Origin of the sequence: Pseudomonas xionganensis, assembly GCF_009763245.1 — a bacterium.
In the GTDB taxonomy this organism is placed as follows: domain Bacteria; phylum Pseudomonadota; class Gammaproteobacteria; order Pseudomonadales; family Pseudomonadaceae; genus Aquipseudomonas; species Aquipseudomonas xionganensis.
This window is the reverse complement of the sequence record NZ_WKJZ01000001.1, coordinates 56,136-168,992: the sequence shown is the minus strand read 5'-3', so window position 1 is coordinate 168,992 and position 112,857 is coordinate 56,136. Positions and strand designations below refer to the sequence as shown.

At 62.9% G+C, this 112,857-nt stretch carries 99 protein-coding genes, 1 tRNA gene and 1 other RNA gene (2 of these 101 running past the window's edge); 47 read left to right on the top strand and 54 right to left on the bottom strand.

Going from position 1 to position 112,857, the window contains the following annotated elements:
• Nucleotides 1-454, top strand: the 3' portion of a protein-coding gene (locus tag GJV18_RS00750; RefSeq protein WP_160342814.1) for a LysE family transporter. 176 nt of this gene lie to the left of the window's left edge; 454 of the gene's 630 nt are visible here — the last part of the coding sequence; its start codon lies beyond the left edge, outside the window; the stop codon is at nt 452-454.
• 1 nt (nt 455) lies between these two features.
• On the opposite strand, the gene GJV18_RS00745 is transcribed toward GJV18_RS00750, so the two are convergent.
• The gene (locus GJV18_RS00745; RefSeq protein ID WP_160342813.1) at nt 456-1,229 is read right to left on the bottom strand and encodes an SDR family NAD(P)-dependent oxidoreductase; all 774 of its coding nucleotides are present in this window, start codon (nt 1,227-1,229) and stop codon (nt 456-458) included.
• 72 nt (nt 1,230-1,301) lie between these two features.
• Here GJV18_RS00745 and GJV18_RS00740 point away from each other — a divergent pair, with 72 nt between their 5' ends.
• A complete protein-coding gene (locus GJV18_RS00740; protein WP_160342812.1) occupies nt 1,302-1,751 on the top strand; it encodes a YaiI/YqxD family protein in 450 nt (149 codons plus the stop codon).
• A gap of 103 nt (nt 1,752-1,854) precedes the next feature.
• On the opposite strand, the gene GJV18_RS00735 is transcribed toward GJV18_RS00740, so the two are convergent.
• Both GJV18_RS00735 and elbB read right to left on the bottom strand, forming a co-directional pair.
• Entirely contained in the window at nt 1,855-2,322 is a 468-nt protein-coding gene (locus GJV18_RS00735; protein WP_160342811.1) for a thioesterase family protein, read from the bottom strand.
• A gap of 226 nt (nt 2,323-2,548) precedes the next feature.
• A complete protein-coding gene (gene elbB, locus GJV18_RS00730) occupies nt 2,549-3,211 on the bottom strand; it encodes an isoprenoid biosynthesis glyoxalase ElbB (RefSeq protein ID WP_160342810.1) in 663 nt (220 codons plus the stop codon).
• Between the two features lie 150 nt (nt 3,212-3,361).
• Here elbB and GJV18_RS00725 point away from each other — a divergent pair, with 150 nt between their 5' ends.
• The 3 genes from GJV18_RS00725 (at nt 3,362) to ppk1 (ending at nt 8,002) form a co-directional block, all read left to right on the top strand.
• Nucleotides 3,362-4,594, top strand: coding sequence for a sterol desaturase family protein (locus GJV18_RS00725; protein WP_160342809.1), 1,233 nt, complete (start codon nt 3,362-3,364; stop codon nt 4,592-4,594).
• Nucleotides 4,595-4,764: 170 nt separating this feature from the next.
• Nucleotides 4,765-5,778, top strand: coding sequence for a porphobilinogen synthase (hemB, locus tag GJV18_RS00720; RefSeq protein WP_160342808.1), 1,014 nt, complete (start codon nt 4,765-4,767; stop codon nt 5,776-5,778).
• A gap of 16 nt (nt 5,779-5,794) precedes the next feature.
• Entirely contained in the window at nt 5,795-8,002 is a 2,208-nt protein-coding gene (gene ppk1 / locus GJV18_RS00715; RefSeq protein WP_160342807.1) for a polyphosphate kinase 1, read from the top strand.
• A 76-nt stretch (nt 8,003-8,078) separates the two neighbouring features.
• Here ppk1 and ppx read toward each other — a convergent pair whose 3' ends face one another.
• The gene (ppx, locus tag GJV18_RS00710) at nt 8,079-9,581 is read right to left on the bottom strand and encodes an exopolyphosphatase (protein WP_160342806.1); all 1,503 of its coding nucleotides are present in this window, start codon (nt 9,579-9,581) and stop codon (nt 8,079-8,081) included.
• Nucleotides 9,582-9,781: 200 nt separating this feature from the next.
• Between ppx and trxA the strand changes: the two genes are divergently transcribed.
• From trxA to GJV18_RS00690, 4 genes are all read left to right on the top strand, one after another.
• Nucleotides 9,782-10,108, top strand: a complete 327-nt coding sequence (gene trxA, locus GJV18_RS00705; protein WP_160342805.1) for a thioredoxin TrxA — start codon at nt 9,782-9,784, stop codon at nt 10,106-10,108.
• A 365-nt stretch (nt 10,109-10,473) separates the two neighbouring features.
• The gene (gene rho / locus GJV18_RS00700) at nt 10,474-11,733 is read left to right on the top strand and encodes a transcription termination factor Rho (protein ID WP_160342804.1); all 1,260 of its coding nucleotides are present in this window, start codon (nt 10,474-10,476) and stop codon (nt 11,731-11,733) included.
• Nucleotides 11,734-11,865: 132 nt separating this feature from the next.
• On the top strand, nt 11,866-13,332 hold the full coding sequence (ubiD, locus tag GJV18_RS00695) for a 4-hydroxy-3-polyprenylbenzoate decarboxylase (RefSeq protein WP_160342803.1): 1,467 nt from the start codon (nt 11,866-11,868) through the stop codon (nt 13,330-13,332).
• Nucleotides 13,332-14,300 carry a CDP-6-deoxy-delta-3,4-glucoseen reductase gene (locus GJV18_RS00690; RefSeq protein WP_160342802.1) on the top strand — a complete coding sequence of 323 codons (969 nt, stop codon included), beginning with the start codon at nt 13,332-13,334 and terminating at the stop codon, nt 14,298-14,300. The genes ubiD and GJV18_RS00690 overlap by 1 nt, the downstream gene beginning before the upstream one ends.
• Nucleotides 14,301-14,405: 105 nt before the next feature.
• On the opposite strand, the gene GJV18_RS00685 is transcribed toward GJV18_RS00690, so the two are convergent.
• A complete protein-coding gene (locus tag GJV18_RS00685) occupies nt 14,406-15,383 on the bottom strand; it encodes an NADPH:quinone oxidoreductase family protein (protein WP_160342801.1) in 978 nt (325 codons plus the stop codon).
• Between the two features lie 198 nt (nt 15,384-15,581).
• Between GJV18_RS00685 and GJV18_RS00680 the strand changes: the two genes are divergently transcribed.
• Nucleotides 15,582-15,983, top strand: coding sequence for a flagellar basal body-associated FliL family protein (locus tag GJV18_RS00680; protein ID WP_160342800.1), 402 nt, complete (start codon nt 15,582-15,584; stop codon nt 15,981-15,983).
• 22 nt (nt 15,984-16,005) lie between these two features.
• Here GJV18_RS00680 and GJV18_RS00675 read toward each other — a convergent pair whose 3' ends face one another.
• On the bottom strand, nt 16,006-16,455 hold the full coding sequence (locus tag GJV18_RS00675; protein WP_160342799.1) for an EVE domain-containing protein: 450 nt from the start codon (nt 16,453-16,455) through the stop codon (nt 16,006-16,008).
• Between the two features lie 169 nt (nt 16,456-16,624).
• Between GJV18_RS00675 and GJV18_RS18710 the strand changes: the two genes are divergently transcribed.
• Entirely contained in the window at nt 16,625-16,759 is a 135-nt protein-coding gene (locus GJV18_RS18710) for a hypothetical protein (protein ID WP_267904540.1), read from the top strand.
• A 46-nt stretch (nt 16,760-16,805) separates the two neighbouring features.
• On the opposite strand, the gene GJV18_RS00670 is transcribed toward GJV18_RS18710, so the two are convergent.
• The 4 genes from GJV18_RS00670 to GJV18_RS00655 form a co-directional block, all read right to left on the bottom strand.
• Nucleotides 16,806-17,405, bottom strand: a complete 600-nt coding sequence (locus tag GJV18_RS00670; protein ID WP_160342798.1) for a 5-formyltetrahydrofolate cyclo-ligase — start codon at nt 17,403-17,405, stop codon at nt 16,806-16,808.
• A gap of 51 nt (nt 17,406-17,456) precedes the next feature.
• A non-coding RNA gene (gene ssrS / locus GJV18_RS00665) (6S RNA) lies at nt 17,457-17,635 on the bottom strand.
• A 33-nt stretch (nt 17,636-17,668) separates the two neighbouring features.
• The gene (locus GJV18_RS00660) at nt 17,669-17,980 is read right to left on the bottom strand and encodes a cell division protein ZapA (protein WP_160342797.1); all 312 of its coding nucleotides are present in this window, start codon (nt 17,978-17,980) and stop codon (nt 17,669-17,671) included.
• Complete coding sequence (locus GJV18_RS00655; protein ID WP_160342796.1) at nt 17,977-18,186, bottom strand: TIGR02449 family protein; 210 nt, start codon at nt 18,184-18,186, stop codon at nt 17,977-17,979. The genes GJV18_RS00660 and GJV18_RS00655 overlap by 4 nt, the downstream gene beginning before the upstream one ends.
• Before the next feature lie 146 nt (nt 18,187-18,332).
• On the opposite strand from GJV18_RS00655, the gene GJV18_RS00650 reads away from it, so the two are divergent.
• The 7 genes from GJV18_RS00650 (at nt 18,333) to GJV18_RS00620 (ending at nt 26,148) form a co-directional block, all read left to right on the top strand.
• A complete protein-coding gene (locus GJV18_RS00650) occupies nt 18,333-18,887 on the top strand; it encodes a YecA/YgfB family protein (RefSeq protein ID WP_160342795.1) in 555 nt (184 codons plus the stop codon).
• Nucleotides 18,888-18,921: 34 nt separating this feature from the next.
• Entirely contained in the window at nt 18,922-20,256 is a 1,335-nt protein-coding gene (gene pepP, locus GJV18_RS00645) for a Xaa-Pro aminopeptidase (RefSeq protein ID WP_160342794.1), read from the top strand.
• 3 nt (nt 20,257-20,259) lie between these two features.
• Nucleotides 20,260-21,447 (top strand): 2-octaprenyl-6-methoxyphenyl hydroxylase, encoded by a 1,188-nt coding sequence (gene ubiH, locus GJV18_RS00640; RefSeq protein ID WP_160342793.1) that lies wholly within the window; start codon nt 20,260-20,262, stop codon nt 21,445-21,447.
• Between the two features lie 3 nt (nt 21,448-21,450).
• Nucleotides 21,451-21,933, top strand: a complete 483-nt coding sequence (locus tag GJV18_RS00635) for a DUF4442 domain-containing protein (protein WP_160342792.1) — start codon at nt 21,451-21,453, stop codon at nt 21,931-21,933.
• A gap of 95 nt (nt 21,934-22,028) precedes the next feature.
• On the top strand, nt 22,029-23,246 hold the full coding sequence (locus GJV18_RS00630) for a 2-octaprenyl-3-methyl-6-methoxy-1,4-benzoquinol hydroxylase (protein WP_160342791.1): 1,218 nt from the start codon (nt 22,029-22,031) through the stop codon (nt 23,244-23,246).
• Nucleotides 23,247-23,396: 150 nt separating this feature from the next.
• Nucleotides 23,397-24,398, top strand: coding sequence for an extracellular solute-binding protein (locus GJV18_RS00625; protein ID WP_160342790.1), 1,002 nt, complete (start codon nt 23,397-23,399; stop codon nt 24,396-24,398).
• A gap of 133 nt (nt 24,399-24,531) precedes the next feature.
• Nucleotides 24,532-26,148, top strand: coding sequence for an ABC transporter permease (locus tag GJV18_RS00620; RefSeq protein ID WP_160342789.1), 1,617 nt, complete (start codon nt 24,532-24,534; stop codon nt 26,146-26,148).
• Between the two features lie 154 nt (nt 26,149-26,302).
• On the opposite strand, the gene GJV18_RS00615 is transcribed toward GJV18_RS00620, so the two are convergent.
• A complete protein-coding gene (locus GJV18_RS00615; protein ID WP_160342788.1) occupies nt 26,303-26,959 on the bottom strand; it encodes a histidinol-phosphatase in 657 nt (218 codons plus the stop codon).
• Between the two features lie 155 nt (nt 26,960-27,114).
• Between GJV18_RS00615 and GJV18_RS00610 the strand changes: the two genes are divergently transcribed.
• Both GJV18_RS00610 and ptsP read left to right on the top strand, forming a co-directional pair.
• The gene (locus GJV18_RS00610) at nt 27,115-27,594 is read left to right on the top strand and encodes an RNA pyrophosphohydrolase (RefSeq protein ID WP_160342787.1); all 480 of its coding nucleotides are present in this window, start codon (nt 27,115-27,117) and stop codon (nt 27,592-27,594) included.
• Between the two features lie 20 nt (nt 27,595-27,614).
• Nucleotides 27,615-29,894 carry a phosphoenolpyruvate--protein phosphotransferase gene (gene ptsP / locus GJV18_RS00605; protein WP_160342786.1) on the top strand — a complete coding sequence of 760 codons (2,280 nt, stop codon included), beginning with the start codon at nt 27,615-27,617 and terminating at the stop codon, nt 29,892-29,894.
• A 65-nt stretch (nt 29,895-29,959) separates the two neighbouring features.
• On the opposite strand, the gene GJV18_RS00600 is transcribed toward ptsP, so the two are convergent.
• On the bottom strand, nt 29,960-30,700 hold the full coding sequence (locus GJV18_RS00600) for an NRDE family protein (RefSeq protein WP_160342785.1): 741 nt from the start codon (nt 30,698-30,700) through the stop codon (nt 29,960-29,962).
• Nucleotides 30,701-30,834: 134 nt separating this feature from the next.
• On the opposite strand from GJV18_RS00600, the gene GJV18_RS00595 reads away from it, so the two are divergent.
• From GJV18_RS00595 to gcvH, 5 genes are all read left to right on the top strand, one after another.
• On the top strand, nt 30,835-31,617 hold the full coding sequence (locus GJV18_RS00595) for a sulfite exporter TauE/SafE family protein (RefSeq protein ID WP_160342784.1): 783 nt from the start codon (nt 30,835-30,837) through the stop codon (nt 31,615-31,617).
• A gap of 10 nt (nt 31,618-31,627) precedes the next feature.
• The gene (lgt, locus tag GJV18_RS00590) at nt 31,628-32,431 is read left to right on the top strand and encodes a prolipoprotein diacylglyceryl transferase (RefSeq protein WP_160342783.1); all 804 of its coding nucleotides are present in this window, start codon (nt 31,628-31,630) and stop codon (nt 32,429-32,431) included.
• The gene (locus tag GJV18_RS00585) at nt 32,428-33,222 is read left to right on the top strand and encodes a thymidylate synthase (RefSeq protein ID WP_160342782.1); all 795 of its coding nucleotides are present in this window, start codon (nt 32,428-32,430) and stop codon (nt 33,220-33,222) included. Before lgt ends, GJV18_RS00585 begins: the two co-directional genes overlap by 4 nt.
• Before the next feature lie 167 nt (nt 33,223-33,389).
• A complete protein-coding gene (gcvT, locus tag GJV18_RS00580) occupies nt 33,390-34,472 on the top strand; it encodes a glycine cleavage system aminomethyltransferase GcvT (protein ID WP_160342781.1) in 1,083 nt (360 codons plus the stop codon).
• Between the two features lie 101 nt (nt 34,473-34,573).
• Nucleotides 34,574-34,963 (top strand): glycine cleavage system protein GcvH, encoded by a 390-nt coding sequence (gcvH, locus tag GJV18_RS00575; RefSeq protein WP_160342780.1) that lies wholly within the window; start codon nt 34,574-34,576, stop codon nt 34,961-34,963.
• A gap of 204 nt (nt 34,964-35,167) precedes the next feature.
• On the opposite strand, the gene GJV18_RS00570 is transcribed toward gcvH, so the two are convergent.
• Genes GJV18_RS00570 through GJV18_RS00560 form a run of 3 tightly spaced genes read right to left on the bottom strand, consistent with a single transcriptional unit; the run spans nt 35,168 to nt 38,198 of the window.
• Entirely contained in the window at nt 35,168-35,617 is a 450-nt protein-coding gene (locus GJV18_RS00570) for an NfeD family protein (RefSeq protein ID WP_160342779.1), read from the bottom strand.
• A 3-nt stretch (nt 35,618-35,620) separates the two neighbouring features.
• On the bottom strand, nt 35,621-36,541 hold the full coding sequence (locus GJV18_RS00565) for an SPFH domain-containing protein (protein ID WP_160342778.1): 921 nt from the start codon (nt 36,539-36,541) through the stop codon (nt 35,621-35,623).
• A 43-nt stretch (nt 36,542-36,584) separates the two neighbouring features.
• Nucleotides 36,585-38,198 carry a L,D-transpeptidase family protein gene (locus GJV18_RS00560; protein WP_160342777.1) on the bottom strand — a complete coding sequence of 538 codons (1,614 nt, stop codon included), beginning with the start codon at nt 38,196-38,198 and terminating at the stop codon, nt 36,585-36,587.
• 129 nt (nt 38,199-38,327) lie between these two features.
• Here GJV18_RS00560 and GJV18_RS00555 point away from each other — a divergent pair, with 129 nt between their 5' ends.
• Nucleotides 38,328-39,020, top strand: a complete 693-nt coding sequence (locus tag GJV18_RS00555; RefSeq protein ID WP_160342776.1) for a murein L,D-transpeptidase catalytic domain family protein — start codon at nt 38,328-38,330, stop codon at nt 39,018-39,020.
• Nucleotides 39,021-39,023: 3 nt separating this feature from the next.
• On the opposite strand, the gene GJV18_RS00550 is transcribed toward GJV18_RS00555, so the two are convergent.
• The gene (locus tag GJV18_RS00550) at nt 39,024-40,808 is read right to left on the bottom strand and encodes a GspE/PulE family protein (RefSeq protein WP_160342775.1); all 1,785 of its coding nucleotides are present in this window, start codon (nt 40,806-40,808) and stop codon (nt 39,024-39,026) included.
• A gap of 59 nt (nt 40,809-40,867) precedes the next feature.
• Entirely contained in the window at nt 40,868-42,232 is a 1,365-nt protein-coding gene (locus GJV18_RS00545) for a CYTH domain-containing protein (RefSeq protein WP_160342774.1), read from the bottom strand.
• 112 nt (nt 42,233-42,344) lie between these two features.
• On the opposite strand from GJV18_RS00545, the gene GJV18_RS00540 reads away from it, so the two are divergent.
• The 4 genes from GJV18_RS00540 to argA all read left to right on the top strand — a co-directional run bounded on the left by GJV18_RS00540 (nt 42,345) and on the right by argA (nt 46,957).
• Complete coding sequence (locus tag GJV18_RS00540; protein ID WP_160342773.1) at nt 42,345-43,022, top strand: TIGR00153 family protein; 678 nt, start codon at nt 42,345-42,347, stop codon at nt 43,020-43,022.
• 39 nt (nt 43,023-43,061) lie between these two features.
• Nucleotides 43,062-44,324 carry an inorganic phosphate transporter gene (locus GJV18_RS00535; protein ID WP_160342772.1) on the top strand — a complete coding sequence of 421 codons (1,263 nt, stop codon included), beginning with the start codon at nt 43,062-43,064 and terminating at the stop codon, nt 44,322-44,324.
• Nucleotides 44,325-44,380: 56 nt separating this feature from the next.
• Complete coding sequence (gene argE / locus GJV18_RS00530; RefSeq protein WP_160342771.1) at nt 44,381-45,559, top strand: acetylornithine deacetylase; 1,179 nt, start codon at nt 44,381-44,383, stop codon at nt 45,557-45,559.
• A 99-nt stretch (nt 45,560-45,658) separates the two neighbouring features.
• Complete coding sequence (argA, locus tag GJV18_RS00525) at nt 45,659-46,957, top strand: amino-acid N-acetyltransferase (protein ID WP_160342770.1); 1,299 nt, start codon at nt 45,659-45,661, stop codon at nt 46,955-46,957.
• Between the two features lie 191 nt (nt 46,958-47,148).
• On the opposite strand, the gene rmf is transcribed toward argA, so the two are convergent.
• From rmf to GJV18_RS00510, 3 genes are all read right to left on the bottom strand, one after another.
• On the bottom strand, nt 47,149-47,352 hold the full coding sequence (rmf, locus tag GJV18_RS00520) for a ribosome modulation factor (RefSeq protein WP_407692327.1): 204 nt from the start codon (nt 47,350-47,352) through the stop codon (nt 47,149-47,151).
• A 111-nt stretch (nt 47,353-47,463) separates the two neighbouring features.
• Nucleotides 47,464-49,044: a glutamate--cysteine ligase gene (gshA, locus tag GJV18_RS00515; RefSeq protein WP_160342769.1), complete on the bottom strand. Its 1,581-nt coding sequence runs from the start codon at nt 49,042-49,044 to the stop codon at nt 47,464-47,466.
• A gap of 306 nt (nt 49,045-49,350) precedes the next feature.
• On the bottom strand, nt 49,351-51,678 hold the full coding sequence (locus GJV18_RS00510) for a Tex family protein (RefSeq protein WP_160342768.1): 2,328 nt from the start codon (nt 51,676-51,678) through the stop codon (nt 49,351-49,353).
• A 318-nt stretch (nt 51,679-51,996) separates the two neighbouring features.
• On the opposite strand from GJV18_RS00510, the gene ompR reads away from it, so the two are divergent.
• From ompR to GJV18_RS00495, 3 genes are all read left to right on the top strand, one after another.
• The gene (ompR, locus tag GJV18_RS00505) at nt 51,997-52,731 is read left to right on the top strand and encodes an osmolarity response regulator transcription factor OmpR (RefSeq protein ID WP_160342767.1); all 735 of its coding nucleotides are present in this window, start codon (nt 51,997-51,999) and stop codon (nt 52,729-52,731) included.
• A gap of 96 nt (nt 52,732-52,827) precedes the next feature.
• On the top strand, nt 52,828-54,141 hold the full coding sequence (locus GJV18_RS00500) for an ATP-binding protein (RefSeq protein WP_160342766.1): 1,314 nt from the start codon (nt 52,828-52,830) through the stop codon (nt 54,139-54,141).
• A 207-nt stretch (nt 54,142-54,348) separates the two neighbouring features.
• On the top strand, nt 54,349-58,110 hold the full coding sequence (locus tag GJV18_RS00495) for a bifunctional diguanylate cyclase/phosphodiesterase (RefSeq protein ID WP_160342765.1): 3,762 nt from the start codon (nt 54,349-54,351) through the stop codon (nt 58,108-58,110).
• A gap of 130 nt (nt 58,111-58,240) precedes the next feature.
• Here GJV18_RS00495 and rimK read toward each other — a convergent pair whose 3' ends face one another.
• The gene (rimK, locus tag GJV18_RS00490) at nt 58,241-59,146 is read right to left on the bottom strand and encodes a 30S ribosomal protein S6--L-glutamate ligase (RefSeq protein WP_160342764.1); all 906 of its coding nucleotides are present in this window, start codon (nt 59,144-59,146) and stop codon (nt 58,241-58,243) included.
• A complete protein-coding gene (gene rimB, locus GJV18_RS00485) occupies nt 59,143-59,607 on the bottom strand; it encodes a retropepsin-like aspartic endopeptidase RimB (protein WP_160342763.1) in 465 nt (154 codons plus the stop codon). The genes rimK and rimB overlap by 4 nt, the downstream gene beginning before the upstream one ends.
• Before the next feature lie 96 nt (nt 59,608-59,703).
• Here rimB and GJV18_RS00480 point away from each other — a divergent pair, with 96 nt between their 5' ends.
• A complete protein-coding gene (locus GJV18_RS00480; protein WP_160342762.1) occupies nt 59,704-60,126 on the top strand; it encodes an RNA-binding S4 domain-containing protein in 423 nt (140 codons plus the stop codon).
• Nucleotides 60,127-60,161: 35 nt separating this feature from the next.
• Here GJV18_RS00480 and GJV18_RS00475 read toward each other — a convergent pair whose 3' ends face one another.
• On the bottom strand, nt 60,162-60,749 hold the full coding sequence (locus GJV18_RS00475; RefSeq protein ID WP_160342761.1) for a HutD/Ves family protein: 588 nt from the start codon (nt 60,747-60,749) through the stop codon (nt 60,162-60,164).
• 244 nt (nt 60,750-60,993) lie between these two features.
• Here GJV18_RS00475 and hutI point away from each other — a divergent pair, with 244 nt between their 5' ends.
• The 5 genes from hutI (at nt 60,994) to hutC (ending at nt 67,293) form a co-directional block, all read left to right on the top strand.
• Nucleotides 60,994-62,223 (top strand): imidazolonepropionase, encoded by a 1,230-nt coding sequence (gene hutI, locus GJV18_RS00470; protein ID WP_160342760.1) that lies wholly within the window; start codon nt 60,994-60,996, stop codon nt 62,221-62,223.
• Complete coding sequence (hutG, locus tag GJV18_RS00465; protein WP_160342759.1) at nt 62,213-63,151, top strand: formimidoylglutamase; 939 nt, start codon at nt 62,213-62,215, stop codon at nt 63,149-63,151. The genes hutI and hutG overlap by 11 nt, the downstream gene beginning before the upstream one ends.
• Before the next feature lie 52 nt (nt 63,152-63,203).
• Nucleotides 63,204-64,901: a urocanate hydratase gene (hutU, locus tag GJV18_RS00460; RefSeq protein ID WP_160342758.1), complete on the top strand. Its 1,698-nt coding sequence runs from the start codon at nt 63,204-63,206 to the stop codon at nt 64,899-64,901.
• Entirely contained in the window at nt 64,898-66,433 is a 1,536-nt protein-coding gene (gene hutH / locus GJV18_RS00455; RefSeq protein ID WP_160342757.1) for a histidine ammonia-lyase, read from the top strand. Before hutU ends, hutH begins: the two co-directional genes overlap by 4 nt.
• 146 nt (nt 66,434-66,579) lie before the next feature.
• Entirely contained in the window at nt 66,580-67,293 is a 714-nt protein-coding gene (hutC, locus tag GJV18_RS00450; protein WP_160342756.1) for a histidine utilization repressor, read from the top strand.
• A gap of 52 nt (nt 67,294-67,345) precedes the next feature.
• Here hutC and GJV18_RS00445 read toward each other — a convergent pair whose 3' ends face one another.
• The 3 genes from GJV18_RS00445 to GJV18_RS00435 form a co-directional block, all read right to left on the bottom strand.
• Nucleotides 67,346-68,002, bottom strand: a complete 657-nt coding sequence (locus tag GJV18_RS00445) for an endonuclease I family protein (RefSeq protein WP_160342755.1) — start codon at nt 68,000-68,002, stop codon at nt 67,346-67,348.
• Nucleotides 68,003-68,475: 473 nt separating this feature from the next.
• Entirely contained in the window at nt 68,476-69,357 is an 882-nt protein-coding gene (locus GJV18_RS00440) for an alpha/beta hydrolase family protein (RefSeq protein WP_160342754.1), read from the bottom strand.
• Nucleotides 69,354-69,944, bottom strand: a complete 591-nt coding sequence (locus tag GJV18_RS00435) for a TetR/AcrR family transcriptional regulator (RefSeq protein WP_160342753.1) — start codon at nt 69,942-69,944, stop codon at nt 69,354-69,356. Before GJV18_RS00435 ends, GJV18_RS00440 begins: the two co-directional genes overlap by 4 nt.
• A 189-nt stretch (nt 69,945-70,133) precedes the next feature.
• Between GJV18_RS00435 and GJV18_RS00430 the strand changes: the two genes are divergently transcribed.
• Together GJV18_RS00430 and GJV18_RS00425 are read left to right on the top strand one after the other, a co-directional pair.
• Nucleotides 70,134-70,730 (top strand): LemA family protein, encoded by a 597-nt coding sequence (locus GJV18_RS00430; protein WP_160342752.1) that lies wholly within the window; start codon nt 70,134-70,136, stop codon nt 70,728-70,730.
• Between the two features lie 15 nt (nt 70,731-70,745).
• Nucleotides 70,746-72,695, top strand: coding sequence for a M48 family metallopeptidase (locus GJV18_RS00425; protein WP_160342751.1), 1,950 nt, complete (start codon nt 70,746-70,748; stop codon nt 72,693-72,695).
• A gap of 43 nt (nt 72,696-72,738) precedes the next feature.
• Here GJV18_RS00425 and GJV18_RS00420 read toward each other — a convergent pair whose 3' ends face one another.
• Nucleotides 72,739-73,293: an NADPH-dependent FMN reductase gene (locus GJV18_RS00420; protein ID WP_160342750.1), complete on the bottom strand. Its 555-nt coding sequence runs from the start codon at nt 73,291-73,293 to the stop codon at nt 72,739-72,741.
• Between the two features lie 227 nt (nt 73,294-73,520).
• On the bottom strand, nt 73,521-74,441 hold the full coding sequence (locus GJV18_RS00415) for a LysR family transcriptional regulator (protein WP_160342749.1): 921 nt from the start codon (nt 74,439-74,441) through the stop codon (nt 73,521-73,523).
• 117 nt (nt 74,442-74,558) lie between these two features.
• Between GJV18_RS00415 and GJV18_RS00410 the strand changes: the two genes are divergently transcribed.
• Both GJV18_RS00410 and speB read left to right on the top strand, forming a co-directional pair.
• Nucleotides 74,559-75,638, top strand: a complete 1,080-nt coding sequence (locus GJV18_RS00410; protein ID WP_160342748.1) for a polyamine ABC transporter substrate-binding protein — start codon at nt 74,559-74,561, stop codon at nt 75,636-75,638.
• Between the two features lie 11 nt (nt 75,639-75,649).
• Nucleotides 75,650-76,621, top strand: coding sequence for an agmatinase (speB, locus tag GJV18_RS00405; protein WP_160342747.1), 972 nt, complete (start codon nt 75,650-75,652; stop codon nt 76,619-76,621).
• A 330-nt stretch (nt 76,622-76,951) separates the two neighbouring features.
• Here the strand turns inward: speB and tyrS are convergent, their stop codons facing one another.
• On the bottom strand, nt 76,952-78,193 hold the full coding sequence (gene tyrS / locus GJV18_RS00400) for a tyrosine--tRNA ligase (RefSeq protein WP_160342746.1): 1,242 nt from the start codon (nt 78,191-78,193) through the stop codon (nt 76,952-76,954).
• Between the two features lie 285 nt (nt 78,194-78,478).
• Here tyrS and GJV18_RS00395 point away from each other — a divergent pair, with 285 nt between their 5' ends.
• Nucleotides 78,479-79,555 carry a GGDEF domain-containing protein gene (locus GJV18_RS00395; RefSeq protein WP_160342745.1) on the top strand — a complete coding sequence of 359 codons (1,077 nt, stop codon included), beginning with the start codon at nt 78,479-78,481 and terminating at the stop codon, nt 79,553-79,555.
• Between the two features lie 17 nt (nt 79,556-79,572).
• Here the strand turns inward: GJV18_RS00395 and GJV18_RS00390 are convergent, their stop codons facing one another.
• From GJV18_RS00390 to rpsU, 22 genes are all read right to left on the bottom strand, one after another.
• Nucleotides 79,573-79,950: a DUF6746 family protein gene (locus GJV18_RS00390; RefSeq protein WP_160342744.1), complete on the bottom strand. Its 378-nt coding sequence runs from the start codon at nt 79,948-79,950 to the stop codon at nt 79,573-79,575.
• An 856-nt stretch (nt 79,951-80,806) separates the two neighbouring features.
• The gene (locus tag GJV18_RS00385) at nt 80,807-81,946 is read right to left on the bottom strand and encodes a phosphorylase family protein (protein ID WP_160342743.1); all 1,140 of its coding nucleotides are present in this window, start codon (nt 81,944-81,946) and stop codon (nt 80,807-80,809) included.
• Entirely contained in the window at nt 81,943-82,392 is a 450-nt protein-coding gene (locus tag GJV18_RS00380) for a response regulator (RefSeq protein ID WP_160342742.1), read from the bottom strand. The genes GJV18_RS00385 and GJV18_RS00380 overlap by 4 nt, the downstream gene beginning before the upstream one ends.
• Nucleotides 82,389-85,292 (bottom strand): hypothetical protein, encoded by a 2,904-nt coding sequence (locus GJV18_RS00375; protein ID WP_218571941.1) that lies wholly within the window; start codon nt 85,290-85,292, stop codon nt 82,389-82,391. The genes GJV18_RS00380 and GJV18_RS00375 overlap by 4 nt, the downstream gene beginning before the upstream one ends.
• 81 nt (nt 85,293-85,373) lie before the next feature.
• A complete protein-coding gene (locus GJV18_RS00370; protein WP_160342740.1) occupies nt 85,374-86,144 on the bottom strand; it encodes a nuclease-related domain-containing protein in 771 nt (256 codons plus the stop codon).
• Nucleotides 86,145-86,236: 92 nt separating this feature from the next.
• The gene (locus GJV18_RS00365; RefSeq protein ID WP_160342739.1) at nt 86,237-87,103 is read right to left on the bottom strand and encodes a hypothetical protein; all 867 of its coding nucleotides are present in this window, start codon (nt 87,101-87,103) and stop codon (nt 86,237-86,239) included.
• Nucleotides 87,104-87,138: 35 nt separating this feature from the next.
• The gene (locus GJV18_RS00360) at nt 87,139-87,513 is read right to left on the bottom strand and encodes a hypothetical protein (protein ID WP_233280058.1); all 375 of its coding nucleotides are present in this window, start codon (nt 87,511-87,513) and stop codon (nt 87,139-87,141) included.
• Entirely contained in the window at nt 87,510-88,859 is a 1,350-nt protein-coding gene (locus tag GJV18_RS00355) for a restriction endonuclease subunit S (RefSeq protein ID WP_160342738.1), read from the bottom strand. The genes GJV18_RS00360 and GJV18_RS00355 overlap by 4 nt, the downstream gene beginning before the upstream one ends.
• Nucleotides 88,852-90,399: a class I SAM-dependent DNA methyltransferase gene (locus GJV18_RS00350; RefSeq protein ID WP_160342737.1), complete on the bottom strand. Its 1,548-nt coding sequence runs from the start codon at nt 90,397-90,399 to the stop codon at nt 88,852-88,854. Before GJV18_RS00350 ends, GJV18_RS00355 begins: the two co-directional genes overlap by 8 nt.
• 132 nt (nt 90,400-90,531) lie before the next feature.
• A complete protein-coding gene (locus GJV18_RS00345; RefSeq protein WP_233280057.1) occupies nt 90,532-91,065 on the bottom strand; it encodes a hypothetical protein in 534 nt (177 codons plus the stop codon).
• Nucleotides 91,062-92,249, bottom strand: a complete 1,188-nt coding sequence (locus GJV18_RS00340) for an AAA family ATPase (RefSeq protein WP_160342736.1) — start codon at nt 92,247-92,249, stop codon at nt 91,062-91,064. The genes GJV18_RS00345 and GJV18_RS00340 overlap by 4 nt, the downstream gene beginning before the upstream one ends.
• 248 nt (nt 92,250-92,497) lie before the next feature.
• Nucleotides 92,498-93,157 carry a hypothetical protein gene (locus GJV18_RS00335; protein ID WP_160342735.1) on the bottom strand — a complete coding sequence of 220 codons (660 nt, stop codon included), beginning with the start codon at nt 93,155-93,157 and terminating at the stop codon, nt 92,498-92,500.
• A 21-nt stretch (nt 93,158-93,178) separates the two neighbouring features.
• Complete coding sequence (gene hsdR / locus GJV18_RS00330) at nt 93,179-96,655, bottom strand: type I restriction-modification system endonuclease (RefSeq protein ID WP_160342734.1); 3,477 nt, start codon at nt 96,653-96,655, stop codon at nt 93,179-93,181.
• Nucleotides 96,656-96,819: 164 nt separating this feature from the next.
• A complete protein-coding gene (locus tag GJV18_RS00325) occupies nt 96,820-97,158 on the bottom strand; it encodes a hypothetical protein (RefSeq protein ID WP_037025588.1) in 339 nt (112 codons plus the stop codon).
• Between the two features lie 570 nt (nt 97,159-97,728).
• Entirely contained in the window at nt 97,729-98,556 is an 828-nt protein-coding gene (locus GJV18_RS00320) for a hypothetical protein (RefSeq protein ID WP_160342733.1), read from the bottom strand.
• A complete protein-coding gene (locus GJV18_RS00315; RefSeq protein ID WP_125873925.1) occupies nt 98,553-98,777 on the bottom strand; it encodes a DNA-binding protein in 225 nt (74 codons plus the stop codon). Before GJV18_RS00315 ends, GJV18_RS00320 begins: the two co-directional genes overlap by 4 nt.
• A gap of 409 nt (nt 98,778-99,186) precedes the next feature.
• Nucleotides 99,187-100,245: a tyrosine-type recombinase/integrase gene (locus GJV18_RS00310; protein WP_160342732.1), complete on the bottom strand. Its 1,059-nt coding sequence runs from the start codon at nt 100,243-100,245 to the stop codon at nt 99,187-99,189.
• 127 nt (nt 100,246-100,372) lie between these two features.
• Nucleotides 100,373-100,449 (bottom strand) — tRNA-Ile (locus GJV18_RS00305).
• A gap of 15 nt (nt 100,450-100,464) precedes the next feature.
• Nucleotides 100,465-104,199, bottom strand: coding sequence for an EAL domain-containing protein (locus GJV18_RS00300; protein WP_160342731.1), 3,735 nt, complete (start codon nt 104,197-104,199; stop codon nt 100,465-100,467).
• A 96-nt stretch (nt 104,200-104,295) separates the two neighbouring features.
• On the bottom strand, nt 104,296-106,140 hold the full coding sequence (gene rpoD, locus GJV18_RS00295; RefSeq protein ID WP_160342730.1) for an RNA polymerase sigma factor RpoD: 1,845 nt from the start codon (nt 106,138-106,140) through the stop codon (nt 104,296-104,298).
• Between the two features lie 99 nt (nt 106,141-106,239).
• Entirely contained in the window at nt 106,240-108,201 is a 1,962-nt protein-coding gene (gene dnaG, locus GJV18_RS00290; protein ID WP_160342729.1) for a DNA primase, read from the bottom strand.
• 166 nt (nt 108,202-108,367) lie between these two features.
• Nucleotides 108,368-108,583, bottom strand: a complete 216-nt coding sequence (rpsU, locus tag GJV18_RS00285) for a 30S ribosomal protein S21 (RefSeq protein WP_003290642.1) — start codon at nt 108,581-108,583, stop codon at nt 108,368-108,370.
• A gap of 204 nt (nt 108,584-108,787) precedes the next feature.
• On the opposite strand from rpsU, the gene tsaD reads away from it, so the two are divergent.
• Nucleotides 108,788-109,813, top strand: coding sequence for a tRNA (adenosine(37)-N6)-threonylcarbamoyltransferase complex transferase subunit TsaD (tsaD, locus tag GJV18_RS00280; RefSeq protein WP_160342728.1), 1,026 nt, complete (start codon nt 108,788-108,790; stop codon nt 109,811-109,813).
• Between the two features lie 19 nt (nt 109,814-109,832).
• On the opposite strand, the gene plsY is transcribed toward tsaD, so the two are convergent.
• The gene (gene plsY / locus GJV18_RS00275) at nt 109,833-110,402 is read right to left on the bottom strand and encodes a glycerol-3-phosphate 1-O-acyltransferase PlsY (protein WP_160342727.1); all 570 of its coding nucleotides are present in this window, start codon (nt 110,400-110,402) and stop codon (nt 109,833-109,835) included.
• Nucleotides 110,403-110,476: 74 nt separating this feature from the next.
• Here plsY and folB point away from each other — a divergent pair, with 74 nt between their 5' ends.
• The gene (folB, locus tag GJV18_RS00270) at nt 110,477-110,833 is read left to right on the top strand and encodes a dihydroneopterin aldolase (protein WP_160342726.1); all 357 of its coding nucleotides are present in this window, start codon (nt 110,477-110,479) and stop codon (nt 110,831-110,833) included.
• On the top strand, nt 110,824-111,348 hold the full coding sequence (folK, locus tag GJV18_RS00265; protein WP_160342725.1) for a 2-amino-4-hydroxy-6-hydroxymethyldihydropteridine diphosphokinase: 525 nt from the start codon (nt 110,824-110,826) through the stop codon (nt 111,346-111,348). The genes folB and folK overlap by 10 nt, the downstream gene beginning before the upstream one ends.
• Before the next feature lie 66 nt (nt 111,349-111,414).
• Here folK and GJV18_RS00260 read toward each other — a convergent pair whose 3' ends face one another.
• A complete protein-coding gene (locus tag GJV18_RS00260; protein ID WP_233280056.1) occupies nt 111,415-111,870 on the bottom strand; it encodes an OmpA family protein in 456 nt (151 codons plus the stop codon).
• Nucleotides 111,871-111,917: 47 nt separating this feature from the next.
• Nucleotides 111,918-112,857, bottom strand: partial view of a diguanylate cyclase domain-containing protein gene (locus tag GJV18_RS00255; protein WP_325065232.1) — the 3' portion only. The gene runs 320 nt beyond the window's last position; only the last 940 of its 1,260 coding nucleotides appear in the window; its start codon lies beyond the right edge, outside the window — the gene reads right to left on this strand; it ends in the stop codon at nt 111,918-111,920.

Genomic DNA, 112,857 nt, shown 5'->3' with positions numbered 1-112,857 from the left:
CGGCCTGGGCGCGGTGCTGGCGACCTCGGAGCTGGCCTTCAATCTGATCAAGTGGTTTGGCGTGGCCTACCTGGTCTACCTGGGCTGGAAGCAGTGGGTCGCCAAGCCTGGCGAGATCAACACCGCCGATGGCGAGCGTCCCCTGGGACGGCCCCTGACTCTGGTGTTGCGCGGCTTTCTGGTGAATGCCAGCAACCCCAAGGCGATCATCTTTATCCTCGCCGTGCTGCCGCAGTTTCTCGATCCCAAGGCGCCGCTGCTCAGCCAGTACCTGCTGATGGCCCTGACCATGGTGGTGGTCGATCTGATCGTGATGGCCGGCTATACCGGCCTGGCCGCCCGGGTGCTGCGTGCCCTGCGCTCGCCGCAGCAGCAGCGCCTGCTCAATCGCACCTTCGGCGGGCTGTTTATCGGTGCGGCGGCCCTGCTGGCCACGGTGCGGCGCACCGCCTGATTCACCAGGGGATGGGCTGCCCGTCCCAGGCCCAGAAGCTGCCGCTCTGTTCCGGCCCATGGTGCGCCACCTGCTGCAGCAGGCAACGGGCGGCGTACTCGGGGCTGAACAGCTTGTCCTCGGCGACATTGGCCTGGAAGGGCCGCGACAGCTCGGTGTCGGTGGTGCCGGGGTGCAGGCTGAGCACGCAGCTCTGCGGGTTGAGGCGCTTCAATTCGATGCTCGCCGTGTGCAGCAACTGGTTCAGCGCGGCCTTGCTGGCGCGGTAGCTGTACCAGCCGCCCAGGCGATTGTCGCCAATCGAACCGACCCGCGCCGAAAGCATGGCCACCGTGCACGGATGGCGACCGCGCAGCAGCGGCAGCAGATGCTTGAGCAGCAGGATGGGAGCAAAGCAGTTGCTCTGGAAGCTGGCCATCAGTCCGGCCAGATCCACCTGCGCCAGGCCCTTTTCCGCCTTGGCGGCGTCCGTGTGCAGAATCCCGACGCTGCACAGCAGCAGGTGCAGGTGGCTGATCTGCTCGCGCAGCTGGGAGGCCAGTTCGGCCAGCGCCGCTTCATCACGAATATCGCAGGGCAGCAGCTGCAGACGCGGGCCATGGTGCCGGGCCAGCTGCTGCAGTTCGGCGCTGTCCTGTACCTGGCGGGCCAGGGCAAAGACCTTTGCCACCTCCGGGCGTTCCAGCAACTGCGTGGTCATGGCCAGACCGATGCCACGGCTGGCGCCGCAGATCAGCACCTGGGCCGGTTGCTCGATACGTTGCCAGAAGTCCATGGGCTCTTACCTCATCTTCGTTTGACCCTCGCTCGGGCATACTAGCCGCTCAACAGAGAGGAACGTTAACCCATGCGTGTCTGGATCGATGCCGATGCCTGCCCCCGGGCCGCTCGGGATCAGGTGGTGAAGTTTGCCCTGAAGCGCGGCTTCGAGGTGGTGCTGGTGGCAGGGCAGGCGGTGCCACGGCCGAGCTACAACTGCGTACGCCTGGTGGTGGTGCCCAGCGGCCCGGATGCGGCCGATGATCATCTGGTCGAACAGGCGGTGCCGGGGGAGCTGGTGATCTGCAGCGACGTGCCCCTGGCCGCGCGCCTGGTGAAAAATGGCGTGGCCGCCCTCGACCCCCGGGGCAAGGAGTTCGACGAGGGCAATATGGCCGACAAGCTGGCCACCCGTAACCTCTTTACCGAACTGCGCGAACAGGGCCAGATGGGCGGCGGCCAGGGCGCCTATGGCGAGAAGGAGCGCCAGGCCTTTGCCAATGCCCTAGATCGGATTCTGACCCGGCTGATGCGTTAGTCAGATGTCACAGTCCACGTAGGGTGGAAAACCGCGCAGCGTTTTCCACCGGGTGGTGGTGGATGTGAAGAGCGACATCCACCCTACGGAGCCTGCAGCGGCGCTAGCCGCACAGATAGGTGCCGGTGCCCACCGCCACCAGGGTGCCGTCGTCGCTGTGCAGTTCGCTGCGTACCACCGCCACCTTGTTGCCCGAGCGCAGCAGCACGGCCGTGGCGGTAAAGCGCTGGCCGCGGCCGGGGCGCAGGTAGTCGATACGCAGGTCGATGGTGCCGAGCTTGGACAACCGGCTCATGCGTTCGCTGCCGGACAGGTGCTGGTGCTTGTCGAAGGCGCCGATCAGCGCCATGGCGCCACCGGCCACATCCAGCAGCGAGGAAATTACCCCGCCATGCAGGATGCCCTGAACGAAGTTGCCGATCAGCTCGGGCTTCATCGGCAGGTGCATGGTCACCCGCTCCAGGCTCAGCTCATCCAGTTCGATGCCGAGCATCTGGTTAAAGGGAATGCGCTGAAAGAACGCGGCCACGGCCTGTTGCAGTTCGGGCTCGAAGGCGGGTGTGGTGCTCATGGGGCGGCATCCTGAGGGAGAGGCGATCAAACTGCCGCAGGGCGCAGCGCTTGGCCAGGGCCGCGGCAGGTGTGCCACGACCATTGGCATAAACAACCTGCTGGCTGGCCGCTATTAGTCCAGGCTGTCCGCGTAAGCGGCTTGCCCCTCTCCCTAGCCCTCTCCCCAAAGGGGAGAGGGGGCTAATCGGAGAAATCGTCCAGCTCTAAATAGCCTTCAGCGCCAGCTAGTCGTGGTGGGTCAGCTCCAGCACCCGATCCACCAGCTTGTTGATGCCCGAGGCTGCCTCGCTGATGGATTGGGCCAGCATATAGGCTGGGGTGGTCACCAGCTTGCGCTCGCTGTCTTCGACGATTTCGCTGACTTCGCATTCGTGGTGCTGGGCGCCCATCTGGGTCAGGGCGGCGGCGGTGTCATGGTCGTTGCCGATGGTGCAGACCACCCCGGCGCCGAAGATCTTCGCCGCCAGGGCCGGGGCGATGCAGATCAGGCCCACCGGCTTGCCGGCCTTGACGAAGGCCTGGGTGGCCGCCAGCACGTCGGGTTGCACGGTGCAATTGGCGCCGCCGATGGCGAAGTCGGAGAGGTTCTTCGCCACGCCGAAGCCGCCGGGCAGGATCAGTGCATCGAAGTCGCCCACATGCAGCTCGCGCACGTCCTTGATCTTGCCGCGGGCGATACGCGCCGACTCCACCAGCACATTGCGCGTCTCGTCCATCTCGTCGCCGCTGTAGTGATCGACCACATGCAGCTGCGCCACGTTGGGGGCGAAGCACTGCACCTGGGCCCCGCGCTGGTCGAGGCGCAGCAGGGTGATCACGCTCTCATGGATTTCCGCGCCGTCGTATACACCACAGCCGGAAAGAATCACCGCCACGTTCTTGTTCATCAAAGGCTCCTGTGCGCATGCCACTCGGCTCGTCTGGGCAGGCTGCCCAGCTGTTGTCGTCAAATGCCCCCTGTCGTGGCATCCCGCGTCGCGAGACGGTGACAGGCCAGGGCTAGTATGAGCTGAGTAATATCACGTTCAGGCGCCACTATGAATTACATCCTTTACGCCGTGCCCTTCTTCTTTTTGCTGATCGCCCTGGAACTGCTGGTGGATCGCTGGCGCGGGGTCAGCACCTACCGTCTGGCCGATGCCATCAACAGCCTCAGCGCCGGCGTACTGTCCACCACCAGCGGCCTGCTGACCCGTGTCGTTGGCCTGGTGGCCTATACCCTGGCCTGGCAGCAGCTGGCGCTTTTTGAATTGAGTGCCGACAGCCTCTGGGTGTGGCTGGTGGCCTTTGTCTTCTATGACTTCTGCTACTACTGGAACCACCGCCTGGGGCATGAGCGCAACGTGCTGTGGGCGGCCCACTCGGTGCATCACCAGAGTGAGGACTACAACCTCTCCACCGCCCTGCGTCAGACCAGCACCGGCTTTATCTTCGGCTGGATCTTCTACCTGCCGATGGCCCTGGCCGGGGTGCCGCCGCTGGTGTTTCTCACGGTGGGTGCGCTGAATCTGCTTTATCAGTTCTGGGTGCATACCCGCCATGTGCCCAAGCTCGGCTGGCTGGAGTGGGTCTTTATCACCCCGTCCAACCATCGGGTGCACCATGCGCAGAACCCGGTCTATATGGATCGCAACTACGGCGGGGTATTTATCCTCTGGGACCGGCTGTTCGGCACCTTTCAGGAAGAACTGGATGAAGAACCGGTGATCTTCGGCGTGACCACGCCCCTGGCCAGCTGGAACCCACTGTGGGCCAATGCCCAGTTCTATGTGGCGCTGTGGCGCGACGCAGTGCGTGCCGAGTCCTGGTGGGACAGGCTGCGCATCTGGTTTATGCCCACCGGCTGGCGCCCGGCCGATGTGGCGGCCCAGTACCCCCAGGCCAAAGCCGACCTCAGCCAGTTCGTCAAATTCGAGGTGCCGCTCAGTGGCGCGCAGAAGGTGTATGCAGTCCTGCAGTTCACTGTCTATCTGCTCGGTGGCACCTACCTGCTGGCGGTGGGCGAGGGCCTGAGCCTGCCGGCCCTGCTGCTGGGATTGGGCTGGATGGCCTTTGGCCTGTATGTGATCGGCGCCTGGCTGGAAAACCGGCCCCAGGCCCGGCGCCTGGAGATGCTGCGCCTGGCCCTCAACCTGCCGCTGGCCTGGCTGACCCTGCAACTGGGCCTGCTGGCCGCGCAGCCGCTGTTCTGGCCGCTGCTGCTGGCTTACAGCCTGCTGAGCCTGCTGGCGTTGTGGTGGACGCCCAGGCGGATGCCGGTTCCGGCATAAGCGCTCCCCGCGTGCGGCGCCACCCTGGCGCCGCCGGTCGATTCAGTGCAGCCTTGTGCCTGCACCTTGCGGCAAGCCGTCGCAGTTCTGTCGTGCGCTGTCATTCTTTGGTCATAATGAGCGCCTATAACTGTCACACTTGCCCGTCGACCCGGGCTCTGGAGCCTGTCGTGAGCTTTACCCCCGCCAATCGCCTGTTCCCCGCCACCCGTCTGCGCCGCAATCGTCGCGATGAGTTCTCGCGGCGGCTGGTGCGTGAGCATCGCTTGAGCGTCGATGACCTGATCCTGCCGGTGTTCGTCCTCGATGGTGAAAACCGCCGCGAAGCCATCGCCTCCATGCCCGGGGTCGAGCGTCTGTCCATCGACCAGTTGCTGATCGAGGCCGAGAAGTGGGTGGCCCTGGGCATTCCGGCCCTGGCCCTGTTTCCGGTCACGCCGCTGGAGAAAAAGTCCCTGGATGGCGCCGAGGCCTGGAACCCGGACGGCATCGCCCAGCGCGCCATCCGCGCCCTGCGCGCGAAATTCCCCGAGCTGGGGTTGATCAGCGATGTGGCCCTGGATCCCTTCACCACCCATGGTCAGGACGGCATTCTCGATGAGAATGGCTATGTACTGAACGACATCACCGTCGATGCCCTGGTCAAGCAGGCCCTGTCCCATGCCGAGGCCGGTGCCCAGGTGGTGGCGCCCTCGGACATGATGGACGGCCGCGTACAGGCCATCCGCGAGGCCCTGGAGCTGGCCGAACAGCCCAATGTGCGCATCATGGCCTACTCGGCCAAGTACGCCAGCGCCTACTACGGGCCGTTCCGCGATGCGGTGGGCTCGGCCGCCAACCTCGGCAAGGCCAACAAGGCCAGCTACCAGATGGACCCGGCCAACGGCGACGAGGCCCTGCACGAAGTGGCGGCGGACCTGGCCGAGGGCGCCGATATGGTCATGGTCAAGCCGGGCATGCCCTATCTGGATATCCTCTGGCGGGTCAAGGACGCCTACAAGGTGCCCACCTTCGTCTACCAGGTCAGCGGCGAGTACGCCATGCATATGGCCGCGATCCAGAATGGCTGGCTGAGCGAAGCGGTGATTCTGGAGTCCCTGACCGCCTTTAAACGCGCGGGTGCCGATGGCATCCTCACCTATTTCGCCGTGCGCGCGGCCGAACTGTTACAGCAGGGCCAGTAGGCCCCGGGAAGCTCAGATGAACACCGAAGGACTCAGCAGCGAATTGGATAACCCGCCTCAGCTTGCGCCCCAGGACGAGGCCCCGCCAGTCGAGGCGGTGGAGGCGCCGCCCGTCGAGGTGCCACCACCGGCTCCGCTGGTGGTGCCGAACCTGGACGACAGCAGCCTGTATATCCACCGTGAACTGTCCCAGCTGAAGTTCAATATCCGCGTGCTGGAGCAGGCGCTGGACGAGTCCTACCCGCTGCTCGAACGTTTGAAGTTTCTGCTGATCTTCTCCAGCAACCTGGATGAGTTCTTCGAAATCCGCGTGGCCGGGTTGAAGAAGCAGATCAACTTCGCCCGCGAACAGGCCGGTGCCGACGGTCTGCAGCCGCACCAGGCCCTGGCCCGGGTGGCCGAGCTGGCCCATGAGCAGGTGGAGCGCCAGTACGCCATCCTCAACGACACCCTGTTCCCGGCGCTGGCCAAACACCACATCAACTTTATCCGCCGACGCTTCTGGAACACCAAGCTCAAGGCCTGGGTGCGCCGCTACTTCCGCGACGAGATCGCGCCGATCATCACCCCCATCGGCCTCGACCCGACCCACCCCTTCCCCTTGCTGGTGAACAAGAGTCTGAACTTTATCGTCGAGCTGGAAGGTATCGACGCCTTCGGCCGCGATTCCGGTCTGGCCATCATCCCGGCGCCGCGCCTGCTGCCGCGCATCATCCGCGTGCCGGAGGAAGTCGGCGGCCCGGGGGACAACTATGTGTTCCTCTCCTCGATGATCCACGCCCATGCCGATGACCTGTTCCAGGGCATGAAGGTCAAGGGCTGCTACCAGTTCCGTCTGACCCGTAACGCCGACCTGTCGGTGGATACCGAGGACGTCGAAGACCTGGCCCGCGCCCTGCGCGGCGAACTATTCAGCCGGCGCTACGGCGACGCGGTGCGTCTGGAGGTGGTGGATACCTGCCCGCGACCGCTGCTGGATTACCTGCTCAAGCAGTTCAACCTGAGCGAGAGCGAGCTGTATCGGGTCAACGGCCCGGTCAACCTGACCCGTCTGTTCAGCATCACCGGTCTGGAAAACCACGCGGATCTGCAATACACCCCGTTCACCCCGGTGATCCCCAAGCTGCTGCAGAACGCCGAGAACATCTTTAGTGTGGTCAGCAAGCAGGACATCCTGTTGCTGCACCCCTTCGAGTCCTTTACCCCGGTGGTCGACCTGCTGCGCCAGGCGGCGAAAGACCCCCATGTGCTGGCGATCAAACAGACCCTGTACCGCTCCGGGGCCAACTCGGAGATCGTCGATGCCCTGGTGGAAGCGGCGCGCAACGGCAAGGAGGTCACCGCGGTGATCGAGCTGCGCGCGCGTTTCGACGAGGAATCCAACCTGGCCCTGGCCAGCCGCCTGCAACAGGCCGGCGCGGTGGTGATCTACGGCGTGGTGGGCTTCAAGACCCACGCCAAGATGATGCTGATTCTGCGCCGCGAGAATGGCGAGATCGTCCGCTACGCCCACCTCGGCACCGGCAACTACCACGCCGGCAACGCCAAGCTGTACACCGACTACAGCCTGCTGACCGCCGACGTGGCCCTGTGCGAGGACGTCTCCAAGCTGTTCAGCCAGCTGATCGGCATGGGCAAGACCCTGCGCATGAAGAAGCTGCTGCATGCGCCCTTCACCCTGAAGAAGACCCTGCTCGACCTGATCGCCAAGGAAACCGCCGCCGCGGCCGAAGGCAAGCCGGCGCATATCATCGCCAAGTTCAACTCGCTGACCGATCCGAAGATCATCCGTGCGCTGTACAAGGCCAGCCAGACCGGGGTGAAGATCGACCTGGTGGTGCGCGGCATGTGCTGTCTGCGCCCGGGTATTGCCGGGGTCTCACACAATATCCAGGTGCGTTCGATCATCGGCCGCTTCCTGGAGCACACCCGGGTGTTCTACTTCTTGAATGGCGGCGAGGAGAAGATCTACCTGTCCAGCGCCGACTGGATGGAGCGCAACCTCGACAAGCGCGTCGAGACCTGCTTCCCGGTGGAGGGCAAGAAGCTGATCCTGCGGGTCAAGAAGGAGCTGGAAAGCTACCTCACCGACAACACCCAGGCCTGGCTGCTGCAGCCCGATGGTCGCTATGTGCGCTGCAGCCCCAGCGGCAACCAGAACCCACGCAGCGCCCAGGCCGGCCTGCTGGAGAAATTGACCGCGCCTGTGGTCAGCGTACGCTAATGGCTAGGGTGCGCCGTGCGCACCCAGCTCTCATGGGGAATTACCGGTGCGCATAGCGCACCCTACGGGCCCGGGCTTAGCGCACGCTAAGTTCGATACCGACCCGCTTGAGCCAGTCTGCTTCGCGCACGAAGTCGGCCTGGGTCAGGGGGTTGGCTTCCAGCCAGTTGTCCGGGAAGACGATTTCCAGGCTCTGCTCGCGGGCCAGTAACTGAACCTGGGGCATTTCCTGACCGCCACGGATATGGTGGAAGAGGATGGCAAAGCGCAGCAGCACGCACAGGCGGATCAGCTTGATGCCATCGGCGCCGAATTCGGCGAACTTGTCCTTGGGAATATTGCGTCGGTGACCGCGCACCAGCAGGGCCAGCATCTGCTGATCCTGGCGGGAGAAACCGGCCAGGTCCGAGTGTTCGATCAGGTAGGCGCCGTGCTTGTGGTACTGATAGTGGGCGATATCCAGCCCCACTTCGTGCACCTTGGCCGCCCAGCTGAGCAGCTCACGGTGCCAGTCCTCCTGCAGTTGCCAGTCGCCGGCGACCTTGTCCAGGGCCGAGAGCGCCTTGCTTTCCACCCGTGAGGCCTGCTCCAGGTCAACGTGGTAACGCTCCATCAGCGAGCTCAGGGTGCGCTCACGCACATCCTCGTGCTGGTGGCGACCCATCAGGTCATACAGCACCCCTTCGCGCAGGGCGCCTTCGGAGTGGCTCATGCGCTCGATGGCACAGGCGTCGAAGATGGCTTCGAGAATGGCCAGGCCGGCGGGGAAGATGGCCCGGCGATCCGGCTTGATGCCGTCGAGGTCGAGCTTGTCCGTCTCGCCGATCTTGAACAGCTTGCGCTTGAGCCAGGCCAGGCCCTCGGCATTGACCTCGCCGCTGCCCAGCCCGGCGGCCTGGATGGCCAGGCCGATGGCCTTGATGGTGCCCGAGGCGCCCACCGCATCCTCCCAGCCGAGACGGCGCAGGGCGTGCTCGATGCCCATGATCTCCAGGCGCGCCGCGGTGTAGGCCTGGGCATAGCGCGCCGGGGTGATCTTGCCGTCGCGGAAGAAGCGCTGGGTAAAGCTGACGCAGCCCATCTGCAGACTTTCGCGCAGCAACGGCTCGAAGCGCTGGCCGATGATGAACTCGGTACTGCCGCCGCCGATATCGGTGACCAGGCGTTTGCCCGGGGTATCGGCGATGCTGTGGGACACGCCCAGGTAGATCAGACGCGCTTCCTCGCGCCCGGAGATCACCTCCACCTGATGGGACAGCAATTCTTCGGCGCGGCGAATAAACTCGGCGCGGTTGCGCGCCTCGCGCAGGGCGTTGGTACCGACAATGCGTACCGCACCTTCGGGCAGGTTGGCGGTCAGCTGGGCGAAGCGGCGCAGGCAATCGAGCCCACGCTGCATGGCTTCCTCACTGAGCATGCGCTCATCGTCCAGACCGGCGGCCAGCTGCACCTTGTCGCCCAGGCGCTCCAGAATGCGAATCTCGCCATGATCGGCCTTGGCCAGCACCATATGAAAACTGTTCGAGCCCAGGTCGATGGCGGCAATCATGGGAAAGGAGTCGATGGAAGGATGGGCCATGGTGCTGAGATCTCGATGCGTGATGCGCCATCCTGCCACGATAGGGCGGACACGCCAACGCATTGCGTTGTCGCACAGGGCTATGACAATCCGACGTTTGCAGACACTCATAGAAAGGCTCAATGGCCGGTGCCTTCCTGTGTGACCCAAGCCGGGCTATGATGCGCCCATCTTTTTGCATCCGATTACGGAGACTGTCCATGAGCGAATTCATCACCAACGTCAGCGACGCCAGCTTTGAGCAAGACGTGCTGCAGGCCGACGGCCCGGTTCTGGTCGACTACTGGGCTGAGTGGTGCGGCCCGTGCAAGATGATCGCCCCGGTGCTGGACGAGATCGCCAAGGACTATCAGGGCAAGCTCAAGGTGTGCAAGCTGAACATCGACGAGAACCAGGAAACCCCGCCGAAGTTCGGCGTGCGCGGCATCCCGACCCTGATGCTGTTCAAGAACGGCAATGTCGAAGCCACCAAGGTCGGTGCGCTGTCCAAGTCGCAACTGGCCGCTTTCCTCGATAGCAATATCTGAGTCCAGGCTGTGCGAGAAGCCCCGTAAAACACGGGGCTTTTTTATGGCCCGCCATCCATGGCGGCCACCCTTCGGGCCGTCGCTAGCGACGTTAGAAATGGCTCCCGGCCATTTTTTATATCTGGGGGTATGTCGGCCGCCCTTACCCGGCGCTACGTGACTTTCACCTTAAGGGCTGGACGTGCGAATAAAGCCGGTGGTACATTCGGCCTCGCTGTATTTTCTATGCAGCGCCCTGCAAGCCGTCGCCGACAGTTCCTGCGCGAATACCTTCGAAATCCGCTGGCGAACCTTTCGCTATCTCAGCGGCGCGGCCTCCCAAGCTGAATAGCTTATTTCCCTCCTAAAATGATCATGTCATTCCTATGAATCTGACCGAACTCAAGCAAAAGCCGATCACCGAACTGCTGGAACTCGCCGAACAGATGGGCCTGGAAAACATGGCCCGTTCGCGCAAGCAGGACATCATCTTCGCCTTGCTGAAGAAGCATGCCAAAAGTGGCGAAGAGATCTCCGGTGATGGCGTGCTGGAGATTCTCCAGGACGGTTTCGGCTTTCTCCGCTCTGCGGATGCCTCCTATCTGGCCGGCCCCGACGATATCTACGTCTCGCCCAGCCAGATCCGCCGCTTCAACCTGCGCACCGGCGACACCATCGTCGGCAAGATCCGCCCGCCGAAAGACGGCGAGCGCTACTTCGCGTTGCTCAAGGTCGACACCATCAACTACGACCGCCCCGAGAACGCCAAGAGCAAGATCCTGTTCGAGAACCTGACGCCGCTGTTCGCCAACAAGCGCCTGACCATGGAAGCCGGTAACGGCTCCACCGAGGACATCACCGGCCGGGTGATCGACCTCTGCGCGCCGATCGGCAAGGGCCAGCGCGGCCTGATCGTCGCCCCGCCGAAAGCGGGCAAGACCATCATGCTGCAGAACATCGCCAGCAACATCACCCGCAACAACCCCGAGTGCCACCTGATCGTCCTGCTGATCGACGAGCGCCCGGAAGAAGTGACCGAGATGCAGCGCACCGTGCGCGGCGAAGTGGTCGCCTCCACCTTCGACGAGCCGCCGACCCGCCACGTGCAGGTCGCCGAGATGGTGATCGAGAAGGCCAAGCGTCTGGTCGAGCACAAAAAGGATGTGGTCATTCTGCTCGACTCCATCACCCGTCTGGCCCGTGCTTACAACACCGTGATCCCCAGCTCCGGCAAGGTGCTCACCGGTGGTGTCGACGCCCACGCCCTGGAGAAGCCCAAGCGTTTCTTCGGTGCTGCGCGCAATATCGAGGAAGGCGGTTCGCTGACCATCCTCGCCACCGCGCTGGTGGAAACCGGCTCGAAAATGGACGAGGTGATCTACGAGGAATTCAAAGGCACCGGCAACATGGAGCTGATCCTTGACCGCCGCATCGCCGAGAAGCGCGTATTCCCCGCCATCAATATCAACCGTTCCGGCACCCGCCGCGAAGAGTTGCTGACCGGCGAGGAAGAGCTGTCGCGTATCTGGATTCTGCGCAAGCTGCTGCACCCGATGGATGAAATCGCCGCCATCGAGTTCCTGATCGACAAGCTGAAGACGACCAAGACCAACGAAGAGTTCTTCCTGTCGATGAAGCGCAAGTAAGCATCTGCTTTGCGCCACAAGGCCGGGCTTGCCCGGCTTTTGTGCATCTGGACGTTGCATCATCCTTCTGAAAGACCGACTTCGGCGCTAAACTTTGCGCCCCGATTGGTCCGCCCCCTATGAGGTCCCAGCATGCAGTACCGTGACCTGCGCGACTTTATCCGCGAGCTGGAAAAGCGCGGTGAACTCAAGCGCATCCAGACCCCGGTGTCGCCGGTGCTGGAGATGACCGAAATCTGCGACCGCACCCTGCGCCGCGGCGGTCCGGCGTTGCTGTTCGAGAACCCCACGGGCTTCACCACGCCAGTGCTCGGCAATCTGTTCGGCACCCCCAAGCGGGTGGCTCTGGGCATGGGCGCCGAGGAGGTCAGCGAGCTGCGCGAAATCGGCAAGCTGCTGGCCTTTCTCAAGGAGCCGGAGCCGCCCAAGGGCCTGAAAGACGCCTGGAACAAGCTGCCGATCTTCAAGAAGGTCCTGAGCATGGCGCCCAAGGTGCTCAAGGATGCGCCCTGCCAGGAGGTGATCGAAGAGGGCGAGGCCGTCGACCTGACCAAGCTGCCGATCCAGCACTGCTGGCCGGGCGATGTGGCGCCGTTGATCACCTGGGGCCTGACCATCACCAAGGGGCCGAACAAGGAACGGCAGAACCTCGGTATCTACCGCCAACAGGTGATTGGCCGCAACAAGCTGATCATGCGCTGGCTCAGCCACCGGGGCGGCGCCCTGGATTTCCGCGACTGGTGCCAGAAATACCCGGATCGTCCCTATCCGGTGTGTGTGGCTTTGGGCGCGGATCCTGCGACCATTCTCGGCGCGGTCACGCCGGTGCCGGATAGCCTGTCCGAATACGCCTTCGCCGGCCTGCTGCGTGGGCACAAGACTGAACTGGTCAAGGCCCGTGGCAGCGATCTGCAGGTGCCGGCCAGCGCCGAGATCGTGCTGGAAGGCGTGATCCATCCGGGCGAGACCGCGCCGGAAGGGCCCTATGGCGATCACACCGGCTACTACAACGAAGTGGACAGCTTCCCGGTGTTCACCGTCGAGCGCATCACCCGCCGCCGCGATCCGATCTACCACAGCACCTATACCGGCCGCCCGCCGGATGAGCCGGCGATTCTCGGCGTGGCGCTGAACGAGGTGTTCGTGCCGATCCTGCAGAAGCAGTTCCCCGAGATCACCGACTTCTACCTGCCGCCGGAAGGCTGCTCCTACCGCCTGGCGGTGGTGACCATCAAGAAGCAGTACCCCGGCCATGCCAAGCGGGTGATGCTCGGGGTGTGGAGCTTCCTGCGCCAGTTTATGTACACCAAGTTCGTCATCGTCACCGACGACGATATCAACGCCCGTGACTGGAACGACGTGATCTGGGCCATCACCACGCGCATGGACCCTAAACGCGACACTGTGATGATCGACAACACACCGATCGACTACCTGGACTTCGCCTCGCCGATCTCGGGTCTGGGTTCGAAGATGGGCCTGGATGCCACCCATAAATGGCCGGGCGAAACCACGCGCGAGTGGGGCCGGGCTATCGTTCAGGATGAAGCGGTCAAACAGCGCGTCGATGCGCTATGGGCCGAGCTGGGAATCGATTGATGAAGGTCACCTTCAACCCCTCGGGGGCGCAGATCCAGGTCGAACGCGGCGAGCGCATCCTCGATGCAGCCCGACGCCTGGGCTACGACTGCCCGCAGAGCTGCCGCAACGGCAACTGTCATATCTGCGCGGCGCTGCTGGTCAACGGCCGGGTGCGCCAGGCCGGTGAAGTGCTGGAGCATGGCGAGGTGTTCGCCTGTCTGGCCGAGCCGGAGGCCGACTGCGTGCTGCTCTGGGATGGCGTGCTGGCCCCGGGGGAACTCCCGGTGCGCGAGCTGAGCTGCCAACTGCTCGGTTGCGAGCCCCTGGGCGGCGATGTGTTTCGGGTGCGCCTGAATGCCCCGGCGGGCAAGGCTGTGCGCTATCACGCCGGGCAGTACCTGCTGCTGCAACGCCCGGACGGCGAGATGGCGGCTTTTTCCCTGGCTTCGGCGCCCCATGCCGGGCGCGTGCTGGAGCTGCATATCCTGGCCCGCGACGAGGCCACCCTGAACCTGCTGGCCCATTTACGCGAGCAGGGGCGGGCGCGGGTGCAGCTGCCCTTCGGCGATACCCACCTGGCCGAGCTGCCGGATGGCCCTCTGGTGCTGATCGCCGCCGGCACCGGCATGGCGCAGATGCGCAGCCTGATCGAACACTGCCGGGCGGCCGGCTTCAAGCACCCGGTGCACCTCTACTGGGGCGCGCGTCAGCCCGAAGATTTCTACCAGATTGAGGAGTGGGCAGCCTGGAGTCAGCTGCCGAACCTGTTCCTGCATCAGGTGGTCAGCGACAGTGCCAGCTGGCCGGGGCGGCGTGGCCTGCTGCACCAGGCGGTGCGCGAGGACTTCCCCGATCTGGTGGCCCTGCATGTCTATGCCAGCGGCTCGCCGACCATGGTCTACGCCACCCTGGATGCCCTGGTCGAGGCCGGCATGGGCGCCGAGCAGATGCGCGCCGATGTCTTTGCCTATGCGCCGCGCGGCTGAATGAGAAAAGCCGCCCGGAGGCGGCTTGGTAGGGTGGATCACGTTTCACCGATCCACCAATTTGGGCGTGAGTGGTGGATGAATAAAGCGTCATCCACCCTACATTTACCGCACCTGCACCACCACCTTGCCCACGGCCTTGCGCTGGGCCAGGTGATTGATGGCATCTGCGGCCTGTTCCAGGGGGAAGGTCTGCGAAACCAGGGGCTTGAGTTTGCCTTCGGCGTGCCAGGCAAACAGCTGCTGGAAGTTGGCGGCGTTGTCCTGCGGCTGGCGCTGGGCAAATGAGCCCCAGAATACCCCGACCACCGCCGCGCCCTTGAGCAGGCACAGATTGACCGGCAGCTCGGGGATGCGCCCGCTGGCAAAGCCCACCACCAGCAAGCGGCCGTTCCAGGCGATGGAGCGAATGGCCTGATCGAACAGGTCGCCGCCCACCGGGTCGTAGATCACATCCGCGCCCTGGCCGCCGGTCAGGCGTTTGACTTCATCCTTCAGGCTGCTGGCGCTGTAGTCGATCAGCTCATCGGCGCCGGCGGCCTTGGCCACTTCCAGCTTCTCGGCGCTGCTGGCCGCGGCGATCACCTTGGCGCCCATGGCCTTGCCGATTTCCACTGCCGCCAGGCCGACGCCGCCGGATGCGCCCAACACCAGCAGGGTTTCGCCGGGTTGCAGGTTAGCCCGTTGCTTGAGGGCGTGCATGGAGGTGCCGTAGGTCATGCCGAAGGCTGCGGCGCTGGCAAAGTCCATGCTCGGTGGCACGGGGATGACGTTGTAACCGGGCACCGCCACTTCTTCGGCAAAGCTGCCCCAGCCGGTCAGGGCCATGACCCGGTCGCCGACCTTGAGGTGGCTGACCTTCTCGCCCACGGCCTTGACCACACCGGCGGCTTCGCCACCCGGGGAGAAGGGGAAAGGCGGCTTGAACTGGTACTTGCCCTCGATGATCAGGGTGTCGGGGAAGTTGACCCCGGCGGCATGCACTTCCAGCAGGATCTCGTTCTTCTTGGCTTCGGGGCTGGCAATCTCTTCCAGCACCAGGCTGTCGGCAGGGCCGAAGGCTTTGCAGAGTACGGCTTTCATGGGGGGCTTCCTGGAAACTGAGGGGTGGAGCGGGCTGCGACCGATTGCCGCGCCGCACTGTTGTGCCTGCAGTGTAGGTGCCGAGGCCTGTCGGTCAACGAGCATGGCCGCACCTGATGGGGCGATATAAGTCTCGGGCTTGGGTCTGGCGTCGCGCCTGGCTATGCTAGGGCCATCGCCCTCAAGAGTGTTGCCCCCGTGAAAGCATTGGTCGTTGTCTTGCTGAGCCTGTTCGTGTCCCTGCCGCTGATGGCCGAGGAGGAAAAGGCGCCGCCGCCTGCCGCCATCTATATCAACCTGTTCCCGGCCCTGGTGGGTAATTTTGGCGAGGGTCCCAAACTCAAGTTCTACAAGGCCGAAGTTTCCCTGCGGGTGGAGGGTGCCGAGGATGAGGCCAAGGTCAAGCATCATGACCCGCTGATCCGTAACCAGTTGGTGATGCTCTTTTCGCAGCAGAGCGAGGCGGCGCTGGAGGCCCCGGATGCCCGCGAAACCCTGCGCCAGGAGGCGCTCAAGCAGGTGCAGCAGGTGCTGCAGGAGGAAGAGGGCAAGCCGCTGGTGGTGGACCTGCTGTTCAACAACCTGATCCTGCAGCGCTGAGTGGCCCCCATCCCGAGCAGCTTCAGCGTAGTGCCAGAATCGCCTGCCACTGCGCTTCGCTCACCGGCATCACCGACAGGCGGCTGCCTTTCTGTACCAGGGGCAGTTCCAGCAGGGCGCTCTGCTGCTTGAGCAGGCCCAGGGGCAGTACCCGTGGGAAGGCCTCGACAAAGCTTACGTCCACCGCGCTCCAGGGATTTTTTTCGGCGCTGGCCTTGGCGTCGAAGTAGTGACTGTCCGGCTGCAAAGCCACAGGGTCGGGGTAGTGCCCGTTACTGATGCGGCCGATTCCGGCGATGCCCGGCTCCGGGCAGCTGGAGTGGTAGAAGAAGAACAGATCCCCTGGCTGCATGGTGCGCAGAAAGTTGCGTGCCTGGTAATTGCGCACCCCGTCCCAGCGGGTTTCGCCCAGGCGCTGCAGGTCGTGGATGGATAATTCGTCGGGTTCGGACTTCATTAGCCAATAAGGCATGAACTTTGCTCCATTTTTCCGGTCTTTGAGCGGGCAGACCCTGTCAGTCAGGCAACCCTAATGTCTTTGCGGGCCTTGAGGTGAGCCGGGCGCAGGCCGCCAGACACTCCATAACAAAAACGATCGCGGCTTAACCGCGTGCAACATGCCTTCAAGGGGGAGGCATTCGATGAAACGCAAACCCGATGTCATGTGGGTACTGGTCATTCTGTTCACTCTGGGTGTGGTTACCACGGGTTACACCCAGAGCCTGTGGGATCGTCAGAATGAGGTACCGGTCAGCCAGTCGCAGTCCGCTGGTTGATCAGGAGGCCGCCGCAGGGAGCGCGGCGCCCCTTTGCACAGGGGGGTTATAGATACCATCCCCGATCCGTCACTGTGCCCTGTAGCGGCACGTCCCAACTGGCCACGGCCAGACGTTCTACCTGTTGGCAGGCATGGGCCAGGCCCAATAGCGTCGGCTTGTGCCAATTTTTGCGCAGTTGCCGGTAGCCCAGGCTGCGATCATAAAACCCGCCGCCCATGCCCAGGCGTCCGCCGTGGCGATCAAAACCCACCAGGGGCAGCAGTACCAAATCCAGGGTCCAGACCTTGCGTTGCCGCTTGAGGTTGCGCCGTGGCTCGGGAATGCCGAAACGATTTTTCACCAGGCGTTCGCCCGGCACGATGCGTTGAAACACCATCTTGCTCCGCGGCCAGGGGCTGAGCACCGGCAGGTAGGTGGCCTTGCCGCGGCGCTGGGCGGCGCGCAGCAGCGGGCGCGGGTCGATCTCGCCATCGTTGGGCAGGTACAGGGCAATATGCCGGGCGCGGCGAAAACTCGGGTGCTGGGCCAGTTGCCGATACAGGTCGTGGGCCGCGAGGCGCTGCGCGGTGGCGCTGAGGGCGCGGCGTTGCTGGCGCAGCAGGCGGCGCAGTTGCGCGCGGCTCAGGGAAGTGGCATCGAGCATGGGCTTATAGGCAGGCCGCCATGCCGCGAACGGGCAGGGCGCTAAAAGAGGTGACTCCCCGACGTGCCGCTGTCGGTTTAGCCCTTGAACCCGAAAGTTCAAGGTGGAGGTTGCAGGAGGCGTTAAGGCTTTCCGTCAGGCGGACATGCACACCGGCCTCAACATGCAACCCCCGGGTTTGTGCGTATCGGCTCAGGGACATCACCGACTGGCGCACACTCCAGGGAGCGGGGGCCAGTATACCCGAAACCGGCGCGCTGCAATCAGGCGCCTGGGCCATCCGCATCACTCAGCGCCGTATCGACCCGGCCAAGCAGGGTGCGCAGGTGCTCACGGGTGCTGCTGGCCTGCTGGTCGAGGTGCTGCTGTTTGTGCAGCAGGTCGTGGGTGATATTCAGGGCCGCCATTACCGCCACCCGGTCGGCACCGATGACCTTGCCGCTGGAGCGGATCTCGCGCATCTTGCCGTCCAGATAGCGGGCGGCGCTTTCCAGGTTGGCCCGTTCTTCCGCCGGGCAGGCGATGCAATATTCTTTGTCCAGGATCTGGACGGTTACGGTATTCGACTGGGTCATGAGTCCTGCTCCAGGGCTTTAAGGCGCGAAATCATGGATTCGACCTTGTGCCGGGCCATTTCGTTCTTTTCGATCAGATGGGCGCGTTCCTCGCGCCAGGCCTTTTCATTCGCCAGGAGAAGTCGGTTGTGGGCCTTAAGCTGCTCGACGCGCTGGATCAGCAGGTCCAGCTTGGTCGTAAGGGCTTGCAGATCGGCGTCTTCCATGCGGACTCGCTAGGGCAAGGGATGACCGGACTATATAGGCGCGTCTGGCTCCGTGGTCAAACCCTCGGATAGTCTTGGCGCGCCTGCCGGTGCTAGGATACGAGGCCTCCATTCTAGTGATTGCGCCGTCTGGCGCCTAGTGATCTATGTCGACTTCAAGTTCCCCCTATGCCGCTTTTGCCGCGCTGCTCGCCAGTCACGGTGTTTCCATCTCGCCTGCCGAGTTACATGGTCTGTTGCTGGGGCGCAGTTGCGCCGGGGCCGGTTTCGACAGTGAGGCCTGGCTGCAGGATGCCGCCGAGCTGCTCGGTGCCGAGCCCGAGGATGCTGTACGTCAGGCCCTGATCGGCCTGCAGGAAATGGTCAAGGGCGAGCTGGCCGGCCAGGACGTGACCCTGGTGCTGCTGTTGCCCAGTGACGATGCGCCCCTGGTCGAGCGCGCCGTGGCCCTGGGCCAGTGGTGCCAGGGCTTTCTCGGTGGCTACGGCATTATCGCCGGTGACAGCGCCCTGAGCGCCGAGGCCATGGAGGTGTTGCAGGATCTGTCGGCCATCGCCCAGGTGCAGAATGCCCTGGAAGAATCGGAAGACGGCGAAAGCGATTACATGGAAGTCATGGAGTACCTGCGCGTGGCGCCGCTGCTGCTGTTCAGCGAGTGCGGCAAACCGCTGGCCGCAGTGGAAAAACCTTCGCTGCACTGATTTTTCTGTAACCGCAACCGGACTTAATCTGCCCATGATCAGCATCCCCAAGTCGGAATACGCCCGTCGGCGCAAGGCGCTGATGGCGCAGATGGAACCCAACAGCATCGCCATTCTGCCGGCTGCGCCGGTGTATATCCGCAACCGCGACGTCGAGCATATCTACCGCCAGGACAGCGATTTCCAGTACCTCTCCGGCTTCCCCGAGCCGGAGGCGGTGATCGCCCTGATCCCGGGCCGCGAGCATGGCGAATATGTGCTGTTCTGCCGCGAGCGTGACCCCCAGCGCGAGCTGTGGGATGGCCTGCGCGCCGGTCAGGAGGGCGCCATCAGCCAGTACGGCGCCGATGATGCCTTTCCCATTGGTGATATCGACGACATCCTGCCGGGGCTGATCGAGGGTCGCGACCGGGTCTATTCCTCCATGGGCACCCACCATGAGTTCGACCGCCAGCTGATGGAGTGGATCAACGTGATCCGCTCCAAGGCGCGTCAGGGCGCGACGCCGCCCAATGAGTTCATCACCCTGGAACACCTGCTGCATGATATGCGCCTGTACAAATCGGCGGCCGAGATCAAGGTGATGAAGGAAGCGGCGGATATCTCCAGTCGCGCTCATGTGCGGGCCATGCAGACCAGCCGGGCCGGGCTCTACGAGTATCACCTGGAAGCCGAACTGGATTACGAATTCCGCAAGGGCGGGGCGAAGATGCCGGCCTATGGCAGCATTGTCGCCGCCGGCAAGAATGCCTGCATCCTGCACTATCGCGAGAATGACGCGCTGCTCAAGGACGGCGATCTGGTGCTGATCGACGCCGGCTGCGAGATCGACTGCTATGCCAGCGATATCACCCGCACCTTCCCGGTCAGCGGCAAGTTTTCCCCCGAGCAGAAGGCCATCTACGAGCTGGTGCTGGCCGCCCAGGAAGCCGCCTTCAAGGAAATCGCCCCCGGCAAGCACTGGAACCAGGCCCACGAAGCCACGGTGCGGGTGATCACCGCCGGCCTGGTGGAGCTGGGCCTGCTCAGCGGCGAGGTGGATGCGCTGATTGAAAGCGAGGCCTACAAACCCTTCTATATGCACCGTGCCGGCCACTGGCTGGGCATGGACGTGCACGATGTCGGCGAGTACCGGGTCGGCGGTGAATGGCGTGAGCTGGAAGTCGGCATGGCCATGACCGTGGAGCCGGGCATCTATATCGCCGTGGACAACCAGGACGTGGCCAAGAAGTGGCGCGGCATCGGTGTGCGCATCGAGGACGATGTGGTGGTGACCAAGAGCGGTTGCGAAATCCTTACCACGGGCGTGCCCAAGACCGTGGCCGAGATCGAAGCCCTGATGGCTGCTGCCCGCAGCGCGGCGGCCTGAGCCATGCACAAGGTGGATATCGCCATTATCGGCGGCGGCCTGGTCGGCGCCAGCCTGGCGGTGGCGCTGCAGGCCGAAGCCAAGCAGCGCGGCTGGCGGCTCTGCCTGATCGAGCCCTTTACCCCGGGGGCGGGTTACCAGCCGAGTTACGACGCCCGCTCCACGGCGCTGTCCTTTGGCTCCCGGCAGATCTATGAACGCCTGGGGCTGTGGGCGCAGATCGGCCAGCGCGCCGAGCCGATCAAGCAGATTCATGTCTCCGACCGTGGCCGCTTTGCAGCCGCCCGCCTGTGCGCCGAGGACGAAGGCGTGCCGGCCCTGGGCTATGTGGTGGAAAACGCCTGGCTGGGTGAGTGCCTGTGGCAGGCCCTGGACCCCGAGGTGGTGCAATGGCTTAGCCCGGCCCAGGTGGTGCGCATGCAGCCCCTGGCCGAAGGCTATCGCCTGAGCCTGGACCAGGGCGATGAGATCGACTGCGCCCTGGCGATTATGGCCGAGGGCGGGCGCAGCGGCCTGCGTGAACAGCTGGGCATTCAGGTGCTCAACAGCCCCTACGGGCAGAGCGCGCTGATCGCCAATATCAGCTGCGAACACGCGCATCAGGGCCAGGCCTTCGAACGTTTTACCGAAGAAGGGCCCATGGCCATGCTGCCCCTGGAAGGTCAGCGCTGCGCCCTGGTCTGGACCCGCGCGAGTCTTGAGGCCGAGCGCCTGCTGGGGCTGGACGATGGCGCCTTTCTCGCCGAGTTGCAGCAGGCCTTCGGCTACCGCCTGGGTCGCCTGCTCAAGGTCGGTGCCCGGCATCTCTACCCCCTGGCCCTGAATGCAGCCCAGGAGCAGGTGCGCCGCCATCTGGTGGTACTGGGCAATGCCGCCCACAGCCTGCACCCGATTGCCGGCCAGGGCTACAACCTGTCCCTGCGTGACACCTGGGTGCTGGCCGAGACCCTGCTGCAGAGCACGGCGCCCCTGGGCGACCTGGCCACCCTGCAGCGTTACCTGGCCAGCCAGCAGACTGACCAGAGCCTGACCGTGGGCTTTTCCGACCAGGTCACCCGCCTGTTCAGCACCGGTCAGCCGCTGCTGGCGGCCGGGCGTAACCTCGGCCTGCTCGGGCTGGATCTGTTGCCACCGGCCAAGCGCTGGTTTGCCCGCCAGGCCATGGGCCTGGGCACCCGCGCGGAGCCCTGAACCATGAGTGCAAAGAAACTGGCGCGCAAGGCGCGTCTGCTGCGCTGGGCCATGAACCTGTATCCGCCCTACCTGGGCGCCGGCGTGCGGGTGCGGCAGATCAGCGCGGACTTCCGTCAGGTGCAGGTGAAAATGGGCCTGGGCTGGTATAACCGCAACTATGTCGGCACCCAGTTCGGTGGCAGCCTGTATTCCATGACCGATCCCTTCTTTATGTTGATGATCATGGAGAACCTGGGTCGCGATTACATCGTCTGGGACAAGGCCGCGCGCATCGACTTTATCGCCCCCGGCCAGGGCCCGGTATATGCCGACTTCAGTATCGACGACGGCTTGCTCGACAGCATTCGCCAGCACACCGCCGACGGCGACAAGTACCTGCCCGAGCTGCATGTTGAAGTGCGCGACGGCAGCGGCAGCCTGGTGGCGCGGGTGCACAAGACGCTTTATGTGCGGTTGAAGCCCCGCGTTCGGCAGGCCGCTTAAGAAGCTATTCAGGGCCTGCTGCGCGTCGGCTAAACGGCGTCGGGAACGACCTTTATCTTTATTCGCGAGCCCTGAACCGGCTCTTAGGAAGAATGATGCAAGCGGATCTGATCATCGTAGGCGCCGGCATGGTCGGCAGTGCCCTGGCCCTGGCGCTCAAGGAGCAGGGGCTGGATATCATCCTGATCGATGGCAGCCCCCTCAGCGTCAAACCCTTTGACTCCAACGCAGCCTTCGAGCCGCGGGTCAGTGCCCTGTCCCTGGCCAGCCAGCGGGTGCTGGAGCGCATCGGCGCCTGGCCCGGTATCGCCGCTCGGCGTCTCTGCGCCTATGGCGAGATGCAGGTGTGGGACGGTTCCGGCACCGGCCAGGTGCATTTCAGTGCCGCCAGCGTGCACGCCGAAGTGCTCGGCCATATCGTCGAGAACCGGGTGGTGCAGGACGCCCTGCTCGAATGCCTGCACGAAAGCCCCATCGGCCTGCTGCCCGGCGCCCGCCTGGAGCAGTTGCGCCGCTCCGGCGACGGCTGGCTGCTGACCCTGGCGGATGGCCGTGAGCTGCGCGCGCCCCTGGTGGTGGCCGCTGATGGCGCCAACTCGGCGGTGCGCCGCCTGGCCGGTTGCGCCACCCGCGAATGGGATTACCTGCACCACGCCATCGTCACCAGCGTGCGTTGCAGCAAGCCGCATCAGGCCACGGCCTGGCAGCGTTTTACCGACGACGGCCCGCTGGCCTTTCTGCCCCTCAGCGGCCCGTCTGGCGAACACTGGTGCTCCATCGTCTGGTCGGTCACCCCCAGCGAAGCCGAACGCCTGATGGGCCTGGACGATGAGGCCTTCCGCCGCGCCCTGGGCTTCGCCTTCGAGCACCGCCTGGGCGAAATCCTCCAGGCCGATCCGCGTCTGTGCATCCCGCTGCGTCAGCGCCACGCCAAACGTTACGCCGAACCCGGTCTGGTGCTGGTCGGCGACGCCGCCCACAGCATCCACCCCCTGGCCGGGCAGGGCGTCAACCTGGGCTTTCTCGATGTGGCAGTGCTGGCCGAGGTGCTGCTGCACGCCCACGCCCGCGGCGAGGCCCTGAGTGATATCAAGGTGCTGAGCCGCTACGAGCGCCGGCGCATGCCGCACAACCTGGCGATGATGGCTGCAATGGAAGGCTTCCAGCGCCTGTTCCAGGCCGACCCCCTGGCCGTGCGCTGGCTGCGTAACAGCGGCCTGAACTGGGTGGACGACCTGCCCGAAGCCAAAGCCCTGTTCGTACGCCAGGCCCTGGGCCTGTCCGGCGATTTGCCGGCGCTGGCCAGGGCCTGAGTGCGCTGCCTTGGCCTGGGGGCCTGTCACCGAAACGGCGAAATTGATCCGGATCATGGACGCTTCAATCAGGTAGGTAAGAATTGTTGAGAAACTAAATGGTATTCACTACTATTTGATTCCTTACTTTCTTAACCGCGAGGCCGTCCCATGCAGCTCAGCAAGTCCTTGTTCGCCGCGTTTACCCTTAGCGCCCTGGCCGGTGCCGTGCAGGCCGCCGATGAAGTGGTGGTCTACTCCGCCCGCATCGACGAGCTGATCAAGCCGGTGTTTGATGCCTATACCGAAAAGACCGGGGTCAAGGTCAAGTTCATCACCGATAAGGAAGCGCCGCTGCTGGCCCGTCTGCAGGCCGAGGGTGCCAACACTCCGGCGGACATGCTGATCACCGTGGATGCCGGTAACCTCTGGCAGGCTGAGCAGGAGGGTGTGCTCAAGGCCCTGGACTCCGACGTGATCGAGGCCAATATCCCCGCCCAGTACCGTTCCAGCACCGGCAGCTGGACTGGCCTGTCGCTGCGCGCGCGGACCATCTTCTACTCCACCGAGCGGGTGCAGCCTAACGAGCTGTCCACTTATGAGGCCCTGGCCGACAAGAACTGGGAAGGCCGTCTGTGCCTGCGCACCAGCAAGAAGGTCTACAACCAGTCGCTGACCGCTACCCTGATCGAAACCCACGGCGCGGAGAAGACCGAGGAAATCGTCAAGGGCTGGGTCGCCAACCTGGCCACCGATGTGTTCCCGGACGACACCGCGCTGCTGCAGGCCATCGACGCCGGCCAGTGTGATGTGGGTATCACCAACACCTATTACTACGGTCGTCTGGTCAAGCAGCAGCCCAACCTCAAGGTCAAGCCGTTCTGGCCGAATCAGGCCGATCGCGGTGTGCACGTCAACCTGGCAGGTGCCGGTGTGACCAAGCATGCGCCCAATGCCGAGGCCGCCCAGAAGTTGCTGGAGTGGATGACCACCGAGGAAGCCCAGGGCCTGTTCGCCGCTCTGAACCAGGAGTTCCCGGCCAACCCGGCGGTGCCGGCCTCGCCTGAGGTGGCTGCCTGGGGCAGCTTCAAGGCCGACTCCATCGCCACCGAGGTGGCCGGTAAGCGTCAGGCCGAGGCCACCATGCTGATGGATCGCGCTGGCTGGAAGTAAGCGCGCCGCCGTCAGTGGCTGGCGTGTGAGCAGGCTGGATGTCGTTGCTACGCGAACCCGTCCTGCGACTGCAGTTATACTCGACGCCCCGGCCTGGTCCGGGGCGTTGTGTTTTTCGTCTTGAGGATTTTGCGTGGCCCATCCTGCCCAGCGCCGTTGGTATCCCGTCGCCTTTGCCGTTGCCCTGCTGGTGCTGCTGCCATTGAGTGTGCTGCTGCTGAGCTGGCATGAGATCGATCGGCAGATCTGGGCGCACCTGTGGCAGACCCAATTACCGCGCCTGATGGCCAATACCGGGGTGCTGGTGCTGGGGGTGGGGGTGGGGGTCACCCTGCTGGGGGTCAGCCTGGCCTGGCTCACGGCCCTGTGCGAGTTCCCCGGGCGGCGCTGGCTGGATTGGGCGCTGATGCTGCCCTTCGCCATTCCCGCCTATGTACTGGCATTTGTCTTCGTCGGTCTGCTGGATTTTGCCGGGCCGCTGCAAACCCTGCTGCGTGACTGGTTCGGCAGCGACCTGCGCCTGCCGCGGGTGCGCTCCACTGGCGGGGTGATCATCGTCCTGGTGCTGGTGTTCTACCCCTATGTCTACCTGCTCGCGCGCAACGCCTTTCTGGCCCAGGGCAAGGGCCTGATGGAGGCGGCGCGGGTGCTTGGGCTGACGCCCTGGCAGGCATTCTGGCGCGTGGCTCTGCCCATGGCGCGGCCCGCCATCGGCGCCGGTCTGGCGCTGGCAATCATGGAAACCCTGGCGGATTTCGGCGCGGTCTCGGTGTTCAACTTCGATACCTTCACCACCGCCATCTACAAGACCTGGTACAGCTTCTACAGCCTGACCAGCGCCACTCAACTGGCCAGCCTGTTGCTGCTGGCCGTAATGCTGGTGCTGTATGGCGAGCGCCGTGCCCGCGGTGCGGTGCGTCCGGTCAATGAGCGGCCGCGGGGCAAGGCGCTGTATCACCTGCGTGGCGGCCAGGCGCTGGCCGCCAGTTTCTGGTGCGGTCTGGTGTTCGCCTGTGGCTTTGTCATCCCGGTGCTGCAGTTGCTGGTGTGGTTCTGGCAACGCGGGCGCTTCGATCTGGATGAGCGCTATGTTGCCCTGATCCTGCACACCCTCTACCTGGGCGGCATGGCGGCGCTGATTACGGTCAGCGTGGCCCTGGCCCTGGCCTTTGCCCGGCGCCTGGCGCCGACCCGGCTGATGCGCACCACCGTGGGGGTGGCCAACCTGGGCTATGCCCTTCCGGGTTCGATGCTGGCGGTGGCAATCATGCTGGCGTTCAGCTGGCTGGACCGCGAGCTGGTGATTCCGTTGTCCAGCGCCCTGGGTGGGGCCGGCAAACCCTTGTTGCTGGGCAGCCTCTCGGCGCTGCTGCTGGCCTACCTGATCCGCTTTATGGCGGTGGCCTATGGGCCGCTGGAAAACAGCCTGGCGCGCATTCGTCCGTCCCTGCCGGAGGCGTCGCGCAGCCTGGGGGTGGGTGGTGTGGGTCTGTTCTTCCGTGTCTATCTGCCGCTGCTGCTGCCCGGTGCCCTGTCGGCAGCGTTGCTGGTATTCGTCGATGTGCTCAAGGAAATGCCGGCCACCCTGCTGATGCGCCCCTTCGGCTGGGACACCCTGTCGGTGCGCGTTTTTGAAATGACCAGCGAGGGGGAGTGGGCGCGGGCCGCGTTGCCGGCCCTGACCCTGGTGCTGGTGGGGTTGTTGCCGGTGATTCTGCTGATTCGTCGTTCGGCGCGGCGGATCGGCTAGCAGGCCGTTGAAAAACTACCTGCGTGGGCAATCCTGCGTTAAAAACGGCCTCAAAATGCTCATTTACAACACGTAAACTCCGCTTTTTCGGCCGTTTTTGCCTTGTCTTGCCTGCCTCGCCTACGTTTTTCAACGGCCTGCTGGTGCGCGGCGGTTAGTCGCGCAGGGAGATTACCGGCCAGCCGCGCTCCAGGGCGGTAGTGCGCAGTATCTCGTCCGGGTCCACGGCCACCGGGTGGCTGGCCACTTCCAGCAGGGGCAGGTCATTGCGCGAGTCGCTGTAGAAATAGCTGCCGTCCAGGCTATGACCGGTTTCCTGCAGCCACTGGTCAAGGCGCACCACCTTGCCCTGCTGATAGCAGGGGATGCCGGCGATCTGCCCGGTGTAGCGGCCGTCCTGCATGCCGCATTCGGTGGCCAGCAAGGTCTCCACACCCAGGCGCTTGGCGATGGGGGCGGTGACGAAGCGGTTGGTGGCGGTGATGATCACCAGCTTGTCGCCGGCTGCGCGGTGCTGCTCCAGCAACGCTTCGCCCTTGGCCAGGATCATCGGCTCGATCACCTCGGCCATAAATTCACGGTGCCATATCTCCAGCTGAGCCATGCCGGTGCGGCCGAGAATGGCCTGGCTGAAATTCTGGTAGGCCACCACGTCCAGCTTGCCCGCGCAGTAGTCCGCGTAGAAGGCATCGTTGCGCGCCTGGTATTCGGTGGCATCCACCAGACCGCGCTGGCAGATAAAGTCGCCCCAGCTGTGGTCGCTGTCGCCGGCGAGCAGGGTGTTGTCGAGGTCGAATAAGGCCAAACGCACGGGAGCACCTGTGAGCACAAAGCAGAATGGGCGCCAAGGATAGCGACTTTTCCGAGCCTTTCCCATTCGCCCGCACCCCTCATGGCCGCTTGCGTTGCTGCTGCCGCGGGCTTTGTGGAACAATGCCGTAACATGCGTTTACGAGGTTGTGCGCCGTGATTGACTCGGATGGTTTTCGCCCCAATGTCGGCATCATTCTGACCAATGATGTCGGCCAGGTGCTGTGGGCGCGTCGGATCAACCAGGACGCTTGGCAGTTCCCCCAGGGCGGGATCAATGACCATGAGTCCCCGGAAGAAGCGCTGTACCGCGAATTGAATGAAGAAGTGGGCCTTGAGCAGCAGGATGTGAAAATTCTCGCCTGCACCCGGGGCTGGTTGCGCTATCGTCTGCCCCAGCGTCTGGTGCGCACTCATAGCCAGCCGTTGTGCATCGGGCAGAAGCAGAAGTGGTTCCTGCTGCGCCTGACCGGTGCAGAGGAGAGGGTGCGCATGGACCTGACCGGCAAGCCGGAATTCGACGGCTGGCGTTGGGTCAGTTACTGGTATCCCCTGGGACAGGTGGTGACATTCAAGCGCGAGGTGTATCGCCGCGCCCTCAAGGAACTCGCGCCGCGCCTGCTGGTGCGGGACTGAAGCCAACTTAGAGTCGAGCCATGCTCAATACCCTGCGCAAGATCGTCCAGGAAGTAAACGCCGCCAAGGATCTCAAGGCGGCGCTGGGCATCATTGTGCAGCGGGTGCGCGAGGCCATGGGCAGCCAGGTCTGTTCGGTCTACCTGCTTGATCCGGAAACCAACCGTTTCGTCCTGATGGCCACCGAGGGCCTGAACAAGAAGGCCATCGGCAAGGTCAGCATGGCCCCCAACGAGGGTCTGGTGGGCCTGGTTGGCACCCGCGAGGAGCCGCTCAACCTCGAACATGCCTCCGAACACCCGCGCTACCGCTACTTCGCCGAAACCGGCGAGGAGCGCTACGCTTCCTTCCTCGGCTCGCCGATCATCCACCACCGCAAGGTGATGGGCGTACTGGTCATCCAGCAGAAGGAGCAGCGTCAGTTCGACGAGGGCGAGGAAGCCTTCCTGGTGACCATGAGCGCTCAGCTTGCCGGGGTGATCGCCCATGCCGAGGCGACCGGTTCGATCCGTGGTCTGGGCAAGCAGGGCAAGGGCATCCAGGAAGCCAAGTTTGTCGGTGTGCCGGGCTCGCCCGGTGCTGCCGTGGGCACCGCGGTGGTGGTGCTGCCGCCGGCCGATCTGGATGTGGTGCCGGACAAGACGGTGGACGATATCGCCGCCGAACTGACCCTGTTCAATAACGCTCTTGAGGGGGTGCGCTCGGACATGCGCGCCCTGTCGGCGAAGATGGCCACTCAGCTGCGCCCGGAAGAGCGCGCCCTGTTCGATGTGTACCTGATGATGCTGGAAGACGCCGCCCTGGGCAGCGAGGTGGTGAAGATCATCCGTACCGGGCAGTGGGCCCAGGGTGCCCTGCGCCAGGTGGTCAGCGAGCACGTCAATCGCTTCGAACTGATGGACGACGCCTACCTGCGCGAGCGCGCCAGCGACGTCAAGGACCTCGGTCGGCGCCTGTTGGCCTATTTGCAGCAGGCCCGGCAGCAGGCCCTGGTCTACCCGGACAACTGCATTCTGGTCAGCGAGGAGCTGTCGCCGACCATGCTCGGCGAGGTGCCCGAGGGCAAGCTGGTGGGCCTGGTCTCGGTACAGGGCTCGGGCAACTCCCATGTGGCCATCTTTGCCCGAGCCATGGGTATTCCCACGGTCATGGGTGCGGTGGATCTGCCCTACTCGAAGATCGACGGCATCCAGCTGATTGTCGACGGCTACCACGGCGAGGTGTTTACCAACCCCAGTGAGGCGCTGCGCAAGCAGTATGCCGATGTGGTCGAGGAAGAGCGGCAGATGGCCCAGGGTCTCGACGCCCTGCGCGCGCTGCCGTGCGAAACCCTCGATGGCCATCGCATGCCGCTGTGGGTCAACACCGGCCTGCTCGCCGATGTGAAGCGCGCCCAGGAACGCGGCGCCGAAGGGGTCGGTCTGTACCGCACCGAAGTGCCCTTTATGATCAAGGAACGCTTCCCCAGCGAGAAGGAGCAGCTGGCCATCTACCGCGAGCAGCTGGCGGCCTTCCACCCGCTGCCGGTGACCATGCGCAGCCTGGATATCGGCGGTGACAAGGCCCTGAGCTATTTTCCGATCAAGGAAGAAAACCCCTTCCTCGGCTGGCGCGGCATCCGCGTCACCCTCGACCACCCGGAAATCTTCCTGGTGCAGACCCGCGCCATGCTCAAGGCCAGCGAGGGCCTGAACAACCTGCGTATCCTCCTGCCGATGATTTCCGGCACCCAGGAGCTGGAGGAGGCCCTGCACCTGATCCACCGTGCCTGGGGCGAGGTGCGTGATGAAGGCACCGATGTGCCGCTGCCGCCCATCGGCGTGATGATCGAGATTCCCGCCGCGGTCTATCAGGTGCGCGAGCTGGCGCGTCAGGTGGACTTTCTCTCGGTGGGCTCCAACGACCTGACCCAGTATCTGCTGGCGGTGGATCGCAACAACCCCCGGGTCGCCGACCTCTACGACTTCCTCCACCCGGCGGTGCTGCAGGCCCTGGTCAAGGTGGTGGAGGGCGCCCACGCCGAAGGCAAGCCGGTCAGTATCTGCGGCGAGATGGCCGGCGACCCGGCGGCTGCGGTGCTGTTGATGGCCATGGGTTTCGATGGCCTGTCGATGAACGCCACCAACCTGCCCAAGGTGAAATGGTTGCTGCGTCAGCTGAGCATGGGCAAGGCCAAGGAGCTGCTGGCTCAGGTGATGAGCATCGACAGTCCGCAGGTCACCCATAGCACCCTGCAGCTGGCCCTGCGCAACCTGGGGCTGGGGCGCATGATCAACCCGGCTTCGGATATTCAGGCCTAAGCAGACTTTCTGGCTCCCCCCGTAGGGTGGATGACGCGCTTTTCATCCACCCTACACCCGTACCCTCAACACCTGATCCGCACCTCCCCCACTGGCTCACCATCCGGGCCAAAGCTGCGTTCGATAATCTGCCAGCCACCATCGGCCTGCAGGACCAGCGCCGTGCTGGCGCGGGTGCCGTAGCCAGGGCTGACGATAAAGGCGCTGGACAGCAGGCGCTCCACCTCAAGCGTGACCCCGGTTTGCGGCAGTTCTTCGTCCGCCGCGCGCGCGCGGTCGGCCAGCAGCGCCAACAGGGCATCCGGCTCGGGGCGGTCGAGGCATTGGCGCAGCGCCTCGCGGGTGCGCTGTAGCTTGGGCCAGGGTGTATTCAGGCTGGCGTTGGATAGCCCATAGACGCCCGCAGGCAGGCGCCGTGGCTCGCCTTCGTGGGAGTTGAAGTGATAGAGCTGCTGGCGGTCGCCCAGGAGCAGGTTGAAGCCGCTGTACTGCTCGTGCTGGATCTGCCGGAGATAGTCGGCTGGGCTCAGCTTGCCCTGCAGGTAGCCGCTTACCAGCTCGCCCCGGGAGCGCGCACCCTCGGCCTGGCCCGGGTCGCGGATATTGGTCAGGGCGGCAAAGCGCCCAGCCGCATCAATACCCAGCCAGGTGCCACCGGCCTGCAGGTCGCGCCCGGCCAGCAGCCCCGGTGTTTCCGGCCATTCGCCCAGGGGCAGGCTGGGGCGGGCGTGGAACTCGTCGCGATTGCCCGCCAGCAACAGCGGCAGCGGATGCTCGGGGCGCCAGGCGAAGACGATCAGACACATGGGAACGGCTCCAGAAACAAGAGGTTCAGCTTGCCGCCCGCCCGTACCGCCTGCAACCCTGAAGAGCCGATGCATGTCGCTTTCGGCGCAATGGCCGAGCGGTTACCATTGCCGCCTTGTCTGTGGGGGTGATGATGGAACTGCTGCTTTATCTAGTGCTGGGCGCGGCGGCCGGGGTGTTGGCCGGGCTGTTCGGTGTGGGCGGCGGCATTATCATCGTGCCGGTGCTGGTGCTCAGTTTTACCGCCCAGGGTTTCGAACCGGCGGTGCTGACCCATCTGGCGGTGGGCACGTCACTGGCCACCATCATCTTTACCTCGATCAACTCGGTAATCGAACACCAGCGCAAGGGCGCGGTGCGCTGGCCGGTGTTTGCCTGGATGACCCTGGGCATCCTGCTCGGTGCCGGTTTCGGCGCGGCCACTGCGGCGGCCATTCAGGGGCCGCTGCTGCAGAAGATCATCGGCGTGTTCGCCATTCTTATCGCCATACAGATGGCCTTCGAATTGAAACCCAAGGCCAGCCGCACGGTCCCAGGCAAGGCTGGGCTGACGGCGGCCGGCGGGGTGATTGGCTGGGCCTCGGCGATTTTCGGTATCGGCGGCGGTTCGCTGACCGTACCCTTTCTGACCTGGCGCAGTGTGCCCATGCAGCAGGCGGTGGCCACGTCGTCGGCCTGCGGCCTGCCGATTGCCCTGGCCAGCGCCCTGGCCTTTATCTGGCTGGGCTGGGACAAACCGGCGTTACCCGAGTGGAGCCTGGGCTTTGTCTACCTGCCGGCCATGCTCGGGATTGCCATCACCAGCATGTTTTTTGCCCGCTTCGGCGCGCGCCTGGCGCACAAGTTGTCGCCGCGCCTGCTCAAGCGCCTGTTTGCCCTGCTGCTGCTTGCGGTGGGTGTGAATTTCCTGATTTAAGGAGTTTTTGATGCTGCCTTACCCGCAGATTGACCCGGTGGCCCTGGACCTTGGGCTGATCAAGATCCACTGGTACGGCCTGATGTATCTGGTCGGTATCGGCGGTGCCTGGTGGCTGGCCTCGCGCCGTCTGGCCGGCTTCGACGCCAGCTGGAACAAGGAAAAACTTTCCGATCTGGTGTTCTGGGTGGCCATGGGCGTGATCCTCGGCGGGCGCCTGGGCTATGTGCTGTTCTACGATCTGGCCGCCTATATTGCCGAACCGGCGAAGATGCTGCGCATCTGGGAGGGCGGCATGTCCTTCCATGGCGGGTTGCTTGGGGTGATGCTGGCCACCTGGTGGTTCGGCCTGCGCAACAACAAGAGCTTCTTCCAGCTGATGGACTTTATCGCGCCCCTGGTGCCGATCGGCCTGGGCGCCGGGCGCATCGGCAACTTTATCAACGCCGAGTTGTGGGGCAAGGCCACCGACCTGCCCTGGGCCATGGTCTTCCCCACCGATCCTGAGCAGCTGGCGCGCCACCCGTCGCAGCTGTACCAGTTCGCCCTGGAAGGCGTGGCCCTGTTCACCATCCTCTGGTTCTACTCGCGCAAACCGCGGCCGACCATGGCGGTGTCCGGCATGTTTGCGCTGTGCTACGGCATCTTCCGCTTTATCGTCGAATTCGTCCGCGTGCCGGACGCCCAGCTCGGCTACCTGGCCGGCGGCTGGCTGACCATGGGCCAGGTGCTGTGCCTGCCGATGATCCTCGGCGGCCTGGGCCTGATCGCCTACGCCTATAACCGCCAGGCTGCACAGGAGGCCGCCCGATGAAACAGTACCTCGACCTGATGCGCCTGGTGCGCGAAACCGGCACCTTCAAGCAGGATCGTACCGGCACCGGTACCTACAGCCTCTTCGCCCACCAGATGCGTTTCAACCTGGCCGATGGCTTCCCCCTGGTGACCACCAAGAAGTGCCACCTGAAATCCATCATCCACGAGCTGCTGTGGTTTCTGCAGGGTGACACCAATATCAAGTATTTGAAGGACAACGGCGTACGCATCTGGGACGAGTGGGCCGACGAGAACGGCGACCTCGGTCCGGTATACGGCTACCAGTGGCGCAGCTGGCCGGCGCCGAACGGTGAGTCGATCGACCAGATCAGCAAGCTGATCGAGATGATCAAGAACAATCCGGACTCGCGCCGCCTGATCGTCTCGGCCTGGAACCCGGCCCTGGTGGATGAGATGGCCCTGCCGCCGTGCCACGCGCTGTTCCAGTTCTATGTGGCGGACGGCAAGCTCTCCTGCCAGCTGTATCAGCGCTCGGCGGACATCTTCCTGGGCGTGCCCTTCAATATCGCCAGTTATGCCCTGCTGACCATGATGATCGCCCAGGTCTGCGACCTGCAGCTTGGCGACTTTATCTGGACCGGCGGCGACTGCCACCTGTACGCCAACCATATCGAACAGGCCGACCTGCAGCTGACCCGCGAGCCACTGCCGTTGCCGACCATGCGGCTCAATCCCGAGGTGAAGGACATCTTCGCCTTCCGCTTCGAGGACTTCGAGCTGCTCAACTACCAGGCCCATCCGCATATCCCCGCCCCGGTGGCTGTCTGACCTGGGTGCAGAGCGGTCATAAGTTTTCCCGGATGACCACCCGCCCCCTTGTCGCTACAATGCGCGCCATTCGCTGCAGCGGGCCTTTGTTCAGGCCCGTGTCGGCTCCCGCGCAAGCGGGGCAAGCCGCCTGATCGCAGCTTCGCCACGCCCGGAAGGAGACACCCATGGGACAGCGCACCCCCCTCTATGACCTGCACCTGGCCCTGGGGGCCAAGATGGTGGATTTCGGCGGTTGGGACATGCCGCTGCATTACGGCTCGCAAGTCGAGGAGCATCATCAGGTTCGCCGCGACTGCGGTGTGTTCGATGTGTCCCATATGACCGTGGTGGATGTGCAGGGGCCGCAGGCCATGGCCTATCTGCAGCGCTTGCTGGCCAACGATGTGGCGCGCCTGCAAAGCCCGGGCAAGGCCCTCTACAGCGCCATGCTCAATGAGCAGGGTGGGGTGATCGATGATCTGATCGTCTACCTCACTGCCGAGGGCTATCGGGTGGTGCTCAATGCCTCCACCCGTGACAAGGACCTGGCCTGGATGCGCCAGCAGGGCGCCGAGTTCCAGGTACAGATCGAGGAGCGCAGCGAGCTGGCCATGCTCGCCGTGCAGGGGCCCCATGCCCGCAGCAAGACGGCCGAGCTGGTCAGCCATGCTCGCGCCGAGCTGATCCGCGCGCTCAAGCCCTTCGAAGGCCAGCCGGAGGGTGACTGGTTTATCGCCCGCACCGGCTACACCGGTGAGGACGGACTGGAAATCATCCTGCCCGCCGATCAGGTGGTGGCCTTTCTCAATGACCTGGTGGGCGCCGGTATCGCCCCCATCGGTCTGGGCGCCCGCGACACCCTGCGCCTGGAGGCGGGGATGAATCTCTACGGCCAGGACATGGACGAAAGCGTCAGCCCCCTGGCGGCCAATATGGCCTGGACCCTCGCCTGGGAGCCGGCGAGCCGTGACTTTATCGGCCGCGCCGCGCTCAAGCGCCAGCAGGATGAGGGCGTGGCCCAGCGTCTGGTCGGCCTGGTGCTGGAAGAGCGTGGCGTGCTACGCGCGCATCAGGTGGTGCGGGTGGAAGGTCTGGGTGAGGGTGAGATCACCAGCGGCAGCTTCTCCCCGACCCTGGGCAAGTCCATCGCCCTGGCCCGGGTGCCGGCCGCTACCGGCGAGCGTGCCGAGGTGGAAATTCGTGGCAAGTGGTACCCGGTGCGTGTGGTCAAGCCAAGTTTTGTGCGCAATGGCAAGGCATTGATCTGAAGCCACTGGGCAATTTTTACCCGCCGGCCTGCCAGTCTGGCGCAGGCCTGCTAAATTTTCCGGACGGCGTGGTCGCCGTCCCGTCTGATGAGGAACGACATATGAGCAATATCCCCGCCGATCTGCGTTATGCCGCCAGCCACGAGTGGGCGCGCCTGGAAGCCGACGGTAGCGTGACCGTGGGCATCTCCGACCATGCCCAGGAAGCCCTGGGTGATGTGGTGTTTATCGAGCTGCCGGAAGTGGGCAAGAGCCTGGCCGCAGGCCAGGAAGCCGGGGTAGTGGAGTCGGTCAAGGCCGCTTCCGATATCTACGCGCCTATTGCCGGTGAAGTGATCGCCATCAACGACGGCCTGGCCGACAGCCCGGAGAGCGTCAATAGCGACCCCTATGGCAGCTGGTTCTTCAAGCTCAAGCCAAGCGACGCCAGCGAGCTGGACAAGCTGCTCGACGCGGCGGCCTACAAGGCCAGTGCCGACGCCGACGCCTGATACAACCTCTGCAGCAACGACAAGGCCCCGCAATGCGGGGCCTTGTCGTTATAGGGCTATTGGTTGTGGAGGAGTAACCTGGCCAGTCGAGGTGGTGCATTCAGTAGCGTCAGATCCTTTCAGCCAGCACTGCGGGTCGGTGGATGGATAAAGCGCCATCCACCCTATGCCACCCGTTTTGCCACATGCCAAGGTGCAACAGGCTCACGAGCAGGCTTCAACCCGCAGAATCACCCCGTTCTGCCCGATCACCCGCACCTGGCTGCCGGCCGGCAGGTCCGGGCCGCTGACCAGCCACAGGCTGTCGCCGGCCTTGATCTTGCCGCGGCCATCGACAATGGCTTCATGCAGGATGAACTGGCGCCCCTGCAGCTCGCTGCCGCGCTGGTTCAGGCCGGGCTGGTCGGAGGGTTTGGCGGCGCTGCGCTGGCGACGCCACCAGAACACGGCGGTGAGGATCGACAGCAGGCCGAACAGGATGTACTGCCAGGCCCAGGGCAGCTCCGGGAAGATAAAGGTCAGCACGCCGACACTGGCCGCCGCCAGGCCGACCCAGAGCAGGTAGCCGCCGGCGCCGAACACTTCCAGGATCAGCAGCAGGGTGCCCAGGGCCAGCCAGTTCCAGTACGACAGCTGTTGCAGGTAGTCGAGCATGGCTTAGGCCTTCTTGTCGCCGAAGGTGGCCTTGACGATTTCGCCGATACCGCCCACCGCGCCGATCATCTGGCTGGCTTCCAGCGGCATCAGGATGACCTTGCTGTTATTGGCGCTGGCCAGCTGGCCAAGGGCGTCGATGTATTTCTGCGCCACGAAGTAGTTGACCGCCTGCACGTTACCGCTGGCGATGGCCTCGGAGACCATGCGGGTGGCTTCGGCTTCGGCCTGGGCGGCACGCTCGCGGGCCTCGGCTTCGAGGAAGGCGGCCTGGCGCTCGCCCTCGGCTTCGAGAATCTGCGCCTGCTTCTTGCCTTCGGCGGTGAGGATGGCGGCGGCGCGCAGGCCTTCGGCTTCGAGGATTTGCGCACGCTTGATGCGCTCGGCCTTCATCTGCCCGGACATGGCGGCCATCAGGTCTTCGGGCGGGCTGATGTCCTTGATTTCGATACGGGTGATCTTGATACCCCAGGGCGCGGTGGCTTCGTCCACGGTCTTGAGCAGGCGTTCGTTGATCGCATCACGCTGGCCGAGCATGGCGTCCAGTTCCATGGAGCCGAGCACGGTGCGGATATTGGTCATCACCAGGTTGCGGATGGCGTGCTCCAGGTTGTTCACCTCGTAGGCGGCCTGGGCTGCGTTGATGATCTGGAAGAAGCAGATGGCATCGATCTGTACCGTGGCGTTATCGGCGGTGATCACTTCCTGGGGTGGGATATCCAGGACGTTTTCCATCACGTTGAGCTTGCGCCCGATCTTGTCCATCACCGGGATGATGATGTTCAGGCCCGGTTTCAGGGTGTTGGTGTAGCGGCCGAAGCGCTCCACCGTCCACTCGAAGCCCTGGGGCACGACCTTGAAGCCCATAAAGACGATGGCCACGGCCAGGCCAACGAAGAGAAAAATGACGCTGCCGACTTCCATAGGTAAAGCTCCATGCTTGGGGGTAAGGGGTATCTAAGCACAGTTACAACGGCTGTGCGGTGGCCGCCGCTGATTCCAGGGCTGCCATGGTCGGCAAGGCCTTGATCAGCCGTTCGTCCCAGTTGTAGGGGTCCGGTGCGTAACGCAGCTTGCCGTCGCGGCCGGCTTCCACCGTCCAGTAGGCGATCAGCAGCGGAGCGGGGCGTTGCAGGCGGTATTCCTGGGTATTGCCGCTGGCGATGCGCTGTTGCACCTGCGCCAGCTCGTCCGCGCTCAGCAGCCAGGCCAGCAGGGTGTCGACCCCCTGTACGCGTACGCAGCCGGAGCTGAAGGCTCGCGGCGCCTTGTCGAACAGGCGCTGGCTGGGGGTGTCGTGCAGGTAGACGAAGAAGGGGTTGGCAAAGCGCAGGGCGACCCGGCCCAGGGGGTTCTGCGGGCCGGCGGCCTGGCGCAGGAGAATCGGCCCGGGGTTGTCCCAGTCCAGGCTTTGCGGGTCGAGCGGGTTGCCGTCGCGATCCAGCACGCTCATCTGCTGGCGTTGCAGGTAGTCGAGGTCTTCGCGGATGGCCGGCAGCTTGTCTTCGCGCAGGATGGTGGGCGGCACTGTCCAGGTCGGGTTGAGGGTCAGGCGATTGATCTGCGAGGCCAGCAGCGGCGTCTTGCGATCTGGCCGGCCGACCTGGGTGCGGCTGCGCCAGAGGGCCTGGCCCTGGCGCATGACCAGCAGCTCGGCGGCCGCCACATTGATCAGCACTTCACTGTGGCGCATGTCGTCTGCCAGCCAGCGCAGGCGTTCCAGGTTGGCGCGCAACTGCTCGCGGCGGCGCTGGGCGTCCAGGTTCAGGGCATCCAGGCTGGCGGGGCCGAGAATGCCGTCGGGCTGCAGGCCATGGTCGGCCTGAAAGGCTTGCAAGGCCTCTACCGTAGCCGGATCGTAGCGTTCGCCGAGATCTGCCATTGGCGTCGGCAGGTAGCCTTCGGCCTCCAGGCGGACGCGCAGAATGGGCAGCCGTTGATCGGCCTGGTCGGGCTTGAGCAGGCGCCCGGCGGGCAGCTGGGGCCAGCTCGCCAGGGGCTGTCGGCGCTGCTCGGCATAGGCCTGACGCAGGCGCTGGTACTGTGGCGTGGCCGGGCGGGCATTGGCAAAGGCCTGGGCCGGCGTGGCCAGGTGATACAGGGCCGTGCTGAGCAGGTTGTTGGTGTGCTCGGAAGGTTCTTCGTCCGCACGCCAGACAGGCTCCAGGCGCTGCTGCGGTAGGCGGCCGTGACGTAGATGGTGCAGGGCTTGCAGGTAGCTATGGCTGGTCAGCAGGTCGGCGCAGCTGAGGGGCGCCTCCGGTTCGTGTGGTGTCAGCTCGGCCAGGGGGTATTCCAGGGGTTGCAGGCCATCGTCGGCAAGCTGGGCAATCTGCTCGCGCAGTTGGTGCAGCTGTGCGGCGCTGTGCCAGGCCGGCTGGCCATCGCGCAGCAGATAGAAGTCGATGAGACGCTGGCGGGCGTTATTGTCTAGGCTGGTTGTAGCACTGCAGTGGGCGAGGCGGCTGCTGAGCGTGAGGCGCAGTTGCTCGCTGGTGAGTGCGGCCCGATCCGTGGCTTGCGCGACCAGTGGCAGGCTGAGCAGTAACACGCTCAGGTAGTATGTATATTTATTGACCAATTCTCTGCTCCAGTCCTTGGCTCAGTATGGCACCCCGTTTTGGGCTGCAACTGGGTCAGTATAGGTGTTTGGGGGATGAGGTTTATGACAGGACGTCGCAGTCATTCGCGTTTTTGAGGTATTTCGCCCATGTTCGGACGTTTTGGCCGGTGCTGTCTGGCTGGCTTGTGGTTGGTCTGTGCACCGCTGTTGGCGGCTGATCTGCCCAAGCCTGCTTTGCAGACCGAGTTGGCCCGGGTGGCGCCGGGGTTGAATCCGCAGGCTCTGGAGCACGCCCTGGCGGCCATGCAGTGCGCCGTCAACCACGGTGCTACAGCGGCCCGGCGTCTGGCGGTCATCGACTATTCCCTGCCGTCTTCGCAGCGGCGCCTGTGGATTTTCGACCTGCAGCACAAGCGCGTGCTGTTGCATGATTTTGTGGCCCATGGGCGTGAGTCGGGGGAGCACTTCGCCGAGCGCTTCTCCAATGTGCTGGGCAGCCACCAGACCAGCCTGGGGCTGTTTCGCACCGCCGAGAGCTACAACGGCAAGCATGGCTATTCCCTGCGCATGGACGGTCTGGAGCCGGGCATCAATGACCTGGCCCGTGAGCGGGCCATCGTGATTCACGGTGCCGGTTATGCGCACCCGCGCTGGGTGCGCAAGCATGGCCGTCTTGGCCGCAGTCTGGGTTGCCCTGCGGTGCGGCCGGAAGTGGCGCGCATGGTGGTGGACAAGCTCAAGGGCGGGCAGTTTCTCTTCGCCTGGCATGCGGATCAGCGCTGGTTGCAGCGTTCGGCGGCGCTAAATTGCCGGCCCCAGCAACTGGCCAGCCTGCGCTAAGCGCTATTTCTGTTCACTCTGCGGGGTGACCCGCAGCACTTCCTCGATGGTGGTCAGGCCGGCGGCGACCTTCTGCGCGCCGGACAGGCGCAGGCTGCGCATGCCCTCCTTGAAGGCATGGCGGCGCAGGGCGACCAGATCGGTGTCGGCGCTGATCAGGGGCTTCATGGCGTCGTTGATCAGCATGATCTCGTACACCCCGGCGCGCCCACGGTAGCCGGTGTCGCGGCATTCCAGGCAGCCCACGGCGCGGTGGGCCTGGGTCGGCAAGGGCGCATTCCAGGGCTTGGTCAGGCTCTGCCAGCCGTCTTCGTCCAGTTCATGGGGCGCCTTGCAGTGCGGGCACAGGGTGCGCACCAGGCGCTGGGCCATGACCCCAAGCAGGGTGGACTTGAGCAGGTAATGCGGTACGCCCAGCTCCAGCAGGCGGGTGATGGCGCTGGGGGCGTCGTTGGTGTGCAGGGTGGACAGCACCAGGTGGCCGGTCAGGGCCGCCTGGATGGCCATCTCGGCGGTTTCCAGGTCGCGGATCTCGCCGACCATGATGATGTCCGGGTCTTGACGCATCAGGGCGCGCACGCCGCTGGCGAAGGTCAGGTCGATATTGTGCTGCACCTGCATCTGGTTGAAGGCGCCCTCGATCATCTCGATCGGGTCCTCGATGGTGCACACGTTGACTTCCGGCGTGGCCAGCTGCTTGAGGGTGGTGTACAGGGTGGTGGTCTTGCCCGAGCCGGTGGGGCCGGTGACCAGGATGATGCCGTTGGGTTGACAGGTCATGCTCTGCCAGCGTTTCAGATCGTCCGGGGAGAAGCCCAGCTGGTCGAAGCTTTTCAGCAACACCTCGGGGTCGAAGATCCGCATCACCATCTTCTCGCCGAAGGCGGTGGGCAGGGTCGACAGGCGCAGCTCTACTTCGCCGCCGTCCGGGGTCTTGGTCTTGACCCGGCCGTCCTGGGGTTTGCGCTTCTCCGCCACATTCATCCGGCCCAGGCTTTTCAGGCGGCTGACCACCGCCATGGTGACCTGCGGCGGGAACTGGTAAACGGTGTGCAGTACGCCGTCGATACGAAAGCGCACGCTGCCTTGCTCGCGGCGCGGTTCGATATGGATATCGCTGGCGCGCTGCTGGAAGGCGTACTGGAACAGCCAGTCGACGATATTGACGATGTGCGCGTCGTTGGCGTCCGGCTCCTGATCCTGGGCGCCGAGGCTAAGCAGTTGCTCGAAGTTGCCGACGCCGCTGATCTTCTGATCCGAGGCCGAGGCGCCACTGACCGAACGGGCCAGGCGATAGAACTCGATGGTAAAACGCTGGATATCCGCCGGGTTGGCCACCACCCGCTTGATCGGGCGTTGCAGCACATGGGTCAGATTGGCTTCCCAGGCGTGGATAAAGGGTTGGGCGCTGGCAATGGTCACGGCCTCGCTGTCTACGGCGACAGCCAATATTTTGTGGCGTTGCGCGAAGGCGTAGGACATCAGCGGCGTAATGGCTGCCACATCGATCTTTAGCGGGTCGATACGCAGGTAGGGCTGGCCGGCCAGCTCGGCCAGCCACTGGGTCAGGCTCTCCAGGTCGAATTTTTTGCCGGGGTGCCTGAGGTCGTCGACCTGCTGTGCGGCAAGAAATTCCAATGGATGTAGCTGATTGTTCACCGCGCTGCGGCGGATAGCCAGGCACTGCTCGGCACTGTTCTGATCGATGCGGCCCTGGGTGACCAACTCGCGCAGCAGATCGGCGAGGTCCAGTTGGCGGTCGGGGCTGGGCGAGGCGAGTGTGGGCATGGTGCTTCCTGGCGCGTTGTAGGCAGGTCATCGGCACCAGCCTACAACGTTTGGCGTTTTTAGCGCACCAGCTGTTTCCAGGCTTTGAGCGATTGCACAATCTGCGCCTGGGTCTGCCGCTCCGGTAACAGCTCCACAGTGATGGCTTGGCAGGCCAGGCTGTGCAATTTGCCCAGTTCTCCGAACAGGCGATCGGTTTCCGCGACGTCGAGCGCGCTGCGGGCCAGACGCAGCCAGACCAGTAGGCGCTCCAGGCGTGGCAACTGCTCGCCCAGGTCTTCCGGTTGCTGCTGGTAGCGCTTGAGGACCAACGCCTGGCCTTCTTCGCCGATCAGGGTGGCCAGCCAGCTGGCGAGCGGCGCGGCGCCCTGGCGATTGCCGCGGTTGTTACGTCCGGCCGTCCAGCCACGCTGCAGCAGCCAACGGGACAGTTGCAGGGACAGCAGGCCCCAGCGGTTGCCCTGCAGCTCGGCGGCGAACAGCGCCGGGGCGTTATGCCGCAGGCTGTCGTCCTGTTGCCCGGCCAGCAGACGTGGGCGCCAGTCGGCCAGCAGGGCATCCAGGGCTTCGCGCAGTTCCCGGCTGCTGGCGCGTGGTGCAGCCTGGCCGAGGCTGCCGAGCAGGGCGCGCAGGTCGATCAGTTGCTGCAGCCATTGCTCCAGCAGCTTCCAGTGGCCATTGAAGCGGTACTGCTCGGCCAGGCGCTGGCTGCTGCCCAGCAGGTGCCAGGCCAGCGCGCTGAAAGCGTCGTCCAGGGGCATCTCACCGTTCAGCTCGGGCGCCGGCAGGTGCAGGCTATAGCTGCCGGCATCGAACAGGCGGTAGCCGCGTTCGGCCTTGCTGATGTCGCAGGGCATCAGGGGCAGGTCGGCGGCCAGCTCGCAGGCCAGCTCCAGCAGGGCGGCGGGCTCGCCCTGGCGCAGCTCCAGTTCCAGCTCGCAGATTTCTTCCTCGCCTTCACCGGCGATCACCTTGCCCAGGTCCAGCGCGGCTTCGATCACCGTCCTGGCCTTGCCGCGGCCCCAGGCGATCTCCGCCTTTTGCCGGGTGAAGTCGGTGCTGAAGAGGGGCGTCAGCTGTTTCTTGTCCAGCTCGGCCAGGCTGGCCGGCCAGCAGCTGTCATCGAGCTTTTTCAGGTCCAGTTTGGCCTTGCTCAGGTACCAGTCCCACTCGTTGCGCTCGGACAGGCCGGCAACACTCTGGCCGCGGGTCTTCAGGGTCTGGATGATCTGCTCGCCGTCGCGGCGCAGGCGCAGGGCAACCTTGGCCTGGGCCAGATCACGGGCGGGGGTGTCGTAGTACTGATTGAACAGCTCGCGTTGCTCCCAGCCACTCTTGTTGCGCTTCTTGAGCAAGGGGTGGTCACGCAGGGCGTTCAGGGTTTCGCGACTGACCCGCAGTTTGATTTCGGTTTCTTTGTTCATGCTGATGAGGATCAATGCCTAGTATGAAATTGTGACAGCCTGATGACGTGCGCTGGCGATCGACGGGGACGATCCCTATACTTGCCGACTTCTCAACGCCGGGGTTCACCCTATGCCAGCCAACCCATTCGCCAGTCTGTTCGGTCGTTCGCCTATCGGGCCGATGCAGAAGCATTTCGCCAAGGCCCACGAGTGTGCGGCCAACCTGGTTCCTTTCTTCGAAGCCGTGATGGCCGCGGACTGGACCAAGGTCGAGCAGGTGCAGAAGGAAATGGCCGCTCTGGAACACGAAGCCGACAAGCTCAAGAAGAGCGTGCGTCTGCATTTGCCCAAGAGTCTCTTCCTGCCTGTGCCGCGCTCGGATCTGCTGGAGCTGCTCAGTGTACAGGACAAAGTCGCCAACCGTGCCAAGGACATCGCCGGGCTGATGCTCGGCCGCGAGATGACCATTCCCGAGGCGCTGCAGCCGTTGATGCGCGCCTTCGTGCAGCGCACCGTGGACGCCAGCGCCCAGGCCCTGAAGGCCATGAACGAGCTGGACGAGTTGCTGGAAACCGGCTTCGGTGGCCGTGAGGCGGCGCTGGTCGAGTCCATGGTCATGGAGCTGGAGCAGATCGAGCGCGACACCGACGTGATGCAGATCGATGTGCGTCGCGCCCTGTTCAAACTGGAGAAGGATCTTCCTCCAGTCGATGTGATGTTTCTCTATCAGATCATCGAGTGGATCGGTGATGTGGCCGACCGCGCCGAGCGCGTCGGTAACCGACTGGAACAACTGCTGGCGCGCTAAGCGCCAGTGTCCTTTCTGGAATCTACGGATTAATTATTTATGTCTCTGATTGCGGACTACGGCCTCGTATTGCTGCTGCTCGCCTGCCTGTTCGGCTTTTTCATGGCCTGGGGTGTGGGCGCCAACGACGTGGCCAATGCCATGGGTACCTCGGTGGGCTCCAAGGCGCTGACCATCAAGCAGGCGATCCTGATCGCCATGGTCTTCGAATTTGCCGGCGCCTACCTGGCCGGCGGCCAGGTCACGGAAACCATCAAGGGCGGTATCGTCAATGCCGACCTGATTCCGCCGGAGCTGATGGTGCTGGGCATGATGTCGGCGCTGCTGGCGGCCGGCACCTGGCTGCTGGTGGCCTCGACCCGCGGCTGGCCGGTATCCACCACCCACTCCATCGTCGGTGCAGTGATCGGCTTTGGTGCCGTGGGCATCTCCATGGACGCGGTCAACTGGTCCGGGGTCGGCCCCATCGTCGCCAGCTGGGTGGTGTCGCCGCTGCTCTCCGGCATCGTCGCATTCGGTCTGTTTGTCAGCGTGCAGAAGCTGATCATCGACACTGACGAGCCCTTCCTCAACGCCAAGCGTTTCGTTCCCCTGTATATGTTCGCCACCGGTTTTATGGTGTCGATCATGACCCTGTCCAAGGGCCTCAAGCACCTGGGCCTGAACCTCTCCAGCGGGCAGAGTCTGATCCTGTCCCTGGCAGTCGGCGCCGCGGTGATGCTGCTGGGTATCGCCCTGCTCAGTCGGATCAAGATCGACACCGAAGCCGACAAGGATTTCCACTACGCCAGCGTGGAGAAGGTCTTTGCCGTACTGATGATCTTCACCGCCTGTTCCATGGCCTTCGCCCACGGTTCCAATGACGTGGCCAACGCGGTGGGTCCGCTGGCGGCCGTGGTTGGGGTAATCCAGAGCGGTGGTGAAGCGGTGGGCGCCAAGGCTGCACTGCCCAGCTGGGTGCTGCTGCTCGGCGCCGTTGGCATCGTGGTCGGCCTGGCCACCTATGGCTACAAGGTGATCGCCACCATCGGCAAGGAAATCACCGAGCTGACCCCCAGCCGTGGCTTTGCCGCCGAGCTGGCTACCGCCACCACCGTGGTCGGCGCCTCGGCCATCGGTCTGCCGGTGTCCACCACCCACACCTTGGTCGGCGCGGTACTGGGCGTGGGCCTGGCCCGCGGTATCGGTGCACTGAACCTGGGCGTGATCGGCAAGATCTTTATGTCCTGGCTGATCACCCTGCCGGTGGGTGCGGCGCTGTCCATTCTCTTCTTCTTTATCCTGCGCGGCATCTTCGCCTAAGCTTTTATCTGCGCAGGCGATGCTTCTATGATGGGGCTCGCCTGCGGAGATAAGCCATGCCCCTTCCTTCTTTCAAAGAGCAGTTCGCCGCGCTGATCGCAGCGCCTTCGGTGAGCTGTACCCAGGCTCACTGGGACCAGAGCAATCGCCCTGTGATCGAGTTGCTGGCCGCCTGGCTGGGCGACCTGGGCTTTGCCTGCGAAACCCAGGAAATTTCCCCCGGTAAATTCAATCTGCTCGCCAGTTACGGCAGCGGCCCTGGCGGCCTGGTGCTGGCCGGCCATAGCGATACCGTGCCCTTCGATGCGGCCCTGTGGCAGAGCGATCCGCTCAAGCTCACCGAGGTGGACGGGCGCTGGGTGGGCCTGGGCAGTTGCGACATGAAGGGCTTCTTCGCCCTGGTGATCGAGGCCGTGCAGCCCCTGCTGAACCAGCGCTTTCAACAGCCTCTGCTGATTCTCGCCACCTGTGACGAGGAAAGCTCCATGTCCGGCGCCCGCGCCCTGGCGGCAGCCGGCCGGCCACTGGGGCGGGCGGCGGTGATCGGCGAGCCGACGGGCCTGAAACCCATTCGCCTGCACAAGGGCATCCTGATGGAGCGCATCGATATCCTCGGGCAGAGCGGTCATAGCTCCGACCCGCGTCTGGGTCATAGCGCCCTGGAGGCCATGCAGGACGTGCTGGGTGAGCTGCGTGGCTTGCGCACGCAGTGGCAGCGTGAGTTCAACAACCCGCAATTCAGCGTGCCGGTGCCGACCCTGAACCTGGGCTGCATCCATGGCGGCGATAATCCCAATCGCATCTGCGGTCAGTGCGCCCTGGAGTTCGACCTGCGTCCGTTGCCGGGCATGGACCCCGAACAGCTGCGCGCCGCCATCCGCCAGAAGCTGGTGCCAGTGGCCGCGCAGCATGGCGTGCGCATCGATTATGGGCCGCTATTCCCCAGCGTGCCGCCCTTCGAGCAATCCGCCGATGCCGAATTGGTGCGTTTGGCCGAGCAACTCACTGGTCATAAGGCAGCATCGGTAGCATTTGCCACCGAAGCGCCTTATCTTCAGCAGCTTGGTTGCGAAACCCTGGTGCTGGGGCCGGGCGATATCGATTGTGCCCACCAGCCTGGCGAGTATCTGGAGTTATCGCGCATCGAGCCGACCCTGACGCTGCTGCGCCAGCTGATTGCCCATTACTGCCTGCAACCGGCCACCCCTGAGTCATCCGGAGGAGAGAACGCGTGAAGCTGCCCCTACTGCGACGATAAAGCGCCCGCGGCTGCTCCGTCCGGCGTGCCCTGCACGCCCCATGCGTCCCTATCCTGACTCAAGGTTTTGCTCACAATGTTTGATCACGTCAACTGGCTGCGCCACGCTTCGCCCTATATCAATGCCCACCGTGACCGCACCTTTGTGGTGATGTTGCCGGGGGAGGGGGTTGCCCACCCGAATTTCGGCAATATCGTTCACGACCTGGTGCTGCTGCACAGCCTCGGCGTACGCCTGGTGCTGGTGCACGGCTCGCGCCCGCAGATCGAGGCGCGCTTGGCCGCCCGCGGGTTGACCCCACACTTCTACCGCGACCTGCGGGTCACCGACGGGCCGACCCTGGAGTGCGTGATCGACGCCGTCGGCCAGTTGCGCATCGCCATCGAGGCGCGCCTGTCCATGGACATGGCCCGCTCGCCTATGCAGGGCGCGCGGCTGCGGGTGGCCAGTGGCAACTTCGTCACCGCCCGGCCCATCGGCGTGCTGGATGGCGTCGACTATCACCACACCGGCGAGGTGCGCCGGGTCGACCGCAAGGGCATCAATCGCCTGCTCGATGAGCGCAGCATCGTGCTGTTGTCGCCGCTGGGCTACTCGCCCACCGGGGAGATCTTCAACCTGGCCTGCGAGGATGTGGCTACCCGCGCCGCCATCGAACTGGATGCCGACAAGCTGCTGCTGTTCGGCGCCGAATGCGGCCTGCTCGACGAGGCCGGCAAGCTGGTGCGCGAGTTGCGCCCGCAGCAGGTGCCGGCCCATCTGCAGCGCCTGGGCAACAGCTACCAGGGCGAATTGCTGGACGCCGCGGCCCAGGCCTGCAGTGCCGGTGTGCGCCGCAGCCATATCGTCAGCTATGCCGAGGATGGCGCCCTGCTCAGTGAGCTCTTTACCCGCACCGGCAACGGCACCCTGGTGGCCCAGGAGCAGTTCGAGTCCCTGCGCGAGGCGACCATCGAGGATGTCGGCGGTCTGATCGAATTGATCACTCCGCTTGAGGATCAGGGCATTCTGGTACGGCGCTCGCGGGAGGTGCTGGAGCGTGAGATCGAGCAGTTCAGCATCGTCGAACGCGAAGGGCTGATTATTGCCTGTGCGGCGCTGTACCAGATCGCCGACTCGGATTTCGGTGAGCTGGCCTGCCTGGCCGTCAACCCGGCCTACCGCCATGGCGGGCGTGGTGATGAACTGCTTGAGCGTATCGAGGAGCGGGCCCGGGCCCAGGGCCTGAAAACCCTGTTCGTGCTCACCACCCGCACCGCCCACTGGTTCCGCGAGCGCGGCTTCGAGCCCAGCAGCGTCGAGCGTCTGCCGGCGGCGCGGGCCTCGCTGTACAACTACCAGCGTAATTCCCAGGTATTTGAAAAGGCGTTGTAGGGATTGCGTGGGGAGGTGGATGTAAACAGCGACATCCACCCTACGGGCTGAAAGAGTGGTGGATGCAAGAAGCTGCATCCACCCTACAGGTTGGCGAGGAGAAGTGGTTTCAGGCCGATGTTTGCGTAGGGTGGATCACGCTTTACCGATCCACCAGACCGTTGAACCTGCATGGCGCCCAACCCCGGAGGTCAGGCGATCTTGTGCTGGTGCAGTTGGTACTGTTCCTGGCCGTCATCCCAGCCGGCCTCCCAGGCGGCGACCAGCACCTCGGCGCTGTGGTTGTGGCGATGCCCGGGCTGGCCGGTGAGACCGGCCATATAGCCTTGCTGGTAGGCCTTGTTCAGGCTCTCCAGGCTCCAGTGCCGGTCATCTTCCATAATATCGGGCGCCATGGCGCTTACTCGCAGAGAACATACCCTGGCAATGCTAGCCCTGCCCTGGGGCGCTGTCCGTGCCGCTGATCCTGTCCTGGCTACCACTTGCTGGCTTTGTGCGGCGCATCACTAATTGGGCGAGGCCAGGATGCTGGCCTGATAGGCCGCGGCAAAGCTGTCGAAATCGCCTTCTTCGTGGGCTTCCAGCTCGGCCTGCTGCTGCAGGGATTGGGTGGCCATGGCTTCGAACCCGGCCAGCTGCTCGGCCTCAAGAGGCTGCTGGCGGAAGTACTCGGCATGGGTCTGGCTCTGGCGCAGGGCAAACTGCACGAAGCTCTGGCCCTGCTGCAGCTCGGCCAGCACCTGGGCCGACGGCGTCAGGCTGGGGTCTTCGACCTTGGCGCGTTGGGCCAGCAGGGCCTGGCCATGGGCATCACCGCCCTGGCTCTGATCCAGCAGCTCGGCCAGGGGGCGGATCTGCTCCAGCAATTCATCGGCCCAGGCCTGCAGTACCACCGGCTGGCCGTTGCGTTGCAGCAGCAGGCCGGGGCGGCGGCCTTCCTTGACCACGGTCAGGAAGTTATCGGTGCAGGCATGGCACTCGCCGCTTTCCAGCAGCGGGCTGTCGGCCAGGGCGCAGAACAGCAGGAAGGCGTCGAGAAAGCGCGCTTCGGTCAGGTCGATGCCCAGGGGCAGGAAGGGGTTGATATCCAGGCAGCGCACTTCGATGTATTGCACGCCCCGGGCCATCAGCGCCTGGATCGGTCGCTCGCCGCTGTAGGTCACCCGCTTGGGGCGGATATTGGAGTAGTACTCGTTTTCGATCTGCAGGATGTTGGTGTTCAGCTGCAGCCACTCGCCATCCTTCTTCGCGCCGATCTCGACATAGGGCGGGTAGGGCGTACCGACCGCCTGGCGCAGGCTGTCGGTGTAGCTGGTCAGGTCGTTGTAGCAGGGCGTCAGGCCGGCCTGGGCATTGCTCTGGTAGCCCAGGTCGCTCATGCGCAGGCTGGTGGCGTAGGGCAGATACAGGGTGTCGTCATCCAGCGCCTGCAACTGGTGCGGCTGGCCGCGCATAAAGCCCTTGTCCAGAGCCGGTGAGGCGCCGAACAGGTACATCAGCAGCCAGCTGTAGCGACGGAAGTTGCGGATCAGCGCGATATAGCGCGCCGACTGGTAATCCCGCGCGCTGCGCGTGTCGCCTTCGGCCTGCTGCTGCAGCTGCCACAGGGCTTCCGGCAGGGAGAAGTTGTAGTGGATGCCGGCAATGCACTGCATGGTCTTGCCGTAGCGCAGGGCCAGGCCCTTGCGGTACACATACTTGAGTTCGCCGATATGCGAGCTGCCGTAGCGGGCGATCGGGATCGTCTCCTCGTCCGGCAGGGCGCAGGGCATGGACGGGCTCCATAGCAGCTCGTCACCCAGCTTGCTGTAGGCGAAGCGATGAATCCGCTCCAGATCGGCCAGGGTGGCTTGCGGGTCAGGCTCGGCCGGGGTGATAAATTCCAGCAGCGACTCGGAATAGTCGGTGGTGATCTGCGGGTGGGTCAGCGCCGAGCCCAGGGCTTGCGGGTGCGGGGTCAGGGCCAGCTGGCCCTGGCCATCGACGCGCAGGCATTCGCGCTCGATACCGTGCAGGCACTGGGAAAGCAGGGGCAGGTTGGCGCGCTCGCCAAGCTGGGCCAGGCGGCGGTTTAGTAGGTCGCTCAAGATTGCATTCCTTCACGCATCGGTTGCCCCGATATGGGGACGCCAGGCGTGCTCTACAAGGGGTCGAATAAACCGCTTCAAGCGGTCGATAGCGCTTTATAACCCGAGGCGGGTAAAGAAGGTTATAGCTGGGCGCAGTGCATTTGTGTCAGGGCCACGCGGTGGCGGGGGTGGCAGTGCGTAGGGTGGACATGCCGGAGGCTTGTCCACCGCTAGCGGAACCGAAAACATAGCCGGAATACGAGCAGAGGGCCTTGGTGGACATGGCGTTGCCATGTCCACCCTACATCAAGCCTCAGGATGATCCTACTTTTTCAGCTGCTTGGCATTGGCAAACAGCGCCGCCATGCCGCCGCTGGCCGGGGCCGGTTTGTCCTGGCTGGAGTGGCGTTCGCTGCGTGGCGTATTGCCGCCCGGCTTGCCACCACGGGATTGGCCGCCGCGCGGGCCTTCGATCTTCTCGCCGGGTGTGTCGCCCATGCGCATGGACAGGGCGATGCGGTTGCGCGGGATATCCACTTCCATGACCTTGACCTTGACCACATCGCCGGCTTTCACCGCTTCATGCGGGTCCTTGATAAATTTCTCCGACAGCGCCGAGATATGCACCAGACCGTCCTGGTGTACACCGATATCGACAAAGGCGCCGAAGTTGGTGACGTTGGTCACCACGCCTTCGAGCATCATGCCCAGCTTGAGGTCATTGAGGGTTTCCACGCCGTCCTGGAACTCGGCGGTTTTGAACTCGGGGCGCGGATCGCGGCCGGGCTTTTCCAGCTCGCTCAAGATGTCGCCGATGGTCACCAGGCCGAACTGCTCGTCAGTGAACTTCTTCGGGTCCAGGCGCTTGAGGAAAGCCGAGTCGCCGATCAGCGAGCGGATATCGCGGCCGGTGTCCTGGGCAATGCGCTGCACCAGGGGGTAGGTTTCCGGGTGTACAGCCGAGGCGTCCAGGGGGTTGCTGCCGTTCATCACACGGAGGAAGCCGGCGGCCTGTTCAAAGGTCTTGTCGCCCAGGCGCGGCACCTTGAGCAGCTCGGCGCGGGACTTGAAGGCGCCGTTGGCGTCTCGGTAGGCGACGATATTCTGCGCAAGCGTCGTGTTCAGCCCGGAGATACGCGCCAGCAGGGCGGCGGAGGCGGTGTTCACATCGACGCCCACGGCGTTCACGCAGTCCTCGACCACCGCATCCAGGCTGCGGGCCAGCTTGAGCTGGGACACATCGTGCTGGTACTGGCCGACGCCAATGGATTTCGGGTCGATCTTCACCAGTTCGGCCAGGGGGTCCTGCAGGCGGCGTGCGATGGAGACCGCGCCGCGCAGGGACACGTCCATATCGGGGAATTCCTTGGCCGCCAGCTCCGAGGCCGAGTACACCGAGGCGCCGGCTTCACTGACCATGACCTTGGTCAGCTTCAGGCCTGGCAGCTTCTTGATCAGCTCACCGGCCAGCTTGTCAGTCTCGCGGCTGGCGGTGCCGTTGCCGATGGAGATCAGGTCGACCTTGTGCTTGCTGCACAGCCTGGCCAGGATCGCCAGGGTGCCGTCCCAGTCATTGCGCGGGGCGTGGGGGTAGACCGTGGCGGTTTCCAGCACCTTGCCGGTGGTATCCACCACCGCCACCTTGCAGCCGGTGCGCAGGCCCGGGTCGAGGGCCAGGGTGGCGCGGGGGCCGGCCGGGGCGGCCAGCAGCAGGTCGTGCAGGTTACGGGCGAAGACGTTGATCGCCTCGTCCTCGGCGGCCTCGCGCAGCTCGCCGAGCAGGTCGGTTTCCAGGTGGGTGTAGAGCTTGACCTTCCAGGTCCAGCGCACCACCTCGCCCAGCCATTTGTCGGCGGCGCGGCCGCGGTTGGCGATGCCGAAGCGCTCGCCGATCATCACCTCGCAGGGGTGCAGGGTGCCCGGCGTTTCATCGCCGACCTTGAGGCTGACGCTGAGAATGCCTTCGTTGCGCCCACGGAAGATGGCCAGGGCGCGGTGCGAAGGGGCGCCCTTGAGCTTCTCGTCGTGCTCGAAATAGTCGCGGAACTTGGCCCCCTCGTTTTCCTTGCCGGCGATGACCCGGGCACTGAGGGTGGCGTTGTCCTTGAGGAAGCCGCGCAGGCTGCTGAGCAGGTTGGCGTCCTCGGCAAAGCGCTCCATGAGGATGTACTTGGCGCCTTCCAGCACGGCCTTGAGGTCGGCAAAACCTTTCTCCGCGTCGATAAAGCGTTCGGCCTCGCTTTCCGGGTTCAGCTCGGGGTTGCCGAACAGCGCGTCGGCCAGCTCGCCCAGGCCGGCTTCCAGGGCGATCTGGCCCTTGGTGCGGCGCTTCTGCTTGAACGGCAGGTAGAGGTCTTCCAGGCGGGTCTTGGTGTCGGCCTGGTCGATTTCGCGCTTGAGCTCGGGGGTCAGCTTGCCCTGTTCCTCGATGCTAGCGAGGATGCTGGCGCGGCGCTCGTCCAGCTCGCGCAGGTAGCGCAGGCGCTCTTCCAGGTTGCGCAGCTGGGTGTCGTCCAGACTGCCGGTGACCTCTTTGCGGTAGCGGGCGATAAAGGGCACGGTGGCGCCTTCATCGAGCAGGGCCACGGCGGCGGCGACCTGTTGCGGGCGCACGCCCAGTTCATTGGCAATGCGGTTGTTGATGCTGTCCATATAAAGGCTACCCACAAGGCGGCCATGCCTGCGGCATGGCGCGCGAAAATTCAGTTGAGCCGGTGCGCTCTGCCCTCATTCGGCGCTGCGCGCCACCTTCTCCCGGAAGGTGAAGGGCAGAAAAGCCTGTCGCGTCGCGACTGCTGCGTCGATACGGCGCGCATTATAAACACCCTGTTCGCTGCTGCTGGGACGCCGTTGGGGAAAAATCTGCTAACAATGGCCTGCATGTTGGTTGCGGCTTCTGCGCCATAATGCCGGCAACTGCATACTGCCAGCGCGTCCGTGCCCGGCGGATGCCTGGTCAAGGAGCCCTGAATGAGCAGCACTGCACTTCCCGTTGAAGGCGAAAAGATCCTGATCGTCGATGACGACGCCCGTTTGCGTCGCCTGCTGGAACGCTTCTTCGATGAACAGGGCTACCGCGTGCGTGCGGTGGAAAACGTCGAGCAGATGGACCGCCTGCTGGCCCGCGAGCTGTTCAATCTGGTGGTGCTCGACCTGATGCTGCCGGGCGAGGATGGCCTGTCCGCCTGTCGCCGCCTGCGCGAGGGCAACAACCAGGTGCCGATCATCATGCTCACCGCCAAGGGTGACGAGGCCAGCCGTATCCAGGGCCTGGAACTGGGCGCCGACGACTACCTGGCCAAGCCGTTCAACCCGCGTGAGCTGCTGGCGCGGATCAAGGCCGTGCTGCGCCGCCAGGCGCCGGTGGTGCCGGGCGCGCCGGGCAGTGAGGACGAGACGGTAAGCTTCGGTGACTACGAATTGAGCCTGGCCACCCGCGAGCTGAAGAAGGGAGGCGAAGTGCATATGCTCACCACCGGCGAGTTCGCCGTGCTCAAGGCCCTGGTGCAGCATGCCCGCGAGCCCCTGACCCGCGACAAGCTGATGAACCTGGCCCGGGGCCGCGAGTGGGATGCCCTGGAGCGCTCCATCGATGTGCAGATCAGCCGCTTGCGCCGCCTGATCGAGCCGGACCCGTCCAAGCCGCGCTATATCCAGACGGTCTGGGGCGTGGGCTATGTCTTTGTGCCGGATGGCAGCAAGTAACTCGCCCTAGGGTGGATGACGCTTTATTCATCCACCTCTGTTTCTACTCGGTGGATCGATAAGGCGCGATCCACCCTACGACCCCATCGAGCAACCATGAAAACCCCGCTCTGGTTCCCGCAAAGCTTCTTCGCCCGCACCCTGTGGCTGGTGCTGATCGTGGTGCTGTTCTCCAAGGCGCTGACCCTGGTTTATCTGATGATGAACGAGGACGTGCTGGTCGATCGCCAGTACAGCCACGGCGCGGCCCTGACCCTGCGTGCCTACTGGGCGGCGGACCCGGAAGACCGCGCCACCATCGCCGAGGCGGCCGGGCTGAAACCCGTGCCCCATGCCCAGGTGCCGAATACCGAGCAGCACTGGCCCTACAGCGAGATCTTCCAGCGCCAGATGCAGACCGAACTGGGCCCGGATACCGAGGTGCGGGTGCGGGCCAAGAGCCCGCCGGCGCTGTGGGTAAGGGCCCCGGCCTTGGGTGATGAATGGCTGCGGGTGCCGCTGTATCCGCACCCGTTGCGCGGCCAGCGGATCTGGAACGTGCTCGGCTGGTTCCTCGCCATTGGCTTGCTGTCCACCGCGGCGGCCTGGATCTTCGTCATGCAGCTCAATGCGCCGCTCAAGCGCCTGGTGTTCGCCGCCCGGCAGATCGGCCAGGGGCGCAGTGTACGCCTGCCGATCAGCGATACGCCCAGCGAGATGACCGAGGTGTATCGCGCCTTCAACCAGATGGCCGAGGATGTCGAGCAGGCCGCCCGCGAGCGTGAGCTGATGCTGGCCGGTGTGTCCCATGACCTGCGCACCCCCCTGACCCGCCTGCGTCTGTCCCTGGAGTTTCTGCACAACGACTCCGAGCTGACCGAGGACATGGTGCGCGATATCGAGGATATGGATGCCATCCTCGATCAGTTCCTGGCCTTTATCCGCGATGGCCGCGACGAGCCGGTGGAGGCACTGGATCTGCTGGAGCTGATCCGCGAAGTGGTGGCGCCCTACAACCAGAAGGCCGAGGTGGTGCGTCTGTGCCTGGAGCCGGTGCCAGCCTTTCCGCTGCGCCGGGTGTCGATCAAGCGCCTGCTGGTCAATCTGATCGAAAATGCCCTGCGCTATGGCGGCAATGCGGTGGAGGTGGCGGTATCGCTGTCCGGCGACTGCAGTGCGCCCTATGTGGTGCTCAGCGTGCTGGATCGTGGTGCAGGGCTCGACCCGGCCGAGCTGGGCAGCATCTTCAACCCCTTTATCCGCGGCGATCGCGCCCGGGGCGGCAAGGGCGCCGGTCTGGGCCTGGCGATCGTCAAGCGTATCGCCGCCCTGCATGGTGGCAGCGTGGAGCTGCGCAATCGTTCCGGCGGTGGGCTGGAGGCGCGGGTGTGCCTGCCGCTGGGGTTGCTGTTGCCGCGCGACGCGGTCTAGGCAGCGCCTATATTCAGGGGCGGACATGCCGCAGGCTTGCCCGCCAGCGCGCTGGGCGAGGCGCCCCGCAACTGGCTGGTCATCTTCCCGGCATAGACTTTGCTGATCCTCCGGTTGAGCTGAACTATGCTCAAAAGGTCCTGCCGAGTGTTCGTCATGTGCTGGCGTATGCACGGCCGGCTTCCGGCATTGTCTGCAGGTATCCCTATGCCAGCTGCTCCCGACCGTTTGCCCAGATGGACCTGGTGGCTGCCGCTGCCGGTGTTGCACCTGGCCACCTGGCTGGCCCTGGCAACCCAGTTTGCCGATGGGGCGGCGCTGTTGCACCTGCCGTTGGCCCTGGCCCTGGTGATGACCCTGTGGTGGGGGCCGCGGGTGTTGCTGGCGCTGTACCTGAACTCCATGCTCAGTATTCCCCTGTGGGGCCTGGACTGGCAGTGGGCCCCCCTCTATGCCGTGCCTGAAACCCTGGGCGTGGGGCTGGCCTGGCTGTTGCTGCGGCTGCAGCCGATCGAGGTGATGCTGCCTCATCTGCGCCACTTGCTGCGCCTGATGCTGCTGGGGGTGTTGCTGCCGCTGATTCCGGTGGCGCTGGGGGTGCAGAGCAATCTCTGGCTGACCGGCCTGTTGCCCCGTGAGCACCTGCTATCGGCCAGCCTGACCCTGTGGCTGGCCGATAGCCTGACCACCCTGGCGGTGGCGGTGCCCCTCTTGGTCTGTCTGGGCCCGCACTTGCAGCAGCGCGGCTGGCTGGCCGCGCCCCAGGCTGGGGCGGAGCTGGACAAGCTGGGGCCATGGCCGCCCTGGTACCTGTTGCTGGCGCTGCTGCTGGGCATGCCCTGGGCCCTGGGCTGGTTGCCGCTGAGTCTGAACCTGCAACTGATCGGCGTGATGCTGCTGGGCCTGGCCCTGCCCTGGGGCTTTGCCGGAGCACTCTGTGGCGCCCTGCTGACCACCCTGATGGTGCTGCTCTGGCCCCTGCTGCAGGGGCTGAGCGATACCCTGGTCTGGCTCGACCCGCAGCGTCAGGAACTGCACCTGAGTGTGCTGCTGTTTGTGATCGCCACCCTGCTGGTGGGCCGTGCCCTGAGTGACCTGCGCCAGGCCCTGGGGCGTAGTGCGCAGATGCAGCAGCAACTGGCCCTGGCCAACCTGGCGCTGGAGGCCAGCCCCCTGGGGGTGATGATCATCGATGCGCGCCAGGCGCAGCAGCCGCTGCTTTACTGCAATCCGGCCTTCGAGCGTATCAGTGGCTATAGCCGGGACGAGAGCCTGGGGCGCAACTGGGATTTCCTCCTGGGCAGCGATCATCAACAGCAGGAACTGGGCAAGTTGCAGCGTGCCACTCAGGCCGGCGCACCTTGCGCTGTGGTCTTGCGCACCTACCGCAAGGACGGCAGCCAGTTCTGGAGCGAACTGACCCTGGCCCCCATGGAGGATGAACAGGGGGTCAGCCATTTCGTCATCCTCCAGCAGGATGTCAGCAGCCGTGAGCTGCTGGCCGCCCAGGTGCGCCAGCAGCGTGAGGAGCTGTTGCGCCAGAGCTACCTGTTCAGCCAGACCGAGGACATCGCCAACCTCGGTGGCTGGGTGCTGAACATGCCCGAACGCAGCATGGACTGGAGCCCGGGCTGTTTCCGCATCTACGAACTGGACCCCAAGCATGGCACCCCGGTGCTGGACGAGGCCCTGGACTACCTGGATGCCAGCGGCCGCGAGCTGGCCGAGCAGACCCTGCAGCAGCTGATCAGCGGTCAGGACCGCTTCGATATCGAAGTGCGGCTGCTCACGGCCAAGGGCAAGAGCCGCTGGGTGCGCATCCGCGGCGTGGTCGAGCGCGATGGTGCGGAGCTGGTCAAGGTATTCGGCGCCCTGCAGGACGTCAGCGCGCGCAAGCATGCCGAGCAACAGCTGCGCGAGCGCGACGAGCGCCTGCAGCTGTTCTTCGAGGCGCCGCTGATCGGCATGGCCCTGACCGGGCCCAGCTTCGAGTGGGAGGAGGTCAACGACAAACTGTGCAGCATCCTCGGCCGCAGCCGTGAAGAGCTTCAGCAGTCGACCTGGGCCAGTCTGTCGCTGGCCGAAGAGCTGGTGGCCGAGCAGGCCCTGCTCAATCAGGTGCATGCCGGGGCGCAGGAGGGCTATGAGCTGGACAAATGCTTTGTGCGCCCCGACGGCTCCCGGGTGCAGGCGCGCCTGAGCCTGCGCGCGGTGCGCCATGCCAGTGGGCGGGTGCGCATGTTTCTGCTGCTGGTGGAGGATATCAGCGAGCGCTTCCAGGCCGAGGCGCGCTACCGCACCATGATCGAGCATGCCCCGGAAGCCATCGTGCTGTTCAGTCCGCGCCAGGGCATGGTCGATTGCAACGAGAATGCCCTGCGCCTGTTCTGCTATAGCCGCAGCGAGTTGCTGGGCAAGAGCGTGCTGGAGCTGAGCCCGCCGCGCCAGGCCGATGGCCGCGAGTCGGCGCTGGCGGGGGAGGGCTATCTGCGTCGCGCCATCGAGGGTGAGGCGCCGGTGTTCGAGTGGCTGCACCGTGACAGCGCCGGTCGGCAGATCCCCTGCGAGGTGCGCCTGGTGCGCATGCCGGGCGAGCCATTGCTGATCCGCGGCAGCATCACCGATATTTCCGAGCGCCAGCGCTACCAGCACGAGATCGAACGCCTGGCCTACAGTGACGAGCTGACCGGTCTGCCCAATCGCCGGCTGCTGCTCGATCGCCTGCAACATGCCATGGACCGCGAGCTGCGCGAGAACACCCTGGGCGCGCTGCTGTTTATCGATCTGGATCATTTCAAGACGGTCAACGACAGCCTCGGGCATCTGGTGGGTGACGGCCTGTTGCGTGAGGTAACCATGCGCCTGGCGCGCCAGTTGCGCGCCGAAGACACCCTGGCGCGCATGGGTGGCGACGAATTCGTGGTGCTGCTCGAAGGCCTCGACAGCTGCCCGCAGGTGGCCGCCGAGCATGCGGCCGCCGCGGGGGAAAAACTGCTGAAAAGCCTTAACGGCAGTTGCACCATCGACGGTCACGAGCTGTCCATCAGCGCCAGCATCGGCATCGCCCTGCATCCCTTTGGCGCCCAGGTGGCCGCCGATGTGCTGAAGCAGGCCGATACCGCCATGTACCGGGCCAAGCATTCCGGGCGCAACGCCTTGCACTTCTTCGCGCCGGAGATGCAGGCAGCCATCGACCAGCGCCTGCTGCTGCAGAGTGAGCTGCGCCAGGCCATCGCGCGCAATCAGCTGTACCTGGTGTTCCAGCCGCAACTGGCCCTGGCCACCGGCCGGGTGGCGGGTGCCGAGGTGCTGGTGCGCTGGCGCCACCCGGAGCGCGGCGAAATCATGCCGGCGGACTTTATTCCCCTGGCCGAGGAAACCGGGCTGATCGAGGAGCTGGGTGTCTGGGTGCTGGAACAGGCCTGCGCCAGCCTGGCACGCTGGCTGCCCCGCTGGCCGCAGCTGGTCCTGGCGGTCAACCTCAGCCCCCGGGAGTTGCGCCAGGCCGGCTGCGTGCTGCGCGTGCGCGACTGCCTGCAGCGTCACGGTCTGCCGGCCACGGCCCTGGAACTGGAAATCACCGAAGGGGTGCTGGTGGAGGATGTGCAGCAGTGCATCGCCAATATGCAGGCGCTCAAGGCCCTGGGCGTGCGCTTTGCCATCGACGACTTCGGCACGGGCTATTCATCCCTGACCTACCTCAAGCGTCTGCCCCTGGATCGGCTGAAGATTGACCGCAGCTTTACCTGGGATATGGATGGCAGCGATGGCAGTGGCCTGATGCTGGTGCAGACCATCCTGGTGATCGCCCGCAACCTGGGCCTGGAGTGCGTGGCCGAGGGCATCGAAACCCCCTGGCAGTACGATTGCCTGCGGCGCAATGGCTGCTCCCTGGGCCAGGGATTTCACTTCAGCCGCCCGCTGGTCGAGCGCGAATTTATCGCCTGGCTGGAGGCGCATCAGGGGTAGGGATTATGGGGGCGCTACTTTAGTCTGCGTCTCGGCATCCCTGCCGCGTCCTGTGGTCATCTGTGCCACCGGCCCGACCATTGCTGGCCGGGCGTTTGCCGGGGCGAAGCAGGCTTGGCCTACTTCCGGCTCAGCCCTTGCCCTTGGTGCGGGTCAGATGCGGGCCGCCGTTCTTTTCCAGGTACTGGATCACCAGGCTGGCCACATCCTTGCCGGTGGTGGTCTCGATGCCTTCCAGGCCGGGGGAGGAGTTCACCTCCATCACCAGCGGCCCGTGGTTGGAGCGCAGGATATCCACCCCGGCCACCGACAGGCCCATGACCTTGGCCGCGCGGATGGCGGTCATGCGCTCCTCGGGGGTGATCTTGATCAGGCTGGCGCTGCCGCCGCGGTGCAGGTTGCTGCGAAACTCGCCGGGCTTGGCCTGACGCTTCATCGAGGCGATCACCTTGTCGCCGACCACGAAGCAGCGAATATCCGCGCCGCCGGCTTCCTTGATGTATTCCTGCACCATGATGTCCTGCTTGAGGCCCATAAAGGCCTCGATCACCGATTCGGCGGCCTTCTCGGTTTCACAGAGCACCACGCCGATGCCCTGGGTGCCTTCCAGCACCTTGATCACCAGCGGGGCGCCGTTGACCATGTCGATCAGGTCGGGGATGTCGTCGGGGGAGTGGGCAAAGCCGGTCACCGGCAGGCCGATGCCGCGCCGCGACAGCAGCTGCAGCGAGCGCAGCTTGTCGCGGGAACGGGCAATGGCCACCGACTCGTTGAGCGGGAACACCCCCATCATCTCGAACTGGCGCAGCACCGCGCAGCCATAGAAGGTCACCGAGGCGCCGATGCGCGGGATCACCGCATCAAAGCCTTCCAGTGGCTTGCCCCGGTAGTGGATCTGCGGCTTGTGGCTGGCAATGTTCATATAGGCGCGCAGGGTGTCGATCACCACCATCTCATGGCCCCGCTGCTGGCCGGCTTCGACCAGGCGGCGGGTGGAATACAGGCGCGGATTGCGCGACAGCACGGCGATCTTCATTGGGCACCAGGGTCAGCGAGGGTGGGTTTGTCTTGTACGTAGGTCAGCGCCGGGTTGACCAGCAACTGGCCGTCGACCAGGGCCTTGGCCCCCAGCAGCAGGCGGTAGCGCATGGTCTTGCGGCAGGTCAGGGTGAAGTCCACCGGCCACTCGCGCGCGCCCAGGGTGAGCAGGGTGCGGATCACATAGCGCGACTGCGCCTGGCCGTTGGAGCTCTTGATCTTCTTCACCGACAGCAGGGGCGCCTCGCAGCGGTGGCGGCGCTGCACCAGAGTGCCGATATGGGCGGTGAAGCGCACCCAGGGCTGGCCGTCACGCTCGAAGGGCTGGATATCACTGGCGTGCAGGCTGGAGGTGCTGGCGCCGGTGTCGATCTTGGCGCGCAGGCCGATCACCCCTAGCTGCGGCAGGTTGATCCATTCACGCAGGCCGATCACGGCCAGTTGGTCGAAGCTTTTCACGCTGGGCGCCCCCTGATTTGCCGGGCATTCTAGTTGGCCCTTATGACAACTGCATCAGGCAAAATAGCCTCATTTGAGTTCAGCAGCGGATGGCGGATGAAAGATAAAGACGACGACAAGGTGCGACTGGACAAATGGCTATGGGCGGCGCGTTTCTACAAGACCCGGGCCCTGGCCAAGGCGGCTATCGAAGGCGGCAAGGTGCATCACCGCGGTGAGCGCTGCAAACCCGGCAAGGAACCCAGGCTGGGGGACGAATATGTGATCCGCAGCGGTTTCGATGAGCGCACCGTGGTCGTGCTGGGGCTGTCTGCGGTGCGCCGGGGCGCTCCCGAGGCCCAGCTGCTGTATGCCGAAACCCCGGAAAGCGTGCAGCGCCGCGAGCAGGCTACGCAGCAGCGCAAGGCCGGCGCCCTGGGGCTGCAGACCGATGGCAGGCCGAGCAAGAAACAGCGTCGTCAGTTGCACAGTTTCAACGAGCAGCGGGTGGCCAGCCATCCCTGGGCGGACGAGGAGTAAAGGGCGGCTGCTCGGCGAGTGCAGCCCCAGACTGATCAACTCTCCAGCCGTTGCAGAAAGGCCAGCAGCAGTCGGCTATTGCCGCCGCTGCTCAGTCGCCAGCGCCCTGTCTCCTGCTCCAGCAACAGGCCCTGACCATCCTCCAGTCGCTGCCGCTGGCCGTGCGGCGGGAGGCACTCCAGTGCTGCCCCGGCCAGGTGGTAGATCATCAGCACCTCGCTGCAGTCCAGCCAGGTCTCACCCTCCAGTTCTCGGTACTCCAGGCGCTGCCGCCAGCGGTCGCGGCGACTCATCAGATTGAAATCCTGCACCGGGCCGTCGAGCAGTTCGGCCTGCACCTCCAGCTCGCCGGCAAAGCTCACTACGGGGTTGTGCGAATCGAGGATGACCGCCTCGGGCATGTTCAGGCGCAGCCCCGCGCCACTGAGCAGGGCCAGGCTGCGGTCGATACCGGGAAAGTGGGAGAAGGGCCCGCCGCTCGCCACCCGGGCGCTGCTGATCCGCCAGTCGAAATCATCCAGTCCGGCGCCAGGCGGGGCGATGGCCAGTTCCAGGGTGACGCCCTGGCCATTTTTCCAGGGCAATTGACGGGCGCTGCGGCTGTCGATCAGGCGGATGGGCATGGGGATTCTCATTGATTGGCTTATATGTATATACATTACCCGATAGTCGCTGCACAGCCCACCGGCTGAGCCTGACGGCCGCTGGTCGGCTTGCACGGCCGTTCCGGTTCAGTTTCGCCGCTGTTTTTCTGCGTGAGCCGCCTATTCCAGGCGCTCTCTGAGGGTGGTTGGGTTTGCGTGCTGGGGGTTGACGACTGACCAGTCAGCTTCTAATGTATATACAACTTCGATCAAGGAGCGCCCCATGTCCACTCCCTCTCTGCTCTGGCGTGAGCTCTGCCTGTTCGATGGGCTGAGCACCCTGGAAGGGCCAGTCAACCTGCTGGTGGCCGATGGCAAGGTGGCGGGCCTGTGGCCGAGCCGTGAGTTTCCCGAGTCGGCGGCCCTGGGCGCCATCGAGGCCGGGCGGGGCGGGGTGATGACCCCGGGGCTGGTGGATTGCCACAGCCATCTGGTCTATGCCGGCAATCGCGCCGGCGAGTTCGAGCAGCGCCTGGAAGGCGTCAGCTACGCCGAGATCGCCCAGGCCGGCGGCGGCATCCTCAGCAGCGTGCGCGCCACCCGCGCGGCCAGCGAGGAAGAGCTGGTCGAGGCCAGCCTGCCGCGCCTGGATGCCCTGCTGGCCGATGGCGTGACCACCCTGGAGATCAAGTCCGGCTATGGCCTGAGCCTGGCCGATGAGCTGAAGATGCTGCGAGTGGCGCGTCGCCTGGGCCAGCTGCGCCCGGTGCGCATCCGCACCAGCCTGCTGGCGGCCCATGCCCTGCCGCCGGAGTTTGCCGGCGACAGCGACGGCTATATCCGCCTGATCTGTGAAGCCATCATCCCGGCCGCAGCCGCCGAGGGCCTGGCCGATGCGGTGGATGTGTTCTGCGAACATATCGGCTTTAGCCCGGCCCAGTGCGAGCGCGTATTTCAGGCCGCCCAGGCCCATGGCCTGGCGGTCAAGGCCCATGCCGAGCAGCTCTCCAACCAGGGCGCCAGCGCCCTGACCGCGCGCTACCGGGGCCTGTCCGCCGACCATATCGAGTTTCTCGACGAGGCCGGGGTGCAGGCCATGGCCGTCGCCGGCACCGTGGCCGTGTTGCTGCCTGGCGCCTTCCATACCCTGCGCGAGACCCAGTTGCCGCCCATCGAGCTGCTGCGCCAACACCAGGTGCCCATGGCGGTGGCCAGCGACGCCAACCCCGGCACCGCGCCCATCTGTTTTCCGACCCTTAACCTCAACCTGGCCTGCACCCTGTTCCGCCTGACCCCGCGCGAGGCCCTGGCCGGCATGACCGCCCATGGCGCCCGCGCCCTGGGCCTGCCCGAACTGGGGCGGATCGCAGTCGGGGCAACCGCCGACCTGTGCCTGTGGGATGTACAGCAGCCGGCCGAACTGGCCTATGCGGTGCAGCCGGGGCGTCTGCGCCAGCGCATCTTCAACGGCGCCATCACTTACCGCAAAGAGGAGGCCGGCCATGCAGGCTGATCGCAATTCCATGCACCTCTGGCAGGGCCGTATCGACCCCGAGGCCGACAGCCCGCGCTGGCATCAGTGTGTCCAGGCGCTCTGTGCCGACAGCCAGCCCGGCGTAGCCCTGCTCGGTTTTGCCAGCGATGAAGGTGTGCGGCGCAACCAGGGCCGGGTCGGCTCGGTGAATGGCCCGCTGGCCATGCGCAAGGCTCTGGCCAACCTGGCCTGGCATCGCCAGGGCGCGGCCTATGACGCCGGTGATGTGGTCTGCGCCGATGGTGATCTGGAAGGCGCCCAGGCGCGCCTCGGCGCCCATGTCTGCGCCCTGCTGGATGCCGGGCATCTGCCGGTGGTGCTGGGCGGCGGCCATGAGGTGGCCTTCGGCAGCTGGCAGGGCATCGCCGAGCATCTGGCCGGCGGCACGCCGCGTATCGGCATTATCAATTTCGACGCCCACTTCGACCTGCGCGACCCGGCCCATGCCCGTTCCTCCGGCACGCCCTTTGCGCAGATCGCCGAGCAGTGCGCCGCCCGCGGCTGGCCCTTCGCCTATGCCTGCCTCGGTGTCAGTCGCGCCAGCAACACCCGCGCCCTGTTCCAGCGCGCTGCCGAGCTGAATGTGCTGGTGCGCGAGGACCGCGAGATTCGCGAGGCCAGCCTGGCCAGCATCGACGCTGACCTCTCGGCCTTTATTGCCGGCTGCGATGCCATCTACCTGAGCATCGATATCGACGTGCTGCCCGCCTGCGAAGCGCCCGGGGTCAGCGCCCCGGCGGCCCGTGGCGTGCCCCTGGCCCTGCTCGAACCGCTGCTGGAAGGCATCCGCGACAGCGGCAAGCTGCGCCTGATCGACCTGGCCGAACTCAACCCCGAACACGACATCGACAGCCGCACCGCCAAGGTGGCGGCGCGCCTGATCCATCTGCTGACCCTCAATGGCTGATAGCGCCATGCAACCCGATTGCACCCTGCAAACCGACAATAAGGAGCCCACCATGAGCCATACCGATCCGCGTCACGACCCCAGCCGCCATATCGCCGCGCCCACCGGCACCCAGCTCAGCTGCAAGAGCTGGCTGACCGAAGCGCCGCTGCGCATGCTGATGAACAACCTGCACCCGGACGTGGCGGAAAAGCCCGAGGATCTGGTGGTCTATGGCGGTATCGGGCGCGCCGCGCGCAACTGGGAATGCTTCGACAAGATCGTCGAGGTGCTCAAGCGCCTGGAGGACAACCAGACCCTGCTGATCCAGTCCGGCAAGCCGGTGGGTGTGTTCGAAACCCACAAGGACGCGCCGCGGGTGCTGCTGGCCAACTCCAACCTGGTGCCGGCCTGGGCCAACTGGGAGCACTTCAACGAGCTGGATCGCAAGGGCCTGATGATGTACGGGCAGATGACCGCAGGCTCCTGGATCTATATCGGCAGCCAGGGCATCGTCCAGGGCACCTATGAAACCTTCGTCGAGGCCGGTCGCCAGCACTATGGCGGCAACCTCAAGGGCCGCTGGGTGCTGACCGCGGGCCTCGGCGGCATGGGCGGCGCCCAGCCCCTGGCCGCCACCCTGGCCGGCGCCTGCTCGCTGAATATCGAATGCCAGCAGAGCCGCATCGACTTCCGCCTGCGCACCCGTTATGTGGACGAGCAGGCCACTGATCTGGACGATGCCCTGGCGCGCATCGACCGTTACTGCAGCGAAGGCCGCGCGGTGTCCATCGCCCTCTGTGGCAACGCTGCGGAGATCCTGCCGGAGCTGGTCAAGCGCGGCGTGCGCCCGGACATGGTCACCGACCAGACCAGCGCCCACGACCCGCGCCACGGCTACCTGCCGATCGGCTGGAGCTGGGACGAGTACGTGGCCCGCGGCAAGACCGAGGAGGCTGTGGTGGTCAAGGCCGCCAAGCAGTCCATGGCGGTGCATGTGCAGGCCATGCTGGACTTCCAGAAGATGGGCGTGCCGACCTTCGACTACGGCAACAATATCCGCCAGATGGCGAAAGAGGAGGGCGTGGCCAATGCCTTCGACTTCCCCGGCTTCGTCCCGGCCTATATCCGCCCGCTGTTCTGCCAGGGCATCGGCCCGTTCCGCTGGGTGGCGCTGTCCGGCGACCCGGAAGACATCTACAAGACCGACGCCAAGGTCAAGGAACTGATCCCGGACGATCCGCACCTGCACAACTGGTTGGATATGGCCCGCGAGCGTATTTCCTTCCAGGGCCTGCCGGCGCGTATCTGCTGGGTCGGCCTGAAGGACCGCGCCCGCCTGGCCCAGGCCTTCAACCAGATGGTCGCCAATGGCGAGCTGAAGGCGCCCATCGTGATCGGTCGCGACCACCTCGACTCCGGCTCGGTGTCCAGCCCCAACCGCGAAACCGAGGCGATGAGGGACGGCTCCGATGCCGTGTCCGACTGGCCGCTGCTCAACGCCCTGCTCAATACTGCAGGCGGCGCCACCTGGGTCTCGCTGCACCATGGTGGCGGGGTCGGCATGGGCTTCTCCCAGCATGCCGGTGTGGTGATCGTCGCCGACGGTTCGGCCGATGCCCACGCCCGCCTCGGCCGCGTACTGCGCAACGACCCGGCTACCGGGGTGATGCGTCACGCCGATGCCGGTTATGAGATTGCCATCAACTGTGCCCGCGAACAGGGCCTCGACCTGCCGATGATCGCCGCCACCCAAGGAGCCCAAGCATGAGCGCGCTGACCCTGACCCCCGGTAGCCTGACCCTGGCCCAGCTGCGCGCCGCTTACCAGGCCCCCGTGCGCCTGAGCCTGGCCAGCAGCGCCCATGCCGCCATCGACGCCAGCGTCGCCTGCGTCAACGCCATCATCGCCGAGGGCCGCACCGCCTATGGCATCAACACCGGCTTCGGCCTGCTGGCCTCGACCCGCATCGCCAACGACGACCTGGAAAAGCTGCAGCGTTCCCTGGTGCTGTCCCACGCCGCCGGTATCGGCGAGCCCCTGGACGACGCCATGGTGCGCCTGATCATGCTGCTCAAGGTCAACAGCCTGGCCCGTGGTTTTTCCGGTATCCGCCGTTCGGTGATCGAGGCGCTGATCGCCCTGATCAATGCCGAGGTCTATCCGCATATCCCGACCAAGGGCTCGGTGGGCGCCTCCGGCGACCTGGCGCCGTTGGCCCATATGTCCCTGGTGCTGCTCGGTGAAAGCCAGGCGCGGCACAAGGGCCAGTGGCTGCCGGCCAGCGAGGCCCTGGCCATTGCCGGCCTGGAACCCATGACCCTGGCGGCCAAGGAGGGCCTGGCCCTGCTGAACGGCACCCAGGTGTCCACCGCCTACGCCCTGCGCGGGCTGTTCGAGGCCGAGGACCTGTTTGCCGCCGCGACCGTGTGCGGTGGCCTGACCGTGGAAGCCGCCTTGGGCTCGCGGGCGCCCTTCGATCCGCGCATCCATGCCGCCCGGGGCCAGCGCGGGCAGATCGACGCCGCCGCCATCTATCGCCACCTGCTCGGCGACAGCAGCGAAGTCGGCCGCTCCCACGAGGCCTGCGACAAGGTGCAGGACCCCTACTCGCTGCGCTGCCAGCCCCAGGTCATGGGCGCCTGCCTGACCCAGCTGCGCCAGGCCGCCGACGTGCTCGGCGTCGAGGCCAATGCGGTATCGGACAACCCCCTGGTGTTCGCCGCCGAAGGCGACGTGATCTCCGGTGGCAACTTCCACGCCGAGCCCGTGGCCATGGCCGCCGACAATATCGCCCTGGCCATCGCCGAAATCGCCTCGCTCTCCGAGCGGCGCATCTCGCTGATGATGGACAAGCATATGTCGCAGCTGCCGCCGTTTCTGGTGGCCAATGGCGGGGTCAACTCCGGCTTTATGATCGCCCAGGTCACCGCCGCCGCCCTGGCCAGCGAGAACAAGGCCCTGGCCCACCCGCACAGCGTCGACAGCCTGCCGACCTCGGCCAATCAGGAAGACCATGTGTCCATGGCCCCGGCCGCCGGCAAGCGCCTGTGGGAAATGGCCGCCAACACCCGTGGCGTGCTGGCCATCGAATGGCTGGGCGCCTGCCAGGGCCTGGACTTCCGCCAGGGGCTGAAAAGCTCGCCGCTGCTGGAGCAGGCGCGCCAGGCCCTGCGCGAGCAGGTGCCCTACTACGTGGAAGACCGCTTCTTTGCCCCGGATATCGCCGCGGCCAACCAGCTGCTGGCCAGCCGCGTGCTGAATCCGCTGCTGCCAAGCGGCATGCTGCCGTCGCTAACCTAATCGGGTTCGTTGGTGGGGTGGACAACGCGAAGCTTGTCCACCGCCTTGGCCTGCTGCAACGGTGGGCAAGCGGAGCGTTGCCCACCCTACGTTGCGGCTGGTTGACGCGCTATGATCCGCGCACCGGATAGATCCAAGGAGCCGCTGTGAGCAGTAACACCCCGCGCTACAAGGCCATCGAGGCGTTTCTGCTGGAGCGCATCCACAGCGGCGCCTACCCGGTCAATCATCAGATCCCGGCGGAGGAGCAGCTGGCGCGGGACTTTGCCGTGAGCCGGATGACCGCCAACAAGGCGATCAACAACCTGGTGCAGCAGGGCTATCTGCTGCGTCAGGCCGGTCTCGGCACCTTCGTCACCGACCGCAAGGCCGAGTCTTCCCTGCATGAGGTGCTGAATATCGCCACGGAAGTGCGCGCACGCGGCCATGTCTACAGCAATGACGTGATCCGCTGCGAGGCGCTGGCCGCCGACGATGAGGTGGCCCTGCGTCTGGGCCTGCGCCTGGGCGGCGAGGTGTTCCACAGCATTCTGGTGCACCGCGAGAACGGCGTGCCGATCCAGCTGGAGGATCGCTTCGTCAATCCGCGCTGGGTGCCGCATTATCTGCAAACCGACTTCGCCAGGCAGACCCCCAACGAGGTGCTGGTGGCCAGCTGCCCGATCAGCGATGTGGAGCATGTGGTGGAGGCGGTGCTGGTGGACGAGCAGGTGGCCGCCTGGCTGGAGATCGACCCCGCCGCGCCCTGCCTGAGCGTGATCCGTCGCACCTGGTCGGACGAGCACCTGATCAGCTATGCCCGGCTGATCCACCCGGGCGATCGCTACAAACTGCGCTCGACCCACAAGCGCAGGGGCTGATTACACCTCTGTCTTGGTAGGGTGCGCTGTGCGCATCATCGCGGGTTCGCGCTTAGTTGCCGGTCAGCTGCTCGGCCAAGCCCGGGTTGTCGATATAGGCATTGCGATTGCCCTGCAGCGCCTCGATACGATCATTGCGCGCCTTTTCATCGGCATCCGGCGGGTCCATCTGATGCCACTGCTGGTACATCGGCAGTGACCCCAGGATGGGCAGGCCGTATTCGCTGTGCATATAGAAGATGGCACGGGCCACGTTGCCCTTGACCTCGTCGCGGGGCTCCACCAGCTTGAAGCTGGCCTTCAGCTCGCAGCCGATATCGGCAAACTTGCTCGGTACGCTGTCGTCCAGCTCGCCGAACTCGGCATTGCGTCGTGCCAGCTCCACCCGGGTCAGGGCCGGATAGAGGTTGTGCAGGTCGGCGGCCATATAGGGGAAGCTGGGGGTCATGATGCTGCACTGGCGGTCAGTGATGCAGCGCAGCGCGCTTTTCAGCTGTTTAGTGCTGTAGATCGGGCTGGCAGTGAACTGGCTGCTTTCGCCATTGAAGGACTGGGCGCAGAACAGCGAAGTGCCGCCAAGGGGGTAGACATCACGCCAGAGTAACTGGCTGGCGATCTTGCTGTCGCTGATCTGTTGCTGGCCGTTGGCCAGGGCGGGGAGGCTGAGACTGGTTGCCAGGCAACCGAGGGCAAGAATAACTGCTCGCATATAGGGCCCCGTGGGCCGCTACTTGAGGCGGCCGATTGTTTTTGTAAGACAATTTCAGTCTAACAAGACCTGTGTCACAAAATAAACCCGTGCCTTGGTTCGGCAGGGCCCCGTGTAGGCAATGGCTTACACGGTCTGCCGGCTTTAGCCCCTGTTGGTACTTTGGTGCAAGGGCTAATCTGCTGCCCATGGACGTCGCGCAGGAAGCGCAAAATTCTTAACAAGGACACGCTGGACAGCTGCCAGGATGGCAAGCAGATCAAGGATGTCAGGACGCTAGTCTGCAAAGGCCCCGCAATCGCGGGGTTTTCTTTTTTCTACCCCTTTATCTCTCTAGCCCGGGCGCGGAGTGTGCTCAGCCCTCGCCATTGAGCCGAGATAGGCGGAGCTGTAGGGTGCGCCGTGCGCACCGCGGTTGAGCGCCGAGTTGCTGCGCGCGGTGCACCCTACTTGAGGTAAGCCAGACGCTGCATTCAGGCTGCGCGGCGCGCGTTCTGCAGCTCGGCAAACCAGTCCAGCGTCTCATCCCACAGGCGCTGCGCGGCCGGGCGGAAATAGCCCATATGCCCCACCGCGCCCAGGCCCTCGGCCTGGGAGTCGAGGGTGCGTGCCTGGTAGGGCGCGCCGGTATAGGCGGCCATAAAGGCGTCCCGCGAGGCGGGCGGGGCCCACAGGTCGTCCAGGGTATTGGCGGCAATGATCGGTGTGCTGACCCGGGCAAAGCGCTCGGCCAGGTCCGGCATCCGCGGGTCCTCGAAGAAGTAACGCGGGTAGCTGCACCAGCGCTTCCACTGGGTGTACACGCCCATGGGCAGGTCTTCACCCATGCCCAGCTTGCTCCAGGCCAGATAGCCCTTGTAGCGGGTCAGCAGCGGGCCGACCAGGCGCCACATGGTCAGCACCTTGAACTGCTCGGCCCTGGGCATCCAGCCATGCCAGCCGGCGCCAGTGCCGAAGGTGTAGAAACCGGCCACCTGATCGTGGTTGGGCAGCAGGCCGAAGGCATGTCCGCCGAAGGAGTGGCCGACCATATACAGCGGCCGTTCGGGATGCTGGTGCTGGTCCACGGCGGCGGCTAGGTCGAGGTGCGCCCAGTCCAGATAATCCATCTTGAAGCCGCGCAGGCTGTCCGGCCTGGACTGGCCGATGCCGCGGTAATCCAGGGTCAGGGTGCTGTAGCCGCGTTGTGCGGCGTATTCGGCAAAACGCCGGTAGAAGCCCTGGGGCACACCGGTGGCGCCGGCAACCACCAGTTGCGCCAGCGGTTCCGGGGCGTGGTACAGCGTGGCAGTCAGCGGATAGCCGTCGCGGGCCTGTAGCTCCAGGGTTTCGCTGAGAATGGCAGTACGGGTCATGCTTGCGCTCCTCGCGGCAGTTGCTCGCGGGTCAGGTTGAACAGGGCGGTGGCGGCGCGCTTGAGCGGTTCGCTGCTGCCGGCGACGCGGGCCTGCAGCAGGCCGCCTTCGTACAGGGCGACAAACAGCGCGGCGAGGTTGTCGGCCTGTTCGTCGGGGTAACCTATCCCTTGCAGTTGCCGGCTCAGGGCCAGGCGCACGGTGGCGAAGCTGCGCTGCAGGGCGGCGCGAATCTGCACATCCTCCGGGCCGCTCTCCAGGGCAATGGTGGCCAGCGGGCAGCCGCGTTCGAACTGGCTGTTCTCCAGCTGCTGCAGTGCGCCCTGCAACCAGCTGTGCAGCGCCTGCAGCGGGTCCGCCTGCTCGGTAAAGAGGCGGCTGAACAGGCTGTCGATGCGCTGGCTGATATGCTCGATGGCGGCCACCGCCAGCTCGCTCTTGCCACCGGGGAAATGGTGATAAAGGCTGCCCTTGGGCGCACCGGCCATCTCCAGCAGTTCATTCAGGCCGACGCCATGCAGCCCCTTGCGTTGCAGGGCGTCGGCCATGGCCTGGATCAGTTTGTCGCGGGTAGTGATCTTCTTCATGGGCTAAATATATAGACCGGTCGGTCTAATCCGCCAAGCCCTTTTGTCGGGTCATATGCAGGGCTGATTATTGTTGATCACTTTGTTGAATGATTTCTGTGCTGATAAATGCGGCGCTGATTGGCTTCTGTCGTGCCGACTTTCCGCTACCATCGGCTTCTTTCCCGCATGCCGATAAGGATTTCCCCCATGTCCATTTCCACGCTTATTTTCCTGTCCGTTCTGGCGGCGCTGATCTTCTATGTGATCGGTATCTACAACCAGCTGGTCAAGCTGCGTAACCGCTTCCAGAACGCCTTTGCCCAGATCGAGGTGCAGCTCAAGCGCCGTCATGATCTGATCCCCAATCTGGTGGAAACCGCCAAGGGCTATATGGCCCATGAGCGCGAGACCCTGGAAGCGGTGATCGCGGCGCGCAACAACGCGGTCAATGGCCTCAAGGCCGCCGCCGCCGAACCGGGCAACGCGCAGCGCATGGCCCAGCTGGGGGGCGCCGAAGGCCTGCTCAGTGGTGCCATGGGGCGTCTGAATGTGGTGATGGAGGCCTACCCGGACCTCAAGGCCTCACAGAATATGCAGCAGCTCAGCGAGGAACTGAGCAGCACCGAGAACAAGGTGGCCTTCGCCCGCCAGGCCTTCAACGATGCGGTGATGGCCTACAACAGCTACAAGCAGGCCTTCCCGCCGGTGCTGCTGGCCGCCAGCTTCGGCCATGCCCAGGACGCCAGCTTGCTGCAGTTCGAGGACAGCGCAGCGATCCAGGCCGCGCCGAAAGTGTCCTTCTGACGCCGGGCTGCAGGGATGAACTTTTTCCAAGAGCAGGATCGCGCCCGGCGCAACAGCGGGCGTTTGCTGGTGCTGATGGCGCTGGCGGTATTCAGCCTGATCAGCTTGAGCAGCCTTGTGCTGGGCGTGCTGTGGCAGATATTCGGGCGCGAGGGCGACTCCCTGGGACTGCTCGCCGGGCCGACCACTCTGCTGCCCAGCTGGGATCAGGTGGCGCTGGTGGCACTGGCGGTGATCGCCGTGGTGCTGCTGGGCAGCCTGTATAAAAGCGTGCAGCTGAGCCAGGGCGGCCGGGCCGTGGCCGAGCGCCTGGGCGGACGTTTGCTCAATCTGGCGCCCCAGGGCCTGGGTGAGCAGCGGGTACTTAATCTGGTGGAGGAGATGGCCATCGCCTCGGGCACCCCGGTGCCGCCGGTGTATGTGCTGGACGATGCCGGGATCAACGCCTTTGCCGCCGGGCTGACGCCCCAGGATGCGGTGATCGGCATCACCCGCGGGGCCATCGATCTGCTCAGCCGCGACGAGCTGCAGGGGGTGATCGCCCATGAATTCAGCCATATCTTCCATGGCGATATGCGCCTCAACACCCGCCTGGTGGCGGTGTTGCACGGCATCCTGCTGCTCGGTCTGATCGGCGAGTTTCTGCTGCGTGGCAGCAGCCGGTCGCGACACCGCAGCAGCCGTGACAACTCGGCCGGGGCGATTCTGGCGGCGGGTGCCTGCCTGTGGATACTGGGCTATGCCGGAACCTTTTTCGGCAACCTGATCAAGGCGGCGGTCAGTCGTCAGCGGGAGTTTCTTGCCGATGCCGCGGCGGTGCAGTACACCCGCAACCCCGAGGGCATTGGTGGCGCGCTGCAGAAGATCGGTGGGCATATGTATGGCTCTCAGCTGCGTGCCGGGCATGCCGCAGAATTCAGTCATCTGTATTTTGCGGCGGGTATTCGCAGTGCCATGGCCGGCCTGCTGGCCACTCACCCACCCCTGGAACAGCGTATCCGCCGTGTGTTGCCAAGCTGGGATGGCCAGTATCCCCAGGTGTCGATGCTGAGTCTGGCGGGGGAGCGGGCGACGCCGGAGCAGCGTCAGGTTGCCCAGGCCTGGGACCAGGTTCTGGCCACCCCCGCTGCCGGTTTTGCGCCCGCCGCGGCGCTGGCCGCCATCGCCCGTATCGGCGACCCCCAGGCGGGCCACCTGCAGCAGGCCCATGGCGTTCTCAACGAGCTGCCCGAGCCGCTGCAGCGCGCGGCCCATCAGCTGGACGGTGCTCAGGCCCTGTTGCTGGGGCTGTTGCTGGCCCGTGAGGCGCGCGCCCGTGAACAGCAACTGACGCTGCTACAGCCCTTGCTCGATGCTCAGCTGCTGGCCGGTTTGTACGCACTGGAGCCGTTATTGCTCCAGCTGCCGGCAGGGCAGCGTCTGAGCCTGGTGGATCTGGCCATGCCGGCACTCAAGCAGCTGAGCCCTGAGCAGTTCAGTGTACTGCGCGGGCAGATGGCCAAGCTGATCCGCGCCGATGGTCGGGTGGAGCTGCTGGAGTGGACGCTGCTGCGTATTGTCGAGCGCAATCTGCGGCCGTCGCGTCCGCAGGATGGCCGCTACCGGCTGGTCGAACTGCAGGCCGAGACGCAGGTGCTGCTGTCCTTGCTGGCCCATGAAGGCAACGTGACGCCCTTTCAGGCCCAGGCCGCCCTGACCCATGCCAGTGCTGAACTGCCTTTCGGGCCGTTGGCCTTGCTGGATGCTGAGCAGAGCGACCTGGCGGCTCTGGAGGCCGCGCTCAAGCGTCTCAACCAACTGCTGCCCCTGCAGAAGCCGCAGCTGCTCAAGGCCATGGCTCGCTGCATCGAGCATGACGGCGAGATCACGGCGGCCGAGGCCGAATTGCTGCGCGCCGTGGCGGATATCCTCGACTGCCCGATGCCGCCTCTGCTCAAGGGGGCCGTTCAGCCGTTACCGGCCTGATCCGCAGGCAGCGGCTGAAAAGCCTGGGTGCTGGCCTGAGTGGTTAAACGTGCTGCGCCACCCAGGCGGCATAGGCGTCGATAAATTTCTGCAGAAAGGGGCGGATGCCGTCGCCGAGCATGCCGGCCTCCTCGAAGAAGCTGCCGGCGCCGCCCAGGTAGGCTTCCGGCTGCTGCATCATGTACACGTCGAGAAACACCATGCACTGGCGCAGCGCGTGGTTGGCACCGAAGCCGCCGATGGCGCCGGGCGAGGCGGTGAGCACGGCGCCCGGCTTGCCGCTGAACACGCTCTGTCCGTAGGGCCGCGAGCCGACATCGATGGCATTCTTCAGCGCACCGGGCAGGGAGCGGTTGTATTCCGGGGTGACGAATAGCAGGGCATCGGCGCCGCGCAGCTGCTCGCGAAAGCGGGTGTAGGCCTCGGGCGGGCTGTCCTGGTCGATATCCTCGTTGTACAGTGGCAGATCGCCGATTTCGACGATCTCAAGCTTCAGCGAAGCCGGCGCCAGCTCGGCCAGGGCCAGCGCCAGACGGCGGTTGATCGAGGCCTTGCGCAGGCTGCCGACCAGCACCGCGACCTTGTGCGACTTGTTCATGGCGATTCCTTTTGTTGTGCCCCAATAACCTGCTGCATTCGCTCAGCTCCACTGAACTTAAGCTGGACCGGACCTGTAGGGTGCGCCATGCGCATCGGTATTGCGCTGCCAAATCTGGTGCGCACAACGCACCCTACCTATAGCCGCCACACTACAGGCTGAGCCTAGTCTTTATGCAACTCATGATGGGTACGGAGCCATTCCTGTAACCGGGGGTGGACTGATAACTATAGTCCGCCCTGGCCACTGTACTCGCCGGCAAAGGCCGCCAGCAGGTCCTCGACAAAGGCGCGCTGGGCATCGCCCGGTGGCTGGCCGCGATGGCTGGCCAGGTGGAACTGCACCTCGAAACCCAGTGCCTCGGCCTGCAGCGCGCGCAGGCGGCCGCTGGCCCGCCAGGGCGCGGCGATATGCTCGGGCAGGTAGCCGATATGCCGGCCGGAGAGGATAAAGGCCAGGGTGCCGTCCACCTGCTCGGACTGCGCCGAGCTGGTCGCGCTCTGCAGCGGCTCGCGGGCCTGGATAAACCGGTAGGGGTGGTGCACCCGGTCGGCCTGCTGCAGCTCGTCCAGGCTCGGCTCGGCCCCGCTGAACAGCGGATGGCCCTGGGCGCAGTGCAGCACCTGGCGCTCGCGAAACAGCGGCTGGTAGTCCAGGGCCGCCTGGTTGCCGGAGAAATAGCCGATGGCCAGTTGCAGCTGATCCTGCAGCAGGCGCCGTTCCAGCTCGGCGGGCATGGCGGTGAGCAGTTCGATCTGCACCGCCTGGTTGCGCCCGCGAAAGCGCCGGATGGCCTCTGCCACCTGCTCCAGCACGGCCGGCGCCAGCCCCTCGGACAAACCGATATGCAGGCTGCCGAGCAGCTTGTCGGCCATGCCCTGGGCCTCGTCCTTGAAGGTGTCGATGGCCGCGAACAGCCGCCGGGTCGCCGCCAGCACCTGCTCGCCCTTGGCCGTCAGGCGAAAGCCGGCCTTGCCGCGCTGGCACAGGCGAAAGCCCAGGCGTGTCTCCAGCTTGGCCATCTGCGTGCTGATGCTGGACTGACCGATGCCCAGCTCACCCTGGGCCGCACTGAAGCCGCCGCATTCGACCACGGTGACGAACAGGCGCAGCAGCTGCAGGTCGAGGTCGCGCAGTTGGCTGAGCATGCGGGCTCCATACATTGATAAATACAGATGCCAGAGTAGATCACTTCATATTTATCCGAAGCAATGCCAGGCGCAGGATAAGCCCCATCCAATAACAACGATGAGGCACCCCCCCCCATGCGCCAGGCCATCCTCCCCCTGCTGCTGTGCAGCGCCTTCGCCGCCCAGGCCGAAGACAAGGCCCTGAACCTCTACAGCTGGTCGGCCTATATCCCCGAACAGGCCCTGCAGCGCTTCAAGGACGAGACCGGCATCCGGGTCAAGTACGACATCTTCGACAGCGCCGAAGCCCTGGACAGCAAGCTGCTCACCGGTGGCAGCGGCTACGACGTCGTCTTCCCCGCCTCCAGCGGCCTGGCCCGGGCCATCCAGGCCAAGGCCGTGCAGCCGATCCAGCGCAGCCGTCTGAGCAACCTGGATAACCTGGACAGCGAACTGCTGGCCAAGCTGGCGGTGGCCGACCCTGGCAACCAGTATGGCGTGCCCTATACCTGGGGCACCGTGGGCCTGGGCTACAACAGGGAGGCGCTGGAACGGCGCCTGCCGGGCGTGCCCACCAATAGCCTGGACCTGCTGTTCAAGCCCGAATACGCCAGCCAGCTCAAGGACTGCGGCATCGCCGTGATCGATTCGCCCCAGGAGGTGATCAGCATCGCCCTCAACTACCTGGGCAAGGACCCCTACAGCAGCGATCGCGGCGACCTGGCCGCGGTGCAGCAACTGCTCGCCGGCCTGCAGCCCAACCTGCGTTATGTGGGTAGTGGCCGGCATATCGACGACCTGGCCAAGGGCGAGATCTGCCTGGCCCTGACCTACAACGGCGACGCCTTGATGGCCGCCGACAATGCCCGCGAGGCCGGCCAGCCGTTCAGCGTGGAATACCGTATCCCGGTAGAGGGCACCCTGATCTGGTTCGACACCTTGGCCATTCCCGCCGACGCTCCGCACCCCGAGGCCGCCCACGCCTTTATCGACCATATGCTGCGCCCCGAAGCCATCGCCGAGTTGACCAATAGCGTGTTCTTCGCCAACGCCAACCAGGCCGCCACCGCCCTGGTGGACGAAGCCATCACCGGCGACCCGGATATCTACCCGCCGGCCGACGTGCGCGCGCGACTGTTCAGCGAGCAGCTGATGCCCCTGCGTCAGCAGCGCGACCGCACCCGTATCTGGACCACTTTTCGCAGTCAGTATTGAGGGCAGGGCAAATGGAAGCATTTAACGGCAACGACCTGGCGATCACCCGCGACAGCCTCTACGGCACCTACTCGGAGCCGACCTACGCAGGCGTCACCAGCTTTATGCGCCGGCGCTACTCGCGTGACCTCAGTGGCGTCGATCTGGTGATCACGGGCGTGCCCTTCGACACCGCCACCACCAACAGGCCCGGCACCCGCTTCGGCCCGCGGGCGATCCGCGCTGCCTCCATCACCAGCGCTTGGGAGCGCCACTACCCCTGGGAATTCGACCCCTTCGACCACCTGGCGGTAATCGACTACGGCGACTGCAACTTCGATCATGCTCTGCCGCACAAGATTCCGGCGGCCATCGAGGCCCATGCCGAGCAGATCGTTGCCGCCGGTTGCGGCCTGCTGACCCTGGGCGGCGACCACTTCATCAGCTACCCGCTGCTTAAGGCCCATGCGAAAAAACATGGCAGCCTGTCGCTGGTGCATTTCGATGCCCACAGCGACACCTGGCCGGATGCCGATGACAGCGAGCAGGGCGTCAGTCACGGCACCATGTTCTACCACGCCGCCCGCCAGGGCCTGGTGGACCCGGCGCGCTCGGTGCAGATCGGCCTGCGCACCACCAACGACGACACCCTGGGCTTCCAGGTGCTGGACGCCCCCGAGGTGCACCGCTGCGGCGCCCAGCAGATCGCCGAGCTGATCCGCGCCCGGGTCGGCGATAACCCGGTGTACCTGACCTTCGATATCGACTGCCTCGACCCGGCCTTCGCCCCCGGCACCGGCACTCCGGTATGCGGCGGCCTGAGTACTCACCAGGCCCTGGAGATCCTGCGTGGCCTGCGCGGCATCAACCTGGTGGGCATGGACGTGGTGGAAGTCTCGCCACCCTACGACCACGCCGAGATCACCGCCCTGGCCGGCGCCACCGTGGCCATGGAGATGGTCTGCCTGTATGCGGCGCGGCATAAGCTGGGGGAAAAGATCTAGGGTTTGTTGACGTTTCGTTCGCGGCCGCGCCGGAGCCAGTTTTTGCGCGAGGCAAGGCACGAGATGCGAAGTTTAGCCAGCTAAATGAGCCATCGAGAAACGCAGCATCGCGCTAAAACTGGCCCGGCCCTTCGGGTTGCGCGGCAACGCGGTTCGCGACGAAACGTCAACAGACCCTAGGGTGGAAATCGCGGTTTATGTTCACCCTGAGCGTCTATCTCGATTGCCCAGGGGGGACCGGTAAAGCGTGGTCCAGCCTGCGGCTAGCGGCTTGTGGGCAACTGTAGGAGCGGCTTTAGCCGCGAAAAACGTGCCTTGGGCGGCCCGCGTCTACGACCCCTGCAACTGGTAATGCCGCTTCTTGCCCAGGCTTAGCCGGCGGCCCAGCTGCCAGGCCTGCAGGGGGCGGTCCGGGTTGCTCTGCCGCTCGCCGTCCAGCAGCAGGCCGCCGCCGGCAGCCAGGCGTCGTACCGCGCTGCGCGAAGGTTGCAGGCCGTGGCGCAGCAGCAGGTCGGTCAGGCTCAGACCTTGGGCCAGATCCTCGGGGCTGACGCTGAGCTGCGGCAGCTCGGCATCGGTGTCCTGTGCGCCAAACAGGGCCTGGGCTGTAGCAGCGGCGTCGCGGGCCGCCTGCTCGCCATGGGCCAGGGTGGTGGCGGCATTGGCCAGGATGATCTTGGCCTGATTCAGTTCGGCGCCGGTCAACGCACTCAGACGCGCCACTTCCTCCAGCGGCAGCTCGCTGAACAGGGCGAGAAAGCGCCCCACATCGGCATCGTCGCAATTACGCCAGAACTGCCAGAAGTCGTAGGGCGAGAGCTTGTCGCCATTGAGCCACACCGCGCCGCTGGCGGATTTTCCCATCTTGCGCCCGTCGCGGGTGGTCAGCAGCGGCATGGTCAGGCCCAACAGCGGCGGGCAACCCTGGCGCCGGCCCAGCTCCACGCCATTGATGATATTGGCCCACTGGTCGGCACCGCCCAGTTGCAGGGTGCAGCCATGCCGGCGCGCCAGCTCGGTAAAGTCATGGGCCTGCAGCAGGGTGTAGCCGAACTCCTGAAAGCTCAGGGAATGCTCGCGATCCAGGCGGTTGCGCACCGCATCGAAGGTCAGCAGGCGGTTGATGGAAAAGTGCCGGCCGACCTGATCGAGAAATTGCAGGTAGCCGATGCCATCCAGCCAGTCGGCGTTATTCACCACCATGCCGTCGCCGGGGCCATCACCCAGGCGGATATAGCGAGCAAAACAGCCGGTTATGCCGGCGATATTGCGCTGGATCTCATCCTCCGTGAGCAGTGGCCGGCTGCTGTCGCGAAAGCTTGGGTCGCCGATGCGCGTGGTGGCGCCGCCGATCAGCAAAATCGGCCGGTGCCCGGCGCGCTGCAGATTGCGCATCAGCATCAGCGCCTGCAAATGGCCGACATGCAGGCTGTCGGCGGTGGCATCGAAACCCAGGTAGAAGGTCACCGGGCCCTGGCTCAACGCCAGGCGCAGGCCATCGAAATCGGTGCACTGGTGGATAAAGCCGCGGGCTTGCAGCTGATCGAGCAGATCAAGGGTGTTGCTGGACATGGATGTCTCCTGATTGAAGGCAAATGCCCGAGGAGACTGGAGGGGAAACGCGATATCCGAGCCGCCTCAGGCGGATCGGACATGCAACAACGCATCTACCGCCTGGTAAGAGGGGGCAGGGCGTAATAAAACGCAGCGATAGGGCAGATGTGTCTGTGCATGGCTGGGCACTCTAGCGTTTCGACGCGTCAAGTCAACCGCCGCACGACCCGGCGCCAGGCTGGCCATGGGCCAGGCATTGAGGCACAGTGAGGGCAATCGTTCTCCTTGGTGCAGTGAATCTTCATGTTCAATCCGTCACACGCCAAGCCGCTAGTGAACACTGGCGCCGGTGTTGCCGACCTGCAGGATGTAGGGCAGCGCTCGCTGATGCGTATGGTCTTTATCACCACCGGGCTGACCCTGGGGGTGTTCTGTGTGCTGCAGTTCATGGCCGGCAACCTGCTGCTGTCGGCCCTGGAATTGCTGGTCACCGGGCTGCTGTTCTGGGGCGCCTGGCGGATCACCGGGGTGCGCCGGCTGATGCCCTGGATCTACGCCTACCTGCTGCCGACCTTCTGTTTTCTGCTGTATATCATCGTCATCCCCGGGGCCTCGAAAACCGCTTTTGTCTGGGTCTATATCATCCCGGTGCTGTCCTACCTGTTGCTCGGACGCAAGCGCGGCAGCCTGCTGGCGCTGCCCTTTGTAGTCGGCGCCTGCCTGCTCTATGTGTACACCTACCCGGTCAGCCTGACTCCCGAAGGCCTGATCGACCTGGGTAATGCGATCTTTTGCGGCCTGCTGCTGATCGTCTTTGTCCACCTCTATGAAACCCGTCGCGCCGCTGCCCACCAGCAGCTGCAGCGCATGGCCCGCACCGACGCCCTGACCGGCGTGGCCAGCCGTGGCAGCTTCCAGCAGAGCCTGGAACAGAGCCTGCGAGAGTCCGAACGCAACCAGAGCAAGCTGGTGCTGGTGCTGCTGGATGTGGATCACTTCAAGGCGGTCAATGACCAGTACGGCCACGATGCCGGCGACCAGGCCCTACGGCATATCTGCAACAGCCTGAGCAAGCGCCTGCGCGCCACCGACACCCTCGGCCGCCTGGGCGGCGAGGAATTCGGCCTGCTGCTGCGCAACACCGACCGTACTGGCGCCGAGCCCCTGGTCGAGGCCCTGCGCCTGCAGATCAACAGCACCCCTCTGGCCTACGGCGAGCACAGCATCCCGCTGTCGGTGACCCTGGGCCTGGCCGAGTGGCCGCTGGATGGCCGCAGCCTGGAACAGCTCTACCGCACCGCCGACCGCCGCCTCTACCGGGGCAAGGAGCAGGGCCGCGATCAACTGGTCAGCCGCGACCCCAGCCCCGCTATCGAATAGCCCCGCGCCAGGCGCGGTCAGCGAATCACCTGACGCGCCGTCTGCAAATAGGCCTGACCCTGCTGCTGCACCGTGGCGTTATCCGCCGTCTCCGAGGCCACATGCACCTGCTCCAGGGTCTCGCCCAGGGCGGCGAAATCCTGATTGATCCGCTTCAGGGCGTTTTCCAGGGTATAGGTCAGCTCATGGATGCTGTGCAGATCGGCGGCGCTCAAGCTACCCTGGGCCAGAATCGCCTCCAGCTTGGCGTTGTACTCACTGAAATTGGCCACCGCCTCCGGCAGGCTGGCCGCGGGCTTGCCTTTGTAATGATCGACCACCCGTTCACTGGCCAGGCCAGCGGCACTGAACAACAGGGCAAGGGACAGGGCGGAGAGTTGCATAAAGCTGCGCATGGGAAGGTCCTTTCTCGAATTTAAGAAATACCCCAGGGCGGCCACCACGATGAAGGCTCGCTGCGCTGGGTAGGACCGAATTTATAGTTATGAGAATAACTATCATTGACGATAGTCAATTATTCTCTTTATGCACCGCTTGCAGATGCGGCTCGCTATGGAAGTGAAGGCCGGAGGCATCGCTAAAACGCAAAAGCCGCGCAGTGCGCGGCTTTAAAGGTGGTGGGCCCACACGGACTCGAACCGTGGACCAAAGGATTATGAGTTGCCTAGAAACGCTGCAAACCCAGTGAAATCGGGCGTAGCTTATCGTAGGTACAGTTAGCTGAAAGTAGCGTTATAGAGAGGCTTAGGCGTAGTTTAGCGAAATCTGTAAAAGCTGGGCACTGTACCGCCATTGTACTGATTTTTGTACCGTTTAGGCTTCAGAGGCGAGTTGTTTGCCATAGTGAGTCTGAGCTGCATCGTCGGTAACGGCGACGCCCGTCTGAAGAACTTCGTGCTGCTGTACTCCGCCCCCACCTAGCGCGATGCATTGGTTAGCGACTGCCTACGATAACGTTGAACCCACGGCCTACATTCCAGAAAGCGCACTGGAGCAAGACTTTAGGCAACAAGATCAATGCAAGGGTGCTCGACTTCGCTCAAGTTTGTGGTGTGACGGAACCAGAGGAGAGTTCGCGAGCAGTTGAGCGCGTTAGAACGCACTCTGGCGCACTCAACTGAGCTGTGCGAGCAGACGACGCACGTGGTTGCTTTACTCTAGGGCTGCTCAGATCCGTTCATTAAAATATTCGGATAATCGCCCGAGTGAGCTGCAACAGCTCACGGCTCATTGGTTGGTGATGCAGCACTACTAGCGCTGTCTGAAGAAATCTTTTACTGCTTCAATCAGAAATTTTGCAGAAATATAAGCGCCATAACTGTGTATGGAGTCATCTTTCTTCGAGTCGCATAGGTCTACAACGGTTTTGGCGCATATACATGGTGGCTTGTGCGGCGAAAGCTCTGCTGCGCGATGAATGGCAAATACTTCCATATCCAATGCAGTTACTTTTCTGTGGATGGATTTTATTTGCTCAATGAATTTTTTATCAGCAATTACAGCTGACCCGCTCGTGAAGATGCCTGCCACTGGTGAATGCGCTGCAGATGGTCGTGCTCCTTTGTGACCGCTCTCAATCCTATTGATAAGATCTGGATCGTTGATTAATGCTTTGAGGTTCGTGAGTGTTAGGTGATCTGTGGGTACTTGATACGGCTCGTTTAAGAAGCCGTCAGACGCCCATTTCCCTGACTGGTACTCATAAGCCATGCTGGAGATTATTAGCTGTCCAAGTTCGGCGCGCCCTTCGAATCCTCCGCATATGCCACTCATTCCTACCATCTTGGGCTTGAATTTGTCTATACATGCTCCAGCAGTGATGGCGGCATTTACTAGGCCCATTTGTGGCAGCAAAATTACAGATCCCTTGTTTTCTCCTAGTTCAATGTCGAAGCAGTCAATGCCTCCACGCACAATGTGCTTTCCGGGTGTCAAAGCGATGTAAGGATTTCGTTCTTCCTGTAGTGCACAAAATATCAAGAAGTCAAATCTTATGTTCTTTTTTAGCTGGGTGAGTAGGTGGTCAAGTGTTGACTGCCATCCCTTTTTGTTCTGGAAATTCGCCAGTATGCATCCATTAGCTTCGAAGTAGTCTCGTAACTCAGGGAAGTCTGCTGGGTATGAGCTAATGGCTAAAAGAAGGGCGTCGTCTTTTCCGGCTTTTATAATGCACTCCAAGATGGCCTTGCCATTCTGTGATGTCGTGCCATTATCTATATTTGGTAGGTTGAGATCGATTATAAAAAGCCCAATATCATTGCTGAGCGCGGCAGAGAAATCGCTCATGTTTTTAGCACGGATGATGTGCTGCTCAGTTATGCCGTGCTGGTTTAAGTGTGAGGTGATGGCGCGTGCTTTATTGTTGTCATCCTCAATTAGCATTATTTTCATTGTAGACCTCTTAGCAGCGTTACAATTTTCTGAAGAGTTGGCTGTGATTTGTAATGGTACAGAACTGCACCGATAACATTTTGGTTGTATTTTTCTTTGATGACCTTGGGCGAGTCTTTTAGCTTTATTTTCTTGCCGCTGATGTAGAAGTCGGGGTATTGGGTCACAATTATAATGTTTGTTGTTTTATTTTTTGACTTTAATGCGCGCAGTACTTCGATCCCGCCTTGTGCTTGGTCATGTCCCTTGTTTTTGTCTTCGGCGCTTTCTCCAAAAGTTGAAAGGGCCATGTCAAGAATTATTAGTTCGTAGTTTTGACTCATTACCTTTAAGACTGCGCTGCTAACGCCGTCAACAATTTCAGGCGTGGAGCCGTAGACATCCATTACGCATCTGCATATTTCATCGCGTTTATGGATTTCATCCTCTACTAGCAAAATATTCATTCGTCTCCACCTGCGGGGTCTTCCGTTACTGTTTCCATATGCATCCTGAATCCAAGATCCAGCTCTCTTGTCTCGTCATCAAAATTGCAGTGGACAGTGTGTGTGCTTTCACAGGTTCGCGTTATGAACTTTACTTTCTTGATGCCTGTATATCCTTCGGTGACCATATCGGTGCCAGCCTCCTTCGAGGCAATCGCGCTGAGAATACGATCTTTAGATTCCGCGTATTTTTCTTCTGAAACGATGGATTTGATACTGATGGAAACTACATCTAGGATGGCCCCTGGTTCTTTGTTGTTGATGCATGCTTCTACTCTTATTCGGGTATTTTCCTCGCCATGTTTATGAGCATTCTGAAGGAGCACTGCTAGGCAGTCGTATAGGCGGTGTACGCTAATTCCAGTGTATTTTGTATTTACAGCATCTCCGATAAAGTCTACGCAGTTTTGTCTGTTGAGCTCGATTAGTATGATTTCGCAAAGATCTCGAACTGATGCTGAAATGAATCCTGTCTGTGGCACTTGAAACCAGTCAGCCACCTTTCTGAAGACTTCATTTACTGCCTCATGTAGCTCTGCCTTCATTTGTCCTTCAGTTAGACCATTGCTGGAGAAGGACTTGTCAATGCTGGCATTTGCTTCCTTTAATAGTGTGGTTTTAATAAAGCGTGCGGCATTATCAAGTTGCGGGGTGATCTGCTTCCAGCAAAAAGCGATTATTAGATCGTTCAAGAGTTCGCTTGTGCCCGTGGTTTTGAGCGTGCTGGTGAGTTTTCTAATATTTTCTTTAGTAGTTGAGTCGTCTAGATCGAGATTCGCGTTGAACAACGAACCGGCGGATTTGAATTGAAGGTGGTCTCTTCGTAACTTGTCAATTATTGATTTATATGTGCCCAGCCAGCTTTCAATGGTGCGTCGCATAGTGGGGGTTGATGTGATGCTCTGGAATTCGCGCTTTCTTAGCACTGCATCAACCGTATCTGTTGTGACTCCGTCCAGGGTGTTGTGCCTGATGCGCCGACCTAAATATGATTGAATTCCAAACTCAGTGTTTAGGCAGAATTGTTCAAAGGCATCTTTCGCGATTTGTGAGATTAGGTATTCACTCTGATCGCTTATGTGAAGAACAATAAAACCACTTTCATTTCTGGCTTCAATGCTCGGAAATAGAGATCTATATTGCTCTGTTGAAACTGTTGGGTTGCTGTCAAGCCATTTCTTCATTGAAACGCTGTCAACATACATTCGACTATTATCAAAGTACTGCTGTAATTTGGCCACTTTTGAACGGGTCGTTATTCCGTCGGCCTCAATGATGTATTCGATTTTATTAAGCTTTTGACCTACTGTTCTAAGAATTTCGCATCTTATCTCTGAGGCTTGGGAAGCATTTTTAACAAGAGAATACATTTTCTCCAGCGTGACTTCGTCGAGTGACCTGACGATATATCCAGCGATCTGGGGCGAGTCATTGAGTAGGTTGTTAATGAAATCTACGATAGAGCCGTTATGCTTGTTGTTTACATGCCAGATGAAGTCGGATCTAAACTCAAAGTCAATGTCTGGGTCTACAGATTTTTTTCTGAAAAGTGCAAGGGCCAATACGGCTACTAAGCTCTTTGTTTCGTGGGGCGCGGTGAGGTGTAATGCTCTCATCTCCTCTTCGCTTAGCAGCATCTCTAGTTCTATAGTGTTCTCGAATATATATTTTATGTCATCTTTTGTTAGGCTTATAATATTCAAATGATTATTTATGAGCTTGAGGAAAAGGTAGGTTCGATGGAATGTGTCCATTCGAATCGGTAGATGCTCATTTATAGTGGTCTCGTCAGGTGCGAGAAGAAACTTTTTATCGTCTAGGGGTGGGGATATTTTTGAGATATCTATGTCGGATATTTCTGCAAGCAGTCGAGCTCCGATAACACGGTCTATATCGCTTCTATATAGGGCATATTTGGGGTGCTCAAGGAAGGCGGCAGATGCTCTATAGAGGTCTAGAGTTGGGAGGCCTTCTTCGTTCTGTGATCTATAGTGCTCGGTAATAATATTTTCTGGGCAGTTATTTTTTATGGAATTGGTGGTGTTAAATAATTGCTCTATAAACTCGGCGCATAGATTCTTCTCTAGTTCTTTTTGGGCTGCGTTTAATCGATCATTCAGGTTGAATATCGTGATGATGGAGTATACGGTGTCGACTAGGCAGGATTCTGAGGCGCGCAATAAAAAGCCAGCACAGTCATCTTCGCTCAATGGAGTTGGGACGAAGTTGCTAAGGGCGATTGTCTTTCTGATATCTCCGCCTACTTTACCAACTGATGCGCTGGCTCGCCTCTGGGCTACTTGGAATAGAGATATTTTGGGGCTGATGTTCTCGAGGGCACTAAAGTGCATTCCTGGACTGTCTTTGTGAAGTATCTCATCTTCAATCTGGGTTACGGTGCTGAGTGAAGTTGGTGGGATTTCTCTGGAGCTGCGGATGTATGCGAGCTTGTATGACAGGTAATTTGATGCGCCGTACTTTTTTGCAAGAATAAGCAGGTTCTCTAGTGCGTCTTCCAAGCTCGTGGAGTCTATTCGTGATAGCGCACGTATATGATCTAGGACATCAAGTGCATCGCGTATTGTTGAATTAATGTAGCCGGCGGTGTAGCAAATCTCTTTTTTCCACTCTAGGGGTGAGGTGGTTATTATATTGTAGAGGTCTGCACTTTTTTTCTTTCTTTCTTCATTTAGCAAATTGTGGGGGCCTTTTAAAATGGCCCCTATGGTCTTTAAGTCATCCAGAGTGTTGTTTTTTCTAATTTCTTCAATTTCATTGACGCTAAGTCTAGATTTCGAGCTATGCCCCCTTAGTAGGTTTCTCTTGTTTGGGTTTTTAATTTTAGATATCAGCGAATGCACTTGAGGCTTTTGATTCGCTTTGGGGCTATGGAAGACTCGCGCCATGTTTTTAAAAATCCGATTTCTTTGATGTTGTAAGTTTTAGAGATTTTGTAAGGTTCTGCATTTGGGGAATGCCGAACATCCCCAAAACTGCTGCCCCGCTTTCGCCCCTGATTTCACGGTACGAATCAGCAGCGCACTGCCGCATTTCGGGCATTGACGCTCGGCTGTCGGATCACTCCGGCGTTTAAGGTTTTGCACGTGCTCGCGGTGGGTGGCGAGCGTCGGCGCGCGGCGGCCGGTTTGCAGGGCATGCAGCATGGCGTCGACTTCAGCTTCGCTGAATAGCGGCTGCTGGAATGACTTGATATAGCGGATAAAGCCGATGCCCTGGGTGACGTTGGCCGGTACTTCGGTTTTGAAGGTGCTGCCGCCGACGAAGGTGATGACCGAGTGTAGGTGCGCGGGATCAACGCCAAGGGTGGCTTCCAGGGCTTTGAGGTGTTTGTAGTTCTGTCGCAGCGGGTTCTGGAATTTGAACGCGCGCTTGTAAAGCTTCTGCGTCCACTGCGCCTGCTTCTCGCTGCCGAAGATCCAGCCGCTCATGTTCTTCGTTTCCAGCACGAAGATGCCGTAGGGCGAGAGGAAAACGTGGTCGATCTGCGTGGTGCCGTCCGGCGTGTTCAGGGTGACGTTGTGCAGGCGGCGGTAGGTCTGCTTATCCAGCTGCCAATGGGCAAACAGCCGTACCAGGAGTTCGCCAATATGACCCTTGGCCCATGGTGACTTGAGCAGGCCGATCAGCAGCATCAGCGGGATAAACCAGCCCAGTGTGCCCCAGACCTGGGCAATGATGGGGGTGAAGTCCATTTCCTGTCCTTGGTAATCCTGAGTTAACTGGATAGTACCGAAAGTAGGCGTAATTGGACGAAAGAATTCTGGCGGACAAACCCGCCCGAGAATCAGCGGGCCACGGGTGTCGCCAAATGGCCGCTGCTGGGCTTGCGTGAATAACGCAGGGTATCGTTGTGCAACTGTTCCAACACCTCGGTTAGCCCGGCGCGGCGTAGGCCCTGTTCGGCCTCTGCGCGCAGTTCATCGAGCCATGGGGAGTGCCCGGAGTAGTGTGGCCATAGCTCATGGTCGGCTTCCAGGGGGTGAGGGTGGCATCTGTCCAGCCAGTGGGGAATAAGCCCTTTATGGTGGCTCAGCTGATACAGGGAAGCCGCATCCAGCTGCGAGCGGCGCATGAGGGCACCGTGGTGATGGGCAATTGCTAACACCTGCAGAAGATGAATCAGGCTGGGCCAATGCTTGAAGTCTGCACCTTCGGTGAGGTGGTAAAAGCGCCTGCACGCCGAATGGTCTTCGTCTAACCGCTCCAAAACTAGGGCGTAATAGCCTTCTGAGTCTGGCCCGATTTCGCGGATGTCGGGTGTGAGCAGATGCAGTTTGAATTCGAAGTCGGCCTCAGGTGTGCGCTGCTCCTGAAACCATTGATGCAGCTCCCCCGGCGCTTTGTAGCTGAAGAGGTGCTGGTGGGCTGAGTCGCTTTGCCCGGTCAGCCAGCCTTCTTCCAGCGCGAAATGCTGGTTGAGCCAATCGAGATGTGTCTGCCGCAAGACCAGCTTGAGCTGATCGGCATTCGACCATTGGTAGGCACTTAGCTGTAGCGCTTCCGGCAGCAGGGCATTGATCTCAGTGCGGGCCACGCCATGGGCTTCGAAGGTCGCCAGTACGCGTGCTGCCTGCTGGCGTACCGGGTTGCGCCGCTCACTGAGCCAGGCAAACAAGCGCTGCAGCAAATCAATCCAGTCCTTGGGGTTCATGCGGCAGCTCCTGCGTTAGCGGGTGAAGAGTGTGTTTATGCCGAAGCCTTTCTGCCGCGCTTGGTCTTGGACGCGGCGGCGCGTTGGGCTTGGATGCGCTCCAGCAGCACGCTGGCCGGTTCGTCGTTCGGGTCTTGGGGGACCAGTTCGCCTCTGAAGGCTTTGGCCAGACAATATCGCCGGGAGCGATATTGGGCAGCCGCAGGCTGGGCCGAAGGCCCGAGCGCAGGGACGCGCGAGTCCATGCTTTGGGTCAGGTGGTCGATACGGCGTTTGGCCGAGGCGACCTTGGCTTCCAGCTGGTCGGCACAAAATCGCCGGGAGCGATTTTGGACAGCAGCAGGCTGGCCCGAAGGGCGAATCACAGGGATGTGATTCGCCAAGGCGAAGAGTTGTTCGACGCGGCTCACGCCGATGCCTTTCTGCCGCGCTTGGCTTTGGGCGTGGCGGCGCGTTGGGCTTGGATGCGTTCCAGCAGCACGCTGGCCGGTTCGTCGCTCGGGTTTTGCGGCACTAGTTCGCCTCTGAAAGCCTTGGCCAGGATACTTTGGGTCAGCTGGTCGATACGGCTTTTGGCCGAGGCAACTTTGGCTTCCAGTTGGTCGGCGAAGGCGAAGAGCTGTTCGATGCAGCGGACGATTTCGGTTTGTTCGGCCTGCGGCGGGAGTTCAATCTCAAAGCTTTTTAAGAAACCAAGATTAATCCGCGGCCGTGTTGCCCCGTGAACGGATTCCCTAATTCGTTGGTAGGTGTGTTTGGCTGCCAGTGCGTACATCACGAAGGATGGATTCGCAGTAGTGTCATCTATGCGCAGGCAGAAACAGTCTGCTTTGTTGATGAAGACCTCCTCGCTCTTGGGGAGGCGACATACACGAATCTCTTCATCTACGAACGAGGAAAACAGGATGTCGCCCGTTCTAAGCGTGTTTTTGGAGAGTTCAGCGTGCTTTGCCACGCTAATAAATGTCTTCTTCTCTCCGATAAAGCTCAGATGGCCGATATTCTCAAGTCGGACGACACGGACACCTTCTGCTGTGTAGTCATCTGATTTGAGCTTTGAGCCGAATGGGCCGTCGAATGCGCTACTGCACAAAGCACCTACGGGCACTGTTTTCCAGCATTCAGCGCTTTGTAGCGTAGCTCGCCACTCCTCCGTCAACCGCCCGGAAACGGCGGCGGCGAGGACGGATTGGCGGAAGCGTTTGAGCAGCGCGGGGATGCCGTCGATGCGGGCTTTGAGGGTATCGACCTGGGCCAGCAGTTCGTCGAGTTTGGCGGCGATGCGGGTTTGTTCGGCGAGCGGCGGCAAGCTGATTTCATGCGCCTTAATCACTGCCTGTGAAATGTTCGGCTGAGCTCCGCCCTTTCCTTTTTCAATGAAGGCATCTTTTTCATTCTGTAGCAGTCGGTACAAGAAATCCGTATCGGTCAGGCCTTCGACTGGAATACCTACAGCACATGCTTGGTTCGTTGCTGCATCAACTCCGAGAATGGCTGTTTTACCGATGGTGGCCCCGTACATCGCAATAGCTACTGAGCCAGCAGGAAAGATTTTGGCACTAGACCCACTCACGGCTGCTTCAGTAATGCTCTCTTCGGTGCTTTTTACGTAGCGAGAATTAAGCTCGCCACTTTTGATCCAGGGTATTGAGCCGCCGTAGAAGCTGGGCTCACTGCGAGACGGTGTTCCGCCTGATCCCCAGACAGCGATCTCACCGAGTGAGGTTATTGCCCACCCCTCTGGCAACTCACTCATCCCCAGCCTCCTGAACCACCGAAAGCCCCATCACCTCCGCCATCAACTGCTTCTGCGCCGCCACTTCATCGCCAGCCCCCAGCGCCTTCATCAGCTCTTCCAGCTCATGCAGCGCTTCGGTCAGTTCGGCCATGGCCTCGCCGGCCAGCACTTCCGGGGCCGGAAGGTCGGCGGCATCGAGGCTGCTGTCGTCCTTGAGCCAGCTGATATCCAGCGAGTCGCCACGCTCGCGGATCTGCTCGCGGGTGAAAACGCGGAAGCGGCTCAGCTCGCCAATCCCTTCGACGTTTTCGGCGCGCGGGCTGTGGCCGTTGGGATCATCGCCGTAGGCGTCCTCGAAGGGTTTGAGGTGCGCCGCGCCAAAGGGCGTGCGTTTGCCGAAGCTCGGCATATTGCTGCGCAGATCAAAAATCCACACGCGCTGGGTGCAGCCCTGTTCCTGACGCGGATTGGCCTGCGTGCCTTTTTGGAAGAACAGCACATTGGTCTTTACGCCCTGGGCGTAGAAGATGCCGGTGGGTAGACGCAGGATGGTGTGCAGGTTGCACTTGTCCATCAGGTCGCGGCGTACGTCGGTGCCGACGCCGGCCTCGAACAGCACGTTGTCTGGCAGCACCACGGCGGCGCGGCCGCCGGGCTTGAGGCCGCGGTAGATGTGCTGAAGGAAGGCCAGCTGCTTGTTGCTGGTGCGGTAGGTGAGGTCGTCGCGGGTCGGGCCGCCGCCGCCCTTGGCGGTGCCGAACGGCGGGTTGGAGAGGATCACGTCGACCTTGGGCAGGTTGGCGCCGGTCTTACCGAGGGCGTTGCCCAGGTGCACCACGCCTTCCTCATCGCCTTCCATGCCGTGCAGCAAGGTGTTCATCAGGGCTAGGCGGCGGGTGCCGGGCACCAGTTCGATGCCGACAAAGGCGCGGTTGCGCTGGAAGCTACGAGCTTTCTCATCGAGGTCGTAAAGGTCGTCGGTGTGCTGCTTGATATAGGCATCGGCGGCAATCAAGAAGCCTGCGGTGCCAGCAGCCGGGTCCTGGATGGTTTCACCGGGCTGCGGCTTGAGGCAGTTGATGATGCTGTCGATCAACGGACGCGGAGTGAAGTACTGGCCCGCGCCGGATTTGGTTTCGCTGGCGTTCTTCTCCAGCAGGCCTTCGTAGAGATCGCCCAGACCATCTTGGCGGGCGCTGAACCAGTCGATGCCGTCCAGGCTTTTGATCAACTGTTCCAGGTGACGCGGTTCTTTCAGGCGCGTTTGCGCGTCGGCGTAGATGGCGGCGATTAGCGGGTCGCTGTTCTTGCCCAGATCCAGCAGCATCTGCCTGTAGTGATCGAGCAGGTTGAGACCGGATTTGTCGGCCAGATCGGGCCAGCGTGCCCCCTCAGGCAGCTTGTGGGCGAAGTTATCGTTGTTCTGGACTTGCTCGTATTCCATCTTGATAAACAGCAGCAAGACCAGCTCGGTGACGTAGTCGCTGTAGTTGATGCCGTCGTCGCGCAGTACGTCGCAGAGGTTCCAGAGCTTCTGAACGATATCGGAGTTGGTCATGGGGCTTCCTAGCAGAAATAAAAAACCCGCACGATTTGTGCGTGGCTGCCGGCGCAGTCAGAGGCATGGCGGGTATGTGGTTGCCGAGGGTAGTGGCCAAAGCGGGGCTTTTCAAGGATGGCCATGCGCGCCTTAGTTACCAGCGGGGGGCTGTAATGCTGTGCGTACCTGGGTGACGGCGGTATTTCGCCCGGCATCCAGTATCTGCCGGGTGAAGAGCGTTGCGTAGGCGGCGGCGTCAGTGTGTCTGCCATCCAGGCGAGGATGCAGGCGAGCCTTGAGCTGTTGGCTGCTTTCGTGTTCACCCACCTGCTCGCCCAAGGTATCGAGCAAAGCACCTTCAAGGCACTGTGGCCGCCAAAGAATGATTTCATAGCCCTCTTTGGCGGCGCGTTTGTAGTCAGCTTCGTCAGGTGGCAGGTCGGCATCCAGCAGGAACAGACGTCGGTCATAGTCCTTGCCCTGGTACTTGCGAATGGCGTGGGTGATGACGTTGCCCGGCGAGCCGCCATCACCCGCTTCGACCTTGACGCTGATGCCGCTGTCGCGCGGGCAGTAGAGCTGTTTCATATGGGTTACGAAGGCTCGGTCATCCGCCCCTTCGCCCACCACCAGCAGGGTGCTGCGCATGAGATTGCGCTGCGCTTTGCGCACTGCTCGCTTCATAGATCCGGCACCCCACCAAGGGCACCTGCCATGTATTTGGCATAAAGGTTGTCGTCGGCTCGTAGGCCCTGAACTTCATCCAGGCGCCAGGCTTCGGAGCATTGGTCACGCTTCTCGCAGAGGTAGACCTGATGCTTCTGCAGATGGTTGAGCAGCTCCGGTGTGTGACAGGTGAAGATCAGTTGGGCCTGATGCGGATTGCTGTGTTCGAAACGAAACCAGTCGAGAATGCGTGGCATCAGGTGTGGGTGCAGGTCGTTGTCGATTTCATCGATAACGGCGATACCGCCATACTCCAAGGCATGCAGGATTTTCCCTAGCAGCACGAAAGCGGACTGTGTACCGCTGGATTCGTCAAAGAAGCTCAGCTCGAACTCGTGGCCAGCGTTGTTGCGGTGCAGTCCGAAGGCTTCGTGTAGCGTACTGGCGCTGCCATCTTCACGGGTAATTACGCGCTGGCGAATGGCGATGTCGCTCAGGCCAAGGTCAAACTCGCGCATGGCTTCCACCATCCGCACCTTGAGCTGGGGTACCTGCTCATAATCCCTCGCTGCGACAAACACCTCGCCATGCTGGAAGTGGCGCCGGCCCATGGCGTTGACGTTGCTGGTCACCCGCTCGAAATACTCGATGAAAGGTTGCGCTTCGCGAATGTCGTAGCTGTGGGCGGCGGCCAGCAGTGACGCATTGGCACGAATGCTTTCGGCCTGGGCCTTGGGGAAGGGAAAGCCTTTTTGCTTGAAGCTGAAGCCTTCGCCATGACGCTCGCGGCGGAACAGGTAACTGAACTGGCTGCTGGTTCGTTGCAGCAGAACTTCTCGGATCACCTGCCCCGACTGAAGGGCGAGCTGATAGCGATGTTCGACGCCGGCCAGCAGGAAGTCGATTTCTATGAGCGTCTCTTCTGAGGCGTGCAGACGATGGGGGCGGTAAAAAATCGCACTGTCTGGGTCGTTCTCCAGAAACGAATCACAGATGAACCAACTGAGAAACGCCAGTGGCTTGATGAGCTGTGTCTTGCCTGAACCATTGGCCCCAACCACCGCTATGACTTTGTTCAGCCTGCTGCCATCAGCCAGGTCGATATCGAAGCCGGAGGGGGTGGGTTTCTTGCCGAGGGTGAAGTCGACTTCGGTTTCGCCAGCAAAGCTGTAGAAGTTCGAGATACGCATGGACTTGATCATATTCTTCAACTTCTAACGAAATTTTGTTGATTCTTGGCTTTAATTGAGTTTTTGGCAAGCGTAAAAGTAGAGAGGTCTTAGCGTGTTGATGCGGGCGGGTTGCGCTTAGTGCTCCCACAGCGGGGTAGCTGAGCGGCCGGGGGCTGGGTGGGGACATCGACAGGCCGCTTAGCTGTGAGCCGATTAGCAGGTTTATTCGGCTCATTGGGTGAGCCAATTGTGTGGGCTAACCGGCTCTGTGTTTCGTTTCAGCAGCCGGGTACCCGCAGTTGCTGGCCGACAGTGACGGCCGTGACCTGAACAGCGTTGAGGGCTTGCCGGGCAACGGGGTCGAACTGGCGGTTGCAGTTGAACTGGCCATCCATAACCCAGTCCTCGCCCATGGTCTTGATCATCTGGTTACGCCAGATATCGGCGGCCTCAATGGCAGCGTCCTCAACCTGCACGGCTTCCAGCAGCACTTCCATAAAATCGACAGCGCGCGGGCCTTCCCAGTGGCCGTAAACGGATGGGTCATATGAGTTGCCGCAACCGCTCAGGCAATCGGCGTGGTAGCTCAAGCCGCCGCCGGAGGCTTGTTCGAACGCACCGAAGGTCAGGGGTTGGCCAGGGGTCGGTGCGTAATCGCCAACGAATTGAGTCAGGTCGGCTTGGCACTGGGGGGTTAGTTCCAGGCGCAACGTACTGACGCTGCCTTCAGTCATGGTGGCGGTGATGTTGCAGCCCTGAACGCGGAACTTGTGCTCGTCGCCAAAGGACTCGCGAGGGATGCCCGCAATGGACTCGAAGTAGCGCTGGTTGGTGCCGAGCATTTCACCGTTGAATACTTCGGCCACGGTGCTTGCTTGGGCCAGGGAGCAGGCACCGAGCAGCACGCTGCCAATTAGGGTTTGGGGGAGCTTTTGCATGGGGACTTCCTTGCCGTTGGGTTAGCTGGCCTGGGGCCAGAGATGTTGGTTGAGCGTGTCCAGTACTGTATCCAGGTTGCCGCCCAGGTTGCGATCCAGCGCCTTGAGGCCGCCATCGTTACGGAAGGCATCGTTGACCTGCTGCGGGTCGATGACCACCTCATGCACCAGTTGCTTGGCCAGACGATCCAGCCATTTGCGTTGCACGGGCGTCCAGGGCTGCAGGCTGTAGATGGTCTGCATGGCCTGGGCCACACGCTGGTCGAAGGGCAATAGGGCCTCGCCGATGGCGGCCTGGCGGATATAGCCGATGATGCTGGCGGCGATTTCCTGGTTGGTCTGATTGCGCCAGGCGCTTTTCAGGCTGGCTTCGCTGAAACCATGCTGGTCGAGCAGCAGGCGGACTTCGCGCAGTTGCTCGCGGGTCAGGTCGCGGGGGCGGTTGACCACCACGCCAAGGGCGGCGGACTGGTTGAGCTGGGTGCGAATAAAGTCGTTAAAGCTTTCCAGGTAGTCAGCCGGCTTCTGGTTTTTTCCGTAGTTTTGCTCGCGCAGCAGTAGTTCGTCGCTGTGGGTGGAGATAACCGGGTAGTTCTCCGAACCGAGCAGGGCGCTGACGGCAGCGAGCTGGTTGAGCAACTGGCTGTGTTGGCGGACGAAGTTGGCCGCTTGCTGCGGGCCAAGGTCGTGCAGATGTTTATGTAATTGGGCCGGCTCAACGCCCCACACTTCTTGAAGCTCATCGAGCTTTTTCTTCAGCGTGGGTTTGTCCTCGGCCTTGTGCTGGGCCTTGCGCAGGATACGCATGACGCGCTGGCTCAGTTGGTCGAGCACGTCATGGGCGTGGCTGCTGTCGTCCTGGCTGCCGGGTGCGTCATGGCTGGCTCCGCTGGTGAGTTCGCTGACCAGTTGCTCCAGGCTGATGTTGGGGTTCTTCACCAGGGGCTTCATGGTGTCGACCGCTTCCAGGCTGGCGTAAAGATCGACGGGGTCGTAGATGCGGAATACGGTTTTGCCGATGTCGTCGCAGCGACGGGTGGCGCGGCCTTTCATCTGCTCGTAGAGGATGCGCGAACGTACGCGACGCATGAACACCAGGTTGCAGATTTTCGGTACGTCGATACCGGTGGTGAGCAGGTCGACAGTGATGGCGATATTGGGGGTGGGCTCGTTCTTGTAGCGGCGAATCAGCGTTTCAACCTTGTCGCTCTGGCCGGTGATGATTTCCACTGCGGCCTGGTTGTACTGCTCGCCGTAGGCTTCTTTGAAGGCTTCGTCGAGTAGGTTCTTGACCCGCTCGGCATGGGCCTGGTTGACGCAGAAGATCATGGTCTTCTCTTCGCCAAACGGGTCCAGCTCCTTGGCCAGTTCATCACAGATGACCTTGTCAAAGGCCGGGGTGATCACGCGGCGGTTGAACGACTCGATGTTGAAGCTGAGTTCATCTTCCAGCTCGGCTACGTCGACTTCGCCGGTTTGGGTGTTGATAACGCTGACCGACTCGCCTTTCTCGAAGCGGATGCCGTGCTTGCTGAGCTGGGTTTCGTAGCGGATCGGTGGTTCGTGATCTACCAGCCAATCGTCGGCCACGGCCTCGCGGTAGCTGTAGGTGTACACCGGTTTACCGAATATCTCACTGGTGTGCTTGGCCGGGGTGGCGGTGAGGCCGATACGGCAGGCGTCGAAGTGGTCGAGCACGCGGCGGTATTGCGAGAGGTACTGGCTGTGATCACGCACGGCCAGTTCGCCTTCGGTCATTTCCTGGTCGAGGGTATAACCCCGGTGGGCTTCGTCGACGATGATGCAGTCGAACTCGCCCACGGGCGGCGGGTTATCCGAGCGGAAGATGCGGCTGACCATGGCTTGCACGGTGGCGACCTGGACGCGGGTTTCCGCCTCGGCGGCCATATCGCCCAGCTCTTTGATGTCGTAGATCTGCGCCAGGGTGTGGTTCTGCTCAAGCGTGGTGTCGTTGAACGAGTCAATGGCCTGTTGGCCGAGGGCGCTGCGGTCAACCAGAAAGAGGATGCGTTTGAAGCGTTCGGCCTTCAGAAAACGGTACATCAGGCCAATGATGGTGCGGGTTTTCCCGGTACCGGTGGCCATGGCCAGCAGGCAGTCACGCTGATTGTTGGCCAGGGCCTGCTCCACGGCCTGGATGGCTTTTTCCTGGTAGTCGCGCAGCTTGAGGTAGGCGAAGCCTTCGGCCTTGAGCTTGGTTTCGGCGTCTGCCTGGCTGCGTTTGAGCAGGTCGAGCAGGTCATTCGGGGTGTGGAAGTCAGGCAGCGGCCTGCGCGTGTTGGCCGGGCTGCGCAGGTCACGGAACCAGGTGCCGGACTGTTCGGCGAGCTGCTTGATAAAGGGCCGGCCGTTGCAGGCAAAGGCAAAGGGCACGCGGAAGTGGCCACCCTGGCCATCGTTCCAGGGTTGCGTTTGACCCGCTAGCAGCCAGGGCTGCTGATGCTCGGTCGTCAAGTTGAACTCACGGGCATAGCGCTCGGCCTGGGGGATGCGGTCGGCGATATTGATGCGCTTACGCTTGGCTTCAACGATGGCAATGGGCGTGAGGCCGGCGAACAGCACGTAGTCAGCGCAGGCTTTGGGGCTGCTGGTGGGCCACTCGGCAATGGCCTTGTTCTTGCCCTTCTCCGGGCGCGCTCCCTTGCCGTAGGTGAGGTCGAGGGAGTCGGCCTCCCAGCCGGCATCTATCAACTGTTGGTCGATCAAGATGCGGGTCAGGTCTTCGGATAGGTCGAAGCTGTTGCTGGCCTGCTGAGTCAGCTTGGCGACCTGTTTGCTGGCTTGGGGCTGGGCTGCCAGTTGCTGCTGCAGAGCTTTGAGGCTTTGTTCGTGCTCACTGCGCAGCTTTTGCAATGCGGCTTCGTGTTCGGCTGCTAGCTGCTTATGGCTGCGTGATTCGGCATCCATCTGCTCGGCAAGCACGGCGTATTCTTCGGCTTCGCGCCTGTGCAGCTCGGCCAGTTGCTGGTTGCTTTCCAACTGCTGACTGGATTCGCTGAGCTGCGTCTTGAGCTGTTCGATCTGACTTTGCAGGTCGCGCAGCGGAGCGCTGGGGTCTGCGGGGGTGACGAAGGGGCCGGGTTTGAACGTATGGGCGTTCTTGCCGAAGCACTGGTGATACCAGATGGCTAGGGCGCGGGCGACCTTCAGCCCATCCATGGCCTCACGGTGCTGAGTGCGAAACTCGTGGGTTGCCTTGTTACCCTCGACGCGCAGGGTATGGAACAGGCTGCGGATGTTCTGATCCAACTGGATCTCGCGGCTGAGCTTGTAGAGGAGATCGGACTGCGTGGTGGTGGCATCGAACTCGATGCCGGCGCGACTGGCCAAATCCTGGGCCAAGGCTTCGCCGAGTTGACGCAACTTGATCAGGGTGGTGTTGGGATCGCTGGCGAAGACCTGCTCGGCTGTGCTCGCAAGCTGCAGGAAAACCGGGTCGTGCTCCTGGAGAAAGGCGAAATTACTGCTGGCTGCCATGGTCGATCCTTCGGTTACGTTCCACTCATTACGCCAAACGGGCTCTATTACGCGTAAGTGGCTGCAGCTTAACGAAGGTGAGCCGAGTTTGGCCATGGCACTGAGTTGCTCAGTATTCAGCTTTGCCCGTGCGCGGCAGGCCACGGGCCTTCCTCAGCCGCGTTTCACTTTGCGCTCCATGCCTCATAGCCCTGACGCGCAATTTCCTTCTGCGCTAGGTCGTTTTTAGCGCCGCCCAGTTGTCGCAAGGTCAGCAACATTTCCAGCAGTACGCCATCCATGCCTTGCAGGCCGTTACTGCCTTGGGGCTCTCCAGGTGCCAGATCTGTCATCCGCTCGACTGCTCGCCTGAGCATCTGCAACTCATCCATGACGGCATCTTCGCGTTCCAGCCGGTTGCGTAGGTAGGTGCTCAGCGGTAGCTCTGCTGCCATCGCCTGGGCCTCGTACAGCTCTCGTTTTTCCACCGTCAGGCGGAGTGGTATTGCGTCCGCTAGTCTCATATCGCTCCGTAGTCGCCTCCGTATACAGCTGCCCCCTTGTAGAATGGGGGTTTCAGCTTGGTGTGTAGTCGCCTCGCAATACAGCTTTAATGGCTTATTTGTCGAAAACTCTATTAAAATCAATGCCTTGAGTGCGCCTGCAAGGTGCGTATGGTGTATAGCAAAAAAGCTGTGTTTTAAGGGCAGCCAACATCCCCAGAACACCTCGGTTTTTAAGGGAAACTGCTATCAAGAGGGTCTGTGTAATCCCCAACGGCTTGTCCGTTGGCAGAGGTAGCTCAAAAGTAGCAATCAGGTAGCAGCTAAATAGCAGCTAAATAGCAGTTAGATAGCAAGAAAGAAGCAGATCACGCATTTATCAGGCAGGGATGATGCAAAAATCATCCAGGAATGATGCAGAAATCACTCAACTTTGATGCAAAGCACTCCGGTCGAAGATGAATACATTCTGAAGACAGAAAGACAACAGTTAGAGAACACTTAGAAGACAGAAAAGCAACAGTAGGCAACTGAAAGACAACTGGGAGACAACAAGAAAGCAACAGTCTGGTGCTGCGTTGAATACAAAGCCTACCTCCTGCCACTAACTACCATTGCCTTGAGCTGGCTTCTTGCGAGCGTGGCTGCTGTTTTTGCTCCTTGGGTAGTCGGGACAAAGTCGCCGCTACGATGGCGCTGAAGGAGTCCATGAAAATACTGAATGGGCGACTGCGTTATGTGCCCAGGACGCGCCATCGCTTTGGACAGCTCGGCCAGTAGAAATCTTGCTTCCTGATCCGGTGTGTTGCGTAGCAAAACGGTAATTTGCTCCCGCTCGCCTGTGGATAACTGCCCAAGTGGCTCGGGCTCCGGTGTAGTAGGGTTATAGTTATAGTTATAGTTAACCCGCCCCCTATCGATAGGGTATGGATAGGGTATCGATAACCTATCTGGGGAGCCTTCATCTGCTGCCGATGAAGGGCTAAAAGCGTTGGAGACGAGCCCTCGGAGCTCTCCGTTCTCGGGGAGCCGTTGGATCAAGTCATCGGTGTAAAGCGTGCGCCATTGCTCGGGTAGCTCCCGAATCTGGTTGAATGTCTTCTGCCGAAGCGTTGGTCCTAGGGCCATGCGCGGGGAGTTGTGATCCCACCAGATGTGAACCCACACGTAGCTCTGCTCTGGTTCGTATTCGATGAAGCCTGCATCTTGTAGCCGGCGCAAAATCGGCATGAATTGGGATTCGGTATCCCAGCCCATTTCAGACGCAGCAATGCGCGGAACAATCTGGTAGGCGCCAATGATGTTGCTGAAGGGGCAGGTCAGCAGATAGGTGAGCGTCGACCTGTCTTCCTGAGTCCTGCCAGCCATTTTAGGCGACCGCCAGAATGCAGAATCATTGATAGTGCGTTGCCTGCTCATGCGCTGGCCTCATCAATCAGCCGCGCAATGCCTTGAGTTTTGAAGTAAACACGGCGACCGATTTTAAGCCGGGTATCCCGCAGTTTTTGGGCGAGCTCAGAGTTTCCAGATAGAGTTATGCGTAATCCATCTTTACTTCTATGAAGAATGTCTGCGACTTGTTCGATTGAAAGTAGAGGGGAGCCTTGAAATTTATCAAGTAGTAGTTGTTCTGTATTCATTTTATATGCTCCTAAAGCATCGATTATGCTGGTTTCTCCAGCTAGCGTTTATTTTCGCTAAGTGGCGATGGCTTCAGGTTATTTGCTGTCAATCTACGCAGTCAAACACATGCTTTGAGTGTTTTTGCGGATATCTGTCCTTGTTTGGTTGTCCCTGTTTCGAGTCGGTAGTTGATTTCACTAGTATTTTTTCTGAATTAAATTGTTACAGCATGGGTGATGTGGAGTGGATGATATGGTCTTGGCGATGAGGCTTTAAGCCGGGACCTGATCTGCGCTGTATGTCGATGCACGGCATTACCCATTTACGGCAAGGCCCCTGCAGTTCGGTGGACTTGTCCGCCGGGCTGCAGGGGCCATAGTTTCTTTCGATCCAGCTTGAACAAATAAAGTCTGATTAGTCCTATTGCTACCGATCTAGTTTGTCCAGCTTCGCAACCAGATCCTCGGCGCGCAGGTGCGTGTAACGTTTCAGCATCTGCATCGACTTGTGCCCGCTGATGGCGGACACCTCCTGGTCGGATAGGCCGCCCTCGACCAGCCGGCTAACAGCCTCATGGCGCAGGTCGTGGAATCGCAGGTCGGGCATGCCGAGTTTTTTCTTCAGCAGCCCCCAGGTCTTGGTGAAGGCATAGGGGCGGCGTTTGTCGTCCTTTCCCGGTTCGCCAAAGAACACCAGATTGCAGTCCTTGGGGCGAGCGGGGTTCTCCAGGGCTGACTTGAAAGTCTCGGTGGCCAGCTTGGTGAGGGGGACAGTTCGGGCGCTGTCGTTCTTGGTGTCTGCAAGGCGCACCACGCGCTTTTTCAGGTCGACCTGCTGGCAACGTAGTCCGGTAATCTCTGACGAGCGCATGCCGGTCTCCAGGGCGATGCGGACGATCCAGCCCAGCATGGGGTTGCTGTGGTTGTTCACTGCGGCGAGCAGGTGTCTTTCCTCTTCGGCGCTTAGCCTGCGGTCGCGCCCATCACCAGGGCTTGGTTTGCGGATATTCAATACTGGATTGAAGGTGAGCCCCAGGCCCCATTCCTGGATGGCCACGGTGAACAGGTGGCTGAGCAGGGCAAGCTCCAGGCGCACGGTATTGTTGCTGGTAGGGGCGCCGCGCTTGCTCAGGGTGCCTAGGCGGGTGTCGCGGTAGTTGGCGATGATCTCGGCGGAGAGGGCAGCCAGGGAGTATTTTCCTAGATGCTGGATCAGCTGCTTGGCTTTGGTGACTTCCGCCTTCCGCGTGGTAGGTTTCTTGCTGGGCGTCACCTCGGCCAGATAGCGTTCAAGGGCTTTCTCCAAGGTCATGCGTTCGGAGCCGCTGCGCTGGATGTACACGCCCCTGACCATTTCATCTTCGGTGCGGCGCGCCCAGTCTTCGGCATCACGTTTGGTTCGGAAGGTTTTAGTGTTGGTCGGCCAGCCAGTTTTGCGCACCAAGGCTTTCCAGGTACCGGCTTCGGTTTTGACAATCGTGGCCATGTTTTTGAGCTCCAAAGGCGTGCGGCTGTACCGGCACTGTACCGAATTTGTACCTTTGGACTATAGGACTGTTTCGCAGCGTTGCGCTGCAGAAAGTAAAAAGCCGCGCAGTGCGCGGCTTTGAAGGTGGTGGGCCCACACGGACTCGAACCGTGGACCAAAGGATTATGAGTCCTCTGCTCTAACCAACTGAGCTATAGGCCCTCAGAGGCCGGCGGATTATACCGATGCAGTCTGGCCCGCGCCAACCGCGTGGCGGGGTTCGAGGAAGTTTTGTGCGAAGGCGTCGGCGGGAATGGGGCGGCTGATGACGAAGCCCTGGATCTGTTCGCAGCCTTCTGCGGCAAGGAAGAGTTCCTGGGCCTTGGTTTCCACCCCTTCGGCGATCACGGTCAGCTGCATGCTGCGGCCCAGGGCGATGATGGCGCGGGTGATGGCGGCGTCGTTGGCGTCGTCGGGCAGGTCGCTGACAAAGGAGCGGTCGATTTTCAGCGTGTCTACCGGCAGGCGCTTGAGGTAGCTGAGCGAGGAGTAGCCGGTGCCGAAGTCGTCGATGGCCAGTTGCACGCCCAAGGCTTTGAGCTGGTGCAGCAGGCTCAGGGCTTCTTCGGCCTTGTTCATGATGAAACTCTCGGTGATTTCCAGTTGCAGCAGGCTGGCCGGCAGCTGGTGGTCTTCCAGCAGGCTGGCGATGCGCTGCAGCAGGTGCGGCTGGCGCAGCTGGATGCCGGTGAGGTTGACCGACAGCGGGCCGAAGGGGGCATGCTGGTTGTGCCATTGCTGCATCTGTCGGCAGGCCTGCTCCAGTACCCAGTCGCCGAGGGGGATGATCAGCCCGGTTTCTTCGGCCAGGGGGATAAAGCGGTCGGGGGCAATTTCGCCGAATTCCGGATGATGCCAGCGCAGCAGGGCTTCGGCACCGACCAGGCTCTGGTCACGCAGGCTGCGTTTGGGCTGGTAATAGAGTTGCAGCTGGTTCTGTTCGATGGCGCGGCGCAGTTCACGCTCCATGGCCACGCGTTCGGTGGCCTGGAAGGTCAGGTCGCGGGTGTAGCGCTCGATGCGGTTGCGCCCGCGGGCCTTGGAGCGATACATGGCGGCGTCGGCGTGTTTGATCAGGCTGGCGACGTCGTCGCCGTCTTCCGGGTAAAGGCTGATGCCGATACTGGCGCTGATAAAGAGTTCCTGGGTATCCACCTTGAACGGTTGGTTGAAGCAGCCGAGCAGTTTCTGCGCCACCTGTTCGGCGTCCCTGAAGGCGTGCAGGCCGGGCAGCAGGATGATGAATTCGTCGCCGCCCAGGCGGGCCACGGTGTCGATGTCGCGCAGCTGGTTTTTCAGGCGCAGGGCGATGCTTTTCAACAGCAGGTCGCCCACCGGGTGGCCGAGGCTGTCGTTGATGTGCTTGAAACGGTCCAGGTCGATAAACAGCACGGCGCCTTGCAGGCTCTCCTGGCGCGCTTCTTCCAGGGCATGGCGCAGGCGGGCCTCGAACAGCATGCGATTGGGCAGGCCGGTGAGCGAATCGTGGTGGGCCTGGTGATCAAGGCGGGCCTGGGCGTGCTTGAGCGAGCTGATATCGGCAAATACGCCGACGAAGTGGGTGATGCGCCCGCTGTCGTCATGCACGGTGCTGATGGTCAGCCAGCTGGGAAAGAGTTCGCCATTCCTGCGCTTGTTCCAGATCTCGCCCTGCCAGTGGCCGGAGGCGGCCAGGCTGTGCCAGAGGCGCACGAAGAAGGCGCTGTCGTGGTTGCCGGAGGCCAGCAGGCGTGGCGACTGGCCCAGGGCTTCGCTTTCGCTGTAGCCGGTGATGCTGGTGAAGGCCCGGTTGACGGCGGTGATACGTTGTTCGATATCGGTGATCATCACGCCTTCGGCGGTGCTTTCGAAGACGGTGGCAGCCTGTTGCAGACGCTCCTGCATCTGGGTGCGTTCGGTGATGTCGCGGGCGATGGTGAGCATGCAGGCATCACCCCCGACCTGCATGGGCTGCACGGACATTTCGCAGTAGCGCAGGCTGCCGTCCTTGCGCCGGATATTGGCGCAGAAGCTGGCCACTGAGCCCCTTTTCTGCAGGATGCCGATCATGCGCAGACGGTCTTCAGGATTGTCCCAGATGCCCAGCTGCACGGTGGAGCTTTCGCTGGCCTCTTCGATGCTGTAGCCGGTGATCTGACTGAAACCCTGGTTGACGTCGAGTAGGTGGCCATCGCTCACGCGGGTAATCAGCAGGCCGTCGGGAGACGCATGGAAGGCCTTGGCGAACTTGGTTTCGGAGAGTTGCAGGCGTTGTTGGGTGTCTTTCAGCTCGCTGATGTCGCGCACCACCACGACCAGGGTGGGGCGGTTGGCCAGGGCGATCTTCTGCGCCGAGATCAGGCCGGTGAATTCGCCGCCGTCGCGGCGGCGGAAGGCACCTTCGATATTGTGCAGGTTGCGTTCACGCAACATCTGCAGGATGCGTGGACCGATGCCTTGTTCAATCCACAGGCCCAGTTCGGTGCTGGTATGGTCAATGGCCTCGGCGGCGCTGATGCCGAACTGCTGCTCGAAGGTGTGGTTGACCTCCAGCAGGCGTCCGCTGTCCATGTCGATCAGGGCGATGACGTCGGGGCAGTTGTGGAAAACCGAGGCGAATTTCTGTTCGGACAGGGCCAGGGCCTGCTCGGTGGTTTTCTCGGCGGTGATATCGATCATCAGGCCGCGCAGGTCCTCGTTTACGGCCTGGGTGCTGAGGGTGACGATATCGCGCACCCAGATCACTCGCCCATCGGCGGCGCGCATGCGGTAGTCCATGCTGTGGTCGCGCCCGGCCAGGGTTTCGCTGCGACAGTAATCCAGGGTGCGCTGCATGTCGTCGGGGTGCATCACGCGGCCGAGAAAGTCGGGTTGCAGCCATTCGTGCAGGGGGTAGCCCAGCCATTTCTCCGCCTGGGGCGCGACATAGGTAAAGCAGAAGTCACTGGGGCGCATTTGCCAGGCGACGGCGTTGAGGTTTTCCACCAGGCCGCGGTAGTGGGCTTCGCTGTGGCGCAGCTGTTCTTCCAGGCGGCTGCGGCTGGTCATTTCCTGGCGCAGGCGCTGGTTGATACGCAGGATGCTGGCGATGATGGCCAGGGCAATCAGCAGGCCCGGCAGGCCAAACAGGAGCAGGCTGCGCCAGAACGGGCGGCGGTCGATCAGGCCCTGCACCCACTTGTCCTGGAGGGCTTGCATCTGTGCCGGTCCCAGGTCGGCGAAGACCTTGTCGAGGATGCCGATCAGGATGGCCTGGTCTTTCGGGGCGGCCATGGTCAGCTGGTAGCGATACGGGGTTTCGCCGTTGACCAGGATGCCGTCAAGCTTGAGCTGGCGCAGGTTCCACACGCTGGAGGCGAGGTCGCCCACCATGGCGTCGGCTTCGCCGGTGGACAGGGCGAGCAGGGCGGCGGACACCGTGGGCCGTGGCAGCAGCTGGATCTGCGGGTGCAGGCTGCGCAGCAGTTCGTGGGGCGCATAGTCGGCCACCACCGCGACCCGTGCTGTGCTCAGTTCGCGCAGGTTGCGCGGCTGCGGGCCTTGCTCATGGGTGAGGATGACAATGGGAAAGTCCAGGTAGGGGCGGGTAAAGCTCAGGTATTGCTGGCGCTCGGGGGTGGCCATGACCGCGGGTAGCAGGTGCAGCTGGCCGGCCCTGGCCTGCTTCATCACTTCGCTCCAGTCGTCCAGTGGGGCGGGCGTCAGGCGGATATTCAGACGCTGTTCGATCAGCTGGACATAGTCGGCAGCCAGGCCGCTGTACTGCCCCTGCTTGTCACGAAACTCGAAGGGCGGCCAGGCGTTGTCGATGCCCAGGCGCAGTTCGGGGTTGTCGCGCAGCCATTGCTGCTCGTCCGGCGTCAGTTGCAGGGCGGCAGCCGGCAAGGTCCAGATGGCCAGACACAACAGGAGGGTGGCCGAAACACGCGACATGGGGGCGGCTCGTCTTGCGGGGATACTGTGCAGTGTAGACCGCAGTTGGCCGGGGGTGAAAAGCAAAACCCCCGCTTTTGGCCGGGGGTTCTGGTTTTACTCGTCGAGGAAGGAGCGCAGGTGCTCGCTTCGCGTCGGGTGGCGCAGCTTGCGCAGCGCCTTGGCCTCGATCTGACGAATACGCTCGCGGGTCACATCGAACTGCTTGCCGACTTCCTCAAGGGTATGGTCGGTGTTCATGTCGATGCCGAAGCGCATGCGCAGCACCTTGGCTTCCCGGGCGGTGAGGCCGGAAAGGACTTCGCGGGTGGCTTCCTTGAGGCTTTCGACCGTGGCGACGTCGATCGGGGACTGCATGGTGCTGTCCTCGATAAAGTCGCCCAGGTGCGAGTCTTCGTCGTCGCCGATCGGGGTTTCCATGGAGATCGGCTCTTTGGCGATCTTCAATACCTTGCGGATCTTGTCCTCGGGCATTTCCATGCGCTCGCCCAGCTCTTCCGGGGTCGGTTCGCGGCCCATCTCCTGCAGCATCTGGCGGGAGATACGGTTGAGCTTGTTGATCGTCTCGATCATGTGCACCGGAATACGGATGGTGCGCGCCTGGTCGGCGATCGAGCGGGTGATCGCCTGGCGAATCCACCAGGTGGCGTAGGTCGAGAACTTGTAACCGCGACGGTATTCGAACTTGTCCACCGCCTTCATCAGGCCGATGTTGCCTTCCTGGATCAGGTCGAGGAACTGCAGGCCGCGGTTGGTGTACTTCTTGGCGATCGAGATCACCAGGCGCAGGTTGGCCTCAACCATTTCCTTCTTGGCGCGGCGAGCCTTGGCTTCGCCGATGGACATGCGCCGGTTGATGTCCTTGATCTCGGCCAGGGTCAGGTTGCACTCGGCTTCCAGGTCGGCGAGCTTCTGCTGGCAGCGCTGGATATCGGCCTGCAGGGCGCCGATGGCTTCGGCGTACTTGGCCTTGCCCTTGGCCAGGCCAACGGCCCAGTCGGCGTCCACTTCGTTGCCCGGGAACAGGCGCAGGAAGTCGGCGCGGGGCATGCGCGCATCACGCACGCACAGCTGCATGATGGCGCGTTCCTGGGCGCGCAGGCGCTCCAGGGCGCTGCGCACATGGGTGACCAGGGCGTCGTACTGCTTGGGCACCAGCTTGATCGGCATAAACAGCTCGGCCAGGGCGACCAGCTCGCTGATGCCTTGCTTGCTGCTGCGGCCGTGCTTCTTCAGGGCCTTCTGAGCTTTTTCCAGCTGCTCGGCTACGGCAGTGAAGCGGCGAGCCGCTTCCTCCGGGTCCGGGCCGCCGTCGCCTTCTTCTTCCTCGTCGTCGCTGGCGTCGTCGTCTTCATCATCGCTGTCATCGGCGGCGTCACCGTCTTTGGCAGGGATGGGGGCGGCGGCTTCGGCCGGCACGACGTCGTCGTCCGGGTCGATATAGCCACTGAGGACTTCAACCAGGCGACCACCTTCGGTGGTGACGCGGTTGTATTCGGCGAGGATGCTGTCCACGGTGCCGGGGAAATGGGCGATGGCGCCCATGACTTCGCGGATGCCTTCTTCGATGCGCTTGGCGATTTCGATCTCGCCTTCGCGGGTCAGCAGCTCCACGGTACCCATTTCGCGCATATACATGCGCACCGGGTCGGTGGTGCGGCCGATATCGGTTTCCACAGCAGCCAACGCAGCGGCGGCTTCTTCAGCGGCGGCTTCGTCGGTATCGGCTTCGGCCAACAGCAGGGCATCCGCATCCGGGGCAGTCTCGAATACGTTGATACCCATGTCATTGATCATGCGGATGATGTCTTCCACCTGTTCCGGATCGGAAATATCCTCCGGCAGGTGGTCATTGACCTCCGCGTAAGTCAGGTAACCCTGCTCACGACCGCGGCTGATCAATTCTTTCAAACGAGATTGCTGTTGCGCTTTTCCGGACATAACACCCTATCCACTGAAGGTCTTGGCGGGCTAAAAACAAGCCGCGGATTATACCTGAGTAACACCTTTGAGCGCCAGTTGAGGCGAGGAATCACCGGTTTATGGGTTGCGGCTCAGCAAGTGGCGCAGCTGATCTTTCTCTTCTGCGCTTAACTCGCTTTGACGGGCTTTACGCAGCAAATGTTCCAGGCTGCGCTCACGTTGGCGGGCTACTAAGGTAGTTATAGTGTCGAAAAACTGTTGTTCAAGGTTGTCGGCCGAAATCAGCCATTCCTTCTCGGCCAGGGCGCGCAATAGACGGCCCTGTTCGGTACCGTGCCAGCGTGCGATCAGTTGCAGCGAGCGCAGCTGGGGGTTCTTCTGCAGCGCGCCGAGCAAGGCCACCAGCAGCTGGGCGTAGGTGTCGTCTTCGCCGGCGAAGTGACTGACATCCTCGACTTTCTGCGCCAGCTGCGGGTGGTGCAGCAGGGTGCGCAGGGCGCTCAGGTGCGGCGATTCGACGCTGATGGCGGTGCGCGGCGGGGCATAATCGCCCTGGCCCTTCTTGCTCCACTTGCCGCCTTCTTTCTTCCAGTTGCCTTTGCCCTTGCCCGGTGCGCGCTCAAAGCTCGGTTGCGCAGCGGCTTGCTCATAACTGGCGAAGTCCGGGCCGGCCTCGTGGTAGGCGCTGTCGGGAATATCCGGGTAATCCGGATAGTCGCTCGGCGGTGCGCTGTTCGCCGTTGGGCTGGATGAGGCACCTGGGGTGCTGCGGGGGGTGTCCTGCAGCTGGTTGAGGGTGTCGCCGGAGAGGCCGGTGATTTCGCTCAGGCGCTGGCGCATCAGGGTGCGCAGGTTGTTGCCGGGGATCTTGTCGATCAGCGGTGCGGCCAGGGTCACCAGGTGCGCCTTGCCTTCCAGCGAGCGCGGGTCAGCTTCTTCCGTGAGTTGCTGGAAGAAGTAGTCGGCCAGGGGCTGGGCGTGCTGGTTGATGCGCGCGCGGAAGGCGTCGGTGCCTTCGCTGCGTACCAGGGTGTCCGGGTCTTCGCCGTCGGGCAGGAACAGAAAGCGCGCGCGGCGGCCGTCCTGCAGATTGGGCAAGGTGGCTTCCAGGGCGCGCCAGGCGGCGTTGCGCCCGGCAGCGTCGCCGTCGAAGCAGAACAGCACGCTGGGTACGATACGGAACAGGCGCTTGAGGTGTTCTTCGCTGGTGGCGGTGCCCAGGGTGGCCACGGCGTTGCGCAGACCCTGCTGGGCCAGGGCGATGACATCCATGTAGCCCTCGACCACCATGATCTCGTCAAGGTCGCGATTGTGCTTGCGTGCCTCGAACAGGCCGTACAGCTCCTGGCCCTTGTGGAATACCGGGGTTTCCGGCGAGTTCAGGTACTTGGGCTTTTCATCGCCCAGTACCCGGCCGCCGAAGGCAATCACCCGGCCACGGCTGTCGCGGATGGGGAACATGATGCGGTCGCGAAAACGGTCGTAGCGTCGGCCGTTCTCGGCGTTGTCGATCAGCAGGCCGGCGTCGATCATGGCCTTCTGCTGCAGTGCGTCGCCACCCAGTTGCTTGAGCAGGTTGTCCCAGCCGGGCGGGGCAAAGCCCATGGCGAAGTCACGGGCGATTTCCCCGGACAGGCCGCGACCCTTGAGGTAGTTCACCGCGGCCTTGCGCGCCGGGTGGTTCTTCAGGGCCTGCTTGTAGTACTCGGCGGCGGCCTCCAGCAGCGGGTAGAGGGGCGAATCGCTGGGTTGGCGCGGCTTGCTGTTGCGGCCGCCTTCTTCGCGTGGCACTTCCATGCCGGCGCGCTTGGCCAGATCCTCGACCGCCTGGGGGAAGTCCAGTTGGTCGTGGTCCATGACAAAGCCCAGGGCATTGCCGCCGGCACCGCAGCCGAAGCAGTAGTAGAACTGCTTGTCCGGGCTGACGCTGAACGAGGGGGTTTTCTCTTTGTGGAAGGGGCAGCAGGCGGTGTAGTTCTTGCCGGCCTTTTTCAGCTGAATGCGCGAGCTGACCACGTCGACGATGTCGGTGCGGTTGAGCAGGTCATCGATAAAGGACTGTGGGATCAGGCCGGCCATAGGCGCTCAGCATAGTGCTGCGCAAGGCAGCGGAGTAGAGGCGGCAAAAACTAAAAGACTCCGATCGTCACCCGTGGGTGGCGCGGAGTCCAATAGCGAAGCCCGGCCGTGGCCGGGCATCAGGCGTTGTGCGTGTAGCTAAGTGTGCAGGCGAAAGCCGCAGTGCTTAGTACAGACGAACGCTGCGACGCTGTTCGCGCTGCACTTTCTTGGCGTGACGCTTAACAGCGGCAGCAGCCTTGCGCTTACGCTCGGCGGTCGGCTTTTCGTAGAATTCGCGCGAACGTACTTCAGCCAGTACACCGGCTTTTTCGCAGGAGCGCTTGAAACGACGCAGAGCTACGTCGAAGGGTTCGTTCTCTTTAACTTTGACGGCTGGCATCCAGGGCGTACCTTCTTTTTTACCGGGGGTCACGTACTCCTGGCAAAAAGGCGCGGGAGAACGTAGGTTTTTAAGGGTTGCGGATGTTACCGCCTCATCGCGCGGAATGCAAAGCCTCTGATCGAAAAGCGCTGGCCGGCATGCGGCGTCGGCCATTATTATGCGCGCCTTTGTCATGCCCCTTCCTTATTAAAGGCTCTCCCCATGCTGGTTCTGGGACTGGAAACCTCCTGCGATGAAACCGGTGTCGCGCTCTATGACAGCGAGCGCGGCCTGCTGGCCGATGCCCTGTTCAGTCAGATCGATCTGCATCGGGTCTATGGCGGCGTGGTGCCGGAGCTGGCTTCGCGCGATCACGTCAAGCGCATGCTGCCGTTGATCCGCCAGGTGCTGGATGAGGCCGGCTGCGTCGCCACCGATATCGACGCCATCGCCTATACCGCCGGCCCCGGTCTGGTCGGGGCGCTGCTGGTGGGTGCTTCCTGCGCCCAGGCCCTGGCCTTTGCCTGGGATATTCCGGCCCTCGGTGTGCACCATATGGAAGGCCATCTGCTGGCGCCCATGCTGGAAGAACAGCCGCCGGCTTTTCCGTTCGTCGCCTTGCTGGTATCCGGCGGCCATACCCAGCTGGTGCGGGTCGATGGCATTGGCCAATACCAGCTGCTCGGCGAGTCTCTGGACGATGCCGCCGGCGAGGCCTTCGACAAGACCGCCAAGCTGATGGGCCTGCCCTATCCCGGTGGCCCGGAGATTGCCCGTCTGGCCCAGCAAGGCGTGCCTGGGCGCTTCAAGTTCCCGCGGCCGATGACCGACCGGCCGGGGCTGGAGTTCAGCTTCAGCGGCCTCAAGACCTTTACCCTGAATACCTGGCAGCAGTGCCGCGAGGCGGGTGATGACAGCGAGCAGACCCGCTGCGATATCGCCCTGGCCTTCCAGCAGGCGGTGGTCGACACCCTGACCATCAAGTGCAAGCGCGCGCTCAAGCAGACGGGGCTGAACAGTCTGGTGATCGCCGGTGGGGTCAGTGCCAACCAGTCTCTGCGTCAGTCCCTGGAAACCATGCTGGGTGAGTTGAAGGGCCAGGTGTTCTACGCGCGGCCGCGTTTCTGCACCGACAACGGTGCGATGATCGCCTACGCCGGATGCCAGCGTCTGCTGGCCGGGCAGCACGAAGACCTGAGTATCAAGGTGCAGGCCCGCTGGCCGATGGAGCAGTTGCCGGCGTTATGAGCCGGCTTCAGCTTGTTTATTAGAAGTGTCGTTCACGCCCGGCCATCAGGTCGCGTAGATTGCCGCGATGGCGCCAGACGATCAGCCCGGTAAGCGCGCAGACCGGCAGCAGTGCTGCAGGTTGCTGCCAGGCCAGCAGGGGCAGGGTCAGGGGTGTGGCGATCAGGGCGGCGAGTGAGCTGGTGCGAGTCAGAACAAAGGTCAGCAGCCAGGCGCTGATGGCCAGTAGTGCGGCCGGTGGATACAGGCCCAGGAGCATGCCGGCGGCGGTGGCCACGCCCTTGCCGCCCTGGAAACGAAAGTACAGCGGATAGAGGTGGCCGATCACCGCGGCCAGGCCGATCCAGGCCTGGTGCTGCAGGTCGAAGCCCAGCAGGTAGGCGGCCAGTACCGGCAGCAGGCCTTTGAGCAGATCACCGAGCAGGGTGAGGATGGCCAGGCGTTTACCGGCTACCCGCAGCATATTGGTGGCCCCGGGGTTGCCCGAGCCACTGGCGCGCGGGTCCGGCCCATCGGCCAGGCGGCTGAGCAGGATGGCGAAGGACAGCGAGCCGAGCAGATAGGCGAGGAGCGCCAACAGCCAAAACATGGTATCCATTCCGGGGCGGGGAAGCCCCGATTCTAACTAGGTGCGGCTCCCTTGTCGTGCCGCGGAGAGCGTGCTTGGACACAGTTTTTATCGAAGGTCTGGAAGTCGACACGGTGATCGGGGCTTACGACTGGGAACGGCAGATTCGCCAATGCCTGCGTCTGGATCTGTACCTGGGCTGGGACAACCGCCCTGCGGCTGCCGGCGATGACCTGGACAAGGCCCTGGATTACGCCAGCGTCTCGCAGCGTGTGCAGGCGTTTGCCAGTGAGTCGCAGTTTATTCTGGTGGAAACCTTTGCCGAGCGTCTGGCCGAGTTGCTGATGGCCGAGTTCCAGATTCCCTGGTTGCGCATCAAGCTGACCAAGCCCGGCGCCGTGCCGGCGGCCAGTGGTGGCGTGGGTGTGGAGATCGAACGCGGATGTCGCTGACGCCGGTACTGCTGGGGCTTGGCAGCAATATCGAGCGCGAGGCGCGCCTGTGCGCCGGCCTCGATGCCCTGGCCGAGCTGCTGCAGGAGATGCGCTGCTCGCCGGTGTTCGAGAGCCAGGCGGTGGGCATCAAGAGCGGGCCGTTCTTCAATCTGGTAGTGGCCGGCTACAGCGACCTGCCGCTGGGCGAGCTGGACCGCCGGCTGAAATTCATCGAGGCGCAGAATGGCCGCTACGCCCCTGAGCGCAAGGGCCTGCCCCTGGATATCGACGTGCTGCTGTACGGCGAGCAGGTGGGTAACTTCGATGGCCTGATCCTGCCCCGGGCGGAAATCCTCAAGAACGCCTTCGTCCTCTGGCCGCTGGCCTTGCTGGTGCCGGATGCGCTGCATCCGGGTGAGCAGCGCAGCTTTGCCGAGCTGTGGCAGGCCGCGCAGATCCAGCAGCAGCTGCATCCGGTGCCCTTCCAGTGGCGCGGCGCCGAATTGACCCCGACCGAGCTGCTTGGCGCCTGAGCGCTGTCGGCGCCTGTGTCTGTGTCGGGGGAGGGCAAATGGCTGCGCGGCGTTTAAATCGGCCGCTTAAGGTGTGCTGACGATAATCGCCACTCGGCGGTTCTCGCTGCGGCCCTCGGCTGTTGCATTGTCGGCGATGGGCTTGCTCTGCCCCATGCCGCGCGTTTCGATCTTCTCCGCCTGCATGCCGGCCGCTTGCATGACCCCGGCCACGGCCTGGGCGCGCAGCAGCGACAACTGCTGGTTATAGCTGGCCGAGCCGACGTTGTCGGTATGGCCTTCCAGGCTGACCTGATCGATGCCTACGTTGAGCAGGGCGCGGGTGATGGTGCCGAGCTGGGTCTGGCTGTTGCTCGATACCTCTTGCGAGTCGGTATCGAACAGCACCTTGCCGGACAGGCCCAGCTCCCAGCCGCTGTCGGTCCATTGAAAGCCGTGCTGTTTGAGCACCGCCACCTGTTCGGCGCTGAGGCCCTTGGGGCTGCTCTGGCAGCCGGCGAGCAGGGTGCTGGCGCATAGCATTCCAAATACAACCAATCGCATATACCTGCGCATCGTAAAGCTCCTTGTTATGGGGTCAGGGTTTCCTGGGGTTGGGCCAGGGTGCGGCCGCCCTGGTTGCGTTTGGCGTGGTACATGGCCACGTCGGCCTGATGCACCAGGGCTTCGGGGTTGTTGGCGTGCTCCGGGTAGAGGGCGATGCCAATACTCAGCGAGGTGGTGATCTGGCCACCTTCGGGGAGTTCGATGGGGCTGTGCATGCTGTCGATGATCTTGTCGGCGATCAGCAGGGCGTCTTCTTCGCCATGAATGGGTTTGAGCAGCACCGCAAACTCGTCGCCGCCCAGGCGTGATACCAGGTCGCCCTCGCGCAGCAGGCCGCGCAGGCGCTGGGCGATGGCGATCAGGACGGCGTCACCGGCGGCGTGGCCGAGGCGATCGTTGATTTCCTTGAACTTGTTGCTGTCGAGAAACAGTACGGCCATCTGCGTCTGGCTGTCGCGGGCTTCGCGCATGGCGCCCAGCAGGCGCGACTCGAAGAAGGCGCGGTTGGGCAGGCCGGTGAGGGCGTCGTGGCTGGCCTGGTGGGCCAGGGAGGCGTTCTCGCGTTGCAGTTGCTGTTGCCAGGTTTCCAGTTGATCAAGCAGCGCATTGAAGTCTTCGGCCAGCTCATTGAGGTCGGCAATATGGGTGGCGGGCACGCGGCGATTGAAGGTGCGGTCGATGGAGATGCCGTGCGCCACGTTCGACAGGTCGCGCAGCGGCTGGGTAATGGCCCGCTGTATGCGGCGCGAGCCATAGGCGGCGCCCAGGGCGCTGAACACCAGGCTGGCGGCCAGGCCGAACAGTCCGCCCAGGACAAAGCGAGCCAGGGTGGCGCCCTGGCCACTGAGTTGCAGCTCTCCGATGGTCTGGCCCTGATAGAGAATCGGCTGGCTGACCCGTTGCGGCAGCAGCAGGCGGGCGATCAGTTGTTCACCGCTGCCGAGCAGGCCCTGGGCAGTGGCG

What these genes read in the sequence shown, in the direction of transcription:
- GJV18_RS00565 (WP_160342778.1), bottom strand. Translation starts at nt 36,541, where the DNA reads ATGGAAGTCGGCAGCGTCATTTTTCTCTTCGTTGGCCTGGCCGTGGCC.
- GJV18_RS00430 (WP_160342752.1), top strand. Translation starts at nt 70,134, where the DNA reads ATGTCCATTTCCACGCTTATTTTCCTGTCCGTTCTGGCGGCGCTGATC.
- elbB (WP_160342810.1), bottom strand. Translation starts at nt 3,211, where the DNA reads ATGAACAAGAACGTGGCGGTGATTCTTTCCGGCTGTGGTGTATACGAC.
- hsdR (WP_160342734.1), bottom strand. Translation starts at nt 96,655, where the DNA reads ATGGCAGCCAGCAGTAATTTCGCCTTTCTCCAGGAGCACGACCCGGTT.
- argA (WP_160342770.1), top strand. Translation starts at nt 45,659, where the DNA reads ATGTTTGATCACGTCAACTGGCTGCGCCACGCTTCGCCCTATATCAAT.
- GJV18_RS00535 (WP_160342772.1), top strand. Translation starts at nt 43,062, where the DNA reads ATGTCTCTGATTGCGGACTACGGCCTCGTATTGCTGCTGCTCGCCTGC.
- GJV18_RS00595 (WP_160342784.1), top strand. Translation starts at nt 30,835, where the DNA reads ATGGAACTGCTGCTTTATCTAGTGCTGGGCGCGGCGGCCGGGGTGTTG.
- GJV18_RS00670 (WP_160342798.1), bottom strand. Translation starts at nt 17,405, where the DNA reads ATGCTCGATGCCACTTCCCTGAGCCGCGCGCAACTGCGCCGCCTGCTG.
- GJV18_RS00325 (WP_037025588.1), bottom strand. Translation starts at nt 97,158, where the DNA reads ATGAGACTAGCGGACGCAATACCACTCCGCCTGACGGTGGAAAAACGA.
- hutI (WP_160342760.1), top strand. Translation starts at nt 60,994, where the DNA reads ATGTCCACTCCCTCTCTGCTCTGGCGTGAGCTCTGCCTGTTCGATGGG.
- GJV18_RS00420 (WP_160342750.1), bottom strand. Translation starts at nt 73,293, where the DNA reads ATGAACAAGTCGCACAAGGTCGCGGTGCTGGTCGGCAGCCTGCGCAAG.
- GJV18_RS00685 (WP_160342801.1), bottom strand. Translation starts at nt 15,383, where the DNA reads ATGAAAGCCGTACTCTGCAAAGCCTTCGGCCCTGCCGACAGCCTGGTG.
- GJV18_RS00320 (WP_160342733.1), bottom strand. Translation starts at nt 98,556, where the DNA reads ATGAGCAGGCAACGCACTATCAATGATTCTGCATTCTGGCGGTCGCCT.
- rpsU (WP_003290642.1), bottom strand. Translation starts at nt 108,583, where the DNA reads ATGCCAGCCGTCAAAGTTAAAGAGAACGAACCCTTCGACGTAGCTCTG.
- speB (WP_160342747.1), top strand. Translation starts at nt 75,650, where the DNA reads ATGGAAGCATTTAACGGCAACGACCTGGCGATCACCCGCGACAGCCTC.
- GJV18_RS00735 (WP_160342811.1), bottom strand. Translation starts at nt 2,322, where the DNA reads ATGAGCACCACACCCGCCTTCGAGCCCGAACTGCAACAGGCCGTGGCC.
- GJV18_RS00495 (WP_160342765.1), top strand. Translation starts at nt 54,349, where the DNA reads ATGCCAGCTGCTCCCGACCGTTTGCCCAGATGGACCTGGTGGCTGCCG.
- GJV18_RS00585 (WP_160342782.1), top strand. Translation starts at nt 32,428, where the DNA reads ATGAAACAGTACCTCGACCTGATGCGCCTGGTGCGCGAAACCGGCACC.
- rimK (WP_160342764.1), bottom strand. Translation starts at nt 59,146, where the DNA reads ATGAAGATCGCCGTGCTGTCGCGCAATCCGCGCCTGTATTCCACCCGC.
- GJV18_RS00370 (WP_160342740.1), bottom strand. Translation starts at nt 86,144, where the DNA reads ATGGACTTCACCCCCATCATTGCCCAGGTCTGGGGCACACTGGGCTGG.
- dnaG (WP_160342729.1), bottom strand. Translation starts at nt 108,201, where the DNA reads ATGGCCGGCCTGATCCCACAGTCCTTTATCGATGACCTGCTCAACCGC.
- GJV18_RS00380 (WP_160342742.1), bottom strand. Translation starts at nt 82,392, where the DNA reads ATGAATATTTTGCTAGTAGAGGATGAAATCCATAAACGCGATGAAATA.
- GJV18_RS00570 (WP_160342779.1), bottom strand. Translation starts at nt 35,617, where the DNA reads ATGCTCGACTACCTGCAACAGCTGTCGTACTGGAACTGGCTGGCCCTG.
- GJV18_RS00340 (WP_160342736.1), bottom strand. Translation starts at nt 92,249, where the DNA reads ATGATCAAGTCCATGCGTATCTCGAACTTCTACAGCTTTGCTGGCGAA.
- GJV18_RS00625 (WP_160342790.1), top strand. Translation starts at nt 23,397, where the DNA reads ATGCAGCTCAGCAAGTCCTTGTTCGCCGCGTTTACCCTTAGCGCCCTG.
- hutH (WP_160342757.1), top strand. Translation starts at nt 64,898, where the DNA reads ATGAGCGCGCTGACCCTGACCCCCGGTAGCCTGACCCTGGCCCAGCTG.
- GJV18_RS00475 (WP_160342761.1), bottom strand. Translation starts at nt 60,749, where the DNA reads ATGCCCATCCGCCTGATCGACAGCCGCAGCGCCCGTCAATTGCCCTGG.
- GJV18_RS00545 (WP_160342774.1), bottom strand. Translation starts at nt 42,232, where the DNA reads ATGAACAAAGAAACCGAAATCAAACTGCGGGTCAGTCGCGAAACCCTG.
- GJV18_RS00480 (WP_160342762.1), top strand. Translation starts at nt 59,704, where the DNA reads ATGAAAGATAAAGACGACGACAAGGTGCGACTGGACAAATGGCTATGG.
- pepP (WP_160342794.1), top strand. Translation starts at nt 18,922, where the DNA reads ATGATCAGCATCCCCAAGTCGGAATACGCCCGTCGGCGCAAGGCGCTG.
- GJV18_RS00365 (WP_160342739.1), bottom strand. Translation starts at nt 87,103, where the DNA reads ATGAACCCCAAGGACTGGATTGATTTGCTGCAGCGCTTGTTTGCCTGG.
- GJV18_RS00630 (WP_160342791.1), top strand. Translation starts at nt 22,029, where the DNA reads ATGCAAGCGGATCTGATCATCGTAGGCGCCGGCATGGTCGGCAGTGCC.
- GJV18_RS00390 (WP_160342744.1), bottom strand. Translation starts at nt 79,950, where the DNA reads ATGCGCAGCTTTATGCAACTCTCCGCCCTGTCCCTTGCCCTGTTGTTC.
- GJV18_RS00510 (WP_160342768.1), bottom strand. Translation starts at nt 51,678, where the DNA reads ATGGACAGCATCAACAACCGCATTGCCAATGAACTGGGCGTGCGCCCG.
- GJV18_RS00650 (WP_160342795.1), top strand. Translation starts at nt 18,333, where the DNA reads ATGTCGACTTCAAGTTCCCCCTATGCCGCTTTTGCCGCGCTGCTCGCC.
- ompR (WP_160342767.1), top strand. Translation starts at nt 51,997, where the DNA reads ATGAGCAGCACTGCACTTCCCGTTGAAGGCGAAAAGATCCTGATCGTC.
- GJV18_RS00675 (WP_160342799.1), bottom strand. Translation starts at nt 16,455, where the DNA reads ATGCCTTATTGGCTAATGAAGTCCGAACCCGACGAATTATCCATCCAC.
- ppk1 (WP_160342807.1), top strand. Translation starts at nt 5,795, where the DNA reads ATGAACACCGAAGGACTCAGCAGCGAATTGGATAACCCGCCTCAGCTT.
- gcvH (WP_160342780.1), top strand. Translation starts at nt 34,574, where the DNA reads ATGAGCAATATCCCCGCCGATCTGCGTTATGCCGCCAGCCACGAGTGG.
- tsaD (WP_160342728.1), top strand. Translation starts at nt 108,788, where the DNA reads ATGCTGGTTCTGGGACTGGAAACCTCCTGCGATGAAACCGGTGTCGCG.
- trxA (WP_160342805.1), top strand. Translation starts at nt 9,782, where the DNA reads ATGAGCGAATTCATCACCAACGTCAGCGACGCCAGCTTTGAGCAAGAC.
- GJV18_RS00600 (WP_160342785.1), bottom strand. Translation starts at nt 30,700, where the DNA reads ATGTGTCTGATCGTCTTCGCCTGGCGCCCCGAGCATCCGCTGCCGCTG.
- GJV18_RS00655 (WP_160342796.1), bottom strand. Translation starts at nt 18,186, where the DNA reads ATGGAAGACGCCGATCTGCAAGCCCTTACGACCAAGCTGGACCTGCTG.
- GJV18_RS00635 (WP_160342792.1), top strand. Translation starts at nt 21,451, where the DNA reads ATGAGTGCAAAGAAACTGGCGCGCAAGGCGCGTCTGCTGCGCTGGGCC.
- plsY (WP_160342727.1), bottom strand. Translation starts at nt 110,402, where the DNA reads ATGTTTTGGCTGTTGGCGCTCCTCGCCTATCTGCTCGGCTCGCTGTCC.
- GJV18_RS00300 (WP_160342731.1), bottom strand. Translation starts at nt 104,199, where the DNA reads ATGTCGCGTGTTTCGGCCACCCTCCTGTTGTGTCTGGCCATCTGGACC.
- ubiH (WP_160342793.1), top strand. Translation starts at nt 20,260, where the DNA reads ATGCACAAGGTGGATATCGCCATTATCGGCGGCGGCCTGGTCGGCGCC.
- GJV18_RS00550 (WP_160342775.1), bottom strand. Translation starts at nt 40,808, where the DNA reads ATGCCCACACTCGCCTCGCCCAGCCCCGACCGCCAACTGGACCTCGCC.
- ptsP (WP_160342786.1), top strand. Translation starts at nt 27,615, where the DNA reads ATGCTCAATACCCTGCGCAAGATCGTCCAGGAAGTAAACGCCGCCAAG.
- lgt (WP_160342783.1), top strand. Translation starts at nt 31,628, where the DNA reads ATGCTGCCTTACCCGCAGATTGACCCGGTGGCCCTGGACCTTGGGCTG.
- GJV18_RS00260 (WP_233280056.1), bottom strand. Translation starts at nt 111,870, where the DNA reads ATGCTATGCGCCAGCACCCTGCTCGCCGGCTGCCAGAGCAGCCCCAAG.
- rho (WP_160342804.1), top strand. Translation starts at nt 10,474, where the DNA reads ATGAATCTGACCGAACTCAAGCAAAAGCCGATCACCGAACTGCTGGAA.
- GJV18_RS00660 (WP_160342797.1), bottom strand. Translation starts at nt 17,980, where the DNA reads ATGACCCAGTCGAATACCGTAACCGTCCAGATCCTGGACAAAGAATAT.
- GJV18_RS00410 (WP_160342748.1), top strand. Translation starts at nt 74,559, where the DNA reads ATGCGCCAGGCCATCCTCCCCCTGCTGCTGTGCAGCGCCTTCGCCGCC.
- GJV18_RS00315 (WP_125873925.1), bottom strand. Translation starts at nt 98,777, where the DNA reads ATGAATACAGAACAACTACTACTTGATAAATTTCAAGGCTCCCCTCTA.
- GJV18_RS00310 (WP_160342732.1), bottom strand. Translation starts at nt 100,245, where the DNA reads ATGGCCACGATTGTCAAAACCGAAGCCGGTACCTGGAAAGCCTTGGTG.
- rpoD (WP_160342730.1), bottom strand. Translation starts at nt 106,140, where the DNA reads ATGTCCGGAAAAGCGCAACAGCAATCTCGTTTGAAAGAATTGATCAGC.
- GJV18_RS00350 (WP_160342737.1), bottom strand. Translation starts at nt 90,399, where the DNA reads ATGACCAACTCCGATATCGTTCAGAAGCTCTGGAACCTCTGCGACGTA.
- GJV18_RS00555 (WP_160342776.1), top strand. Translation starts at nt 38,328, where the DNA reads ATGTTCGGACGTTTTGGCCGGTGCTGTCTGGCTGGCTTGTGGTTGGTC.
- GJV18_RS00745 (WP_160342813.1), bottom strand. Translation starts at nt 1,229, where the DNA reads ATGGACTTCTGGCAACGTATCGAGCAACCGGCCCAGGTGCTGATCTGC.
- ubiD (WP_160342803.1), top strand. Translation starts at nt 11,866, where the DNA reads ATGCAGTACCGTGACCTGCGCGACTTTATCCGCGAGCTGGAAAAGCGC.
- hutU (WP_160342758.1), top strand. Translation starts at nt 63,204, where the DNA reads ATGAGCCATACCGATCCGCGTCACGACCCCAGCCGCCATATCGCCGCG.
- GJV18_RS00725 (WP_160342809.1), top strand. Translation starts at nt 3,362, where the DNA reads ATGAATTACATCCTTTACGCCGTGCCCTTCTTCTTTTTGCTGATCGCC.
- gcvT (WP_160342781.1), top strand. Translation starts at nt 33,390, where the DNA reads ATGGGACAGCGCACCCCCCTCTATGACCTGCACCTGGCCCTGGGGGCC.
- GJV18_RS00395 (WP_160342745.1), top strand. Translation starts at nt 78,479, where the DNA reads ATGTTCAATCCGTCACACGCCAAGCCGCTAGTGAACACTGGCGCCGGT.
- GJV18_RS00740 (WP_160342812.1), top strand. Translation starts at nt 1,302, where the DNA reads ATGCGTGTCTGGATCGATGCCGATGCCTGCCCCCGGGCCGCTCGGGAT.
- ppx (WP_160342806.1), bottom strand. Translation starts at nt 9,581, where the DNA reads ATGGCCCATCCTTCCATCGACTCCTTTCCCATGATTGCCGCCATCGAC.
- hutG (WP_160342759.1), top strand. Translation starts at nt 62,213, where the DNA reads ATGCAGGCTGATCGCAATTCCATGCACCTCTGGCAGGGCCGTATCGAC.
- GJV18_RS00335 (WP_160342735.1), bottom strand. Translation starts at nt 93,157, where the DNA reads ATGCAAAAGCTCCCCCAAACCCTAATTGGCAGCGTGCTGCTCGGTGCC.
- argE (WP_160342771.1), top strand. Translation starts at nt 44,381, where the DNA reads ATGCCCCTTCCTTCTTTCAAAGAGCAGTTCGCCGCGCTGATCGCAGCG.
- GJV18_RS00345 (WP_233280057.1), bottom strand. Translation starts at nt 91,065, where the DNA reads ATGAAGCGAGCAGTGCGCAAAGCGCAGCGCAATCTCATGCGCAGCACC.
- GJV18_RS00540 (WP_160342773.1), top strand. Translation starts at nt 42,345, where the DNA reads ATGCCAGCCAACCCATTCGCCAGTCTGTTCGGTCGTTCGCCTATCGGG.
- GJV18_RS00445 (WP_160342755.1), bottom strand. Translation starts at nt 68,002, where the DNA reads ATGCGAGCAGTTATTCTTGCCCTCGGTTGCCTGGCAACCAGTCTCAGC.
- GJV18_RS00690 (WP_160342802.1), top strand. Translation starts at nt 13,332, where the DNA reads ATGAAGGTCACCTTCAACCCCTCGGGGGCGCAGATCCAGGTCGAACGC.
- rmf (WP_407692327.1), bottom strand. Translation starts at nt 47,352, where the DNA reads ATGGCGCCCGATATTATGGAAGATGACCGGCACTGGAGCCTGGAGAGC.
- tyrS (WP_160342746.1), bottom strand. Translation starts at nt 78,193, where the DNA reads ATGTCCAGCAACACCCTTGATCTGCTCGATCAGCTGCAAGCCCGCGGC.
- folK (WP_160342725.1), top strand. Translation starts at nt 110,824, where the DNA reads ATGTCGCTGACGCCGGTACTGCTGGGGCTTGGCAGCAATATCGAGCGC.
- GJV18_RS00385 (WP_160342743.1), bottom strand. Translation starts at nt 81,946, where the DNA reads ATGAAAATAATGCTAATTGAGGATGACAACAATAAAGCACGCGCCATC.
- GJV18_RS00355 (WP_160342738.1), bottom strand. Translation starts at nt 88,859, where the DNA reads ATGAGTGAGTTGCCAGAGGGGTGGGCAATAACCTCACTCGGTGAGATC.
- GJV18_RS00440 (WP_160342754.1), bottom strand. Translation starts at nt 69,357, where the DNA reads ATGACCCGTACTGCCATTCTCAGCGAAACCCTGGAGCTACAGGCCCGC.
- GJV18_RS00425 (WP_160342751.1), top strand. Translation starts at nt 70,746, where the DNA reads ATGAACTTTTTCCAAGAGCAGGATCGCGCCCGGCGCAACAGCGGGCGT.
- GJV18_RS00500 (WP_160342766.1), top strand. Translation starts at nt 52,828, where the DNA reads ATGAAAACCCCGCTCTGGTTCCCGCAAAGCTTCTTCGCCCGCACCCTG.
- GJV18_RS00435 (WP_160342753.1), bottom strand. Translation starts at nt 69,944, where the DNA reads ATGAAGAAGATCACTACCCGCGACAAACTGATCCAGGCCATGGCCGAC.
- GJV18_RS00415 (WP_160342749.1), bottom strand. Translation starts at nt 74,441, where the DNA reads ATGCTCAGCCAACTGCGCGACCTCGACCTGCAGCTGCTGCGCCTGTTC.
- GJV18_RS18710 (WP_267904540.1), top strand. Translation starts at nt 16,625, where the DNA reads ATGAAACGCAAACCCGATGTCATGTGGGTACTGGTCATTCTGTTCACT.